This is a genomic window from Flagellimonas amphidinii (genome assembly GCF_013090115.1).
Lineage (GTDB): Bacteria > Bacteroidota > Bacteroidia > Flavobacteriales > Flavobacteriaceae > Flagellimonas > Flagellimonas amphidinii.
This window is the reverse complement of the sequence record NZ_JABFNN010000039.1, coordinates 287,676-403,018: the sequence shown is the minus strand read 5'-3', so window position 1 is coordinate 403,018 and position 115,343 is coordinate 287,676. Positions and strand designations below refer to the sequence as shown.

105 protein-coding genes (2 of these 105 cut by a window edge) are annotated in these 115,343 nt (G+C 38.8%); 45 read left to right on the top strand and 60 right to left on the bottom strand.

The window, feature by feature from the left end:
- Positions 1 to 1,406, top strand: the 3' portion of a protein-coding gene (locus tag HJC33_RS13725; protein WP_246245556.1) for an NADP-dependent glyceraldehyde-3-phosphate dehydrogenase. The gene continues 187 nt to the left of window position 1, outside the view; only the last 1,406 of its 1,593 coding nucleotides appear in the window; its start codon lies off the left edge, out of view; it ends in the stop codon at positions 1,404 to 1,406.
- A 20-nt stretch (positions 1,407 to 1,426) separates the two neighbouring features.
- Here the strand turns inward: HJC33_RS13725 and HJC33_RS13720 are convergent, their stop codons facing one another.
- The 6 genes from HJC33_RS13720 to leuC all read right to left on the bottom strand — a co-directional run bounded on the left by HJC33_RS13720 (position 1,427) and on the right by leuC (position 9,301).
- Positions 1,427 to 3,196: a PAS domain-containing hybrid sensor histidine kinase/response regulator gene (locus tag HJC33_RS13720; protein WP_171659391.1), complete on the bottom strand. Its 1,770-nt coding sequence runs from the start codon at positions 3,194 to 3,196 to the stop codon at positions 1,427 to 1,429.
- The gene (locus HJC33_RS13715; protein WP_171659390.1) at positions 3,193 to 4,320 is read right to left on the bottom strand and encodes an FIST signal transduction protein; all 1,128 of its coding nucleotides are present in this window, start codon (positions 4,318 to 4,320) and stop codon (positions 3,193 to 3,195) included. Before HJC33_RS13715 ends, HJC33_RS13720 begins: the two co-directional genes overlap by 4 nt.
- Before the next feature lie 202 nt (positions 4,321 to 4,522).
- On the bottom strand, positions 4,523 to 5,578 hold the full coding sequence (leuB, locus tag HJC33_RS13710) for a 3-isopropylmalate dehydrogenase (protein ID WP_171659389.1): 1,056 nt from the start codon (positions 5,576 to 5,578) through the stop codon (positions 4,523 to 4,525).
- 70 nt (positions 5,579 to 5,648) lie between these two features.
- Complete coding sequence (locus tag HJC33_RS13705) at positions 5,649 to 7,166, bottom strand: alpha-isopropylmalate synthase regulatory domain-containing protein (RefSeq protein WP_171659388.1); 1,518 nt, start codon at positions 7,164 to 7,166, stop codon at positions 5,649 to 5,651.
- A gap of 41 nt (positions 7,167 to 7,207) precedes the next feature.
- A complete protein-coding gene (gene leuD / locus HJC33_RS13700; RefSeq protein ID WP_171659387.1) occupies positions 7,208 to 7,804 on the bottom strand; it encodes a 3-isopropylmalate dehydratase small subunit in 597 nt (198 codons plus the stop codon).
- Positions 7,805 to 7,888: 84 nt separating this feature from the next.
- A complete protein-coding gene (gene leuC / locus HJC33_RS13695) occupies positions 7,889 to 9,301 on the bottom strand; it encodes a 3-isopropylmalate dehydratase large subunit (protein ID WP_171659386.1) in 1,413 nt (470 codons plus the stop codon).
- 411 nt (positions 9,302 to 9,712) lie between these two features.
- Here leuC and HJC33_RS13690 point away from each other — a divergent pair, with 411 nt between their 5' ends.
- Positions 9,713 to 10,825: a DUF2911 domain-containing protein gene (locus HJC33_RS13690; protein WP_171659385.1), complete on the top strand. Its 1,113-nt coding sequence runs from the start codon at positions 9,713 to 9,715 to the stop codon at positions 10,823 to 10,825.
- Between the two features lie 56 nt (positions 10,826 to 10,881).
- On the opposite strand, the gene recG is transcribed toward HJC33_RS13690, so the two are convergent.
- Positions 10,882 to 12,987, bottom strand: a complete 2,106-nt coding sequence (gene recG / locus HJC33_RS13685) for an ATP-dependent DNA helicase RecG (RefSeq protein ID WP_171659384.1) — start codon at positions 12,985 to 12,987, stop codon at positions 10,882 to 10,884.
- Between the two features lie 46 nt (positions 12,988 to 13,033).
- Here recG and HJC33_RS13680 point away from each other — a divergent pair, with 46 nt between their 5' ends.
- Complete coding sequence (locus HJC33_RS13680) at positions 13,034 to 15,124, top strand: M1 family metallopeptidase (protein ID WP_171659383.1); 2,091 nt, start codon at positions 13,034 to 13,036, stop codon at positions 15,122 to 15,124.
- Positions 15,121 to 16,035, top strand: coding sequence for a patatin-like phospholipase family protein (locus tag HJC33_RS13675; RefSeq protein ID WP_171659382.1), 915 nt, complete (start codon positions 15,121 to 15,123; stop codon positions 16,033 to 16,035). Before HJC33_RS13680 ends, HJC33_RS13675 begins: the two co-directional genes overlap by 4 nt.
- 4 nt (positions 16,036 to 16,039) lie before the next feature.
- On the opposite strand, the gene HJC33_RS13670 is transcribed toward HJC33_RS13675, so the two are convergent.
- Positions 16,040 to 16,561: a DUF7935 family protein gene (locus tag HJC33_RS13670; RefSeq protein WP_171659381.1), complete on the bottom strand. Its 522-nt coding sequence runs from the start codon at positions 16,559 to 16,561 to the stop codon at positions 16,040 to 16,042.
- A gap of 187 nt (positions 16,562 to 16,748) precedes the next feature.
- Between HJC33_RS13670 and HJC33_RS13665 the strand changes: the two genes are divergently transcribed.
- Positions 16,749 to 18,452, top strand: a complete 1,704-nt coding sequence (locus tag HJC33_RS13665) for a hypothetical protein (protein ID WP_171659380.1) — start codon at positions 16,749 to 16,751, stop codon at positions 18,450 to 18,452.
- A gap of 19 nt (positions 18,453 to 18,471) precedes the next feature.
- On the opposite strand, the gene HJC33_RS13660 is transcribed toward HJC33_RS13665, so the two are convergent.
- The 4 genes from HJC33_RS13660 to HJC33_RS13645 are packed head-to-tail and all read right to left on the bottom strand — an operon-like array spanning position 18,472 to position 22,658.
- The gene (locus tag HJC33_RS13660; protein WP_171659379.1) at positions 18,472 to 19,245 is read right to left on the bottom strand and encodes a hypothetical protein; all 774 of its coding nucleotides are present in this window, start codon (positions 19,243 to 19,245) and stop codon (positions 18,472 to 18,474) included.
- A 38-nt stretch (positions 19,246 to 19,283) separates the two neighbouring features.
- The gene (locus tag HJC33_RS13655) at positions 19,284 to 20,858 is read right to left on the bottom strand and encodes an FMN-binding glutamate synthase family protein (protein ID WP_171659378.1); all 1,575 of its coding nucleotides are present in this window, start codon (positions 20,856 to 20,858) and stop codon (positions 19,284 to 19,286) included.
- Positions 20,858 to 22,138, bottom strand: coding sequence for an amidohydrolase (locus HJC33_RS13650; RefSeq protein WP_171659377.1), 1,281 nt, complete (start codon positions 22,136 to 22,138; stop codon positions 20,858 to 20,860). Before HJC33_RS13650 ends, HJC33_RS13655 begins: the two co-directional genes overlap by 1 nt.
- A gap of 10 nt (positions 22,139 to 22,148) precedes the next feature.
- Complete coding sequence (locus tag HJC33_RS13645; protein WP_246245555.1) at positions 22,149 to 22,658, bottom strand: DsrE family protein; 510 nt, start codon at positions 22,656 to 22,658, stop codon at positions 22,149 to 22,151.
- A gap of 172 nt (positions 22,659 to 22,830) precedes the next feature.
- On the opposite strand from HJC33_RS13645, the gene HJC33_RS13640 reads away from it, so the two are divergent.
- Positions 22,831 to 25,161, top strand: a complete 2,331-nt coding sequence (locus tag HJC33_RS13640) for an ATP-dependent helicase (protein WP_171659375.1) — start codon at positions 22,831 to 22,833, stop codon at positions 25,159 to 25,161.
- 5 nt (positions 25,162 to 25,166) lie between these two features.
- Here the strand turns inward: HJC33_RS13640 and HJC33_RS13635 are convergent, their stop codons facing one another.
- Positions 25,167 to 27,014, bottom strand: a complete 1,848-nt coding sequence (locus HJC33_RS13635; protein WP_171659374.1) for a HAMP domain-containing sensor histidine kinase — start codon at positions 27,012 to 27,014, stop codon at positions 25,167 to 25,169.
- A gap of 207 nt (positions 27,015 to 27,221) precedes the next feature.
- Positions 27,222 to 27,914 carry a hypothetical protein gene (locus HJC33_RS13630; protein WP_171659373.1) on the bottom strand — a complete coding sequence of 231 codons (693 nt, stop codon included), beginning with the start codon at positions 27,912 to 27,914 and terminating at the stop codon, positions 27,222 to 27,224.
- A gap of 240 nt (positions 27,915 to 28,154) precedes the next feature.
- On the opposite strand from HJC33_RS13630, the gene HJC33_RS13625 reads away from it, so the two are divergent.
- Positions 28,155 to 28,775, top strand: a complete 621-nt coding sequence (locus HJC33_RS13625; RefSeq protein ID WP_171659372.1) for an L-threonylcarbamoyladenylate synthase — start codon at positions 28,155 to 28,157, stop codon at positions 28,773 to 28,775.
- A 60-nt stretch (positions 28,776 to 28,835) separates the two neighbouring features.
- Here HJC33_RS13625 and HJC33_RS13620 read toward each other — a convergent pair whose 3' ends face one another.
- From HJC33_RS13620 to HJC33_RS13610, 3 genes are all read right to left on the bottom strand, one after another.
- Positions 28,836 to 29,708 (bottom strand): OmpA family protein, encoded by an 873-nt coding sequence (locus HJC33_RS13620; RefSeq protein WP_171659371.1) that lies wholly within the window; start codon positions 29,706 to 29,708, stop codon positions 28,836 to 28,838.
- A 95-nt stretch (positions 29,709 to 29,803) separates the two neighbouring features.
- Positions 29,804 to 30,805: a glycosyltransferase family 2 protein gene (locus HJC33_RS13615; RefSeq protein WP_171659370.1), complete on the bottom strand. Its 1,002-nt coding sequence runs from the start codon at positions 30,803 to 30,805 to the stop codon at positions 29,804 to 29,806.
- Positions 30,806 to 30,817: 12 nt separating this feature from the next.
- Positions 30,818 to 31,264 (bottom strand): type I restriction enzyme HsdR N-terminal domain-containing protein, encoded by a 447-nt coding sequence (locus tag HJC33_RS13610; protein WP_171659369.1) that lies wholly within the window; start codon positions 31,262 to 31,264, stop codon positions 30,818 to 30,820.
- Positions 31,265 to 31,290: 26 nt separating this feature from the next.
- On the opposite strand from HJC33_RS13610, the gene holA reads away from it, so the two are divergent.
- Entirely contained in the window at positions 31,291 to 32,292 is a 1,002-nt protein-coding gene (gene holA / locus HJC33_RS13605) for a DNA polymerase III subunit delta (RefSeq protein WP_171659368.1), read from the top strand.
- 2 nt (positions 32,293 to 32,294) lie between these two features.
- Here the strand turns inward: holA and HJC33_RS13600 are convergent, their stop codons facing one another.
- The 5 genes from HJC33_RS13600 to uvrA form a co-directional block, all read right to left on the bottom strand.
- Positions 32,295 to 32,672 carry a DoxX family protein gene (locus HJC33_RS13600; RefSeq protein ID WP_171659367.1) on the bottom strand — a complete coding sequence of 126 codons (378 nt, stop codon included), beginning with the start codon at positions 32,670 to 32,672 and terminating at the stop codon, positions 32,295 to 32,297.
- A 106-nt stretch (positions 32,673 to 32,778) separates the two neighbouring features.
- Positions 32,779 to 35,190 (bottom strand): alpha-ketoacid dehydrogenase subunit alpha/beta, encoded by a 2,412-nt coding sequence (locus HJC33_RS13595; protein WP_171659366.1) that lies wholly within the window; start codon positions 35,188 to 35,190, stop codon positions 32,779 to 32,781.
- A gap of 160 nt (positions 35,191 to 35,350) precedes the next feature.
- Entirely contained in the window at positions 35,351 to 38,122 is a 2,772-nt protein-coding gene (locus HJC33_RS13590) for a gluzincin family metallopeptidase (RefSeq protein WP_246245554.1), read from the bottom strand.
- 74 nt (positions 38,123 to 38,196) lie between these two features.
- The gene (locus tag HJC33_RS13585) at positions 38,197 to 38,883 is read right to left on the bottom strand and encodes an LOG family protein (protein ID WP_171659364.1); all 687 of its coding nucleotides are present in this window, start codon (positions 38,881 to 38,883) and stop codon (positions 38,197 to 38,199) included.
- Between the two features lie 15 nt (positions 38,884 to 38,898).
- Positions 38,899 to 41,760 carry an excinuclease ABC subunit UvrA gene (gene uvrA / locus HJC33_RS13580; RefSeq protein WP_171659363.1) on the bottom strand — a complete coding sequence of 954 codons (2,862 nt, stop codon included), beginning with the start codon at positions 41,758 to 41,760 and terminating at the stop codon, positions 38,899 to 38,901.
- Between the two features lie 104 nt (positions 41,761 to 41,864).
- On the opposite strand from uvrA, the gene HJC33_RS13575 reads away from it, so the two are divergent.
- Positions 41,865 to 42,392, top strand: coding sequence for a hypothetical protein (locus HJC33_RS13575; RefSeq protein ID WP_171659362.1), 528 nt, complete (start codon positions 41,865 to 41,867; stop codon positions 42,390 to 42,392).
- A 3-nt stretch (positions 42,393 to 42,395) separates the two neighbouring features.
- Here the strand turns inward: HJC33_RS13575 and HJC33_RS13570 are convergent, their stop codons facing one another.
- Positions 42,396 to 43,172: a TIGR03915 family putative DNA repair protein gene (locus HJC33_RS13570; protein ID WP_171659361.1), complete on the bottom strand. Its 777-nt coding sequence runs from the start codon at positions 43,170 to 43,172 to the stop codon at positions 42,396 to 42,398.
- Between the two features lie 12 nt (positions 43,173 to 43,184).
- Positions 43,185 to 44,447 carry a putative DNA modification/repair radical SAM protein gene (locus HJC33_RS13565; RefSeq protein WP_171659360.1) on the bottom strand — a complete coding sequence of 421 codons (1,263 nt, stop codon included), beginning with the start codon at positions 44,445 to 44,447 and terminating at the stop codon, positions 43,185 to 43,187.
- Between the two features lie 100 nt (positions 44,448 to 44,547).
- Here HJC33_RS13565 and HJC33_RS13560 point away from each other — a divergent pair, with 100 nt between their 5' ends.
- Positions 44,548 to 45,306: an XRE family transcriptional regulator gene (locus HJC33_RS13560; RefSeq protein ID WP_171659648.1), complete on the top strand. Its 759-nt coding sequence runs from the start codon at positions 44,548 to 44,550 to the stop codon at positions 45,304 to 45,306.
- Position 45,307: 1 nt separating this feature from the next.
- Here HJC33_RS13560 and HJC33_RS13555 read toward each other — a convergent pair whose 3' ends face one another.
- The 5 genes from HJC33_RS13555 to HJC33_RS13535 all read right to left on the bottom strand — a co-directional run bounded on the left by HJC33_RS13555 (position 45,308) and on the right by HJC33_RS13535 (position 51,294).
- Positions 45,308 to 46,321 (bottom strand): SMP-30/gluconolactonase/LRE family protein, encoded by a 1,014-nt coding sequence (locus HJC33_RS13555; RefSeq protein WP_171659359.1) that lies wholly within the window; start codon positions 46,319 to 46,321, stop codon positions 45,308 to 45,310.
- The gene (locus tag HJC33_RS13550; protein ID WP_171659358.1) at positions 46,308 to 48,023 is read right to left on the bottom strand and encodes a glycoside hydrolase family 43 protein; all 1,716 of its coding nucleotides are present in this window, start codon (positions 48,021 to 48,023) and stop codon (positions 46,308 to 46,310) included. Before HJC33_RS13550 ends, HJC33_RS13555 begins: the two co-directional genes overlap by 14 nt.
- 63 nt (positions 48,024 to 48,086) lie before the next feature.
- Positions 48,087 to 49,016, bottom strand: coding sequence for an ATP-grasp domain-containing protein (locus HJC33_RS13545; protein WP_171659357.1), 930 nt, complete (start codon positions 49,014 to 49,016; stop codon positions 48,087 to 48,089).
- Positions 49,017 to 49,027: 11 nt separating this feature from the next.
- Complete coding sequence (gene ggt, locus HJC33_RS13540) at positions 49,028 to 50,713, bottom strand: gamma-glutamyltransferase (protein WP_171659356.1); 1,686 nt, start codon at positions 50,711 to 50,713, stop codon at positions 49,028 to 49,030.
- Positions 50,701 to 51,294 carry an acyl carrier protein phosphodiesterase gene (locus HJC33_RS13535; protein ID WP_171659355.1) on the bottom strand — a complete coding sequence of 198 codons (594 nt, stop codon included), beginning with the start codon at positions 51,292 to 51,294 and terminating at the stop codon, positions 50,701 to 50,703. Before HJC33_RS13535 ends, ggt begins: the two co-directional genes overlap by 13 nt.
- 88 nt (positions 51,295 to 51,382) lie before the next feature.
- Here HJC33_RS13535 and glmM point away from each other — a divergent pair, with 88 nt between their 5' ends.
- Complete coding sequence (glmM, locus tag HJC33_RS13530) at positions 51,383 to 52,774, top strand: phosphoglucosamine mutase (protein ID WP_171659353.1); 1,392 nt, start codon at positions 51,383 to 51,385, stop codon at positions 52,772 to 52,774.
- Here glmM and HJC33_RS13525 read toward each other — a convergent pair.
- Together HJC33_RS13525 and HJC33_RS13520 are read right to left on the bottom strand one after the other, a co-directional pair.
- Positions 52,771 to 53,310, bottom strand: a complete 540-nt coding sequence (locus tag HJC33_RS13525; RefSeq protein WP_171659352.1) for a Cif family virulence factor — start codon at positions 53,308 to 53,310, stop codon at positions 52,771 to 52,773. The two genes, glmM and HJC33_RS13525, sit on opposite strands and share 4 nt — an antisense overlap.
- Positions 53,311 to 53,463: 153 nt before the next feature.
- Positions 53,464 to 54,363, bottom strand: coding sequence for a lysophospholipid acyltransferase family protein (locus HJC33_RS13520; RefSeq protein ID WP_171659351.1), 900 nt, complete (start codon positions 54,361 to 54,363; stop codon positions 53,464 to 53,466).
- A 52-nt stretch (positions 54,364 to 54,415) separates the two neighbouring features.
- Here HJC33_RS13520 and HJC33_RS13515 point away from each other — a divergent pair, with 52 nt between their 5' ends.
- The gene (locus HJC33_RS13515; RefSeq protein ID WP_171659350.1) at positions 54,416 to 55,066 is read left to right on the top strand and encodes a rhomboid family intramembrane serine protease; all 651 of its coding nucleotides are present in this window, start codon (positions 54,416 to 54,418) and stop codon (positions 55,064 to 55,066) included.
- Between the two features lie 117 nt (positions 55,067 to 55,183).
- On the opposite strand, the gene HJC33_RS13510 is transcribed toward HJC33_RS13515, so the two are convergent.
- Both HJC33_RS13510 and HJC33_RS13505 read right to left on the bottom strand, forming a co-directional pair.
- A complete protein-coding gene (locus HJC33_RS13510) occupies positions 55,184 to 56,299 on the bottom strand; it encodes a TlpA disulfide reductase family protein (protein ID WP_171659349.1) in 1,116 nt (371 codons plus the stop codon).
- 102 nt (positions 56,300 to 56,401) lie between these two features.
- On the bottom strand, positions 56,402 to 56,893 hold the full coding sequence (locus HJC33_RS13505; protein ID WP_171659348.1) for a hypothetical protein: 492 nt from the start codon (positions 56,891 to 56,893) through the stop codon (positions 56,402 to 56,404).
- Positions 56,894 to 56,982: 89 nt separating this feature from the next.
- Between HJC33_RS13505 and HJC33_RS13500 the strand changes: the two genes are divergently transcribed.
- The gene (locus tag HJC33_RS13500; protein ID WP_171659347.1) at positions 56,983 to 59,898 is read left to right on the top strand and encodes an FAD-binding and (Fe-S)-binding domain-containing protein; all 2,916 of its coding nucleotides are present in this window, start codon (positions 56,983 to 56,985) and stop codon (positions 59,896 to 59,898) included.
- On the opposite strand, the gene HJC33_RS13495 is transcribed toward HJC33_RS13500, so the two are convergent.
- Positions 59,869 to 60,813: a UDP-2,3-diacylglucosamine diphosphatase gene (locus HJC33_RS13495; protein WP_171659346.1), complete on the bottom strand. Its 945-nt coding sequence runs from the start codon at positions 60,811 to 60,813 to the stop codon at positions 59,869 to 59,871. The two genes, HJC33_RS13500 and HJC33_RS13495, sit on opposite strands and share 30 nt — an antisense overlap.
- A gap of 188 nt (positions 60,814 to 61,001) precedes the next feature.
- On the opposite strand from HJC33_RS13495, the gene aroC reads away from it, so the two are divergent.
- The 5 genes from aroC to HJC33_RS13470 are packed head-to-tail and all read left to right on the top strand — an operon-like array spanning position 61,002 to position 66,481.
- Positions 61,002 to 62,066: a chorismate synthase gene (gene aroC, locus HJC33_RS13490; RefSeq protein WP_171659647.1), complete on the top strand. Its 1,065-nt coding sequence runs from the start codon at positions 61,002 to 61,004 to the stop codon at positions 62,064 to 62,066.
- 56 nt (positions 62,067 to 62,122) lie between these two features.
- Entirely contained in the window at positions 62,123 to 63,448 is a 1,326-nt protein-coding gene (locus HJC33_RS13485) for a dicarboxylate/amino acid:cation symporter (protein WP_171659345.1), read from the top strand.
- 12 nt (positions 63,449 to 63,460) lie between these two features.
- Complete coding sequence (gene gshB, locus HJC33_RS13480; RefSeq protein WP_171659344.1) at positions 63,461 to 64,492, top strand: glutathione synthase; 1,032 nt, start codon at positions 63,461 to 63,463, stop codon at positions 64,490 to 64,492.
- Complete coding sequence (locus HJC33_RS13475) at positions 64,485 to 65,312, top strand: N-formylglutamate amidohydrolase (RefSeq protein ID WP_171659646.1); 828 nt, start codon at positions 64,485 to 64,487, stop codon at positions 65,310 to 65,312. Before gshB ends, HJC33_RS13475 begins: the two co-directional genes overlap by 8 nt.
- A complete protein-coding gene (locus tag HJC33_RS13470) occupies positions 65,309 to 66,481 on the top strand; it encodes a flavohemoglobin expression-modulating QEGLA motif protein (protein WP_171659343.1) in 1,173 nt (390 codons plus the stop codon). The genes HJC33_RS13475 and HJC33_RS13470 overlap by 4 nt, the downstream gene beginning before the upstream one ends.
- A 64-nt stretch (positions 66,482 to 66,545) precedes the next feature.
- Here the strand turns inward: HJC33_RS13470 and HJC33_RS13465 are convergent, their stop codons facing one another.
- From HJC33_RS13465 to HJC33_RS13440, 6 genes are all read right to left on the bottom strand, one after another.
- Positions 66,546 to 68,639, bottom strand: coding sequence for a DUF4139 domain-containing protein (locus HJC33_RS13465; protein WP_171659342.1), 2,094 nt, complete (start codon positions 68,637 to 68,639; stop codon positions 66,546 to 66,548).
- A 108-nt stretch (positions 68,640 to 68,747) separates the two neighbouring features.
- Positions 68,748 to 69,155 carry a thiol-disulfide oxidoreductase DCC family protein gene (locus tag HJC33_RS13460; RefSeq protein ID WP_171659341.1) on the bottom strand — a complete coding sequence of 136 codons (408 nt, stop codon included), beginning with the start codon at positions 69,153 to 69,155 and terminating at the stop codon, positions 68,748 to 68,750.
- A 132-nt stretch (positions 69,156 to 69,287) separates the two neighbouring features.
- A complete protein-coding gene (locus HJC33_RS13455; RefSeq protein ID WP_171659340.1) occupies positions 69,288 to 69,584 on the bottom strand; it encodes an antibiotic biosynthesis monooxygenase family protein in 297 nt (98 codons plus the stop codon).
- A 186-nt stretch (positions 69,585 to 69,770) separates the two neighbouring features.
- A complete protein-coding gene (locus HJC33_RS13450) occupies positions 69,771 to 70,517 on the bottom strand; it encodes a CPBP family intramembrane glutamic endopeptidase (protein ID WP_171659339.1) in 747 nt (248 codons plus the stop codon).
- A 529-nt stretch (positions 70,518 to 71,046) separates the two neighbouring features.
- Entirely contained in the window at positions 71,047 to 71,643 is a 597-nt protein-coding gene (locus tag HJC33_RS13445; RefSeq protein WP_171659338.1) for a hypothetical protein, read from the bottom strand.
- Positions 71,644 to 71,817: 174 nt separating this feature from the next.
- The gene (locus HJC33_RS13440; RefSeq protein WP_171659337.1) at positions 71,818 to 72,510 is read right to left on the bottom strand and encodes an Abi-alpha family protein; all 693 of its coding nucleotides are present in this window, start codon (positions 72,508 to 72,510) and stop codon (positions 71,818 to 71,820) included.
- Between the two features lie 352 nt (positions 72,511 to 72,862).
- Here HJC33_RS13440 and HJC33_RS13435 point away from each other — a divergent pair, with 352 nt between their 5' ends.
- Positions 72,863 to 73,144, top strand: coding sequence for a hypothetical protein (locus tag HJC33_RS13435; protein WP_171659336.1), 282 nt, complete (start codon positions 72,863 to 72,865; stop codon positions 73,142 to 73,144).
- Positions 73,145 to 73,182: 38 nt separating this feature from the next.
- On the opposite strand, the gene HJC33_RS13430 is transcribed toward HJC33_RS13435, so the two are convergent.
- Complete coding sequence (locus tag HJC33_RS13430) at positions 73,183 to 75,084, bottom strand: tetratricopeptide repeat protein (protein ID WP_171659335.1); 1,902 nt, start codon at positions 75,082 to 75,084, stop codon at positions 73,183 to 73,185.
- A 311-nt stretch (positions 75,085 to 75,395) separates the two neighbouring features.
- Here HJC33_RS13430 and HJC33_RS13425 point away from each other — a divergent pair, with 311 nt between their 5' ends.
- The gene (locus HJC33_RS13425; protein WP_171659334.1) at positions 75,396 to 77,024 is read left to right on the top strand and encodes a thiol-activated cytolysin family protein; all 1,629 of its coding nucleotides are present in this window, start codon (positions 75,396 to 75,398) and stop codon (positions 77,022 to 77,024) included.
- Positions 77,025 to 77,155: 131 nt separating this feature from the next.
- Here the strand turns inward: HJC33_RS13425 and HJC33_RS13420 are convergent, their stop codons facing one another.
- The 5 genes from HJC33_RS13420 to HJC33_RS13400 all read right to left on the bottom strand — a co-directional run bounded on the left by HJC33_RS13420 (position 77,156) and on the right by HJC33_RS13400 (position 83,011).
- Positions 77,156 to 79,330 (bottom strand): endonuclease MutS2, encoded by a 2,175-nt coding sequence (locus HJC33_RS13420; protein ID WP_171659333.1) that lies wholly within the window; start codon positions 79,328 to 79,330, stop codon positions 77,156 to 77,158.
- A gap of 23 nt (positions 79,331 to 79,353) precedes the next feature.
- Positions 79,354 to 80,091 carry a DUF3307 domain-containing protein gene (locus HJC33_RS13415; RefSeq protein WP_171659332.1) on the bottom strand — a complete coding sequence of 246 codons (738 nt, stop codon included), beginning with the start codon at positions 80,089 to 80,091 and terminating at the stop codon, positions 79,354 to 79,356.
- A 2-nt stretch (positions 80,092 to 80,093) separates the two neighbouring features.
- Positions 80,094 to 80,768: a fumarate hydratase gene (locus HJC33_RS13410; protein WP_171659331.1), complete on the bottom strand. Its 675-nt coding sequence runs from the start codon at positions 80,766 to 80,768 to the stop codon at positions 80,094 to 80,096.
- 171 nt (positions 80,769 to 80,939) lie between these two features.
- Entirely contained in the window at positions 80,940 to 81,965 is a 1,026-nt protein-coding gene (locus tag HJC33_RS13405; protein ID WP_246245553.1) for an N-acetyltransferase DgcN family protein, read from the bottom strand.
- A gap of 5 nt (positions 81,966 to 81,970) precedes the next feature.
- On the bottom strand, positions 81,971 to 83,011 hold the full coding sequence (locus tag HJC33_RS13400; protein WP_171659330.1) for a dipeptide epimerase: 1,041 nt from the start codon (positions 83,009 to 83,011) through the stop codon (positions 81,971 to 81,973).
- Between the two features lie 192 nt (positions 83,012 to 83,203).
- Here HJC33_RS13400 and HJC33_RS13395 point away from each other — a divergent pair, with 192 nt between their 5' ends.
- A complete protein-coding gene (locus HJC33_RS13395; RefSeq protein WP_171659329.1) occupies positions 83,204 to 83,869 on the top strand; it encodes a uracil-DNA glycosylase in 666 nt (221 codons plus the stop codon).
- 17 nt (positions 83,870 to 83,886) lie between these two features.
- On the opposite strand, the gene HJC33_RS13390 is transcribed toward HJC33_RS13395, so the two are convergent.
- The 6 genes from HJC33_RS13390 to HJC33_RS13365 all read right to left on the bottom strand — a co-directional run bounded on the left by HJC33_RS13390 (position 83,887) and on the right by HJC33_RS13365 (position 90,059).
- Complete coding sequence (locus HJC33_RS13390) at positions 83,887 to 84,738, bottom strand: substrate-binding domain-containing protein (protein WP_171659328.1); 852 nt, start codon at positions 84,736 to 84,738, stop codon at positions 83,887 to 83,889.
- On the bottom strand, positions 84,725 to 86,767 hold the full coding sequence (gene ppk1, locus HJC33_RS13385; protein ID WP_171659327.1) for a polyphosphate kinase 1: 2,043 nt from the start codon (positions 86,765 to 86,767) through the stop codon (positions 84,725 to 84,727). The genes HJC33_RS13390 and ppk1 overlap by 14 nt, the downstream gene beginning before the upstream one ends.
- Positions 86,768 to 86,837: 70 nt before the next feature.
- Complete coding sequence (locus HJC33_RS13380; protein WP_171659326.1) at positions 86,838 to 87,707, bottom strand: nucleoside phosphorylase; 870 nt, start codon at positions 87,705 to 87,707, stop codon at positions 86,838 to 86,840.
- Positions 87,708 to 87,710: 3 nt separating this feature from the next.
- Positions 87,711 to 88,643, bottom strand: coding sequence for a DUF1835 domain-containing protein (locus HJC33_RS13375; protein ID WP_171659325.1), 933 nt, complete (start codon positions 88,641 to 88,643; stop codon positions 87,711 to 87,713).
- Between the two features lie 137 nt (positions 88,644 to 88,780).
- Positions 88,781 to 89,107, bottom strand: a complete 327-nt coding sequence (locus HJC33_RS13370; protein WP_171659324.1) for a translation initiation factor — start codon at positions 89,105 to 89,107, stop codon at positions 88,781 to 88,783.
- 1 nt (position 89,108) lies between these two features.
- Positions 89,109 to 90,059: an isopenicillin N synthase family dioxygenase gene (locus tag HJC33_RS13365; protein WP_171659323.1), complete on the bottom strand. Its 951-nt coding sequence runs from the start codon at positions 90,057 to 90,059 to the stop codon at positions 89,109 to 89,111.
- Between the two features lie 113 nt (positions 90,060 to 90,172).
- Here HJC33_RS13365 and HJC33_RS13360 point away from each other — a divergent pair, with 113 nt between their 5' ends.
- The 5 genes from HJC33_RS13360 to HJC33_RS13340 all read left to right on the top strand — a co-directional run bounded on the left by HJC33_RS13360 (position 90,173) and on the right by HJC33_RS13340 (position 94,923).
- Positions 90,173 to 92,149 carry an alpha-ketoacid dehydrogenase subunit alpha/beta gene (locus tag HJC33_RS13360; protein ID WP_171659644.1) on the top strand — a complete coding sequence of 659 codons (1,977 nt, stop codon included), beginning with the start codon at positions 90,173 to 90,175 and terminating at the stop codon, positions 92,147 to 92,149.
- A gap of 85 nt (positions 92,150 to 92,234) precedes the next feature.
- Positions 92,235 to 92,723, top strand: coding sequence for a lipocalin family protein (locus HJC33_RS13355; RefSeq protein WP_171659322.1), 489 nt, complete (start codon positions 92,235 to 92,237; stop codon positions 92,721 to 92,723).
- Between the two features lie 4 nt (positions 92,724 to 92,727).
- Positions 92,728 to 93,420: a YiaD family glycine zipper/OmpA-like lipoprotein gene (locus HJC33_RS13350; protein WP_171659321.1), complete on the top strand. Its 693-nt coding sequence runs from the start codon at positions 92,728 to 92,730 to the stop codon at positions 93,418 to 93,420.
- Between the two features lie 176 nt (positions 93,421 to 93,596).
- Positions 93,597 to 93,926, top strand: a complete 330-nt coding sequence (locus tag HJC33_RS13345) for a hypothetical protein (RefSeq protein ID WP_171659320.1) — start codon at positions 93,597 to 93,599, stop codon at positions 93,924 to 93,926.
- Positions 93,927 to 94,005: 79 nt separating this feature from the next.
- Complete coding sequence (locus tag HJC33_RS13340; protein WP_171659319.1) at positions 94,006 to 94,923, top strand: EamA family transporter; 918 nt, start codon at positions 94,006 to 94,008, stop codon at positions 94,921 to 94,923.
- 5 nt (positions 94,924 to 94,928) lie between these two features.
- On the opposite strand, the gene HJC33_RS13335 is transcribed toward HJC33_RS13340, so the two are convergent.
- Positions 94,929 to 95,501 (bottom strand): Crp/Fnr family transcriptional regulator, encoded by a 573-nt coding sequence (locus HJC33_RS13335; protein WP_171659318.1) that lies wholly within the window; start codon positions 95,499 to 95,501, stop codon positions 94,929 to 94,931.
- Positions 95,502 to 95,579: 78 nt separating this feature from the next.
- Between HJC33_RS13335 and HJC33_RS13330 the strand changes: the two genes are divergently transcribed.
- From HJC33_RS13330 to HJC33_RS13320, 3 genes are all read left to right on the top strand, one after another.
- Entirely contained in the window at positions 95,580 to 96,773 is a 1,194-nt protein-coding gene (locus HJC33_RS13330; protein ID WP_171659317.1) for an MFS transporter, read from the top strand.
- Between the two features lie 113 nt (positions 96,774 to 96,886).
- Positions 96,887 to 97,444 carry a DUF4251 domain-containing protein gene (locus tag HJC33_RS13325; RefSeq protein ID WP_171659316.1) on the top strand — a complete coding sequence of 186 codons (558 nt, stop codon included), beginning with the start codon at positions 96,887 to 96,889 and terminating at the stop codon, positions 97,442 to 97,444.
- 104 nt (positions 97,445 to 97,548) lie between these two features.
- Entirely contained in the window at positions 97,549 to 98,748 is a 1,200-nt protein-coding gene (locus tag HJC33_RS13320; protein ID WP_171659315.1) for a PQQ-dependent sugar dehydrogenase, read from the top strand.
- A gap of 21 nt (positions 98,749 to 98,769) precedes the next feature.
- Here HJC33_RS13320 and HJC33_RS13315 read toward each other — a convergent pair whose 3' ends face one another.
- The gene (locus tag HJC33_RS13315; protein ID WP_171659314.1) at positions 98,770 to 99,135 is read right to left on the bottom strand and encodes a hypothetical protein; all 366 of its coding nucleotides are present in this window, start codon (positions 99,133 to 99,135) and stop codon (positions 98,770 to 98,772) included.
- A gap of 517 nt (positions 99,136 to 99,652) precedes the next feature.
- Here HJC33_RS13315 and HJC33_RS13310 point away from each other — a divergent pair.
- The 4 genes from HJC33_RS13310 to HJC33_RS13295 are packed head-to-tail and all read left to right on the top strand — an operon-like array spanning position 99,653 to position 102,709.
- Positions 99,653 to 100,075, top strand: coding sequence for an ABA4-like family protein (locus HJC33_RS13310; protein ID WP_171659313.1), 423 nt, complete (start codon positions 99,653 to 99,655; stop codon positions 100,073 to 100,075).
- Positions 100,072 to 100,872, top strand: coding sequence for a hypothetical protein (locus HJC33_RS13305; RefSeq protein ID WP_171659312.1), 801 nt, complete (start codon positions 100,072 to 100,074; stop codon positions 100,870 to 100,872). Before HJC33_RS13310 ends, HJC33_RS13305 begins: the two co-directional genes overlap by 4 nt.
- A 12-nt stretch (positions 100,873 to 100,884) precedes the next feature.
- Positions 100,885 to 101,976: a sensor histidine kinase gene (locus HJC33_RS13300; RefSeq protein ID WP_171659311.1), complete on the top strand. Its 1,092-nt coding sequence runs from the start codon at positions 100,885 to 100,887 to the stop codon at positions 101,974 to 101,976.
- Entirely contained in the window at positions 101,957 to 102,709 is a 753-nt protein-coding gene (locus HJC33_RS13295) for a LytR/AlgR family response regulator transcription factor (RefSeq protein WP_171659310.1), read from the top strand. The genes HJC33_RS13300 and HJC33_RS13295 overlap by 20 nt, the downstream gene beginning before the upstream one ends.
- Positions 102,710 to 102,721: 12 nt before the next feature.
- On the opposite strand, the gene HJC33_RS13290 is transcribed toward HJC33_RS13295, so the two are convergent.
- On the bottom strand, positions 102,722 to 103,168 hold the full coding sequence (locus tag HJC33_RS13290) for a Dabb family protein (protein WP_216366703.1): 447 nt from the start codon (positions 103,166 to 103,168) through the stop codon (positions 102,722 to 102,724).
- Between the two features lie 89 nt (positions 103,169 to 103,257).
- Positions 103,258 to 104,214 (bottom strand): DUF6807 domain-containing protein, encoded by a 957-nt coding sequence (locus HJC33_RS13285; protein WP_171659309.1) that lies wholly within the window; start codon positions 104,212 to 104,214, stop codon positions 103,258 to 103,260.
- A 335-nt stretch (positions 104,215 to 104,549) separates the two neighbouring features.
- Between HJC33_RS13285 and HJC33_RS13280 the strand changes: the two genes are divergently transcribed.
- The 7 genes from HJC33_RS13280 (at position 104,550) to HJC33_RS13250 (ending at position 108,515) form a co-directional block, all read left to right on the top strand.
- Complete coding sequence (locus tag HJC33_RS13280; protein WP_171659308.1) at positions 104,550 to 104,909, top strand: hypothetical protein; 360 nt, start codon at positions 104,550 to 104,552, stop codon at positions 104,907 to 104,909.
- 9 nt (positions 104,910 to 104,918) lie between these two features.
- On the top strand, positions 104,919 to 106,541 hold the full coding sequence (locus HJC33_RS13275) for an FAD-binding protein (RefSeq protein ID WP_171659307.1): 1,623 nt from the start codon (positions 104,919 to 104,921) through the stop codon (positions 106,539 to 106,541).
- 11 nt (positions 106,542 to 106,552) lie between these two features.
- Entirely contained in the window at positions 106,553 to 106,750 is a 198-nt protein-coding gene (locus tag HJC33_RS13270; RefSeq protein WP_171659306.1) for a hypothetical protein, read from the top strand.
- Between the two features lie 2 nt (positions 106,751 to 106,752).
- Complete coding sequence (locus tag HJC33_RS13265) at positions 106,753 to 107,055, top strand: hypothetical protein (RefSeq protein ID WP_171659305.1); 303 nt, start codon at positions 106,753 to 106,755, stop codon at positions 107,053 to 107,055.
- 24 nt (positions 107,056 to 107,079) lie between these two features.
- Positions 107,080 to 107,505, top strand: a complete 426-nt coding sequence (locus HJC33_RS13260) for a hypothetical protein (protein WP_171659304.1) — start codon at positions 107,080 to 107,082, stop codon at positions 107,503 to 107,505.
- A gap of 27 nt (positions 107,506 to 107,532) precedes the next feature.
- Positions 107,533 to 107,937, top strand: a complete 405-nt coding sequence (locus tag HJC33_RS13255) for a YcbK family protein (RefSeq protein ID WP_171659303.1) — start codon at positions 107,533 to 107,535, stop codon at positions 107,935 to 107,937.
- A 119-nt stretch (positions 107,938 to 108,056) separates the two neighbouring features.
- Positions 108,057 to 108,515 (top strand): cold-shock protein, encoded by a 459-nt coding sequence (locus HJC33_RS13250; RefSeq protein WP_171659302.1) that lies wholly within the window; start codon positions 108,057 to 108,059, stop codon positions 108,513 to 108,515.
- A gap of 176 nt (positions 108,516 to 108,691) precedes the next feature.
- Here the strand turns inward: HJC33_RS13250 and HJC33_RS13245 are convergent, their stop codons facing one another.
- Both HJC33_RS13245 and HJC33_RS13240 read right to left on the bottom strand, forming a co-directional pair.
- Positions 108,692 to 110,221 (bottom strand): acyl-CoA dehydrogenase family protein, encoded by a 1,530-nt coding sequence (locus HJC33_RS13245; protein WP_171659301.1) that lies wholly within the window; start codon positions 110,219 to 110,221, stop codon positions 108,692 to 108,694.
- A gap of 123 nt (positions 110,222 to 110,344) precedes the next feature.
- Positions 110,345 to 110,923 (bottom strand): YceI family protein, encoded by a 579-nt coding sequence (locus HJC33_RS13240; RefSeq protein WP_171659300.1) that lies wholly within the window; start codon positions 110,921 to 110,923, stop codon positions 110,345 to 110,347.
- Between the two features lie 128 nt (positions 110,924 to 111,051).
- Here HJC33_RS13240 and HJC33_RS13235 point away from each other — a divergent pair, with 128 nt between their 5' ends.
- From HJC33_RS13235 to HJC33_RS13220, 4 genes are all read left to right on the top strand, one after another.
- A complete protein-coding gene (locus tag HJC33_RS13235; RefSeq protein WP_171659299.1) occupies positions 111,052 to 111,921 on the top strand; it encodes a winged helix-turn-helix domain-containing protein in 870 nt (289 codons plus the stop codon).
- Positions 111,922 to 112,215: 294 nt separating this feature from the next.
- Positions 112,216 to 112,620, top strand: a complete 405-nt coding sequence (locus HJC33_RS13230; RefSeq protein WP_171659298.1) for a hypothetical protein — start codon at positions 112,216 to 112,218, stop codon at positions 112,618 to 112,620.
- 416 nt (positions 112,621 to 113,036) lie between these two features.
- Positions 113,037 to 113,546 carry a hypothetical protein gene (locus tag HJC33_RS13225; protein ID WP_171659297.1) on the top strand — a complete coding sequence of 170 codons (510 nt, stop codon included), beginning with the start codon at positions 113,037 to 113,039 and terminating at the stop codon, positions 113,544 to 113,546.
- Positions 113,547 to 113,623: 77 nt separating this feature from the next.
- Entirely contained in the window at positions 113,624 to 114,256 is a 633-nt protein-coding gene (locus HJC33_RS13220; protein ID WP_171659296.1) for a hypothetical protein, read from the top strand.
- Positions 114,257 to 114,283: 27 nt separating this feature from the next.
- On the opposite strand, the gene HJC33_RS13215 is transcribed toward HJC33_RS13220, so the two are convergent.
- Entirely contained in the window at positions 114,284 to 114,502 is a 219-nt protein-coding gene (locus HJC33_RS13215; protein ID WP_171659295.1) for a hypothetical protein, read from the bottom strand.
- Positions 114,503 to 114,702: 200 nt separating this feature from the next.
- Here HJC33_RS13215 and HJC33_RS13210 point away from each other — a divergent pair, with 200 nt between their 5' ends.
- A complete protein-coding gene (locus HJC33_RS13210; RefSeq protein WP_171659294.1) occupies positions 114,703 to 114,909 on the top strand; it encodes a helix-turn-helix transcriptional regulator in 207 nt (68 codons plus the stop codon).
- 18 nt (positions 114,910 to 114,927) lie between these two features.
- Here HJC33_RS13210 and HJC33_RS13205 read toward each other — a convergent pair whose 3' ends face one another.
- On the bottom strand, positions 114,928 to 115,343 hold the 3' end of the coding sequence (locus tag HJC33_RS13205; protein ID WP_171659293.1) for an AAA family ATPase. The gene runs 871 nt beyond the window's last position; 416 of the gene's 1,287 nt are visible here — the last part of the coding sequence; the start codon falls outside the window, past its right edge; its stop codon occupies positions 114,928 to 114,930.

Sequence of the window (115,343 nt, the reverse complement as noted above, 5' to 3'; positions counted from 1 at the left end):
CAGAAGCGTTGGATGCGTTGGATGCCGCAATGGCTGCGTATGATAAAGGACAAGGTGTTTGGCCAACAATGAAGGTTAAGGACCGCATTGAATGCATGGAAACCTTTGTGAAGAAGATGGAGGAGAAACGTGAAGAAGTGGTCAAACTTTTGATGTGGGAAATAGGGAAATCCTTACCGGATTCTTATAAAGAATTTGATAGGACAGTTGAGTATATATACGATACGATTGAGGATTACAAACAGTTGGATCGGGATTCTGCCAAGTTTCAAAAACACGATGGGGTATATGCCCATATCAGAAGAGGTCCTTTGGGAGTAGTTCTTTGCTTGGGGCCGTACAACTATCCTTTGAACGAGACTTTTGCATTGTTGATTCCGGCAATCATCATGGGGAACACCACCATTTTTAAACCTGCGAAGCATGGAGTGCTTTTGACCACTCCATTGTTGGAAGCTTTCCAGACCAGTTTCCCCAAAGGAGTGGTTAATATTTTGTTTGGAAGGGGTAGAGCAGTAGCCGCTCCTATCATGAAAACAGGTAAAGTAGATGTTTTGGCATTGATAGGTAACAGTAAGTCTGCCAATGCTTTGCAGGAACAGCACCCCAAAAGCAACAGATTGCGATTGGTATTGGGTCTTGAAGCAAAAAACCCTGCAATTATATTACCTGATGCAGACTTAGACCTTACGATAAACGAATGCATAGCTGGTACGCTTTCTTTTAATGGACAGCGTTGTACAGCTTTAAAAGTGGTCTATGTCCATGAGGATATTAAGGATGAGTTCTTAAAAAGATTCTCTGCAAAGGTAGATTCTTTAAAGTTTGGTAATCCATGGGACAAAGATGTAAAATTGACTCCTTTGCCAGAACCAGGTAAGCCTGCTTATATTCAAGAATTGTTGGATGATGCTATGGCCAAAGGGGCTAAAATAAAGAACAAAAAGGGAGGGAAGCAGTCAGATAATTATATATGGCCAGCCGTTCTTTATCCCGTTTCCAAGGATATGAGGGTATATGAGGAGGAGCAATTTGGTCCAATTATTCCTGTAGTTTCTTTTAAAGATATTGAGGAGCCTTTGGATGACATGGCCGAATCCAATTATGGGCAACAGGTAAGCTTATTTGGGAAGGATGTTTATACACTATCTCCCTTAATTGACACTTTAGCCAATTTAGTATGTCGGGTAAACTTAAATAGTTCCTGTCAGCGTGGACCAGATGTGTATCCTTTTACAGGAAGAAAGGACTCGGCACAATCTACATTGAGCGTGCATGATGCTTTGCGTTCTTTTTCCGTTAGGACTTTTGTGGCCTTCAAGGATAATGAACTCAACAATGAGACCATTGAGCAGTTGTTAGAGGCCAAGGTGAGCAACTTTTTGAGCACGGATTACATTTTGTAGTCTCTGCTCATTTTTTTGCTTTACCCTACAGGACTTCCTTGGTGCACTATCTTTGATAGGGTTCGGTACAACTCCTTGGGATTAAAAGGCTTACAAATTAATCCATCAAGACCACATTCTTTTATTCTATTCCTGATGTCTATTCCTGCTGAGGCAGAAAGCGCATAGATAGGTAGCGTCTTGTTTAGAGGATTATTGCCGTTTCTAATGGCTTTTGTAGCTTCGAAACCGCTCATTTCTGGCATTTGGAGGTCCATCAAAATGAGGTCGTAGCAATTTTCCTCTGCCTTTTCAACGGCCTTCTTACCGTTTTCTGCAATTTCAAAAATCACATCCCATTTGGCAAGAAACTTACTGATTACTAAGATATTGAGATGGTTATCTTCTGCTACAAGAATTTTAACGCCATTCAAGCTTTCCACATCATCCATGTTGAAGGTATCCGCAGAGAATTCCTCCTCCTGAACATCTTCTTCAATTTTACTTTTTAGGAATTCAAGTACAAAGCCAAAGGTGGATCCCTTGCCCTCTGTACTTTCAACCCAAAGCTCGCCTCTCATCCGCTCAACTAATTTTTTGCAAATGGCTAGACCAAGGCCGGTTCCTCCATATTTTCGGGTAGTGTTTGAATCTGCTTGGGCAAAAGATTGGAATATTTTTTCTTGTTTTTCATTAGGTATTCCTATTCCTGTATCGGTAACTTCAAATCTGATCATAGCAAAATCTTGGTTTTCATGTTCAAGTTCAATATCAACAACTACCTTACCTTCTTCAGTAAATTTTATAGCATTGTTGATCAGGTTAGATAAAATTTGGGTAATTCGGGTACTATCACCAATAAGCATTGAGGGGAGAGCACTGTCTTTTTTAATAGTGAATCTTACACCCTTGTTTTGGGCTTTATGATAGAAAATGCTTCTAAGGCCGTTCAATATTCGGTCAAGGCTAAAGTCTGTTTCTTCCAACTCTATGGAACCTGACGTTATTTTGTTGAAATCCAAAATATCATTTACAAGCTCCAACAAATGCTCTGAAGAATATTTGAGCGCGTGAAGATTCTCCAATTGTTCTTTTTGAGGATTTTCAAGCAGCAACAGATTGCTTACACCAATCACGGCATTCAAAGGTGTTCTTATCTCATGGGACATTGTGGATAGGAAATCGTCTTTTGCCTTACTGGCCATAGTGGCTTTTTCTTTGGCTTCTATGAGTTCAAACTCCACTTTTTTTTGTGCAGTGATATCGGATATGGTCCCAATAAAACCTTCAGGCTTTCCGTTTTTGGAGTTTAACCGTTTGACTGAAATATCAAGCCATTTTTTTTCATTTTTTGCAGTCAAGGTTTCCACTTTGATTTTGGTTGCTGAAAAATCAGACTTTTGCAAAATGGAAAGTTCATCAAATGGTTTGCCATTAAGATCATTGATAAAGTCATAATAGGGACGGCCTAGGCTTTCTTCAGTTGAATAGCCCAAAAGGTCTTCCCAAGCTGGATTCAAATAACTCCACTTTCCTTCTAAATCGGCTTCAAAAATGACCTCCTTGATATTCCCGGCCACTTTAGATAGCTGATCACTGATGGTCTCAACATTATTTTTAAGCTGCTGGTTGGCTTGGTAAAGTTCCTGGGAACTTTTTTCCAAAACGGTTTCAATATGACTTAAGTCATTATCAAATGATTTGTATGCCTCATCAATCGATGAAAAGAAATCTGCAAGTTTTTCTTGCATTGTTTCATCAATACCAGCTTTTTTAATCTGTCGGAGTAAAAGTCTATGTTGTTTGCTCATTCTGAAAAAGTGGTAATGGTCATGGTTTGATTGTGTAGGGTACAGGCAGAAAATTTGTCAAAAGGTGCTATCTCGCCATATGAGTAGAATCCTGTAGTGTAAATGTTGTTGCCAAACACTTCATTTACCGCTTCCACTTCTTCTTCTACCAATTGCTTCATTACCAATCTTCTTCCAACACAACTGATTAAAAATGCCAATTGATGTTCGTCTTCTGTTCCTTTTTTACTGATTTGAGCCGATTGTTCTGCACCATTGATTATTCTGTCAATATTCGCCTTCATCAGCCGAACATAAGAACCTTGGGGAATATTACCTGCAAAAGTTAAGCTCTGGTCATCTTCGTTTACGGATAAAATTGTTCGTACTACTGGAATTTTATGTTCGTCATCTCTCATGCTTAATGGGAAAAGAAGTCCCGAGCCTGGCAATTCTTTGGCTTTTTCTCCTAAAAATGATTTGTAAAGCTCTAGGGCAGGTTGACCGTCAAGTTCGTAGAGAATATTGTCCTTGGATTTGGTAACCACTCGTTCAATTCCAAAACTGTCCCATCCTCCTTTTGAACCATAACCGACTTTAAGTTGGTCTCCATATAAACCCAAAGCAACAATTTGTTCAGATTGAACTTTATCATTGTGAACGACGAATGTTTTTCCGAAATCATAGCCATCACCGGCAAGACCACCTGTTATGCTAACTTTTTGGGAGATATTGGCATGAAGACCTTTGACCAATTCAGCTCCATTGACTATAAGTCCATCACTGAGCACAAAAATATGTCTTAAATCATCCGCCAAAAGAGCCTCGCTGATTTTTTTACCTGCCTTAAAACTGTCGTTTAGGTATTCTTTCATGCTTACGGATGTAATTTCAGTACGTGTGTTATCAAATACAACGGCAGTTAATGCAATGGTATCATCAAGCACTTCATTTCCTATGATTTCACCAGCTGTAGAGCAACCAATACATTTGGTATTCGGAAAACTCTCATTTAGTTGTTTTAGAAATCCATCTATATTAGGGAAAGAAGGAGATATGAATAGAAAGAAGATATCTGGGTCAAAAGGTATGGCAAGTTCTTTTACATCAGTTGCACTCGTGATTTTAGATTGAAAAATATCCATTGTTTTAACTTACAAATTAGTGAGAAAAAGATTACATTCATGATATAACGTTATTTCTGAATGTTTTAGTATGTTACAAAGAATATTAGTCTACAGAAGAGATGGTGTTTTTAGAATAATGTCAGATTCAGCCATAAAAAAACCTGGGTGCTACCCCAGGTCTTTATCTATGAATGAGCATCTTTTTAAGACGCTTGCAGGATCAAATATTGTTTGCCAACCAATCTCCAACTTCACTGGTCTTATATGCTTTTCCGCCATCTGCTAAGTCTTCGGTCACAACACCTTCTGCCAGTGATTTGTTGACTACTGAACGAATAGCTTCTGCTTCCTCTTTTAAATCAAAATCCTCGAACATCATGGCTGCAGATAAGACAGTGGCCAATGGGTTGGCAATATCTTTCTCAGCTGCTTGAGGATATGAGCCGTGTATGGGTTCATACAGAGAGACTTCGCTTCCTACAGAAGAAGAAGGCATTAATCCCATGGAACCAGAAATTACAGAAGCTTCATCGGTGAGAATATCTCCAAACAAGTTGGCAGTGATGATTACATCGTATCCTTTGGGCCATTGAATCAATCGCATGGCAACAGCATCTACAAATTCATAAGAAACTTCTACTTCTGGATAATCTTTTTCCAGAGCTTGAACGGTTTCTCTCCATAATCTGGAAGCTTCCAAAACATTGGCTTTGTCCACACAACAAAGTTTTTTGCCTCTTTTCAAAGCCATTTCAAAGCCTTTACGTGCCAAACGTTCAACTTCAAACCTTTGATAGGTCATGGTGTCGAAAGCAGTGTTTCCATCATCTTTACGGCCTCTTTCCCCAAAGTAAACTCCACCTGTCAATTCTCTTAGAATAATTAAGTCAGTCCCCTCAATACGTTCCCTTTTTAATGGGGATTTATCAATTAGGGAAGGGAAAGTAAAAGTGGGCCGCACATTGGCAAAGAGCCCCAGTTTTTGGCGCATTTTCAATAATCCTTGCTCTGGTCTTACCTTGGCTGAAGGGTCATTGTCAAAACGAGGATGACCTATGGCGCCAAACAACACGGCATCAGCAGCTTGGCAAACATCATGGGTTTCATCTGGATAAGGCTCTCCTACAGCATCTATGGCTGCCGCACCGGTTAGGGCAGGGGTCCATTCAATAGTATGGTTGAATTTTTTAGCTACAGCATCGGAAACTTTTACAGCTTGGTCAATTACTTCAGGGCCAATTCCATCTCCGGCCAAAAGGGCAATTTTTAAATTCATTTATTCAGGTATCAATTATCAATATAAATTATCAGATGTCAATGCTTTGTTTTTGGATTTCTTCTAATCGTCAAACCAAGTTGAGCATTTTTTCTGTGGCCTTTATTGCGGATACAGTCTGATCTGAATCCAGACCACGAGTGGTGAAATCCTTTTCTTTGGTCTGCCATGTGATGATGGTTTCACACAAGGCATCTGAGTTACTTCCAGGGGGAATTCGCACTGCGTAATCCACCAATTTGGGAAGTTCTCTATTTTCTCTTGTATATATTTTTCTCAAGGCAGTTATGAAAGCGTCGAATTGACCATCTCCTTGTGCGTTTTCCTCATATGCTTTTCCTTCAATTTCAATGGAAAGGGTAGTAGAGGGCTTTAATCCTTTGGAGTGTGTGAGCACGTATGATTTTACAAATACTTTTTGATGGTGGGAACTTGAATCCAATACATCGGAAATGATATAGGGAAGATCATCTTTGGTGACTCGTTCCTTTTTATCGCCCAGTTCGATGATTCGCTCGGTAACTTTTTTAAGTTCATCATCATTCAAGGTTAATCCCAGTTCTTGAAGATTCTTTTGGATATTGGCCTTCCCTGATGTTTTTCCTAGTGCATACTCACGTTTCCTACCGAATCGTTCCGGCAGCAAATCATTAAAGTATAGATTTTTTTTACTATCTCCATCTGCATGAATACCAGCAGTTTGGGTAAATACATTGCCGCCCACAATGGGTTTATTGTCGGGAATACCGAACCCAGTAAATGCAGAAACTAATTTACTCACTTTATAGAGTGATGATTCTTTGACTCCAATACTTATTTCGGGTAAAAAATCATTAACAACAGCTACAACACTAGCCAATGGAGCATTACCGGCTCGTTCTCCCATGCCGTTTACAGTAAGGTGTAAACCGTGGCAGCCAGCTTTTAGGGCTTCCATCACATTTGCAACACTTAAATCGTAGTCGTTGTGACCATGAAAATCGACATGAGCCTGTGGATAGCGTTCTACAATCAATTTGATAAACTCCCCTGCCTCAAAATGAGTAAGGATGCCTAGCGTATCAGGTAGTAGAATCCGTTTGATGGGTTGGGAGGTCAAAAAATCCAAGAATTGAAAAACATAATCCCGGGAGTTGCGCATTCCGTTGCTCCAATCTTCTAGGTAGACATTGGTTGCTATACCTAATTCTTGGGCCTTGGAAATTACAGCTTCAATATCCTTAAAATGTTGCTCCGGTGTTTTCTTTAATTGATGGGTCAAGTGATTGAGTGAACCTTTGGTCAGCAGGTTCTGAACCTTGGCACCGGTCTTTTGCATCCAGTCCAAAGATACACCGTTATCCACAAAGGTGAGCACTTCCACTTTTGAAAGATACCCTTCAGAAGCAGCCCAATCCGTAATATTTTTGACTGCGGCAAATTCTCCTTCGGATACTCTTGCTGATGCAACCTCAATACGATCGACTTTAAGCTCTTCCAGCAAAAGCTTAGCTAAGGTAAGTTTTTCAGATGCCGAGAAAGATACCCCTGAGGTTTGTTCCCCATCCCGTAGGGTGGTATCCATGATTTCAACAGTCCTTTTTTCCATTTCAGTGCTGTGGTATGCCGTTGTGTGTTCAACAATAGCTTTTACAAAGGGGTGTTTTGGGCGAATTCTTGTATACCCTCTTTGATGTTCAACAAGTAGTCAATATCATCAAAACCATTGAGCATATTCTCCTTTTTGTATCCATTGATGTTGAAACTTTCGCTTTCACCAGTCGCTAAAATAGTGATGGTCTGCTCTGGCAAACTGACCTCTAGCTCAGTTTTCGGGTCTTTTTCAATGGCTTTGAAAATTTTGTCCAAAAATTCAGGACTTACCTGAACTGGAAGAACTCCAATATTCAAACAATTGTTTCTAAAGATATCGGCAAAGAAACTGGAAACTACACAACGGAAACCATAATCGTAAACAGCCCATGCTGCATGTTCTCTAGAAGAACCAGAACCAAAGTTCTTTCCGCCTACCAATATTTTTCCACTATAAATGGGATTGTTGAGTACAAAATGTTCTTTTGGAGTGTTATCAGCATTGTACCTCCAATCTCTGAATAGGTTATCGCCAAATCCCTTTCGCTCTGTAGCTTTAAGGAAACGGGCTGGAATAATTTGATCAGTGTCCACATTTTCTATGGGCAATGGAACAGCTGAACTTTTTAATATGTTGAATTTATCGTATGCCATTTTTTACAATTATCAGTTTTTCAATTAACAACCATCAATGAAAGATTACTCCATTGAACATTGCCAATAGGATATTGTTCATTATTATACAAATGTTTCTTCTTCCATTAATTCCCTTGGATCTGTGACCTTTCCGGTAACGGCCGCAGCGGCAGCCACTAATGGACTGGCCAGTAGGGTACGGGCACCAGGCCCTTGTCTTCCTTCAAAATTTCTATTGGAAGTACTTACTGCATATTTTCCAGCCGGAATTTTATCATCGTTCATAGCCAGACAAGCTGAGCATCCAGGTTCTCTCAATTCAAAACCTGCTTCATTCAAAATATCCAAAAGACCTTCACGCTTGATAGCCTCTTCAACGCGATGGGAACCGGGAACCAACCAAGCAGTTACATTATCTGCCTTTTTTCTTCCTTTGATGATTGAAGCGAAGGCCCTGAAATCTTCAATTCTACCGTTGGTACAACTACCAAGGAAGACAAAATCAATAGGTTTGCCAATCATAGCATCACCTTCGTTGAAGGCCATGTATTCCAGTGATTTTTTATAGGTGGCTGTTCCTCCTTCAACTTTTTCAGCATCTGGAATATCATTCTGTATTCCGATGCCCATACCTGGATTTGTGCCATAAGTAATCATCGGTTCAATTGAGTCTGCATCAAAAGTCAATTCTTTATCAAATACCGCATCTTCATCAGAATAGAGTGTTTTCCAGTATTCCATGGCTTTATCCCAAGCTTCACCTTTAGGAGCGAACTCTCTTCCTTTGACGTACTCAAAAGTTTTTTCATCAGGAGCGATCATACCTCCACGGGCACCCATTTCAATACTTAGATTGCAAACGGTCATTCGTCCCTCCATTGACATATTTCTGAAAACCTCTCCGGCATATTCCACAAAATATCCAGTGGCACCAGAGGTGGTTAGTTTTGAAATGATAAAAAGAGCAACATCTTTTGGGGTGACCGCTTTATTCAAATCGCCCTCAATATTGATACGCATTCTTTTGGGCTTTGGTTGCATGATACATTGGGTGGACAGTACCATTTCTACCTCACTGGTCCCAATACCGAAAGCGATAGCACCAAATGCGCCATGTGTGGATGTATGTGAATCTCCACATACTATAGTGGCTCCAGGAACCGTAATGCCATTTTCAGGCCCGATTACATGGACAATTCCATTTTTCTCATGTCCAAGACCCCAATAAGGGATGTTATGGGCTTTTGAATTTTCTTCCAAAGCCTTTAATTGATTTGCAGATAATTCATCCTTGACCGGTAAATGCTGATTCAAGGTTGGGGTATTGTGATCCGCAGTAGCGAAAGTTCTCTCAGGATAAAGCACTTTAATACCTCTATGTTTAAGTCCCAAAAAAGCCACGGGGCTTGTAACTTCGTGTACTAAATGCCTGTCGATGAAAAGAACATCTGGTCCGTTTTCAATGTGTTGGACCACATGCGAATCCCACACCTTATCAAATAGTGTCTTGCTCATTTTACCTTCAATAATTTTAAGCAGGTAAAGTTAAAATATGAAAATATAAACCTTCATATTTTAAACTGAAAATTACGATGTTCAAGCCAAGTTTTATACATTAAAAATAAAAGCAATGCTGTTTTTTCCTATTTCAAACAAAAAACTCGGTAATCGTTGGTGTAGAAAGGAAAATGCAGCCTTTTTCTGACTTTTCAGCAATGGTGAAAATTAATGCCGACGTAGGTTTACTATTTATCTTTATGGAAAACAATAATGACCGGTTGGTTTTGAGGAGATCATATGTAATCTATTGAAATTTAACATGTTTCGTTTTGTTTTAACATTGCTGTAACGCTATATAAACAATGAACTTTCTACATTGGGCACACAACCTAAAAGTTTATTCATTAATACATCAAAAACGAACAAATGAAAAAATGCTACTCGGTCTTTTCGACCATGATTCTCATTGCAATACTCTGTGTATCTACCAGTTCTTATTCCCAGTTGACATTTTTGCCCAGAGGCAGTCAAATGGCAAAAGTTTCACAACGTATTGGCAATACCGATGTTACCATAATTTATTCGCGCCCTAGCGTAAACGATCGTGAAGTTTGGGGTGCTTTGGTCCCTTATGGAATGAACAATCTTGGATTTGGAACTGCAACTGAGTCTCCTTGGAGGGCTGGTGCCAATGAAAATACCATATTCAAAACAACCGATGAGCTAAGCATTGGCGGTAAAACACTTCCGGCAGGAAAGTATGGATTGCATATGATTGTCAATGAAGACAATACGGCTACTATTATTTTCTCTAAAAATCATGGAGCATGGGGTAGCTATTTTTATGAACCAGAAGAGGATGTTCTTCGTGTGGATGTGGAAACTTCAGAGATTCCTCATGTAGAGCAACTTACTTATTTGTTTAATGAGGTAGGACCAAATTCTGCTGTGGCATCGTTGAATTGGGAGAAAAAACAAATTCCTTTTAAGATTGAGACGGATGTAACCAACAATGTATTGGCAGATATTCGACAAAAATTGCAAACCTCGCCAGGATTCAACCGTCAAACTTGGGAACAAGCCGCCAATTATTCTTTGAACAATGATGGTGATTTAGATGAAGCCCTTGCATGGATTGATGCTGCGATTGCCGGACAGTTTTTTAGCCAAAAAACCTTCAATAACCTAAGTATTAAGTCACGTATATTGGCCAAACAAGGTAAAACTGCAGAAGCAAATGCGCTAATGGAAGAAGCCATGCCGCTTGGGACTGTTTTTGAAGTACATGGCTATGGCCGACAATTGCTTGGACAAGGCAACACCGACAAAGCTTTAGAAGTCTTTAAGTGGAACGCCAAGAACAATAAGGGAACTTGGCCGGTTCATTATGGTTTGGCCAGAGGGTATTCTGCCTTGGGAGACCATAAATCCACGTTAAAACACCTAAAAATTGCTTTGGAAAATGCTCCGGCACAAGCAAATCGAGATAGGGTACAGGCCAATATTGAAAAAGCCGAAAAAGGAGAAGGGATTAACTAAACCGCTCATATCATTAACGATTATTGGAATGCCCAACTTTAGTTGGGCATTTTCATTTAACTAATATACCCCCAAATCTCTTTGCTCTGCATCATTTTGGAATAGGCAAAAAGGATACCTTTATGTGCTTCTTTTTCCAGTCTTGGGTCTTCCTTCAATACTTGTATGGCATGGTATCTTGCCGTTTGTAGAATCTGATTGTCCTTTACAATATCAGCAATTTTTAAATGGAGCAAACCACTTTGTTGGGTACCCATCAAATCCCCAGGGCCACGTAGTTTTAGGTCTACTTCTGCAATTTCAAAACCATCATTGGTCCTTACCATGGTTTGCAATCGGGTTTTGGCCTCTTCCGATAATTTGTTTCCGGTCATCAAAATACAGAAACTCTGTTCGGCACCACGTCCCACACGACCACGAAGTTGGTGCAGTTGGGAAAGTCCAAAACGTTCCGCACTTTCTATAATCATCACCGAGGCATTGGGCACGTTGACCCCAACTTCGATTACAGTGGTTGCGACCATTATTTGGGTCTCACCCTTCACAAAACGTTCCATTTCGTAATCCTTATCGGCTGCCTTCATTTTACCATGCACTATGGATATTTGGTATTCTGGCATGGGAAAATCACGGGCAATACTTTCATAACCATCCATTAGATCTTTAAAATCCAGCGCTTCAGATTCTTGAATTAACGGATAGACCATATAAATCTGTCTTCCTTTTTTGATTTCATCTTTGATGAACTGAAAAACCTTTAAACGATTATTATCAAAGCGATGCACTGTTTTGATGGGTTTTCTACCGGGAGGAAGTTCATCAATCACCGAAACGTCCAAATCCCCATACAGGCTCATGGCCAAAGTACGAGGGATGGGGGTGGCGGTCATGACTAGAATGTGTGGTGGCACTTCATTCTTTCGCCACAATTTGGAACGTTGCGCCACACCAAAGCGGTGTTGTTCATCAATAACAGCTAATCCAAGATTTTTGAATTGTACTTTATCTTCCAAAACAGCATGGGTGCCTACCAAAATGTTTAGGTTGCCATTTTCCAATTGATTGTGCAACAAAGTTCTTTCCGATTTTTTGGTGGAACCTGTCAATAAGGCAATTTTCACCTTCATATTCCCCAACAGTTCTTTGAGTCCGTTGTAGTGTTGGTTGGCCAAAATCTCCGTTGGGGCCATCAAACAAGCCTGAAAACCATTATCTATGGCCAATAACATACACATGAGTGCCACTATGGTTTTTCCAGAGCCTACATCGCCTTGAAGCAGACGGTTCATTTGTGCATTGCTGCCCAAATCTCCCCTAATTTCTTTGATCACCCGTTTTTGTGCATTGGTAAGATTGAATGGTAGATGATGCTCAAAGAAATTGTTGAAGTACTTCCCAACTTGGTCAAAGGGCATTCCCTTTATTTTTTGTTTGCGTAACAGTTTTTTTGAAATCAATTGGAGTTGTACAAAAAAGAGCTCTTCAAACTTTAATCTGAACTGTGCTCTGGCCAGTAATTCCTGATTTTTTGGAAAATGGATATTGAACAGCGCTTCACTTTTTGAAATCAATTTTAATTGTTCGATAAGGTTGAAAGACAATGATTCCAAAAATTGCCCTTTTGCATCTAAAAACAGCTGTTGTATCATTTTACCCAATACCCGATTGGTGATACCCTTGGCGCTTAATTTCTCGGTTGAGGGGTAAATGGGCTGCATGGCGATTTTCAATCCTTTTTGATGTTCAGAAAGTAGTTCCATTTCTGGATGGGCCATGGAAAAATTACTGCCATAACGCGAAACTTTCCCAAAAACCACATAAGGTTCGTTGATTTTAAGGTTTTCCCTGATCCATTTATGCCCTCTGAACCAAACCAACTCCATTTGTCCGGTTTCATCCATAAAAGTGGCCGCCAAACGTTTACCGCGACGTTGTTCTATAGTTTTTATGTGAATGATTTTGCCAATAACCTGTACATCAGCACCACTAGGCTGTAGTTGATTGATTTTATAGTATTGGGTCTTGTCCAAATACCGATTGGGGAAGAGGTGTAATAGATCTCTGTAGGTCTCAATCCCAAGCTCTGAACGGAGCACATCTGCCCGATTGGGGCCTACACCTTTTAAATAAGCAATTGGAGTTTGCAGAAAATTGGGATTCATCAAACTAAAATATGTAATTTGGAAAGACTTTTGATATGAAGACGGTATGAAGCGAAGCCCCATTCTTATTTTTTTCCTATTTGTGCAGTTACTTTCCGCACAGATTCAAGATAAGGTGGATTTTATTCATGCTGAAGTTTTTGTGGAACCAGTGCCAGAAGAAAAAAAGATTAAAGGAACGGTAATATATCAATTTCAAGTACTTAAGGATGTGGATTCTATCTTCATGAATGCTTATCATATGGATTTTTCTTCTGTCCTTTTGGATAAGAAAAATGTGAAATATACTAATAGAGGAAAAACCATTTGTATTAAGGAAAGATTTAAGAAAGGGGACAAACGTCTCATTGAACTCCGTTATGTAACATATCCCAAACAGACTGTTTATTTTTTGGGTTGGGATGATGATATTGAAGGCAATGAACAAATCTGGACCCAAGGACAAGGCAAATATACCAGTCATTGGTTGCCAAGTTTGGATGATATGAACGATAAGATTGAATTTGATTTGAACTTTCAAATACAAGATGATCTTCAAATTTTTTCCAATGGAGAATTGGTGCAAAAGGACACGCTGTCTGATTCTGGAACATATTTGTGGAAATTTGATATGCAAAAGCCTATGAGCAGCTATCTGGTTGCTTTTACCATAGGTAATTTTGAAAAACAAATCGTTCATTCAACTTCTGGGGTGCCGATTGAGCTCTATTATGAACCTAAGGATAGCCTTAAAGTAGAAACCACTTATCGCTATACAAAGCAAATATTTGATTTTCTGGAGGAGGAAATAGGAGTGCCTTATCCTTGGCAGAACTATAAGCAGGTTCCAGTACAAGATTTTTTGTATGCAGGTATGGAGAACACTACAGCCACAATATTCTCCAATACATTTATGGTGGATTCCATTGCATTTTTCGATAAAAACTATGTGAATGTCAACGCACATGAGTTGGCGCATCAGTGGTTTGGTAATCTGGTCACAGAGCAAAGTGGCTCACACCATTGGTTGCATGAAGGTTTTGCCACCTTTTATGCTTACTTAGCTGAGAAAAATATTTTTGGTGATGATCATTTCTACTGGCATTTGTTGGAAACAGCCCAGGCACTGGTAAATTTCTCTGGTGAAGGGAATGGTGAGGCTTTGACAAATTCCAATGCGGGCAGCTTAACTTTTTATGAAAAGGGAGCGTGGGCTTTGGTCATGTTGAAAGAAAAGGTAGGTGAGACTAATTTTAAGGAGGGAATCCAAAATTATTTGACCAAGTATGCTTATCAAAATGTGACCATTCCCGATTTCATGTGGGAAATGGAAAAAGCTTCGGGAATGGACCTTTCTGATTTTGAAATGCAATGGTTACAAGAATCAGAATTTCCTTTTGAGATCGCCAAGGCTTTTTTGATGAAAAAAAGTCCTTCAATAAAAACATACTTCGAGCTAAAAAATGAGATTGATCTAGATTTAGAAAATACCGAAAAGCTGTTAAGCAAAGAATGGCACAACCTCAATTCAGATTTACTCAAATATCAACTTATTTTGGATTATGGGGATAAGTTATCTACTAAGCTAACACAGAATTTCATGAATGCTGCTAGTACCAAAGTAAGGCAGGCCTTGGCATTAGCTCTTCAAAAAATTCCTGTAGAATTTAGATTCGATTTTGAAACTCTCTTAGGTGATTCAAGTTATGTGACCATAGAAGCTGCATTGTATAAATTGTGGACTGATTTCCCAGAAAACCGGGAAAAGTATCTTGATCAGACCAAGGACATTGTGGGATTTCCCAATAAGAATATCCGTTTACTATGGTTGACATTGGCTTTGGTGAGTCCGGAATATAACATAGGGTCAAAACCGCGGTATTTTGAAGAATTGAGTGGATATACAAGTTCTGAACATCATTTTGAAGTAAGATTATTGGCGTTTCAATATTTGAAAAACATAGGTGGATTTAATGATGCTACTCTCAAAAACCTCATTGAGGCGTGTAGTCATCACGTTTGGCATTTTAAAAAATCGTGCCGCAAAATTTTGAAGGAATTTTTAAAGGCCAAGGAAAATTTGGCAAGAGTTGAGGCTTTATATCCTTCATTGAGTATAGAGGAACAAGAATATCTGAATAAAACATTGGGAAAATGAGAGCACTGGTCATTTCTGGTGGAGGTAGCAAAGGAGCTTTTGCCGGGGGGGTGGCACAATTTTTAATAGAAGAGGCCAAACATCAATACGATTTGTTTGTGGGCACTTCCACAGGTAGTTTGTTGATTTCCCATTTGGCCTTGAACAAGTTGGATAAAATCAAAGAGATTTATTCTTCTGTTGACCAAGAAAGCATTTTTAATAACTGTCCCTTTATCATTAAAAAAAAACATGGGGTAGAGGCTATCGCCATCAACCATTGGAATGTGGTCAAGAATTTCATCAAAGGAAAAAAGACTTTTGGGGAGAGTGAAAATTTGCGGGACCTCATTCGAGAATCCATAACCGTTGAAGAATTCAATCAACTACAAAAAAGCAATGCTGATGTTGTTGTGACGGTATCTAACCTTTCGTTGAATCAGGTAGAATATAAATCGGTTAACGATTGTACGTATGATGAGTTTTGTGATTGGGTCTGGATTTCATCCAACTATACACCTTTTATGAGTTTGGTAAAAAAACAAGGTTGCGAATATGCAGATGGGGGTCTTGGAAGTTTGGTGCCTATTGAAGAGGCTTTAAAACGAGGGGCCACAGAAGTTGATGTTGTGGTCTTGCATACGGAGGTGAATTATTTGAACCGGATGCCCGTAAGGAACCCTTTTGAATTGATTACTACCATTTTCAGTTTTATGTTGGATAGGATTGAAAACCAAAATGTACGTATCGGAAAATTGGTAGCCAATCAAAGGGATGCAATCATAAATTTCTACTATACCCCAACCGTATTGACCACCAATTCACTGATTTTTAATAAGGAACATATGACGCGCTGGTGGAAACGTGGATACCTTTATGCAAAAAATAAGAATGAGGAGACCAGCCCTATAGATCCCGACCATCAAGAATGATTGGTTAATCCCAGAGGTCGCTTACTTCCTTTTTTATAAAGGCCAAAGCCGTAGCGGAAGGAGATTGTTTTTCCATGGTTTGGGTCAAGATATCCTCGCGCAGCTTGTCCGGCGAATCTGTTTCGCTCATCCCAGCAGAACGAATGGTTTGGATTGTGGCATTTTTGGCCGCTTTTATAATGTTCCAACATTCATCTGACATGTAAATTTGTTGGGAAAGATTGTGTTCAAACTCGGTCTCAATTTGTTTGATGAGCAAGTTTTCATAATCGCTTTTATTTTTACCTTTTGGAGCCACTCTTACCACAAGGTTGTTCAGGGTTATGCGTTCCAAGAACAATGTCATTCTCTCATAAGCTTGTAAGCGAACGGGAAGTGTGTCTTTTTGTGATTCTTTGTGCAATAGGAACCTTCTACGACCATCTTCATTCCTCGTATGTAATCTAAAAAAATAAAAGGCCACAGCTCCGGTTACAACAGCCGGTAACAAAAAGGCAAAAAGCTGAAAGATATCTTCTCCACTCATAAGGTAGTTTGGTTTTTTGTGATTTTACAGAAACAAGAACGTAATTAAATATTAAAAATTATTTGAGCTGGTATAGACTTAAGTACTTGTTGATAAATTAGTTTAATCAAACGACGATTTTTTATTTGTTGTTTGAAAATAATTAGTTATTTGTGTCTGATTTCTTACTTAACTAAAAACCAAATTAATGAAGATTAAACTGATTCCACTTTTTTTTGCCGTAATGTGTTTAATGGCCTGTGGTAGCGATAATGAAGAACCCGAAATTCCAAAAGAATCTGTAAACGAACAGCCAGATGATGTGGAGGAATCTGTAGAACCTACAGACGAAACACCGCCTACAATTACTTCTACGGATTTGGAATCTGTAATTGAGACTTTTACTGATATAGCAATCCAAGTTGAAGATGAATCCAATGTTGAAACCAAAATATATGTAAACGGGGAAGAAGTATATTCCACATCCGAAACTGAATTTGACTTCCAATTCAATCCATATATTTTTCCCATAGGCGCTACCGAATTGAAAATTTTATCTGAAGACGAATTTGGAAATAGTAAGGAGGTAGATTTTCAACTAGATATCGAACATTTTCTGATGGACTTTAATTTGGGAACGGAAGAAGATGATCAATACTCTTTCATTTGGATATTTTTCCATGATGGCTCTGGAAATTTACTTACAACCCAAAAAGTACAATTGGGTTCAACCAAAATTTATACGGAACAAATAGTTCCGGACAACTATATCTTTTATACCATTTCTAAATTCAGCTCTTTTGGTCTTGATAACCAGCATAAATCCTTAAGGAACACAACCTATAAAATAGATATGGGGGAAACTAGAAATGAATTGGACTTTTCTCCAAATTACAATATGGAAAACTATGTGGAAGTCGAGATAAATTTATCACAAGACACTGGAGGGTACGCTAAATATAGTGCTTCTGGCTCTCAATATGAAACAAATGCTTCAGGAGGTGGGAGTTTGACTGAATTAGTTGGAATAAATTATGAAATTCCTGATTTTATTTATTTACGTACAGATGTTTTGGGAGGACAACCTGAGTTGTTTGATGGGAAAAAGGAAAATTATGCCTACTACAGATTTGTGCCTAATCCATCCACACCCTCTATTACGATAGATGAAACTGATTTAATTACAGCTGACGAAACATTCGTATTAGAGATTCCAAACCATAATGCCGGTAGTTTTGTCTTTAATCGGATAGGCTTCCTAAATCAAAACGATATGGTTGCAAATGTGAATCACCATATTCTTGAAGTACAAGAGCCCAACGATCAATATAGAGATTATCTGGACCTTCCAGTATTAGATGGTCTTGCCTTATATAATAATACTGTAAATTATGCTGTTGAAGATAAAAGCTTTTTTGGAAACTTTTACGGTAATGACTTCAATATAGAAATGCCGAATTGGGAATTATATTATGGTATTGAAAATAGTGAAGTTTTTATTGAAGAAAATAATGAGTTGGATTATTATGTAGTAAGATTCACGGACAATGATACTTCAGACTTAAATAATAGACGTTATTGGATTTGGGATTATAGGGTTTTTGGAACAGAAGATGGGGAACTAAAAAGAGCGCCGATTTTACAAATGCCTTCCGAGGTTATAAACGATATTAACGATGCACACTTTACAAATTTGGATGGATTGACCATTACAAGTGCTTCGGCATTGGATTTTGAAGAATTCACTTCTTTTGATGAAACTATAGATTGGTTGGGACTCAACAAAGTTCCCTTAACGATTGACCAAAAGAATTATAAACAGGTTAGTTTTACAAGCCCTACAGCTTCTGGAAAATCTACAGGTCAAACTTCTAAGATTGAATGCCAAAATGTCAATGGAAAACAATTTTAGCCAAAAATAGAGGTGAAGGCTATTGCGTAGCCTTCACACTCTCCTTTGCTTTGTCATAAAACCCTTTATAGTCGGGTTGAAGCTTTATGTTGATACCTTCTTTGAAGTTCCCATCCTTGGCAGAAATACTTATTTTATCGCTAGGGATGGCTGAAGTGCCAACCAATTCTTTGGCAATGGCCGTTGTTTGGTCATAAGTTGGTCCAAATTCACCGGTAATGTTCAGTCCTTCAATTGTTACACTAAAATTTGGGTTGGCAGCAATGACTTTGGCGATATTTGCCAACCAAGTTTTTCCAGCCTCTGTCAGTTCAATGCTAGAATCGGAACCGAAAAGCCCATTGAGGCTATTTGAAATCATAATGATGCCATCAGCAACGTTTACCTTGGCAGTTTCGCCCAACATTTGCTGAATTCTGGATAACGATACCACGGCAACAGAATCATTGGCGGAAATCATATCGTTTATTCCGCTGAGCTGTTTTTCTTTTCTACCTAAAGCCGCCATGGCTTTGTTTACATTTTCCTGATTCTGTTTTGACAACTCAGAAAAACTGCTCAAGTTCTTTAAAAGGGTAGTGTTCGCATCGCGCAAACTAACATTTTCTGTTTCCAACGTTTCTGCTTTGGCTTCACTTGACGAAATGTTCCGTTTGGCTTCGGCCAATTGTTGCTCTACACTTCCTAATTGTGTTTTGAGTTCATCAATTTGAGCTATTAGCTCGCTTTTTTTTTGGGAAAAAGCGGCAATGCTCAGCAGTAAGGTCAGAATTAAGGGTAATTTTTTTGTCATAAGTAGCGGTCTAAGGTGAAATGAATTCTTGGGCTAAATTAGGATGTTTTTTCTAGAATTGGTTTACCTCCCAGGTGTTCACAATCAAAAAGTTCCTGCATGGAGTGGAAAGGAACCTTATTTTTTTCATAATTATAAACAGATTTAAGGTCACTGCTCAGGTAATCATCATCAACGTTGACCTGTATATCGCTCATTTTAAATTCGCAAGGATGTTCATAACCGGCAGCATGGGTGATTTCCAATAATTCCTTTCTGAAGGTTTTGAAATATTGCGCCAACCGCTCAGATTTTAAAGGAACATTGATGCCCTGTTGTAGCCATTTACTTTGGGTGGCCACTCCTGAAGGGCATCGATTGGTGTGACATACTTGAGCTTGGATGCACCCAATACTCATCATGGCCTCACGAGCTACATTGATGCAATCGGCTCCCATGGCAAAAGCCATAGCTGCCTTGGCAGGAAAACCTAATTTACCACTTCCAATAAAGACAATACGCTCTGTAAGGCCATTGTCTTGAAATATTTTATACACTGAAGAAAATCCATAAACCCAAGGAAGAGAAACATGGTCAGCAAAGCTTGGAGGTGCGGCACCGGTTCCACCCTCACCACCATCGATAGTGATAAAATCGGGGCCCTTCCCCGTTTTTTTCATTAAGTCCGCTAATTCTTCCCACTGATCTAACTTTCCGATAGCAGCTTTTATACCCACTGGGAGACCAGTTTCATTGGCAATGGACTCTATGAGTTCCAACAACTCCGATATGGAACTAAACGCTTTATGGGTTGCTGGGGATAGTACATCTTTCCCAATCTCAACACCACGAATCTTAGCGATTTCATGGGTGATTTTGGCCCCAGGAAGTACACCACCTTTTCCTGGTTTGGCTCCTTGGGACAGTTTTATTTCGATGGCCTTGATACATGGATTTTTATCAACCAAAATCTTCATTTTTTCCATGGAGAAATTCCCCTTCCTGGAACGAACACCAAAATATCCCGTTCCAAAATGAAAAATAACATCCCCGCCATGCTTATGGTAGGGCGATAACCCTCCTTCGCCAGTGTTGTGGTAGGCATGTGATTTTTCTACCCCTTTGTTCAAGGATTCCACGGCTTTGGCGGAAAGAGAGCCAAAACTCATAGCAGAAACATTGATGATAGAGGCAGGTCTGAACGGTTTTTTACGTTTATTATATGCTCCAATGACCTTAGCGCAGGGCAAAAAATAGGGGTCTTTTTTGTTTGGATGATTTTCTGGAAGTTGGTATGCAATCATTGCATTTTTCACAAAAATGTGCTGATGGGCATAAATATCTCTATCCGTACCAAAACCTTCATAGTTGTTTTCCTTTTTGGCGGACGCATAAATCCATCCACGTTCAATTCGGTTAAAAGGAAGTTCCTCACGGTTGTTGGCCACAAAGTATTGCCGCATTTCTGGACCAATACTTTCCAGCCAATACCGTAAATGCCCTACAATAGGGTAGTTGTGACTAATGGTATGTGCTTTTTGAATAAAAATATCCCAGATTGCAACCACTAGCAAAAAGAGGAGAATCCATGTCCACCAAGGAATGTTCCCCAAAAAATCAAAAATGGATTCCATTATCTATTTAAATAATCCAGGGCAACTTGAGTCATCGCTTTTACACCGAGTAGCAATCCACTATCATCGATTTTAAAATCTGGAGTGTGGTGCGGGAAATGCTCATCTGGGCCTGAGTTTGGGTCTTTTCCGCCAAGGATGAAGAAGAAACCAGGAATTTTTTCTTGATAAAAAGAAAAATCTTCAGCTCCGGTTATGGCTTTGATCAAATGAACGTTTTCTGCACCTGCAACTGCGTGTAGACTCGGAAGAGATGCTTCTGTAAGGTTCAAATCATTATAGGTGATTGGTAATCCTTTGGCAATGTCAACCGTCACTTCAGCTCTATAGGCTTTAGCAATGTTAGTGGCCATTTCCTTCATACGTTGATTTACTTGTTTTTGCATATCATAATCCAAGGTACGGATGGTTCCGATGAGTTCTGCACTTTCAGGGATAATGTTGTTACGAACACCACCGCTGATTTTTCCAACAGTGATGACAGCGGCCTCTTTAGTCAGTTCCAATTCCCTACTGATAATGGATTGAAAACCATCCACAATTTTTGAAGCTACATAAATAGGATCAATACCAGACCAAGGTTGAGAACCGTGCGTTTGTTTTCCTTTAATATTGACCACAAAGCGTTGTGCAGCTGCCAACGCACCACCTGGTTTATAGGCCATATGGCCTACAGGGAGGTAAGAACCAATATGAAGACCATAAATGGCATCTACTTTTGGATTTTCCAATACCCCTTCCTTTACCATAAGTTCGGCCCCACCTTCTTCTCCCGGAGGAGCTCCTTCCTCAGCAGGTTGGAAAATAAATTTGATGGTGCCATTGATTTTATCCTTGTTTTTTGACAGCACTTCTGCAACCCCCATTAATATGGCAGTGTGTGTGTCGTGTCCGCAAGCGTGCATCACACCAACTTGTTGTCCCAGATATTCTGAGGTGACTTCCGATTTGAAAGGTAAATCATTCCTTTCCGTTACAGGGAGGGCATCAATGTCCGCCCTTAATGCTACCACTTTACCGGGGCGTTCTCCTTTTAGGACTCCGACCACACCTGTATGAGCTATACCAGTTTGTACTTCAATCCCCAAGGATTTCAAGTGTTTGGCAATCTTCTCAGCTGTTTTGAATTCCCTATTGCTCAGTTCAGGATTTTGGTGGATATCCCTGCGCCATTCTATGACTTTGCCCTCAATGGCTTCGATGTCCTTTTGTAGTTTAGAATCTTGTGACCAAATGGCAATAGTTGCCATTAAAAATGTGAGTGTGAAAAATTTGTGCATACTTTTTGAGTTAGAATTTTATAAGTTGATAGCCTTGGTTTTGTAATTGAATGAGTGCGGTCATGGCAGAAAGGGAAATTTTACTTCCAGGAATAAGTTCTTCCTTGGGAAAGCCACGGGATTTTGAAGATTGTCCGCAGAAGATGACCTCTGTTCCAGCTTCCATTAAGCTTTTTACCATATCGTAATTGGGATTTTCCACCCCATATCTTTTTTGGTATGCTTCATTTAGGATGATATCCTTGGAAGCTTTATTGTGAACCACTAAAGCCACTTTAAGTTGAGACAAGGGCACCCCACTCTGGGTGTGCATGTTCAAGAATCTTGCGGCGGTCTCGATACTTCTGTTGATTTCTTCAGGAGAATTAGGACTGTTCATAATATCAAATACGACTTTAAATTCTGTATTGATATCGGTTGTATAATCAGGACTTTCAACGGCCCATACTTTTCCGTAATTTTCAATAACGGGACCGGCTTTTTTTTCTTCTTGTGAAATCCCCAAAAAACTGAATATCATACAGAGGAATAGGGGTGAACGATAAAGATTCATCAGCAAAAACAGTTGAAGTGTCAAATATATTCAAATTTCAAACGAAAATTGGATGCGTGTTTATAAATATTGAAAGGATGATTTTAGCATGAGGTCATTATTGGCTAATTTCACGCTTACTTTTTAAATCTTTGAGTGATTGGATACTTTTTTGGATGAATTGAATGATGCGCAACGGGCTCCCGTACTTCACAAGGATGGACCTTTAATGGTGATTGCAGGTGCAGGCTCGGGAAAGACACGGGTATTAACCTATCGTATTGCACATTTGATGAACCATGGAGTGGATTCCTTCAATATTCTGGCGTTGACCTTTACCAATAAGGCTGCCCGAGAGATGAAAAAAAGAATTGCCGACATTGTTGGCAATTCTGAAGCAAAAAACCTGTGGATGGGTACTTTCCACTCTGTTTTTGCAAAATTATTGCGCTTTGATGGAGATAAATTGGGGTACCCTAGCAATTTTACCATTTATGATACCCAGGATTCCCAACGCTTGATTGCTTCCATTATAAAAGAGATGGGACTGGACAAAGATATTTACAAATACAAGCAGATACAGAACAGGATTTCTTCCTATAAGAACAGCTTGATTACCGTAAAGGCTTATTTTCAGAATCCAGAGTTGGTTGAAGCAGATGCTATGGCCAAGCGTCCAAGATTGGGGGAGATTTATCAGAATTATGTGGACCGTTGCTTTAAGGCAGGGGCAATGGATTTTGATGATTTACTTCTACGTACCAATGAATTATTGACCCGTTTTCCTGAGGTTTTAGCGAAATATCAAGATAGGTTTCGATATATATTGGTGGACGAGTACCAAGATACCAACCACTCACAGTATTTAATTGTTAAAGCATTATCTGATCGCTATCAAAATATCTGCGTGGTAGGGGATGATGCACAGAGTATTTATTCCTTCCGTGGGGCCAATATCAGTAACATTCTTAATTTTCAGAGAGATTATGATGATGCGAAGGTCTACCGATTGGAGCAAAATTATCGTTCTACCAAAAATATAGTGAACGCGGCCAACTCCATCATCGAAAAGAACAGGGACCAATTGCAAAAGGTGGTATGGACTTCCAACGACGAAGGAAATAAAATTAAAATACACCGAAGCGTAACCGATGCCGAGGAAGGTAGATATGTAGCAGGCTCCATTTTTGAGAACAAAATGCAACAGCAGTTGCACAATGGGGACTTTGCTGTGTTGTACAGAACCAATTCGCAGTCCCGAGCCATTGAAGATGCACTAAGAAAACGGGATATTCCTTATCGAATTTACGGAGGCCTCTCTTTCTACCAACGTAAAGAGATTAAAGATGTATTGGCTTATTTAAGATTGGTCATAAACCCTAAAGATGAAGAAGCGCTCAAAAGAGTGATAAACTTTCCGACAAGGGGTATAGGTCAGACCACTATTGATAAGCTAGTAGTTGCCGCTAACCACTATGGCCGTTCCATTTTTGAAGTCATGGAACATTTGGCCAAACTTGATTTGAAAATCAATGCTGGGACCAAGCGCAAATTGGAGGATTTTGTGACTATGATCAAGAGTTTTCAGATTATGAATGAAGGCACCGATGCTTTTACACTTGCGGAACATGTGTCCAAAAAGACTGGATTGCTTCTGGAATTCAAAAAAGATGGTACCCCGGAAGGGATTGGCCGTATGGAGAACATTGAAGAGCTTTTGAATGGAATAAAGGACTTTGTTGAAGGTCAAAAAGAGTTGGCCGATGCCACAGGCAGTCTTACTGAATTTTTGGAGGATGTTGCTTTGGCAACAGACATGGATAAAGATGTTGGAGATGACGACCGTGTAGCTTTGATGACCATACATTTGGCAAAAGGACTGGAGTTTCCGTATGTGTATGTAGTGGGTATGGAGGAGGATCTTTTTCCATCTGCGATGAGTATGAATACAAGAAGTGAGTTGGAGGAGGAGCGAAGGTTATTCTATGTGGCCCTGACCCGTGCAGAAAAACAGGCTTTTCTAACCTACACTCAAAATAGATATAGATGGGGGAAACTAATTGATGCTGAGCCCAGTAGGTTTTTGGAAGAGATTGATGAGCAATATGTGGAAAACCTTACGCCAGTAAATGATGGGTATCGGTATAAATCAATGATAAATGCCGATATTTTTGGCGAGGTGGACAAAAGCAAACTACGTCAGGTGAAACCAAAAAACGGAACACCTCCCAAGGTTAATCAGCCTAATGAAAATCAATTACGGAAACTACGAAAACTGAAACCTGGGCTGTCTTCTCCAACCGAGAACACCAACAGCATTGCCCCGGGACTTACTGAAGGTTCACTTGTTAATCATACTCGGTTTGGAAGGGGTAAAGTGTTAAAGATTGAAGGAGTGGGCAATGACAAGAAAGCTGAGATTCAATTTGAAAAGGGTGATATAAAAAAACTGCTTTTGCGTTTTGCCAAGCTTGAAGTGCTGAACGATTAACTGATCTAAGAAACCTTCAAAATACTGTCCTTGTTAAGATTGGTAGGCACGGTAAAAGAAAATACACTTCCCTTATCCACTTCTGATTCAATCTGTATTGAGCCGTTATTTCTCAAAATAAAATCCTTGCAAATGGCAAACCCTAAACCAGTACCCTGTTCATTGTCTGTGCCCCTTGTGGTGGCATTATCTTTTGTGGATTTCAGTAATGCTTCTCTCTGATGTTGGGTCATGCCCACACCAGTATCTTTTACCCGTACTTCCAAATGCTGTTCGTTTTCAACAACATCAATGGTGATGGTGTCACCAGCACGTGTAAATTTTAAGGCGTTGGACAAAAGATTTCTGACCACAAAATCAATCATATTTTTATCTGCATAAACATGTGGCAATTCTTTTACCGTGTGTTGAATGGCAATGTTTTTACGCAAAGCATTTTCCCTAAACAGTCCAACATTTTTTTCAATGGTGTTATTAATGTTGAACATTCTTTTGGATATATTATGATCATTCATTTGTGTCTTTGCCCAGTTCAACAAGTTATCCAAAAGCAGTTGTAAATTTTGTGAAGCGTCAGAGATATATTTGATAAAAATTCCTTTTTCATCATCTGCGAGTTCACCATTATCTTCCTTAAGCAGTTTTGCCAATGAAAGGACATTGCCGGCATGTCCTCTTAAATCATGAGAGATAATGGAGAAAAATTTGTCCTTAATTCTGGAAGCTTCTTTCAATTCATTTTCAGACTCCACCAATAGTCCGTTCAAATTGCTCAGGGATTGGTTCTTTTCATTTAGACTTTTAATTTGTTTCCGAATTTTATCTACAAGGCCATTGTACGTGCTGGTTAGTTTATCAATTTCATCAAACCGTGCAGTTTTAGAATCTTTATTGAACTCTATTTGTCCTTCAAAATTATTCTGGGCAATGGAGTCCATGTCGTTAACCAATTTTTTTATGGGCCTAGCGATGTATCCTGAAAAAACAAAAGCAGATAATATGGCAAAGATTAGAGTGATTGCAAGGAATACGGCCAGATAAGACCTAAGGCTGCCAATCATCCTTTCAGAATCTTGATCTACAGTTTGGTAAAGCCTGTTGATTTTTGCGTTTAAGTTGGTATTGATGGTTTTTATTTCATGGATCATTCCAGAGTCGGCATCACCGATTTCTCTTTTCAGATGTACAACCAAATTAAAGTTTTCTTGATATCCTCTTAATTGTTCAAGGGTGTTCTTATCTGCATTTGGATTGGAGGTTAATCTGTTGAGAATTTCATTGGTATGAGTATTCAGTTCTTCTACATATTTATAATCATTGCGCAAGAAAAAATCCTTTTCTCTTCTTCTCATTTGAAGAATTTCAGCTAGGGAAACATCCTTGGCATCCGATTCTAATTTATGAACATATTGACGCATCTTGCCAATGGTCCCAAAATTTCGGAAACCTTGCTGTTGCACAAGTCCAAAGACATGGATTATTTTAGAATTTAGATCATCTAGATCCTTTGAAATTTTTTTAAGTTGATTGTCTATAGAAACCTCGGAACTGCTTTTGGCCAATTCTACTTCCCCCAGAGCGTTTTTGGAATTTTCGATGTATTGGTGATACCGTCTTACTGCACTGGTTGATTTTTCAACATAAAAGGAATCCACTTTAGTGTCAAAATCAAGAATATTGAAAAATTCATTGTCAGCTTTTAACCGATTTGCATCAAAAACAGCAACACTTTCACGCAAAGATTTGGCATTGTCTATTTTTTTCAGACTATTAAACGCAAAAAATATAAAGGGTCCAATAAGTAGGAATAGGACTAAGAAGGCAATGAGGATACGGCCTCTGATGGTGTTCATTTTTATAAGATTTGGACTACTTTTTTCAAGTATATAACGAGGTTGTTTTCTTGTTATTGCCGCTTATCGATGAAATGAAACAATTTATCGAAGTTTTCTAAAATGCAGTTATTGAGGATTATAATGCACTTCCAATTATAACCAAGCTGTAAACTTATCTTGATTTATGAGCAGCCCAATTGAAACATTACAACCTATTCATTTAATTCAATCTTGGTAGAGGTTGTTTGCCGTTTTTTTGGGTGGTATGGCAAGATAGGCTTCTAAATTGGAAGGTATTTCTGTTGTGTCCAGTGTTAATTCCCAAGTTCTATTTTTAAATATATATGCTTCTTCCAGTCCGTTTTTGGTAATATGATAAGAGTTGACACGTTGTAAAGTATCATTTTCCGAAACGAACCCACCACTTAGTATGTAAACTTGTTTGTTCCAAGCTGAACTTTGAGAGTGTATTTTTTTATAGACAATAGGTTTGCCGTATAATGAGGTGGGGATTAGCTTACCATCATTTTCATAAAGAGCTATGTTTTTGATACTGGACATGGCACCGTTGTTCAAACGGGTTTTCCATGAAAATACCCCAAGTGAGCCATCGTTTGAATAGGCAAGAGTATAATCATGGCGTTCAGTTTTGTAGGTTTGATGAATTTCCTCCAATAATTTAGGTGATGAAATCTGCTCAACTACTTTTCTGATTTGTTCATCAATATGTATAATTGAATCCACTTGATTTGTATCGATTGAGGAAAGGCGATCAAAAAGTTGATCTAGGGTTTCTACAATTTCATTGCCAGTTGATAATTTTTCCTTTTGTTGATTGCTCTTTGTGCATTGCACAAGAAGGCAGACAGAAAACAGCATGGTGGCTAGTATAGGGAATGTTTTGATTTTCGATTTCATTTTTTTGAAATAGCAATTTTACAATGTTGTTTTAAACGTCAAGTTATACAGATTGATTGTGTGATTCTTTGCTCGGTTTACGGATTCAGTATATTGATTGACAAATGGAAGGTTTGTTTACATGGATGGGTGAATGCCAATTGGGTTGGGTGCGTTATCATATTTTTAACATCATTGACAAAATGGAGAGTAATAGGTATGATCATAATCTTTCCTAACTTGTAGTACACAATTGAAACAATGGCAGAGTTTATTAAACTTTATGAAGAAAATCCAGACCCTAGGCAGGTTGAAAAAATTGTTGCGGTTTTGCGAAAAGGAGGATTGATTATCTATCCCACGGATACAGTTTATGGTCTGGGTTGCGATATTACAAATACCAAGGCGCTACAGCGTATTGCTTTAATTAAAGGAGTGAAGTTGGAAAAGGCCAATTGGTCTTTTGTATGTGCAGATTTAAGTAACTTGTCAGACTTTGTGAGGCAGATTGACTCTACCACATTTAAGATTCTTAAAAGAGCACTGCCGGGTCCTTATACGTTCATTCTACCGGGGAACAATAATCTTCCCAAAGATTTTAAGAAGAAGAAAACTGTTGGTATTCGTGTGCCTGACAATGATATTGCCAAAGCTTTGGTGACGGAATTGGGCAATCCTATAGTCTCCACCTCCATTCGCGATGAGGACGATATATTGGAATATACTACAGACCCTGAACTGATTTTTGAAAAGTGGAGAAACCTTGTGGATATAGTAATTGATGGGGGATATGGTGGTAATGTGGCCTCAACTGTAATTGATTTGTCGCAAGGAGAACCCGAAATTGTCCGAGAAGGTAAAGGAACTACGGATGTTATTTAACTACATAAAAAAAGCGGTCTCTAGGGACCGCTTTTCAAACTCAGAGGTTTAAAATATATTTTAGTTTCCAGTTCCGCCAATGGCAGGATCTTTCATTCCCTCTTCAATCATGTTATAGAACTGATCAATTTTTGGAAGTACAACAATACGTGTTCTTCTGTTTTTAGCTCTATTTGAAGCAGTATCATTGGATGCCAAAGGAACGTAGAAACTTCTTCCAGCAGCAGTCATACGCTTAGGATCTACACCGAAATCTTTCTGAAGCACACGAACAATGGAAGTAGCTCTCTTAGCACTTAAGTCCCAGTTGTCCAATAAAACTCCACTGGCGTAGGGTACATTGTCTGTATGTCCTTCCACCATGAATTCAAAATCAGGCTTGTTGTTTACCACTTTGGCCACTTTTCCCAATACTTGTTTTGCTGCACTGGTCACATTGTAACTTCCACTGCTGAACAACAATTTATCAGAAATAGAAACGAATACTACACCTTTCTCAACACTTACCTCAATGTCTTCATCGTCCAAGTTGCCAAGAACGCCTTTCAAACTTTGAACCAAAGAGAGGTTTACAGAATCTCTTCTGGTAACAGCATCTTGTAATTTTCTGATAGTAAGATCTTTTTCTTTAAGACTTTCTAAGGATTTCTCCAAGTTTTCAGCTCCCTTGGTCGTTAGGGTGGTCAAGTTACCCATGTTATTGATAAGCTCCTGGTTATTGGCTTTTAAAAAGGCATTTTGGTCTTCAAGAGTCTGTAACCTCGACGTTGCCGTTGCCTTTTCTTCCAAACAGTCGTTGAGTTTAACGGTTGCTGAATTCAAAAGGTCTTGCGTTTCTTTGTGCTTGGCTTCCAATTCGGCATATTTCTTTTGTGATACGCAAGAGGACAATAAAACTGCCATCGCCAATGTTCCTAAGAAAATTTTTTTCATGGTCAAAAGTATAATTTAAGGATTGTTAGATATTTCAAAGTCTAAACTATCAACCAAAATTATGTAAAAAGCAAAGCTTCCATATTTAGGCATAGTTAATCTTTTACTAAAATGTTAAAATTCTTTATTTGATGTACGAAATGAGACCAAACTATGGATGTCGTGGCGTAGTACTTTAATAAAAAATTAGTCTTTTCACGCTTTTTGTACATCTTTTTAAAGTTAGCATAAAAACTTAGATGCGCATGAAGAACTGCCCAACAATGATTGAATTTGAACTGAAATACAAAACGTAGCGCTGCTACTCCATCTAATAGGAGTCGCATAAGGATTATTGTAAATGCCTTTTTGCGTGGTAAATTTTTGGTTATGGAATAAAGGGAGTTCCTAAAATTGAGAAAAGTCTTTTTAGGGTTCATGTTGTTTAAAGTGGATCCGCCCAAGTGGTACACCTCGCTGGTCCCCACATATAATGCTTTGTGACCTCTATTTTTGGCTCTCCAACACAAATCTATCTCTTCTTGATGTGCGAAATAATCCTCGTCAAACCCTTTTAAGGCATGAAAGACATCTGATTTAATGAACATGCATGCTCCCGTGGCCCAAAAAACTTCTTTAATATCGTTGTATTGCCCCTGATCCTTTTCCAAAGCTTGGAATATTCTGCCTCTACAGAATGGATACCCCAACCGGTCAATAAAACCTCCCGCAGCACCAGCGTATTCAAAATAGGTTTTCTTTTTAAGGTCTAAAATCTTAGGTTGAATAATGGCGGCTTTTGGATATGCATCAAATACCTTTAAAATAGGATTGATCCAATTGGGAGTGACTTCGACATCAGAATTGAGAAGACAGTAAATATCTGCCTTGATATTTTTCAGACCGTCATTATACCCTTTGGCAAACCCGCCATTGGATTGGTTCACTACAACAGAAACATTGGGGTAATTTTCTTGAACAAATACCACAGAACCATCAGTGCTAGCATTGTCAACCACATAGATATCTGCTCCATCAGAATGGGCCAAAACGGAAGGAAGGTATTCCTGGAGCAATGCTTTTCCGTTCCAATTGAGTATGACTACGGCGACTTTCAAAACGGCAGCAAATTAACGGCTAAAATCAGGAATTTCCTTCAAAAACATATATTTTTCACTTTCAAAGTCCATTTTGCAATAATAATGTTCCAAACCATTGGTCACCATTAGGTAATTTGCCTTCAATTTAAGGTTGTACTGGGCTATTTGGTCAAATGTGGCTTGATCAATTTTAATTTCAGGAGCTTTGCATTCAACCAGAAGTTCAATACTTCCATCAGAATTGAAAACTACCACATCATAACGTTTTTTGAGCTCGTTTACCTTCAATTGTTTTTCTACATTGATTAAAGTTTTTGGGTATTTTTTAGTGAAGACCAGAAAATGCAGTACATGTTGTCTAACCCATTCTTCAGGTTGTAATGCCACGAACTTTTTACGGATGGCGTCAAAAATATAGAGGCTATTTTCGCTATTTTTGACTCTAAACTGATAATGGGGAAAGTTCAATGCTTGCATTGGGCAAATTTGATGATTTTTTCTGAATGGACAGGGTAAAGGAAATTGTTTCGGATATTAATGCAGGGCAACCAAAGCCTATTTATTTTTTGATGGGAGAGGAGCCTTATTACATTGATAGGATTTCCAAATACATTTCAGAACATGTTTTATCAGAAGAGGAGAGGGGCTTCAATCAAATGGTTCTTTATGGTAAGGACACCAATATTGATGAAGTGGTTGCCAATGCCAAACGATTCCCTATGATGGCAGAGCATCAAGTGGTGATTATTAAGGAGGCCCAGCATCTTTCAAGGACTATAGAAAATTTAACGGCTTATGCTGAAAACCCACAACCCACAACTGTTCTGGTAGTTTGTTACAAGTATAAAAAACTGGATAAACGAAAAAAACTGTATAAAGCCATTCAAAAAAATGGAGAGCTTTTTGAAAGTAAGAAACTTTATGAAAATCAGGTTGCTGACTGGATAAGGAGGACGTTGGCCTCAAAAAAATATACGATATCCCCAACGGCCTGTGTGCTATTGGTGGAGTTTTTGGGTACCGATCTGAGTAAAATCAACAATGAATTGGAAAAATTGACGATTGTGGTTCCGAATACTGTTGAAATTACTCCTAAGTTGATTGAACAACACATTGGCATCAGCAAGGACTTCAATAATTTTGAGCTGAAGAAAGCCATTGGGGAGCGTAATGTGGCCAAGGCTTCCCGAATTATAGATTATTTTGCCCAAAACCCTAAGGACAATCCCTTCGTTGTTACTGTTACTTTGTTGAATACTTTTTTTACACAATTACTCCAATACCATGGATTGAATGACCATTCTCCGGGTAATGTTGCAAAAGTACTTGGGGTGAATCCTTACTTTGTTAAAGAGTATGCTATCGCTGCCAAGAATTATCCCATGAAAAAGGTCAGTGGAATTATTTCCAGCTTACGCCAATTGGATTTAAAAGGCAAAGGTGTAGGGGCCAGCAACATGCAACAGGCAGACCTTCTTAAAGAACTACTAGTAAAGTTGGTGTAGAATTACCTTTTGTCCACACTATATTTTCCGGGTCCAAGTAAAAAGACAATCACGAAAAAGGCTAAATACAGCAATGCTTTTTCCTTTGTGCCAAATGGGTCATCACCATGAATTGTAAATGCAGCAATAAACATTGTAATAGCAGCAGGAATAGCGGCCCATCTTGTTTTAAAGCCAATAATCATTAAAATGGGACATATGAATTCGCCAACAACAGCCAAGAAAAGGGTAGGGGCTTCACCTATGCCAAATGGATTGGCAAACTCAGTATTGCCGTTTATAAGTTTGAGAAGTTTTGGGTATCCATGGGTCAACATAAAGACTGAAGGAACAATTCTTAAGAGTGCTAAACCCAGGTGGATTAATGTATTGTTTTTCATTGAGGGGGATTTTAATTTACGTGAAAGTAAAAAATAATGCTTCAATAGCAACAATAATAATTCACCAAACACCTATTTGAATTGATGTTTTGGATAAAATACCTTCTTATCTAAGCTTTGGAAAAGAACGAGGATCGGTTTCATGCATAATATCATAAACCTTTTCAAAGATGTCCTCGGCATTGGGTTTGGAAAAATAATCCCCATCTGAAGCGTAGGCGGGGCGGTGTGCCTTGGCGGTAAGTGTCTGTGGCGCACTGTCCAAGTAACGATATCCTCCTTGATTTTCCAATATTTCTTGTAATAGATAAGCAGAACATCCGCCTGGGACGTCTTCGTCTATAATCAATAAGCGATTGGTCTTTGCTAGACTTTTCACCACATCATGGCCCAAATCAAAAGGTAATAATGATTGTGCATCAATGACCTCTGCATCAATGCCCACTTCTAGAAGCTCCTTGGCCACTTTTTCAACAATTCTAAGTGTGGAGCCATAGGACAACAAAGTAATATCCTCACCTTCTTTAAGAGTTTCTACTTTACCAATAGGAGTGCAGAATTCAGCTAGATTGTCAGGCATTTTTTCCTTGAGGCGGTAACCGTTCAAACTTTCAATAATAAGCGCGGGTTCATCACTTTTCATCAAGGTGTTATAAAATCCTGCTGCTTGCGTCATGTTTCTTGGAGCCAAAATGTACATGCCTCTAAGTATATGAATCAAAGTGCCCATAGGAGAACCAGAATGCCATATTCCCTCTAAACGATGCCCTCTGGTTCGGACGATAAGAGGAGCTTTTTGTTTACCTACAGTTCTGTACAAAAGTGATGCTAAATCATCGCTTAAGGTTTGAATTCCATATAGAATGTAATCTAAATATTGAATTTCAGCTATAGGGCGTAAACCTCTCAAAGCCAACCCAATGCCTTGTCCGATAATTGTGGTTTCCCTAATACCTGTATCGGCAATGCGAATCTCACCATATTTTTTTTGAAGTCCTTCCAGTCCTTGATTAACGTCACCAATAGCTCCTGTGTCTTCACCAAATACCAAGGCTTCGGGATATTTGGCAAAAAGAGCGTCAAAATTATCTCTAAGGATAATTCTGCCATCTACCTCTTCGGCTTTATTACTGTATGAAGGAGGGATGGATTCAATATTGATCGCCTTATTTGCTTGCTCACTGTAGAGATGTGAACTGTATTTGGGTTGGCTGTCGCTCAAGAAATTATTGATCCATAGCTCCAATTGTTGTTTTTCAGGAAATTCATCGCCCAATAAATACCGGAGTGCTTTTCTTGAAAGAGATGCCAAATCTTTTTTTACAGGCTCTTCAATAGCAATCAGGTCGTTTTTAATTTTTAGGATAAAATTTTTATTGGAGCTTAACGCAGCGTTTTTGTCCAATAATTGGATAAGCTGTTTTTTAGCTTCAAGATGTGGTTTTAGAAATTCAGCCCAAGCTTCTTTTTTCGCATTCCTTACCTGAAGTTTTATTTGTTTTTCAAAGGCTTTTAGCTCTTCTTCTGTACTGATGTTATTTTCTAGAATCCATTCCCTAAATCTTCGATTGCAATCATTTTCACGTTCCCACTCCAAACGCTCGGCAGATTTGTAACGTTCATGGGATCCAGAAGTTGAATGTCCCTGGGGTTGTGTGAGCTCGGTAACATGAATTAATACAGGAACGTGATTTTCCCGGGCAATCTCTGAAGCATTTTCAAATGCATGGATCAATCCAGTATAATCCCAACCTTTTACCTTAAGAATTTCAAAACCATCATTGTTTTCATCCCGCTGCAATCCTTTTAAAGCTTCAGAAATATCACCTTTGGTGGTATGGTATTCTGCCGGAACCGAAATTCCGTATTCATCGTCCCAGATACTTATGACCATGGGAACCTGCATTACACCAGCGGCATTAATGGTCTCAAAAAAATGGCCTTCGCTTGTACTTGCATTGCCAATGGTGCCCCAAGCCACTTCATTTCCATTTACAGAAAATTTGGCAGCATCAATTTCCGTAAGGCTACGGTATATTTTGGAGGCTTGCGCTAGTCCGAGCAATCTTGGCATTTGTCCTGCTGTACAAGAGATATCTGCACTACTGTTTTTTTGTTTTGTCAAATCCTTCCATGACCCATCTTCATTCAAACTATGGGTAACAAAATGCCCACCCATTTGCCTACCTGCGCTCATGGGTTCTTTTTGAATGTCCGTTGTGGCATACAGTCCATGAAAGAACTGCTTCGGATTAAGCTCATCCAGAGCCATCATAAAAGTTTGGTCACGGTAATACCCACTTCTAAAATCCCCATCTTGAAAAGCCCTTGCCATAGCCAATTGTGGTAGTTCTTTACCATCACCAAAAATTCCGAATTTAGCTTTGCCCGAAAGCACTTCGCGTCTTCCTAGCAAACTACATTCCCTACTGGTGACGGCGATTTTATAATCCTGAAGTATTTGGGATTGAAAATCGTCAAAGGAAATGTCATTACTTGTACTAGGATTTGGTTTCATGGGCTAAGGTAGAATTTCTGCGAAAATACGAAAATTCATTCGAAAAGGCAATGGTTCATCTCGTTAATAAATTGAAAATACCTCATTTTTTATATTTAAAAAATGATAAAAATTTAATATCAAAGTCATTTATAACCTTAAAATTGACATATCTGCAATTTTAAAACCATTTTCGGGTAAATAGCCCAATAAGGGTTTTGGGGCTCATGGTTACAATAAAGCGGATACGTTGCCCGTAATTATCTTGGGCAATTTCCCAACCTCGGTTGGAATATACAGGAAAGTAGAGTTCAAAATAATCTGTTACTAAATTTAACCGAATACCTGAATCGTAAACAAAACGAGCGTCGCTTCCTTTGCTTTTTATATAACCCAAGTCACCGTAGGCTTCAACCCATCTCCAAATGTTGGTGCTGGCATTTGTAGTTGCAATCCAGTCGTTGGCAAATGGATTTTCCAGTTGGGATTTAAAACCTCCTTCTGCGATAATGATTTGCTGACTGTAGATACCTGAGCTTTCAGATCTACCCAAATAGGCTAGATCAAACATATAATCCGTAGGTCTGTCCAATGCAAAGCTGAAAAAGTCAGAACTGGTCTTGTTTCTTAAAAATTTACCGGCATATAGGCGAAAATTAAATTGACGATTGCTTTGGAAAAGCTTCCGGTATTCCAATTCAAAGGTAAGTTTGGTAAAGTCACTGGAGTGTTGGGCGTCCAAAAACCAGGAGGTATAATTCAGGATGTCATTGTCAACATCCCAGTAGCGTGCATTGAGTACACTATAATCAGGTTCTGTATCAATCTCATTGGCAATGCTAGGGTCAATGCTCCTGAAAACATTTCGGTAACGTAACAGCAATGTTTGTCTGCGATTGGAAATAAGGTCATTGGGTCTCCAACTGAAACTTACTGCTGGGGTCAGTGTTGAAAAGCGCGAATTGGTTTGAAAGTGTGATGAAGAACCTGAGAATGAATAATTAGTGACATATAGACCGGTTTGTTTGTGGTACTTTCTATATCTGATACCAGCTTTACCAACCAATGTGCGTTCTAAAAAGGAATAGGTGGGAGAAACGTCATATTGAAAAGGTCTTTCCAAAAACGTTTTATTGTAAATCCTCATCCCGGGTGTAATTCCATCATACACATTAAAATTGGCAATGGGCACATAAAAGATTTGATGATAATTGGGGTCTTCGGTGTCTTTGAAAAATTGAAACTTGATTCTTTTATTGCTCGAGAAAAAGCCGTTCAATGTTCTCCAATTGTCCCTTTGATTGAATTCAGGAATTTTTTGATCATAATTAAGCACCAAACGATCGGCACCCATTCTAGGAATTGTGACTGTTCGTGAAGTATCAATATCCATGAACCATTGATGAGAAACAACGGAGTCTTTCTGAAGTCCAAAAAGTGAAATAGGAACGTTGGTGCCTGTTTTATTTTTCAATAAAACAGTAATAGAGTCTTCCGTTTTTTTCACTTTTTTGATGGTATAATCGATTTTTTTTCGGGTTGATACATATTCATCAAAAAACCAATCTACATTCTTGTCCGTATATTGTTCAATGGTTTTTCTAAAATCTGAAGCTTCCACCTTAGATTTAAGGTGATGGTTTCTATAGAAAGATGTAATGCTGCTATCTATTTTACTGGCTCCTAAATATTCGGACAAGTAAGACATTCCTAATCCAGCTTTATACCCATTGGCTATTTTCTGATTGAACTTTATCAATGAATCGTTTGGAGTGGACAAGGATTGATCAATGTTTTTTCTAGCCGTCAACATACTGAAGAACGTATATTGTTCATTGAAATCCATTTGAGCCAAGTGAAAACCCTTGATGCCCCATATTTTAGAAAGCTTTCCTGCTAGTTTTTGGTCTGGGTAGTGTTCTTCAACATATTTGATCATCAAATAATAGCCTATGGCATCATTCACCCAGCGCTCACTTCTTGGATCTAAAAAAAGCGTTTCCTTTAAAAAACTACGAAGGGCAGTTTTTAAAAACTTCATTTCAAATTGAAACTGCTCTTCATATGGTCTAATAAATGTAGGCAATTGGTTAATGCCATATAATGGAGATTTATTGTAATCCAACTCACTGACCAAAAGGTTATCATGAGGGTATTCACCTAGATTTTTATATAGAAATTGGGCAATTTTGGTAATAGATATCCCTTGGGAAATAATGTCGTACTTATTGGATTCGAGGTCAGTATTGATGGTCAGGTGTTTTGTGACATGCTTAGTAAATCGTTTCTCTAGATTCAATATGATTTCGCAACTCTTTCTATCTTTTCCCAGTAACTGCACATATTGACCACCTGGAAAATTGGTGCTTCCTTGTTCATCAAAATTTGAGGATAGGAACAGTCTTCTGGGATATGTGAGATTTATAACTGTTTCCGTGACATCGGTGTAGAGGTCTTCAAGGTTGATATTGTCATACAGCTTCCATTCTCCCTTATGAACGGCTGGGGTTAAATACCAATCTTTTAGATAGTACTCACCATTATTTTGAAATCCGTAAGAGGTGAATTTAGCATTGGGGAGTTTTACAGTGTATGTAAAGAAAAGTTGAATGGATTGTCCGGGCTCAAGGACTTCACCCAAAGCGATGGCTATGATATCCCTATTGCCAATTCTTTGCCAATCCAGACCAGCATAGTTGTCATCGACAATACTTTTAATTTTTGTGCCCCCGCGCTCTTTATCCTTGGCCAAGTGAAGACTTCGATTGAATTCTTCGGCAAACCGTTTGGCAAGTTTTGTATTCCTGTTGGCATACGCATGATTCCAGTCATTGAAATACAACATGGTGAGCCCATTGTCAGAATGGTTCACATAAGTAAACCTTTGGGTAATTTGAATCTCCCTTGTCTTACCATCCAAGGTTGCAGTGACTTCGTTTTTATGTTGGGCCATAACAATTGGACCCAGAATAAAAAGTAATGTTGCAACAATTAAGTGGAGACTGCGGAGCGTCAAGTTATATGGAGTTAAAAGTTTGGACTTAAATCACGTTTTTTATAGAAAGCATCAATAATTTTTACGACTTCATCTTCTGTATCTACTATTTGAATTAAATCAAGGTCCTTTGGACTAATGTTACCTTCAGTAAGCATTGCATTTTTTACCCAATCAATTAAGCCTTTCCAAAATTCAGAACCAACCAGAATTATGGGGAAAGTATCAATTTTGTGGGTCTGGATGAGCGTAATGGCTTCAAAAAGTTCATCCAAGGTGCCAAAACCACCTGGCATTACGACAAAACCTTGTGAATATTTCACAAACATTACCTTTCGAACAAAGAAGTAATCAAAATCTAAACTCTTGTCATCATCAATAAAGGGATTGTCATGTTGTTCAAAAGGAAGTTCAATGTTAAGACCTACAGAAGTGCCTCCCGCCAAATTGGCTCCTTTATTACCAGCTTCCATAATTCCTGGACCACCTCCTGTTATTATCCCATAGCCTGCTTCGGCAACACTTTTGGCGACTTTTACCGCTAGATCATAATATGGTTGCCCTGGGCGTACCCTTGCGGAACCGAATATGGAGACACAAGGGCCAATAGCGCTCATTTTCTCAAATCCAGTGACAAACTCGCCCATAATTTTAAATATGGCCCAAGAGTCATTGGTCTTAATTTCGTTCCATCCTTTGTGATGTTGTTCTTTTCGCATTTGCATTTTTATCTATTATACTGCTCTCGCTATTTTTTGTTTTGTATTGACCAACTCTTTTTTCAAAAACTTGGCGGTGTGGCTTTTATTGTCTTTGGCTACCTCTTCTGGAGTGCCTGTGGCAACAATCATTCCACCAACACGTCCACCTTCATAGCCAATATCTATGATATGGTCCATCATTTTAATAACGTCCATATTGTGTTCGATCACTAGAATGGTATTTCCTTTGTCTACCAATTGGTTCAGTACTTCCATCAAAACCCTTATATCTTCAAAATGTAAACCGGTTGTTGGTTCATCGAGGATGTAAAATGTATTTCCAGTATCTCGTTTGGAAAGTTCTGTGGCCAACTTAACACGTTGGGCCTCCCCGCCAGATAGGGTAGTGGACTGCTGCCCCAATGAAATATAACCCAAACCAACATCTTTTATTGTTTTGAGCTTTCGATGGATTTTTGGTATGTTTTCAAAGAAATCTACAGCTTCATTGATGGTCATTTCCAGTACATCGGCTATAGATTTACCTTTATACCGGATTTCTAAAGTCTCTCTATTGAAACGTTTGCCATTACAGGTTTCACATTCCACATAAACATCTGGCAAGAAATTCATTTCGATGACCTTCAGTCCGCCACCTTGACAAGTTTCACATCTACCTCCGGCAACATTGAAACTAAATCGGCCAGGTTTATAGCCTCGGATAGTGGCTTCGGTGGTTTTGGCAAACAAAGCTCTAATTTCACTGAAAACGCCGGTATAGGTTGCTGGATTAGACCTTGGCGTTCTTCCAATGGGGGATTGGTTAATATCGATGACTTTGTCAATATGCTGTAGTCCCGTAATCTTTTTATAAGGCATCGGTTTCTTAACCCCATTAAAGTAATGTGCATTCATGATGGGATAAAGTGTCTCGTTGATTAAGGTCGATTTCCCACTACCGGATACTCCAGTGACCCCAATTAGTTTACCCAACGGTATTTCAACTGTAACATTTTTAAGATTGTTGCCAGTACAGCCTGAAAGCACAATTTTCTTTCCAGTTCCTTTTCTACGCTGATCAGGTACTGGAATCTCTAGTGCTCCGGTAATATATTGGGCAGTTAAAGTAGGCTGGTTTTTTAAATCTTCCGGATGGCCTTGGGAGATAATTTCTCCTCCATGCTTCCCAGCTTTGGGGCCAATGTCAATGACATGGTCTGCATGCTCAATCATATCCCTATCATGCTCTACCACTATAACTGAATTTCCAATATCTCGAAGAGATTCCAAGGAATGTATCAAACGCTCATTGTCCCTTTGATGCAAACCGATACTGGGTTCATCCAAAATATAAAGGACACCCACCAATTGTGATCCAATTTGGGTAGCTAATCGAATGCGTTGTGCTTCTCCTCCTGATAGGGATTTGGAACTTCGGTTCAAGGAAAGGTAATCAAGCCCTACATCCAGCAAAAAACGAATACGGGTTTTAATTTCTTTGATGATTTCCTCTGCTATCTTCTTTTGGTTGCCTTCCAAAGCGCTTTCCAATTTTTCAAAGAAATGGCTTAATTCGGCAATATCCATAAGTGCCAGCTCGGCTATGTTGCGTTCGCCAATTTTAAAATAAAGGGATTCTTTCCGCAAGCGGGCTCCATGGCAACTGGGACATTGGACTTTATCCATAAAATCCTTTGCCCAGCGTTTGATGGAAGTAGAATTTGCCTCTTCAAATTGGGTTTTAATGAAATTGGAAATTCCCTCGTAGTCAATTTTATAATTCCTTTTGACTCCCAAGGTTTTAGAATCCACATCAAAACTCTCCTTTCCGCCATTAAGGATAACCTGCATGGCTTCCTTGGGAATTTTTTCGATAGGGTCGGATAAATCAAAATTATAGCGTTGGGCTATGGTCTCCAGTTGTTTAAAAGCCCATGACTTTTTGTATTCTCCTAAAGGAGCAAGTCCACCAGCTTTAATGGATATCTTTTTGTTAGGGATTATTTTCTGTTCATTTATTTCATACACATGCCCTAAACCATTGCATTCTGGACACATTCCTTTAGGTGAATTGAATGAAAATGTATTGGGTTCTGGAGTAGGATAGGAGATGCCTGTTGAGGGGCACATAAGGTCTCTACTAAAGTAGCGGGGAACAGTGTCGCCTTCTTCCAAGACCATAAGTACATTGTCTCCGCTATACATAGCAGTATTGATGGTTTCGTTGAGTCTTTTATGGAAATCTTTGCTCTCTGAAACCTTTAAACGATCAATTACAATCTCTATGTCATGGGTCTTGTACCGGTCTACTTTCATTCCCTTTACAATGTCCAAAATCTCGCCATCAACCCTGACCTTTATAAAACCTTGCTTTGCAATTTGCTCAAATAGTTCCCTATAATGACCTTTTCTGGACTTGACCACTGGAGCCAAAATGTTGATTTTTTTATCGCGATAAGCATCAATGATCAAATCTTTGATCTGTTCATCACTATAACTCACCATTTTTTCTCCTGTATTGTAACTATAGGCATCTCCAGCGCGGGCAAAAAGAAGACGTAAAAAGTCATATACCTCTGTAATAGTGCCCACAGTGGATCTAGGAGATTTTGAAGTGGTTTTTTGCTCGATTGCGATTACGGGGGATAGACCATCGATCTTATCTACATCTGGGCGCTCTAATCCACCCAAAAATTGTCGTGCATAAGCTGAAAAGGTTTCAATATACCGACGTTGTCCCTCTGCATAAATGGTATCAAAGGCCAAAGAGGATTTTCCGCTTCCAGATAATCCGGTAATGACTACCAGCTTTTCTCTTGGAATGGTCACGTCAATATTTTTGAGATTGTGAACCCTGGCTCCTTGAACTTCAATATTTTCTTCGTAGTTGATCATAGCACAAGATGCTAAAATAAGGTTTTGACAATTAAAAAGGAAGTGCCTTCCGTTTTCATTTTGTTAAGGGAAGGTCTATTTTTGAAGTATTAAAAATGAATTTTATGAAATTATTGGGGATAGGCTCTCGAATTGATCATTCTGAGTATGGAAAAGGTGTGGTGACGAATGTATCTTCCAGACATTATTGGGTGACATTTTTGGAAAATGGATTGGAAACCATTGATTTGGATGCTGATTTTGAGGTAATTGAAGGTGTGGAAGATGAGGTTGATACCGTTAGTTTTTTTGAAGTGGAACGTTCTTTGGTCAAAATCTTGGAAAAATGGAGCGATACCCATGAAAAAGTTGCATTGGCAGACAAATGGAAAGAGGGCAAGCTAATTTTGGAACCTGGAGATGCGCTGGCTAGCAAAGAAATGCCCATTGAAACCTTTTTTCATAAAATTGTAATGGTTCGTGACCGCATTCGAGTAATGGAACAAAAAATTAACAGTAGTAAGAACCTTGATGATCAAGAAAAAGTAGACCTACAGCAATATATCACTCGCATCTATGGTAGCTTGACCAGTTTTAATGTGCTGTTCAAAAACAAGAGTGATCAATTTGTGGGGGAGCGAAGCAAAGGTTGATTGCTACACTGCTTCTTTTTTCTCACTCAAATACTTCCAATATCGCTTGGGCACATGTTGTTGATGCAGTTTAGGGTTGATTCTTGATTTGATATGGGTGCTCTTGAAATAATCATTCCAGAGCGTTTGGTAATCATATTCTTGGGAATTAAAAGCATCACTTTTCTGGATTTTGTTGAAATGGACTTCCTGTAAGTTCAAGGATACCATTTCCACATGGTCTAGATTGTAAAAAATACCGTACTTACGTTTTACATCGTAGATAAGCCATTGCTGGTCTGTATAGCGGTTTCGGAAATGTTTGGAAATCAATGGCAATACATCATAGTCCGGTTCAATATTAGCAAAGTAAATATCATCTTTGGTCAATTGAAAACGGACAAAGGCTTCCATACGATGTTTTTCGCGTCCCACCTTTCGGGCCAATTGACTGATATGGGACACAATATTATCCGAATAATCCAAATGCTTTGCATTGTTGGAACTCATCAATTTTTGAATGTACGTATACAGCATGAGTTCTACACCTTCAGTTTCACTTAAAAAGGCAAAATAAACATTGGAAATGGCATTATGGCTTTTATTGCGGATGCCATTCCAAACCCGTTTGGCTTTTTCCACATGGGTGAAGATGGTTTCGGTCTCGGAGAACAAACCACTTTGGCATTGACTATTTTTTTGGATGTCGGCCACATTGACTCTTTCATCAAAAGCGACAAAGACAGCAGTGAGAAAACCGTTAAAGCTGCCATCATAAATTAAGGTTGATGAGGGTTTCATAATATTCGTTTTTTAATCGAATAGCGATAATTGAGCACTATACTGTTTTCTAAATTTTCCGGAGGAAGTTTGGAGAATCATTCCTTTAATTTTATCCGCATCCAAATCTCTACGCTCCCAATAGCGGGATTCACAAATCATAAAATATTTGGCACGGTTGAGGGCCACTCCAATTTTTTTAAGGTGGACCCAGTTCAGTTTTCTAAATTTTCTTGCTTTTAGAATTTTCTCAACAGACTGCATTCCAATGCCTGGTATACGGGCAAGCAAAGTCTTATCTGCAGTATTGACATTTACGGGGAAATGATGAAGGTTCCGCAATGCCCACGATAATTTGGGGTCTACATCCATATCTAAATTAGGATGTTCATTGTTCAAGATTTCTTTTACGGCAAATCCATAAAATCGCAAGAGCCAATCAGTTTGATATAAACGGTTTTCCCTTAGCATAGGTACTTGAGAGCCAATGGCCGGCAGGCGTTCATCATCTGCTATGGGCACATAACCGGAATAATATACCCTTCGCATTTTATAAGCCCTATAATAGTAGGTGGCCGAATACATGATGTCCTTGTCCGTTTCTCCCGAAGCCCCAACAATCATTTGGGTGCTTTGACCTGCAGGAGCGTATTTTGGAGTGCTTTTGATGATTTTTCGCTCTGAACGATATTTGATAATTTCATTTTTTACCTTGAGCATGGGTTTGGTGAAATCTTCGTGCTTTTTGTCTGGAGCTAAAAGTTTGAGTCCAGAAATTGTAGGAACTTCAATATTTACGGAAAGCCGGTCTGCATACAAACCGGCTTCATACATTAATTCATCACTGGCCCCTGGAATGGACTTCAAATGAATGTAACCATTAAAGTTTTCCTCTTCACGAAGTTTTTTGGCCACAGCAACCAAGCGTTCCATGGTGTAATCTGGATTTTTAAAGATGCCTGAACTCAAAAACAATCCTTCTATATAATTTCTTCTATAGAAATTGATGGTCAAGTCCACCACCTCTTGAATCTTGAAAGCAGCCCTTTTCACATCATTGCTTTTTCGTGTGACACAATAGGCGCAATCAAAAATGCAATGGTTGGTCAAAAGTATTTTTAACAAGGAGATACACCTACCATCTTCGGTATAGCTATGGCAAATTCCCATACGGGAAGCGTTGCCCAGACCATTGTTTTTATTGGTTCGGTCACTGCCGCTACTGGCGCATGAAACATCGTATTTAGCGGCATCTGCAAGGATATTTAACTTTTCTCGAATTCGTTCAAAGTCCATAACTTGGAAATATTCCAATCAAAAATATGGAAATATTCCAAATATTGGAAATAATCCATAAAATATTTTGGAAATAATCCAAAAACCCTATATTTGGACTGTGGAAAACGAGCTTACCATAAAACGTTTTACAGATATCAGAAGGGAATTGGGGTATACGCAAACCGAATTTGCTCAGTTATTGGGTGTTAAAAATACTACTGCTGATATTGAACGGGGAAGGACCAAACTTTCGGGAAAGGTGGTTACTGAACTCTTGAGTCAATTCAAAATTAATCCACTGTGGTTGTTTGGGGAAAGTGATCAAAAACACTTGGATACTTCAAAAACCAGTGTGATACCAAAAGTTGTCACTGTGGACAGCGCCGACCAAGACAATATGGTTTTGGTGAATGCCAAAGCAGCTGCTGGGTACCCCCAAAATATTACGGACACTAGCTGGTACAGACAGCTTCCTGCTTTTGATATGCCCATTCCTGAATTCAGAAATGCTACGTATAGAGGCTTTCAAGTGGAAGGAGACAGTATGTTGCCCAATTTAAAACCCAATGATTGGGTTTTGGCACGGGCGATTGAACATATAGACCATGTAAGTCCCAATAAAATGTACGTTGTGGTTTTACAGGATTCCATTATGGTGAAAAAAATAGAACGGAAACCCAACTCCAACAATGTCACGTTGGTATCATTGAATGAAACCTATCCTCCTTATGACATTAAACCTTTTCAAATCCAAGAGATATGGGAAGTGGGCAGCAAACTTACCTTTAATGTCGATGCAACAACTGACACTGGATTGTTGAAACAATTACAACAGTCTATGGACGAGTTGAAGAAGCAGGTTGGGCAAATGAAATAGTTTAAAATCCAAAACCTATGGTTTTGGTCTGTATTCTCGCCAAATACATATCAGCTGTAATGTAAAGTACTGACCCATCTTCACCCCAGTTGCAATTGGCAGTAGGTACTCCAGTTTCAATACGGCCTAAAAGTTTACCAGTTTTGGATATTACCAATACACCTCCTGGTCCAGTTGAAAATATAGTGCCATTGCGGTCAACTTTAATTCCATCTGGCAGCCCTTTTAATCCTGACTTTGCCAAAGGAGTGGCATCAAAGAATAGTTTTCCTTCATCTAAAGAGCCGTTTGCTTGAACAGAATACTCCATAATGAACGCAGCGTTGGGGTCGGATTGGGCAACATATAGTTTTTTTCCATCAGGAGAAAGTGTTATGCCATTGGGGCGTGTAAGATTGCTCACAACCATTTCCACAGATCCATCAGAAGCAATCATGTAAACACCATGTGCATCAATTTCTCTTATTGCTGAATTTTCCCTGCCCGGCATGCCATAGGGCGGATCGGTAAAATAATAGGTTCCGTTGGATGCTTGAACCACATCATTAGGGCTATTAAAACGTTTGCCCTCCCAATTATCCGCCAACGTAAATTTTCCACCAGTGCCATCCATGGGCATTATGGTGACACGACGGTCTCCATGCTCGCAAGCCACTAACTCTCCATCTGTATTGATGAGTAAACCATTACTGCCCGGTTCACTACTGTAGGGCAAAATACCTGTATAGCCCGATGGCTTTAAAAAAATACTTAAGCTATCTTTTTCACTCCATTTGTAAATGGTATTTTCGGGAACATCTGAAAAGAGTATAAAATCTTCCTTTTTATTCCATACAGGGCCTTCCGTCCAAGTGAAACCATCCGCTAATACTTCAATTTCAGCGTTTGCATCAATCAATTCGTAAAATGCAGCATCTTCTGCAACCAGTTTACCAATGGTTTTTTGTTGAGCCAGTAATCCAATATGGCATATTAAGCAAAAAAGGATTGCAAGGAAAATGTTATTCAACCTCATTTTCCAGATTTTTGTAGACAGGATTGTCTGTTTTTATTTCAAACCAATCAAAAAGCGCACTATTGGCAGATTCGCTACCATTTGAAGTAGCATATAATGCCTGCATGACACCTACAAAACCTCCAGCGGTTTCTGTACTCAAAATGGTAGCGTCAACATTGGTTATTAGTGGTGTTAATGCATCTTCTGAATTTCCATAGTAAAAGTTCATGGTGTTGCCTTTGTAATCAACCTTCAAGATTAATTCATCTTCCGCAGTATGTATTGGTACAGATTTGAGCAAATTTTTGTCATCTTCATTTTTTTGATATAACCTAAGGGTCTGTTCACCATTTTCATTTTTTTCTAGGGCCATGAAGTAGTAATGTGTTTCATTTCGATATAATAATAACCCAGCCTGTTCTCCAGCCGCATCTGGTTCAAATTGCATTTTCGTCATTACATGCCCATAGTCTGATTTTTGTCTTTGGGCAATAAAACTTGTCATTCCATTGCCATCGACGGTTTCTGGACTAAGCGCTACTTTAAGTTTGCCAGATTCCAATTCGTATGAGTCTTTATTTGGATTTCTTAAGTAAACCCAGCTCATGTGAAGATCATCAAATTGATGTCTTAGCACAAAGTTCCCATTCAATGGCATTGTTGCGATGGTCTTATTTTCTGATAGGGGAGCTGTGTAGGTGTATTGAATCTCCTTATAATCCGGGTTGATGATAGGCCATCCATCTACCCATTTTACAGGAGCTAAAAATGTTTCTCTTCCTAGATTGAAATGTTTTCCTTCATATGGCCTTGTGGCCAGAAATACAGCCCACCAATCCCCATTGGGTCCTTCAATTAAATCTGCGTGACCAGTACATTCTATAGGATTTGGCCTTGATTTGTCCAAATTCCGTTGAGTTAATATGGGGTTATTTTCAAAAGACTCAAAAGGACCATTTACGGATTTACTTCTAAAAATCACTTCGGAATGATTCCATTCTGTGCCTCCTTCGGCACACATTAAATAATACCAACCATCCTTTTTGTAGAGATGAGGACCTTCAATCCAAATGGGTTCTTTGGAAAGATCTGTCCCACCATTAACTATTATTTTGGGTTCTGAAATAACCTTTAAGCTTTCGATGTCAAATTCAACCAGTTTAATGGTACGGTGTCCATAATACATGGCTTCGTTATTAGGAGCTTCACTATTAAAAACGATATAAGATTTGCCATCCTCATCAAAAAATATTGATGGGTCAATACCGCTTAACTCGGGTAACCAGTATGGGTCTGACCATGGGCCCTTTGGGTCTGTTGTGGTTACTACAAAATTGCCTTTGTATCCCACATTGGTGCAAACTACGTAATAAACCCCATTATGATAAGATATGGCTGGGGCAAAAAGTCCTCTGCTAGTGCCTTGTCCTGTTAAATCCAATTGCTCGTTTCGGTCCAGTACATGGCCAATTTGATTCCAGTTGACCAAATCTTTGCTTTCAAAAATGGGTAGGCCGGGAAAATAGCCAAAACTTGAATTGACCATATAATAATCATCGCCTACTTTACAAATACTGGGGTCAGGATAAAACCCGCTTAAAATAGGATTGTTGTATGTGATTTTCTCAACTACTTGTTTTTCGGGTTTGGAATTTTGCTTGCAACTTGCAAAAACCATAAGGATGGACAAAACCCATACCAGGGCTTTATATTTTTTCATTAGAAGACTGATTATTTTATAGATATGATATAAAAATAACCTTTTAAATGTAATGGTCACACTTTAGTGTGGGTTTGCAACAAAGTATTTGTTTTTGATGGCTTTAGCTAAAATATTGGCTGCTTCCGGATACAATCTAAACCATAGTTCTGGCTCAAAAATTTCCAGTTCTGCCAAGGCCCAATTACCGTTATTGTCCTTAAAAATATCCACTCGGGCATAGATAGGAAGCTCAGGTGAAGCGTACACAACACTTTTGGCGAATTCAATTTGTTGTTGGGAAGGAGTGTGCTCATGAACTGAGCCACCGAAATCATCTTGCACCCTGAAATCTCCTGGTTTTGCAATTTTTAAAACGGAATGGGTGTATTCGCCATTAAAGAGCATCATCGAAATTTCTCCTTCGGTTACAATGTGCTGTTGAAATTCTTGCAACATCATTGCTTCATTGGCCAAGAGTTCTTTAAAAATGGCGTTGTGTTTATTCCAATCGGATTTGTGGAATTTATATGTATGTCTTGCACCGCCCGAGATGCAAGGTTTCAATACAAAATATTCACTGTCCATATCAAAGGCTTGTGTTGTCTTCTCAAGGGCTTCCAGTAAGTTTATGCCTTCACTGGCTTCAAAAATGAGGGTATTGGGAATATTGATTCCTTTACCTTCCAATTCTTTTAAATAGTGTTTATCAATATTCCAATCGATCAATACTTTGGTATTGATGAAGTTGGTCAGTTTTGATGCATGTAGATACCATTTGGAAAATTCATCAAACCGGTCAAAATAATCCCATGTAGCTCGGAAGATTGCATGTTTGGTGGTTGTCCAATCAAAATCTGGGTTGTCCCAAGATATTCTTGTGGTTCGCAGGCCTAATCTTTGTAATGCCTCTATTACCAAATGGTCTTCGTGTAGGACATTATCAATATAAATATTGCGCTCTTTTGGGTCGATGTACCTTGGGTCGGCCAATACTACAACATCAAAATTCATCTTTCATCCGTTTAGAAACCAACTGCGGTATCGTCCCCTCTCTTGTCTGCACCGCCTTCCAATCGACCATCAGGTAAAACACGAATGGCATCTACTTTGCCAATAATCCGTGTTATTTCTTCATTGATGTTATAGCCTTTGGATTTCAGTTCTGTTTTGAGTTCTTCGGGAAAGCCCTCTGGTTCAAAAATGACTACATCGGGGAGCCATTGATGATGAAAACGTGGAGCGTTGACCGCTTCTTGCATACTTAAGTTGAATTCATATACGTTGAGAATGGTCTGGGCCACTGCTGTGATTATGGTAGACCCACCGGGAGTTCCTACCACCATGTATAGGGTGCCGTCTTTTTCGATAATGGTAGGAGTCATGCTGCTCAACATTCTTTTTTCCGGAGCGATGCTATTAGCTTCAGCTCCCACAAGACCAAACATATTGGGTACGCCTGGTTTTGCACTAAAATCGTCCATTTCATTGTTCAAAAAGAAACCCAACTCAGCACAATAAAGTTTGGAACCATATCCTCCATTGAGGGTTGTAGTTGCTGAAATGGCATTCCCTTCGGCATCAACAATAGAATAGTGGGTGGTTTCAGAACTTTCCACGATTTCCACTTCACCATGACTCACGTCAGAAGAAAGTGTTGCTTTGTCAAATGAAAAGTCCTGCATTCTTTCTTCTAAATAGTTGTTGCTTAACAGTACATCTAAAGGAATATCAACAAAATCAGGGTCTCCCAAGAAGTAGTTTCTATCGGCATAGGCACGGCGCGAAGCTTCGGTAAAGAGTTGTACCGTTTTAGCGGAATTGTGACCAAATTTTGAAACGTTATAAGGTTCCATCATCTTAAAAATTTGGTTGATGGTCACACCTCCACTACTTGGAGGGCTCATTGAAATGATTTTCAGGTCTTTGTAGTTGAAAACAATGGGGTATCTCCATTTAGCTTCGTATTTGGCCAAATCTTCTTCAGTAATAAATCCACCTTTTTCTTGAATGAAATCCGCCAATTTTTGGGCAACTTCTCCTTTGTAAAACCCATCTTTTCCTTCTTCCAGTATTTTTTGAAGGGTTTTGGCGAGTTCTGGATATTTTATGGTGTCCCCAGCTTTGAAGCTTGTTGCAAACTTGGTGCTGTCTCCATTGGCTTCAACGAAACGTTCTTTATAATTCTCCAACCGTTTTGCTTGTTTTGTTGTAACAACCACTCCTTTATTGGCCAGGGCAATAATTGGGTTTAAAATATCTGAAAGGGGAAGGGTTCCAAATTTTTTATGAACTTCCATGACTCCAGCTACAGTTCCGGGAACCCCAACGGCAGTAGCGCCTTTGGTGCTCATACTGGGAATTACATTGCCCAAAGAATCCAAATACATGTCTTTGTGTGCAGCTAAGGGTGCTTTTTCACGATAATCAATACCCCCTATAGTACCATCATTTTTTCGATATACCATGAACCCACCACCACCAAGGTTTCCGGCAAAAGGATAGGCGACTGCCAATGCTAGTTCGGTAGCCACCATGGCATCAAAGGCATTACCACCTTTTTTCATGATATCCGAACCAATTTTGGAGGCTTCTTCTCGGGCAGAGACCACCATGGCTTTATCGGTGACCAACCCAGTGGGTAGTGCTGGTTGTTTTTTACAATGTACAAATAGTAGGAGTAAGGGAACTAGAAGTATTAATTTTCGCATAGGGAAATAAATTTTTGTCGGGAAAAGGTAATCAATTCTTCAAAAAAAGCAGTGAATTCTTTTTCAAAGTCTGTATAGTGTTCTTCCAAATCCAAAATGGCAAAATTCATCTTGGATTTGTTCTTTGTTCTTCGATTCATGCCATTGAGAACCCTTGAAATCCCACTTAATTCGGCATAACTGAGCAACCAGTTATCGGCAATCATATACGGCATCATTCGTCTGGTACCTAAAGGCAATATCTCATAATTGTCCTCGAGCAAATCGTAGAAACTGTCTACATAACTATTTAAGGGAATAGAGGAGTAATCACCCCAGTTTTTTGCCAAAAAATGATCGTAATAGATATCTACAATCACTCTGCTATAGTGGCTGTAATTTTTATGAAGTCTTTTGCTGCTTTGCTTTGCAATGGGATGTGAGTCGGTAAAAGTATCGATCTCTCGGTGCAATAGAATTCCCTTTTGAATTTTTTCTGGAAGATGTTTGTATTTATTTCCACGGATGTGATCCGCAAAAAAATTCCCCAAAGTAATTTGAGGGTCATCAAACGATAAATAGATATGTGCCAAGAAATTCATCAGGAAATTTCAATTTATATCGAATTTACAAATTCAAAACATGGAATAGGAAACAGCCTTTTATATTTGCAAAAACTTTTTAACAACTATGACACTGATTAAATCAATTTCTGGAATACGAGGAACTATTGGTGGAAGAACCAATGATAATTTAACCCCAGTGGATGCAGTGAAATTTGCTGCAGCTTATGGAACGTGGTTAAAAACCTATTCCAAAAAGGATAAAATAACGGTTGTAATAGGAAGGGATGCACGTCTATCTGGAGAAATGATACAGAATTTGGTGGTGTCCACTTTGATTGGTTTGGGTATTGATGTGGTTGATTTAGGACTTTCTACAACGCCTACTGTAGAAATTGCCGTGCCTTTGGAAAAAGCAGATGGTGGAATAATTCTTACTGCGAGTCATAACCCCAAACAATGGAATGCGCTGAAACTTTTGAATGAAAAGGGCGAGTTTTTGGACGCAGTTGAAGGAGCAAAGATTTTGGAGCTGGTAAAAAAAGAGGATTTTGATTTTGCCGAGGTTGATGATTTGGGAAAGGTGATCAAAAATGATGCTTATATAGATATTCATATTGATGAAGTGTTGAATCTTTCATTGATTGATAAAGAAACCATTCAAAAAGCTGGATTTAAAGTAGTAGTGGATGGCGTAAATTCTACTGGAGGAATAGCTATTCCCAAATTATTGGAGGAACTTGGAGTAGAAGTAATCAAATTATATTGTGATCCAACTGGACAATTTCCGCATAACCCTGAGCCTTTAAAGGAACATTTGGGTGATATCTGTAAAAAAGTAGTGGAGGAAAAAGCTGATTTTGGTATAGTGGTGGATCCTGATGTAGATCGTTTGGCTTTCATCAGCAATGATGGTGAAATGTTTGGGGAGGAATATACTTTGGTAGCTTGTGCTGATTATGTTTTGAGTAAAACCAAGGGCAATACCGTTTCAAACTTATCTTCTTCAAGAGCACTGCGGGATATTACCAAAAAACATGGCGGCAGCTATGAGGCAGCCGCAGTGGGAGAAGTAAATGTAGTTGCCAAGATGAAGGCCAATGAAGCTATTATTGGCGGTGAAGGTAATGGAGGTATTATTTATCCAGAAAGCCATTATGGAAGAGATGCATTGGTGGGAACCGCATTGTTCTTAATGCTGATGGCAGAAAAAGGAGGCACTGTTGCAGAACTCAAAGCCAGCTACCCTAGTTATTTTATGAGCAAGAAGAAAATTCAATTGACCCCTGATTTGGATGTTGATGCATTGTTGGCTGCCATGCATGAAAAATACAAGGACGAAGAAATTTCAACAGTGGATGGAGTAAAGATAGATTTTCCAGATAATTGGGTGCACCTGCGTAAGTCCAATACAGAACCAATAATCCGAATCTATACAGAAGCTCCATCTCAGCAGGAGGCAGATGCTTTGGCAGACAGGATTATTGATGAAATAAAGGAAGTGGCCGGTTTAGATTAACCTTTTAACTCGTAAATAGTTTCTTGGGCATTAAAATCCTCACTGGTTATATTGGTCCTGCCGTCTGAATCCAACCATAGTTTCCATTGGCTATTTTCTTTGATGAGCCCTACATAGAAGTGTCCGTAACCCCGAACGGCGAAGTTCTCATCATCTGGTCCTTTGGAACTGAATCGGTAATAACCTGTTTGATAGGCCATCGTTTGATCTTCGTTGATGGCCGTAGTAAGGAGTGCAAAAGCAATATCCATTTGCCGCCCTTGTTTTTTTACGTTTTCAACAAAACTTCCAAAATGGTCCAAATAGGCTTCTCCCGTTTCTATTCTGTTGTTGTCCATGGTTACACGAACAATGTCCTTGCTGTGCACTGATTTTAGTTTTTTGGAATCAGACTGTTGATAGGATTCCATAAAAGGAACCCAGACATCTTTTGCTATGGATTTTAAAATCTCTTGGGGAATTTCTACAGCTTGTCTTTGTTGAGCAAAAGCTGCGCTTGCAAATAATACAAAGATTAGACTAGTTAACTGTTTCATTTTTTGCTTGTTATAGAACCATCAATTTATAAAACATTTGACAGTAAAGTCTATTTGTTAAGAAACATTATGATTCATTAACAAAAGTTCACAATGAATTGATTTGTAATGGTTTTGAAGTAAAATCAATTTCAGCCTATAAAGAAATAGACATCAAACTATATCTTGGAATTCTTTGGGCACTCGATTTCTGTGCTTCCATCTTTTATGTGTCCAAAAATAGTATTCGGGAGCTTCATTGATTGCATGCTCAACCATGGACAAGAAGGCCTTTGTCAATTCAAATTCTTGCAGCTCGTCAGGATCTTCTGCAAGCAAATGAAATGACCCTTGGTAGTGACCTCGCTTTAGCTTGGTTACCTTTAGGTAAACCGCTGGCAAGCCCCATTTTCTGCATAATAGTTCAGCACCAACATGGGCGGGAACAGTAATTCCCATAAAAGGTGTCCACAGTTGGGTTTTACCAACCATGGGGGATTGGTCACTTAAAATACCGTACATGCTTAGATGATCTTCTCTCTTGTTTGCAGCTACAATTTGTTTGGTATTCTTGGTGGTTATGAGGGTGGTTCCAAATTTTTCCCGAATGTCCCGAACCAATTTATCAAAATACTTATTCTGAACTTTTTGATAAATGGCGTATCCTTTGGAAGCAATGTGTTTGTCCAATGCAATGACCCATTCCCAGCTTGCATAATGTGGAAACATAAGCATTACACTTTTGTTTTTTTCTTCAAGTTGATGTAGTACCTCTAAATTGGTGAAGACAAAACGTTTTTGGAGCGATTTGTTCGAAATACCCATTGTTTTGACCATTTCCAAGAACATATCACACATGTGTTTGTAGAATTTTTTTTCTATTCGTAGGCGTTCGTTTTTGTCCTTTTCAGGAAAGACCAGGGCCAAGTTTTCCCGCACTACTTTTTTGCGATACCCAATAACGTGGTATAACAAAACATACACTCCGTCTGAGAGTAGGTAAATGATTTTGAAGGGGAGTCTGGAAATCAACCAGAGTAAGGGGTAAGCAAGGATAAATACTACCAACTGCATATGCTATTCTTGTGTGCAAATATAGCTATATTTGAATCCAAACCTTAGTGCCATGTATAATTTACATATTGCAACGATTGCCATAATGGCGGCGAATATTGTTGTTTCCATCAAAGGATTCAACGACCCTGTTTTTTTTGACCGATACAAATTTAGCATTGGAGGAATAAAAGCAGGGCAGCGAGAGCGTACTGTGACCTCAGGATTTTTACATGTGGACATTTCACATCTATTCTTGAACATGTTCACTCTTTATTTCTTTGCTAATGTGGTCATCAATTGGTTTGGACCAGGTAAATTCTTGATTATTTATTTCATAAGTCTGTTGGCAGGAAGTCTATTGGCATTGTTTTTCCATAAAGACGAGCCTTATTATACTGCCGTTGGAGCAAGTGGTGCGGTTGTGGGCATATTATATGCCGCTATTTTATTGAGACCGGATATGCAGTTGGGAATTATGTTCATTCCAATTCCTTTACCAGCTTATGTGTTGGGAATTGGGTATTTGCTCTATTCCATTTATGGAATGAAAAGTAGGTTGGGAAATGTGGGACATACAGCACACTTTGGAGGCGCCATTGGAGGATACGTGACAACTTTGCTTTTTAAACCAGAACTGTTTGTTACTGATACCTTAATTGTAGTCCTATTGGCCATTCCTATTGTGATACTCTTCGCTTTGGAGAAAATGGGAAAAATATAAACATGTAGTTAACCTGAACTTGTTTCAGGCTACCGCACTGTATAGTAGAGTTTTTTGAGATTCTGAAATTAATTCAGAATGACTCTATGTACAAGAATGGTTTTCTGACGCTGACTCTTAATTCAGGAATTCAGCTACTTTTTGTTCTAAAGCAGGCCCTCTAAGATCTTTGGCGACGATTACACCATTCTCATCTAAAAGGAATGCTGCGGGGATAGCATTGATGTTGTACAGGCGTGCTATAGGATCTTGGAATCTTTTGAGGTTAGAAATATGGTTCCACGCCAACCCATCATTTTCTATGGCACCTTTCCAATCTTCAGCACGGGTATCCAAAGAAACTCCAATAATATTGAATCCTTTATCACGGTATTTGTTGTATACAGCAACAATGTTGGGGTTTTCTGCTCTACATGGGCGACACCATGCTGCCCAAAAATCCACTAAGGTCAACTTACTGGTGTTTTTCACATCGCTAAGCGCTAAAAGATCACCATTTGGAGTTGGTGCTGAAAATTCTGGAGCAGTAGCGCCAATATCAGTGGATTTTACTTCATCCAATCTTTTTTTTAGGGTTTTGGCGGGTTCTGTAAGCTTCATCTCTGGAGTAAGAGCTTCGTACATTTCCTTTGCCTCATCAATAGATATTGCTTTTGAAGACATCAAATTACTCATAATCAATATTGAAATCAGAGAATTTGGATTTTGCTTGGCAAAATCGACATTGAAGTTTTTGGCTTCATCTTGGAACTCCACAAATTCTTCCCTCAAAGCAGCTGCAGTTGCGGTATCTCTATTAACAGATGCCATTCGCATATCTTTTTGCATGGAAGCAGCGCGTTCAGACAATTTTCTGGATTCTTCAAGGAAATTCATAAACAGGTCGTTTTGAACCGTACCTTTTAATTTGGCATAGTTCATACTATCTTTTTGAAATTTCATTTCAATACCCCCATTTTCCAAAACAAAGGGAACGTTGCCGCGACTGGCTTCAACAAAGACATAATGTAGTTTAGGCTCTCCTTGTGTTCCTTCAAAGATGAAAGTGCCATTTTCTAGAGCTGTAGTGTCAATATCAACCAATTGATTCAAAGAATCAGTGGTTTTTAGATAAATACTGGTACCATTGTCCAAGTCCCCAGTAATTGTTCCGTTAATGGTAAAGCCTTCAGGTTTAGAGTTACAGGATGCCAAAAACAAAACAACCAGTGCAATTATCAATACATTTTTCATTCTATCTTTTTTAAGAATTGCTAAGGTATTCATTCCACATGGCATAAAAAAACCCATGTCCGTATTACTAAGACATGGGTTTAATTCTTTTTGGAGTATGTTTTAAAATTGGTATCGTATGCCCAATGCTATGTCAAAATCAAAACCATTATCGAAACCATCATAGCCTAGCAAACCAATTTCAGGCCTAAAATCAAGGGAGAGCAATAGGGGGATATCAAAATCATATTCTACCCCAATATCTCCGGCCGCAAAAACAAAGAGACCGTCATTGTCATCGCTTCCATCTAATTCAAAATCCACATTGCCCAGACCGCCACCAACGCCATAGTACCAATTAAAATTACCATCCAATTGATGGACCCATTGGTATACGCCAGATAGTTTAAACGCATCAAAATCCCTGCTGTCTCTCCAGCCTAGGTTAAATTCGGCACGGTTGTACCGCCCAATGGATTTTTGATACGAGATTTCAGCGCCAAAACCGTCACTGTCCCCAAGTCTCAGACCCAGAGCATGTTCAGAGATGTCCTGTGCACTCAATGTAGCTGTTGCAAAAAAAAGTAGACCTGCAAATAATGTTGTAATCTTCATAAGTTTCTCGTTTAGTTAAAAAATAGAGATAGCTTTGTAATGTCTTGTGACACTTTTTAACAGAATTAGTCACCAAAAATTGTTCCAGATTGAATAAATCTTCGTTAAAGTCCCTCTCAGCCAAACTTGGAGGGCAATTGTTATTTGATGAATTGAGTAAGGCCCTGTATGCTACCGATGCCTCGGTATACCGGAAGCTGCCAACAGCAGTTGCCTACCCCAAAAATGCGACCGATATCAAGGCTTTAATAGAATTTGCAACTGAAAAGGGTATCGGGTTGATTCCAAGAACTGCTGGGACTTCTTTGGCAGGACAATGCGTTGGCGATGGTATTGTGGTAGATGTTTCCAGGTACTTTACCAAGATTATTTCTTTGGATGAAAAGAAAAAACAGGTTACGGTACAGCCTGGAGTAGTTCGGGATGAATTGAATCAATATTTAAAACCATATGGTCTTTTTTTTGGACCAAATACGTCTACCTCAAACCGATGTATGATCGGTGGAATGGTCGGGAACAATTCTTCAGGGACCACCTCTATTCAATATGGTGTAACTAGAGACAAGGTCTTAGCCATGCGCTGTATACTTTCTGATGGAAGTGAAGCCCTCTTTTCAGCAATACCAAAAACTACTTTTGACGAAAAAAGTGCTGCTACTTCTTTAGAAGGAATGATATATAAAGGATTAGCTGTTGAGCTATCAGATAAGCAAGTACAAAAAAGGATTATTGAAGAATTTCCGAAGGAAAGCATCCACAGGAGAAACACAGGTTATGCTGTTGATGAGCTACTAAAGAACAATGTATTTGGAGATGTCGATTCAGATTTCAATTTATGCAAATTACTTTCGGGTAGTGAAGGAACACTTGCTTTCACCACCGAAATCACATTACAGCTAGACGATTTACCATCTCATTTGGCCGCAATGGTGACCACCCACTACCATACCCTTGAAGATTGTTTGAGCGATGTGGCTCCCGTAATGCAACATAGTCTGCATACCTGCGAAATGATAGATAAGGTGATTTTAGACTGTACAAAAAATAATAGGGCACAACTGGCCAATAGGTTTTTTGTAGATGGAGACCCAGCAGGTATCTTGATGTTAGAAGTAAAAGCAGAAACTGAACAGGAGCTTCAACATCGGTTGGATGAATTGCTGAAAACTATTCAAAAGTCAGGATTGAGTTATGCAAGTCCGGTTTTAAAAGGTAATGACATCAACAAGGCCATAGAGTTGAGAAAAGCTGGATTGGGGCTTTTGGGGAATATGGTGGGCGATAAAAAAGCGGTCGCTTGTATTGAAGATACTGCGGTTGCTTTGGAAGATTTAAAGGATTTTATTGGGGAATTCACACAAATTATGCAGGGATATGGACAAGAAGCGGTCTATTACGCCCATGCTGGTGCAGGGGAATTGCATTTAAGACCCATTCTCAATTTAAAAAAGTCTGAAGATGTCGCCTTGTTCCGCGCCATAACAACAGATGTAGCTAAACTGACTAAAAAGTATAAAGGAAGTTTTAGTGGAGAACATGGTGATGGAATAGTTAGGGCGGAATTCATCCCGATGATGATTGGAGAGGCAAACTATGAATTACTGAAACGGGTAAAAGCCATTTTTGATCCCAACAATATTTTCAATCCAGGAAAAATTGTAGATGCCTTCCCAATGGATGAGTCGTTGCGTTATGAGGTGGACCGCAAAGAACCAGAAATAACAACACTGCTTGATTTTTCAGATAGTGAAGGCATTTTAAAAGCAGCAGAAAAGTGTAATGGGAGTGGTGACTGTCGTAAGAGCCATACCATGTCTGGAGGTATGTGTCCAAGTTACCATGCTACCAAAAATGAAAAAGATACCACAAGGGGCAGGGCCAATACCCTTCGGGAGTTTTTGACCAACTCTGAAAAGACCAATCGGTTTGACCAGCAAGAGCTCAAGGAAGTATTCGATTTATGTCTAAGCTGCAAGGCTTGTGCCAGTGAGTGTCCCAGTAATGTGGATGTGGCTGCCCTGAAAGCAGAATTCCTGTACCAATATCAAGAGACCAATGGATATTCTTTGCGAGGAAAGCTCTTTGCGCACAATACCAAATTGAATGCAATGGGCAGCAAACTTGCGGGATTGACAAACGCCATATACGATTCCAAGATTTTTGGAGGCTTGTTGAAAAAAGTGACTGGAGTTGCCGCCGAAAGAAGTTTGCCAAAAGTATACAACTTCAATTTTGAAAAGCATCTAGAACAATCCAAAACCATTAATAACAATCAATCTTCCCAAAAGGTGGTGTTGTATTTGGATGAATTCACCAGGTATCTAGATATTGAGGTAGGCCAGGATGCGATTGCTTTATTATCTGGTTTAGACTATGAAGTGGAGTTGTTTTATGCAGAAAGTGGAAGGACATATCTTTCCAAAGGTTTTTTAAAACAAGCCAAAAAATTGGTGGCTAAAAATATGGAAAGACTTCAGGAGGTTCTAGAACAAAATGTTCCTATTGTGGGGCTAGAACCTTCAGCAATCTTGTCTTTTCGAGACGAATACCAAAGACTCCATGATGACAAAACATTGCTACAAAAGCTAGCATCAAACTCATATTTAATAGAGGAATTTTTAGCTTCGGAAGTTGCGTCAGGCAAGATAACTTCAAATAGTTTTACAGAAGAGGAGCGTACCGTTAAAATCCATAATCACTGTCATCAGAAAGCATTGAGCAACCAAAAAGTAACTTTTGATATTTTAAATCTTCCCAAAAACTACAAGGTTTCCATTATTGCTTCGGGCTGTTGCGGAATGGCAGGATCTTTTGGCTATGAAAAAGAACATTACGAGACCAGCATGAAAGTCGGCGGGTTAAAATTGTTTCCGGCCGTAAGAAAAGCTTCAGCTGAAACAATTATAGCGGCAAATGGAACAAGTTGTAGGCATCAAATAAAGGATGGGACGAAAAGAGATGCTTTGCATCCAGTATCAATCTTGCGCAAGGCCTTGATTGTCTAAGGGACTTTCTTTAGGTATTTCTTGCTCTTCGTCCTCCATTTGTTGTAACTCTTGCAATGGTTCTTCACTTTGTGAAATCTCCTCTATTTCCACCTCTTTGTCCGTGATGGAAGCGATAAGCTCGTTCATATCCATTTCTTTGAGGTCCTCATCCACAAAAAATGGGGAAAGCCTGTCGTGGTTATAGTGATAGATTCGCCATCTCTTAAAAGAATATTCCAAAGCTGTCAGGTTTTCCACCCAATCTCCAGAGTTCAAATAGATACAACTACCATTTTTATTCTCATAGCGCTCCTTTTTGGGTTGATGGATGTGGCCACAGATTACATAATCGTAGTCGTTTTCAATGGCAAGGTCGGCAGCTGTCCTTTCAAAGTTGTTAATATACTTTACGGCACTTTTTACGCTGTTTTTGATGCGCTTGGAAAGCGAATACTTTTCCCTGCCCATTTTCACCAAGCACCAATTCACAAAACTGTTGATGAGAATCAGCAAGTCGTAACCATAGCCGCCCAGCTTGGCCAGCCATTTGGCATTTTGAATGGATACATCAAACACATCTCCATGAAAAATCCATGCTTTTTTGCCATCTAAGTTCAACACCAACTTATTGGCAATTTTAAAATTACCCATTGAAGTATCACTGAACTTACGAAGCATTTCATCATGATTTCCAGTAATGTAGTGAACTTCTGTGCCTTTGGAAGCCATACCAATGACCTTTTTCAATACCTTGAGATGGGAGGCGGGGAAATAGCGCTTGCTAAATTGCCAGATATCAATAATATCCCCATTTAAAATGAGTTTCTTTGGTTGAATACTGTTTAGGTAAGCAATGAGTTCATCTGCGTGGCAGCCATAAGTTCCGAGATGTACATCAGAAATGACGGCCAATTCTATCTTCCTTTTTTTCAATCGTATAGGGTTTAATTGCAAAATAAAGGTGTGGGAATAAACTGAAAATCAAATCCAAATCAATTATTTATGAGCATATTGTTAAAAAATCATCAATCAACTCCTTTTGATGTTACAAAAACATTAACTGGCAAGGTTGTTTTTGAAATAGAATGAGAACATCTACCTTTGGGGTTGAATATTTTGAGATGGCAGGAAATTCTTTCGGACAACTTTTTAGACTAACTACATTTGGGGAGTCGCATGGCAGGGCAATAGGCGGTGTAATAGATGGTTGTCCAGCAGGAATAGCGTTGGATTTGGAAAAAATCCAATTGGAGTTAAATAGAAGAAAACCAGGGCAGTCCGCCATCGTTACCCAACGAAAGGAACCAGATACTGTGGAATTTTACTCGGGACTTTTTGAAGGAAAGACCACAGGAACACCAATAGGCTTCGCCATCCATAATACCAATCAGAAATCCAAGGACTACTCCCACATAAAAGATTCGTACAGACCATCCCATGCGGATTATGTCTATGACAAAAAGTACGGTTTTAGGGATTATAGAGGAGGAGGGAGAAGTTCTGCGAGGGAAACTGCAAGTAGGGTAGTGGCTGGAGCCATTGCAAAGCAATTTTTGGGAGCTCTTAAAATTAATGCCTTTGTTTCACAAGTTGGGGAGCTAATATTGGATAAAAACTATAAGGAATTGGATTTTTCATTGATTGAATCCAATCCGGTACGTTGTCCAGACCCAACAATGGCCCAGCAGATGGAGGACTATATCAAAACCATCAAAAAAGAAGGAGATACCATTGGAGGTGTTATTACTTGCGTGGCACAAAATGTACCAATTGGTCTAGGAGAACCTGTTTTTGACAAACTCCATGCTTCACTCGGGCAAGCTATGCTTTCCATCAATGCTGTAAAAGGCTTTGAATACGGTAGTGGATTTGCTGGTGTAAAAATGAAAGGTAGCCAGCACAACGATTCTTACAACGAAGATGGGACTACAACCACCAATAGAAGTGGAGGGGTCCAAGGTGGTATCAGCAACGGCATGGATATCTATTTTAATGTTGCCTTTAAACCTGTAGCCACGGTATTACAGGCCTATGAGACCATCAATAAAGAAGGTGAAAAAGTAACCACCCAAGGCAAAGGTAGACATGATCCTTGTGTTGTCCCCAGAGCGGTGCCAATTGTGGAAGCCATGGCAGCATTGGTTTTGGCAGATTTTGCGCTGTTGGCTCGTACCAATAAAATATAAATTGGGGTTAGGGCTTTTCCCGCCAAAATAGTATCTTACTTTCCTAAAACTTACATATGCGTAGACTAGAACTGCATTGGCAGATCCTAATAGGAATGCTTTTAGGAATTTTGTTTGGATTTGCCATGACCCAAGTAGATTGGGGGAAAGACTTTGTTTCAGATTGGATTCAGCCCTTGGGAACCATCTTTGTGAAACTATTAAAACTGATTGCAATTCCACTGATCATTGCTTCTTTAGTAAAGGGAATTTCGGATCTAAAAGATATTTCAAAGTTTAGGAACATTGGTTTGCGAACCATAGGAATTTATATTCTGACCACCGTTGTGGCAATAACCATTGGTTTGCTTTTGGTCAATGTGATGCAGCCTGGTAATGGGATTTCGGAAGAAACCGTAACAAAACTTACAGAAACCTACGCAAGTGATGCTGGGGTAACCTCAAAATTAGAAGAGGCATCTCGGCAAAAAGATAGTGGACCACTACAATTTTTGGTAGATATGGTTCCTGACAACGCCCTTGCGGCGATGACCAATAATAGTTTAATGCTTCAGGTGATTTTCTTCACTATTTTCTTAGGTATTTCTATGTTGTTGATAGGAGAGGAAAAGGCAAAACCATTGAAGAGTTTCTTCGACTCCTTGAATGATGTTGTATTGAAAATGGTGGATTTGATCATGCTCACTGCGCCTTATGCTGTTTTTGCATTGTTGGCTGGAGTTGTAGTCTCTTCAAGTGACCCAGATTTACTGGTAGCTTTGTTGAAATATGCTGGCGTTGTAGTGGCAGGACTGCTTTTGATGGTTGTATTCTATGCTATTGTGGTCTCAACCTTCACCAAAAAGAACCCCTTTTGGTTTCTCAAAGAAATAAGTCCAGCTCAATTGTTGGCATTTTCTACCAGTTCAAGCGCGGCAACCTTGCCGGTTACTATGGAAAGAGTAGAGGAACATATTGGGGTGGACAAAGAAGTTTCCAGTTTTGTGCTTCCCGTTGGGGCAACCATTAATATGGATGGCACAAGTTTATACCAGGGTGTAGCTGCGGTTTTTATATCACAGGCTTTGGGCTTTGATCTAACATTTGGCGACCAATTAACAATTGTTTTAACTGCCTTATTAGCTTCCATTGGTTCTGCTGCAGTTCCTGGTGCGGGAATGGTAATGCTGGTTATTGTGTTGGAATCCATAGGATTTCCGGCAGATAAGTTGGCCATTGGATTGGCGTTGATTTTTGCAGTGGACCGTCCTTTGGATATGTGCCGAACTGTTGTAAATGTCACTGGAGATGCAACAGTATCCATGGTGGTGGCCAAGTCGGTGGATAAATTGGGCGAACCTCATGTGAAAGATTGGGATGACCATTATGATGAAGTTAAATAATCACATATAGCCATGAACATTTGTTTTTTAATGTATCCTTGGGAGGAAATCAATCCAGAAAACGATACCAGTTTAGCTTTAATACACGAATGTGTCAAAAGAAAACATGGTGTAGCGCTTTGCACTCCTGCCAATCTGACCATTAGAAATAGCGTTACCAGTGCTTTTTGTACGGTGATCAATAGGATGGAAAAAGTTTCCAGTAGCCAAAAAACATTTTATAAACAAGCAAGTATTCGGGAAGAGATGCTCCCTTTAGCTGGTTTTGACGTTATTTTCATGCGTGCCAATCCGCCGCTAGATCCTTTAATGTTGAATTTTTTGGATTCCGTAAAAGATGATGTTTTTATAGTAAACTCGTTACAAGGCCTTCGCGAAGCGAACAACAAGTTGTATACGGCAGCTTTTGGGGATAGCCATAGCAACATTATTCCTGTAACGCATGTATCAAAAAACAAAAGATATTTGGTACAGCAGATCAAGGAATCCAAAGCGGAAAAAATGATTCTAAAACCGCTCAATGGATTTGGGGGTTCTGGGGTTATATTGATTGAAAAGTCGGCAATGTCCAATATAAAATCCCTTTTGGATTTTTATGTCACCAATTCCGATGGCACATCCAATTATGTGATACTTCAGGAATATATTGAAGGCGCTGATCAAGGGGATATTCGAATATTGATCCTTAATGGAGAACCGATTGGAGCCATGAGGCGCATTCCCGGCTCGGATGACCATCGTTCCAATGTTTCCGCAGGCGGCTCAGTAGCTAAACATAGTTTGACCAAGGAAGAAAAAGCACTTTGTAAGCAAATTGGCCCAAAATTGGTCAAAGATGGGCTATATTTTGTAGGGATTGATGTGATTGGCGGAAAACTCGTAGAGGTCAATGTGATGTCTCCAGGGGGAATAACCTACATGAATAAAGTTTATAAAACCAAAATACAGGCCAAGGTCATAGATTTTATAGAAAGTAAGGTGTTGGACAAACTCAAGGCTTTTGACCGTAGATCCAGGTTACGCAGTGAAGTTGAAAATGCATAAGTGCACTATAGATGATATTATACGTTTAATCAAAGAAGGAGCATGTTTTGAAGCTGTTTCCAATGATTATTCCTTCACCATAAAAATTGAAAAATATGTCCCCTTTATCTGTGGTGCGGTTCATGACGGACACCAATTCCGCAAAGATTTATGGGATAATTGTCTACATTCAGAATACGAGCGTTGGTATGAAGAAGACCCTTGTACCAAACAAATGGTTAAGAGTTTCCCCATTGTAATTGCCGGTTGCGACAGTAGGTTCGAATACGATTTAAATCGTGATCCTGAAACCGCCATTTTTGATACAGCTTGGGGGAAACAACTGTGGAAAAATCCATTACCACAGCATCAAAAAGAGCAAAGTCTTTCCAAGCACAGCAATTTTTACAGAGTGGTAGAAGCTTTAATAGCTAAATTGGAAGGAGACTTCAAAGATGTCATCGTCTTTGATATGCACAGTTACAACTGGAAGCGATGGGATAGGGAAGTACCAGTTTGGAATTTGGGCACCAGCAATATCGATATGTATAGATATGGAAAACTTGTGGAAAGCTGGAGGTCTAAATTGAATGCGATGCAATTGCCGAATGGTATCCATACAGCGGCAAAAATCAATGACACCTTCTATGGAAAAGGCTATTTCCTAAAGTTTATTACCCAGAATTTCAAGAATACCTTAGTTTTGGCCACCGAAATTTCCAAGATTTACTGTGATGAGCTTACTGGAATTATTTATCCTGAAGTAGTGCAATCTGTGGAAGAGCAACTAAAGGTTTTGATTCCAGAAATGGTCGAAGAATTTGAAAAGGATGGGAAATGACAGTTATTGAAGAGCTAAAGGATTTGCAAAAAGAGTACAGTCATCTTTTTGAGATAGATGCCAATTTGGACCGTTTGGTTCATCGGATTGAATTGTTGAGCTATATCAATCCGTTGAACATTGAAAAGGAAAAGCACCGTTTTTTTGCTTCCAAATACACGGCTGAGCCTAATTTTAAATATCCCAAGCTCAAATTTAATCCCTACAAATTACACCGTTTGTTCTTTTCACAACGTTTAGAGCGCATTACGGATGAACGCATACGCCAACTGTACCAAGATGTGATTTATCACTATTCCAATATGGTGCAGTGCATAGAAACCATTGGAAAAGGTAAAAATTTCTATTACAATTCGCTTCGGGTGTATGGCACGCCCACCGAACGGGATGTGCAAAATGCCAAATACATTCTTCATTTTGGGGATGCGCCCGAATCTGTGGACATGGAGAAAACACTTTCGCCCGAAGAGGCTCGTGCGTATTTTGAAACATTTTCAAAACAATACGATTTTCCGCTGAAGATTAAGTTTTCACATAATATTGCTGCAGAGGCCATGGTCAGCAATAGTTCACAATCGCTTTTGATCAAAAAGAACATCAAGTTCAGTAAAAACCAATTGTTGACTTTGGCCAATCACGAAATTGGTGTGCATTTGGTCACAACTTTTAATGGATTACAACAACCTTTAAAAATTTTCTCCAACGGACTGCCCAAAAATGTGGAGACCCAAGAGGGCTTGGCCGTGTTTAGCGAATATATGGGTGGGGCGTTGACACTAAAACGATTAAAAGAGTTGGCATACAGGGTTTTGGCGGCAGATAGTTTAATTAAAGGTTATACGTTTGCCGATACTTTTGATTTGATTCATGGACAATATAAACTCAATAAAAAGGAAGCTTTTGGTATCACCCTTCGGGCGCATAGAGGGGGTGGGTTTACCAAGGACCATTTGTATTTAAGTGGTCTGAAGAAAATATATAAACGTTTTCAAAAAGAGGAAAGCCTAGATGTATTGCTTACCGGAAAAGTGGCTTTGGAAAACGAAGAGACCATTAAATATTTACGAACCTTAGGACTGGCCCAAGCTATTTCGCACCATTGTCATTCTTTTACCCAAAAGTTGAACGCCAACAAGACTTTGGATTTTATTTTGAATAACCTCAAATAATTTGGACCTTTAAAAAAGAAAAGGGAGTCCCAATTCTTGAACTCCCTCGATTCATTTCAAATTTTTATAATGAAATATGCCTTCCCCTGGGGTATTTTACCTGAAATGAAAATTGTTCTTTTTTGGTTTCCTTCGGGGACAGTTCAAGATTCCATGTCAAAAGCCCTTTTTTATCATCATATTCAGCATTATTGGTTAGAATGTCGTCAACCTTTATGTCTTTGTTCTGTGATTTTGGAATTCGGTCCATCACTTTTAGAGTAATGGCGGTGCTTTTATTGTTTTTGATCTCCAAATTATAGGTGCGGTCCAAAACCCTGTTGCTACCTGTGAAAGATTTACTTTTAAAATTACGGTCTTGTTGCCGCACTACAGAAATGTTATTGTCTATTCCTAAGGAAAGCACCATTTCCTTTTTAGTGGTATACGGGTCCAAAGTTGTTTTGCCAGCATAAGTGCCTTCAAAATAGATGTTGGCCTCACCCGGAAGCAATTGGTGTTTTTCCCAGTCTTTGAAACTAGCTGTCAGAAACACATTTTCGTTGATCACGGGTGCTGCAAAATACTCATATGTGGACGGCATTTTAAAACTATTGATTTCGATAGCAGTGATATCGCCATCGGAATTTATGGAATAGGGCTTTTTGATTATGAATTCCGTTTTGGTGGCACCTTCTTTGGTATGGCTTTTTTTGGTGGTGATCACAACAACCCCATTTATCCCGCGGTTGCCATAGATTGCTGATGCATTGGCACCTTTTAGGATTTCAATGTTTTGAATTTCATTTTCATCTAAATCTCCTTCAGAAAAACCGCTCCTAGGAATGCCATCAATTATATATAAAGGTTCTGGGGTGTATACTTTCTTTTGTTTCGATGAAAATGAACTCACGCCTCTAATATTTACGCTTGCTGCTCTTCCTTGTATAAGATTTTCAGGATTTACAGAGCTAACTGCTCCTGTTTGGAAACTATTTGATGAAGTTCCATATGCGGTGACAACAACTTCATCCAATTGGGAAGCATCTTCTTCCAAATCTATATTGATAATGGATGAGTACAACGGTAATTCTTGGGTGTGCATTCCTATGTACGAAAAAACCAGTTCCTGTCCGTACGGGACATCCAGGGAATAATTGCCGTCAAAGTCGGTGGTTGTTCCTTGACTGGTTCCCTTGATCATTACGTTGACCCCAGGTAGCGGCGACCCAGAACTATCAGTGACCGTTCCCACTACTTTTTTTACATTGGGATTATAGGCATAGCCTTTTTTCTTGGCAACAGGGGAATATCTTTTTTGATAAGAACTGACAAAGTTCAAGTATTTGGATTCTAAATGGGGTTTTGCAATATTGTAATCTGGATTGCCGGTGGAAAGTATCATCTTTACATTGTTCCAATCTTGCCCTGTTTTTTGATACACGTTGGCTTTATATGCTAAATCAAGGGGATTGTTAAGCCCAGAAGATTTAATGTCATAATTGGGAACCCATCCTGCATCTTGCACTAAATAAGTTAACGTTACCCCTAGGGTTGTGGCGATAGGAGCACTAAATTTAATGGTAATTTCTCCCTGTTCCTCTTCCGGGGCATTATTCACCTCAATTAATTGCTTTTGTAACGTTTTGATTTCAAGTTGCAGTTCATTGATCTCCAGATTTGTATTGAATATTTCATTTTTAATGGCCGTGATGCGTTCACGGTAATATTGGCTTATCTGCTTTACCTTTTCCAAATCCAAAGCTTGATTGTCCGTGCTTACCAGTCTGTTGGTGGTAATGATCTTTTGTTCTTCTTCCAGACCGGCAATGGTATTGCCCAAAAGGGCTACTTGATGTTCTAAACTTTTGATTTCATCCTCCCACATCTTAACTTTTGGATTAGTTTCTGATTGTTCTAAATAATTAATATCATAACTAATGGAGAGTATGCTCACTGCATTAAGTCCGGATATTTGAATGCTGCTCTCATCTATTTTATGGGATAGCCCGGTAAAAACAACCTCGCTGGTACCTTCGATTAACTGACAATTGGCAGTTCTTGTGATTTGTGCACCACTTAAATATAAAGTCACTTCTTCAATCTTTGAGTGGACTTTGATATCATTGCCCAGACAGGTAAAAGAAGATAGCACGAAAAGTAAAACTAGATTTTTCATAACAGTTTGATTTAAGTTATGATTCAAACCTAGAGGTAATCTTCATCTATAAAAACCCATAATTAGGAAAAGGGTATATTGGGTTAGGGAAGAAGGAGTTTAGTTGAGTCAACCCAAAAACTTGGCCTGTAGCTCTGGAGTAGGGATCATGCACGCATCTTTTCTGCCAAACCATTTGTAGCGGTTTTTGGCGATCCAATCGTAAATAGCATTCCGAAAGGATTTGGGAATCCAAGTAAAAAGGGCCAAGGCTTTCCAAAGTCCTCCAAAACCTTGCCCGATCTCCAAAGCTGCATCAGATTTGGTGTAATAGGCCATACCAGGCTCAATAAGAATAATGGAATCCACTTTGAGGGTATCAATGCCCCGTTCGGCAACTAATTGTTCCCCAATCTCACTTTGGAGAGCAGCATAGCGGAACAGGTCTTTTTTGTCACGTTTTATGATGAATTGCACCGCACCATTGCATAGGTTACAGACCCCATCAAACAAAATGATTTTTTTGTCATTTTCCACAGTACAAAGATACACTACAAAGAATTAAATTTCTGTAGGGCACACTGCTTTTGAATAGCATTGATTAAGCACAATGAATTTTATGGTCTCCGTTAGGCCCTCAAACTTTTCAATGGTGGTGATGGCTTTGTTTTACTTTGTAAAATCATCCACTTCCCTGAAGATTTCCACGGAGACCCGTTCTCCCAAATCGTGCATGGATTGCATTTGACTGGGTTTACTGTCTTCCCAGAATCTTTCCCAATCCTGGAGACTGTCCCACTTTGCAATGGTCTTTATTTGCCCTGGGTCACTGTCGTTTTGCAGCATAAAACTCCCTCGAGCTCCTTTTACCTCTTGGTGGATGGTATTGGTGGTTGTTTTCCAGGTCTCAATAAAGAGTTCCAGATTTTTCTGGGGTACCTGCCAACTGTATATAATCCGAATCATGCTAGGGGTATTTGGGGTGATTGTTGGGTGTAAGATAGTGTTCATTGCCGGTACGGGCCAAGAAACAGTTCTACCAATTTATTTGCGGTGCGTAAAAGAAGAAATCTTGGGGTTGTTGGTTGTTTGTCATTTCGAGTGAGCGTAGCGACGAGAAATCTAATGAATCTGAAAAGATTTCCCCATCGGTTAACCAATTATATTGATGATCAGTCCAATTACAGGAATACCATTTAAAACTGCATGGGATATCAGGAAGATCGTATTATTTTGGGTTCGCTGTACCACATACGACATAAAGAGTGCGCCCGGAAGAACCATCAAGGCATTATAGGGTGCAAATAAGTGGAACATTGTCCACAACAAACCATGTACCACCCAAGTGTATTTGCCATGCCTCAACTCTTGTTTTGGAAATAAATACCCCCTCCACAAAAACTCCTCGCCCAAGACATTGAAGAAATAAAAAAACAAATGGAGAAAAAGCAACCACCAGTTTCCTTTAGTGGTATAACCAATAAATGTTTTGCCATCGCCCATAATTTCGTGTAGAATTTCAGGTGGAGGAAATGCATCGTGTACGGACTTTACAAATGGATGTGCCAATTTGTATACGGCCAGGTACAGTCCAATATCGACCAAGACGAAAACTACGGCCCACAGCCACATTTTTCCTTTAATGGACTTGAACCTGAACCGAGTTCTGAAATCCGTCCATTTCCATGCGTTCCCTTCAAGTCGATAGCCGATCAACGCCACTGAAAAAAAGATGATGTGGGGTACGGCCATGATCAAGAAAAGAAACAATTTATTGACTCCAATGCCTCCCAGGTAAGGAAGCAACGACCTTTCTATGAAAAGAAACAGCAAAGCTGCAGTTCCAAAAATCAAGAAAGAGTATGGTAATTTTATCGGCTTTATCATATTTTGTGCCATGACCTCTTTTTATATTCTTTTATGAAGACGAAAGACATGGGGTTTCGTTACATTGCAACCAACCTAAATAAAATAACGACCCATTTGTGCCCAATCAATTTTGTCGTTTGGAGTGAGCGGAGCAACTAGAAATCTAAAGATTTCTCCATCGATGCCCCGCATCTCCTATCAAAATGACAAATGGTTTGCCGCTACACGGCTTGGACATGGCTGATGTCCTACAAGAGGTTAGTGGAAACTCTAAGGCGTTGTGCCTTATAAGATGCAATCTTGCATTAATATAAGCTTGTTTGTCGTTTGGAGTGAGCGGAGCGACGAGAAATCTAATGAATCTGAAGAGATTTCTCAATCGTCGCTGTACTCCTCCTATTGAAATGACATTGGTTTGCGACTGGAAATCTAAAGATTTCTCCGTTGATGCGCTGCATCTCCTATTGAAATAACAAATGGTTTGCCGTTACCCCGTTTGGACACAGATGATGCCTCAGAAGATGTTAGCTGGAGGGAGCGGGGAGGGTTTTCTTATTATTTATTTACTTAACAGATAAATGTTTGAAAGAACAAGTGTCATGATTAAACAGGCCACAAAAGAGTAAAACATCCACTTTGATGACTTAAAAACCAGTCTAACAGTAAACCAAATATTTAGAAACACAACTGCTATTAGGAGGTAGAATAGGTAATAGTAATTATTGAACATATCCAATTCATTGTTGTATTCTTCTAACCCCAAAGGTAGTATTGGGACAATGGTAACAAATCTTGTAATGACAGCAATTATGGCCCAGAAGTATAGTAGGGCGTATGTTTGACCCAGTTTAGAATAAATCCTAGATCCTATTCTACCGGGTTTTATATTAATAAGCCAAATAGTGATAGAAATAGACAGGCCGAGTGTAGTACTAAGGGCGGCAAAGAAATAAGAATAGAATTGCCGTTCTTCTTCTTCAAGGTGGACTTTATTTCCTAAAGAGCCGGCCAGATATTCCATTAGTTCTTCAGAATGACTAAAGAAATATGCTAGGGCGAATGTACTAACTAACCCTGCTAAAACACCAATCCAAAATTTATTTTTTCCAATAACATCTATAGAAATATTTGGCCTTTGGATTTTATGTCTAATCATGCAATGGGTTCATTTTTAATGTACATAATGTATAATGTTTAAGCTATGTTTTGTTTTTTAGAAGGAATGTATTGTCCACAAGATACAATCTTGCGGGAGCGGGGTTTACGGTTATGCGGCTTGGACATGGAGGATACCTATAAGATTGTTAGTTGTAGGGAGCGTGAATATGTTTTATTCAAAAATCTGTCGCGTTAATTCCACTCCGAAAAGGGAAAACCTAAATTTGTCCGAAGGAATTATTGCTGAATAAATCTCATCCTCCTCTATATATTCGAAGGAGTCAGAACGTTTTTTTAGTTCTTCGCGAAGTTTTGGTGGCTCCTCTTCAATTAATCGAAGTCGTAAAAGATTATCTATTAATAATCCTTTTATCGCTATTTGAGTCCGACCATTTCTTTCTAATTCTTTCCTTTGAAAATATGGTCTATCTCCGCTTGACATAATAAAACTGTTACTATAGATAAAGTGTAATATGTAAACTTCATTTACTGAAAGTTGATTCAAAATTTGAATAAAGATGTTGCTTGAATCAAATTGATTTTCTGGATTCATTGTATTTGCAAGTAGTTTAGCCCAACTGTCTTGCATGATTTCGTCTTCTTCAAAGGATGCGTGTTCCAGTAAAGTAGTTACATCCTTTATTGATATTTTTTTTGGAGTGTTAATACCCTTGGATTTTAAGTGCTCACGGGCTCGAGTAATTATATCTACTTGATTTTTGAATCTCCAGTACTTTACTTTATCTGTAAATATTCCAGTTCCTTCCATGAAAGGTCCAGCAATTAGCTTCTCGATGAAATCCAATGCTTTTTGGGCTGCCATTCCGATTCCCTTAGCTATTTCAGAATTTTCACTTTCCCCCATAGTGTCCTTGTTTAAATTACGCTTCTTAATGCTTAAGGTATAGCCTTTTTAGCAAAAAAATCTACACAACCCCCTAATTTCACCGAAATTTCCCTCAAAACCAAGCAGTACATCCTTTAGGATGTAAGAACTTATCAACACTAAAAGTGGATAAACCATTGGAAATCTGTTTTTTATAGAAAGCGTATCTTTGCTGTGCTACACTTATCGAAATTAAGGTGTCCTCTCCAACCTCATTTGAACAATTATTGGACAGGCAGACGGGTGAAAGTCCCCAGACCTTCAAGGCACCGCTTTGATGAGTGTAGCAGTGACCTGTCCTCTTTTATTTAACCATTTTAATTCTTTTGTTATGCTACACTCAAAAGGTCAAAACCAATGTCCGCACTGTAAGGCGGTCCTACCTTTGGAGGAGGCGCAGAGCGCCCCTAAAATTTCCCAAATGCTCACTCCGGCACAAGTGGAACTCTTACAAATTGCCAATTATCTGGACGGCCCAGATTTGGTCAACGCCCTAAAACTGCTCCACGATGTGGTCATCTACCATTCCGAGATCCCTTTGGATGAGGAGGAAAAAAGTGCCCTCTTTAGCGTAAAGGGGCTTTGGGAGTGCATCCGGGACATTGAGCAATAAAAAGGAAAGGCCCTTAAGGGCCTTTTTTCAATTTGGGATTACAAAGTGTTCAAAAAACTGCCCAGATCTGTATCCTTATCAAGTCCCAATTTCTTTTTCAAGCGATATTTTGACTTGAGAATACTATCGGGCAGTACATTCATAGTCGCTGCAATTTCTTTGGTTGTCAAATTCATTCTAAGAAACGCCGCCAATCGTATTTCCTTTTCAGAAATATCGGCATAAAGTGTCTTTAGTTTTTGGTCAAAGTCGTTGTGGACTTCTGAAAAGTAGGTTTTAAAGGTTTCCCAATCTTTGTCAGAGGCCTTTTCTTTTTTCAAAAGCATTACAATGCGGCGAAACTCCATTTTGAACTTGTCAGGCGAATTTTTAAGGTTCTCCAGATTCTCTTTTAACTCTTCCAAAAATGTATTTTTTTGCACTAAATGAAGTGTTTGACTTGCCAGTTCTTTTTTCTTGTGTGCGATTTCTTGCTTGTAAATTTCCTCCTGCTTTTCGCGGGCAATCCGGTTCTTTTTGATGCGTTGGCGGTACCCGAAAACCGACAAGCCAAACAAGGCTAGGGCAGAGGCCATACCTCCCGCATACAGGCCTTTGGTGAGTTTGTCGACCTTAGCTTTTTCATTAAGTGTGTTTATTTCCTCATCTTTTAAGGCCAGGGCTGCTTCTTTTTTTTCAGTTTCATAAATAGTTTGGAGTTCAGACATGCGTTGATTGCTCTTCAAATTGTAAATGCTATCATTGATAACTTTGAATTGTATATGGTTGTTCAGGGCTTCTGAAAAATTGCCTACATGTTGATTATATTGGTATATGATTTTATGTGCCTCGGCTTGATCTTCCAAATGTCCTATGGAGTCAGCCATTGATTTTGCTTCTTGTGCCAATTCAAGCGCTACGGTGGGTTGATTGCTTTTGCCAGCTATTCGTGCCAAAGCTAAATTAGTACTGATTTTATTTGCTATTTGGCCTAGTGAATCGGACAACCTTAGTGATTCATTCAAATATTGTTTGGCCAACGCATATTCATTTGTTTTTTCGTGGTATAGACCAAGTCCATAATTGGCATTCAACAAACCACTAGGGTTTTTCAATTCATTGGCCAGCATTTTACTTTTATGGAGCATGTCTTTAGCTTCCACAAGTTTGTTCATATCATTGGAGTAAATAAGACCAATTTGAAATAAATTGAGCATGGCCCCTCGTTTATCATTACGTGTTTGATGCAAATTCAATTCTTTTGTCAGGTGTTCCAGGGCCAATGTTGTATCTCCCATTTTAAGGTAGTTCTGTGCAATTTTGTTCATTGCTATGACCTCGCCTTGTCGCGCCCTGTAATGATCATAGTTTTGATAAGTATGCATGGCTTCAATTGAATTCTCTAGAGATAACCTATACTGTCCTTTTTTAAAATATACCGAAGCTATTAATGACTTGCAACCAGCAGAGCCAATGGAATCGTTCATTTTTAAAAAAGCTGGTATTGCTTGCTCAGCGTGATAAATAGTGCTGTCTTCCTGATTCACCATATTAAAGTTAGCGGCAATATTATAATGCATGGCAGCAACGCAGCTATATTCATTCTTTTCCAGTCCTAATTTGATTCCTTTTCTATAATAAGCATTTGATTTTTCGTAGTCATCAATATAGGAATAAGCAATTCCCATACGTTGATATCCTGTATATTCTGCGGGGATATGGTCAAAATCCTTCCCTAGTTTGATCAATTCGTCGGCATAGATAAATGATTTATCAATGTCGTTATGAATATGTGCCCTCCAAAGATTGGTTAAAATAGATGTGTGCGTGGTGTCCCGAGGTGAAATTTGCAACAGGTTCTCTAAACTATCAATCTGTTTGGGCGATGCATCATACTGTGCAATGGAAATGATTGGAAAACAGATGAACAAAAGAGTGTAAAAACAAAATTGACTTTTCATTGGTTGCTGATTTTGACTTTAATAAAGATAGATTAAAAGACCTGAATCCTCAATAAGCTAACAACTATTGGGTTTTGCCCATGTCCATTGATTGTCCATATCAATGTAATTTACGCTAGGTGTTAAATAAAAATTAATTGATTGATTAATAGCTACTTATATTATATTTCTCTTTTTTTAGAATTATCATTGTCCATAGCTTATTTGAGCTAAATCCACACTCCTTGTCCATACTTTGTCCATGCCAAAAATTAGGTATGGCCTCTATCTGCTTCTAGTTTTGGGGTGTTGAATCCAAAAAACTAGAAATTATGAAAATCATCACCCAACAAAAGAATTTACTGACCACAATAGTATTGGTTGGTCTATTGATTACTGTACTCTCTTGCAGTAAAGATGAAAACATTGAGCCCATTGGCGGTTCAGATGATGACCCCATATCCCAAGAGGAAAAAGACAATATAAATGATAATCTATCAACCTTGCAGGCTTTTTCGCAACCAGATGAGATTGCCACTCCAGAACTTTTAGATGAAGAAGACCCAGAACGTGATGTTAATTATGAATGTGTAGTTAGGCATTATAAAGCCGCTCCTGGTTTTGATGAAATGTTGGCATTGGACCCCTCTACCGACGTTATTTATCCTGGGGCCATGCTTAAAGGAGAGTCCATTCCAACTGGGGAGTATATTGGAATTAATGGAGGACGTGCCCCAATTACCCTTTCCGTTTCATTGGAAAATATAGATGGTTCGGCATCTATTGATATAGAAGACCCGGACTTGGATAGTGTTCGTAATGGTGTAAACGAATTATTGAACCAAGGAGTTAATGGTGCAACACCTGCCGAACTTAATTTTACGGTAGAGGAAGTGTATTCTGAAGAACACTTAAATATAGCCCTTGGTGCAAACTACAGGTCAAAGAACAAAGAAGTTGCTTCTTCGTTTGATTTTTCTCAATCTGGTTACCGCTATAAATATGTGGTTAAGTTTTTTCAGGAATACTATACGATTGACATGACCTTACCACCAAATGATGATCCCGGGTCATTATTTACCGAACTTCCCAATTTAGACAATACCAGTCCCGTAATCGTAACTTCTGCGATGTATGGAAGAATGGTATTATATACGGTAGAATCAAATGCTTCCTACTTAGAGGTAAAATCAGCTTTTGCACTCTCTTTTAGTCAGGGTCAAACCAGTGGCGATGGTGGAATAGATGTAGATTACAATGAAATAATCAGTGAGTCTAAGGTAGAGGCTTTGGTTATAGGAGGTTCTGCTGAAGATGCTGTTGGTGTAATCACAGGACCTGAAGGCGTATATAGCTATATCATAAACGGAGGTAATTATTCCAAGGATTCCCCAGGGAAATTGTTAGCTTACAAATTGAGATACATTAAAAAAGATATGCCTGTGGCCAGAGTGGTTTTAGCATCTGAGTATCCAGTACGTTCTTGTCAAGAGGCATGGTTCAAATACAAGGTTACCATAGAAGAAATTTCAAGAACAGGATCCGTGCAAAAGGAAATTTATGGGGATATTTCCGCTGGTATTCGAAAAAGTGGTAGTTCTAGTTATACAGGGAGTTATGCCAGTTGGTCAGAGGATTGGGGAGATGCTAAAGATGTGTCGCCAACCGATCCGCATACGGTAAACAAATCTGCGACCATTGAACTTTACAAACCTGATTTAGATGCTGACGAAGTGTATTTATATGCACATCTAAAAGACAAAAATTTTGTTGGTTTTGATGATTTAGGCGATGATAACATTTCAATTGAGTTAAAGGATATAGGCTTTGTACCTACTTTAACCACTGTGGACGACCCGGACGGTACAGAAGGTCCAAATCGTAGTTATTCACATGCATTGGATTCTTTTGAAGATAAAATGAAAGTCACCTTCACCGTAAAACAGGTGCAGTACGAATAGTTTTTAAATACAGTCGGCCGCTCAGGTTGGGTTCAACAACTTGATGCCGGCTGTTCTCTTTTCAATGGACAGTGAACAATCAACGATATAGTGTAACAATTGCTAATTGATAACTGAACATTGATAAACTGTCACTTCTTTACCGCTTCCACTAATTCCAGTTGGTCTACACTTACATTGGTGGTGAACAGACCGTAATTGACCACTGCCTTGTTTTTTTCGAGCTTGTCGATACTGCCCACGGCCTTGCCATCGTGCAAGCGTACCCGGTCGCCGACTTTAAGTATTGGCCTTGGCTTGTTCTTTTCTTCTTGAACCGCTTTCTTTTTCTTGGCCTTCCTTTCTTTTCTTACCGGAGCTATCTTTTGTTCCAATTCTTGGGCTACCTGTTTTTTTTCTACCTTTTTTGCCTTGGCTTCTTTAGCGGTGGTTTTTCTTCGCTTGCTATTCTCCGTTTCTACGATGCGAAGCATTTCTGAAATTAAAGGACGCTTTTTATTATCATGAAAATATCGTTCGGCGGCATCATTCACCTTATTTCCCAAGTGGATCATGCGTTGGTTATGGTCATAGAGCTCTTGATAGCTCTCTAGCTTTGACTTGATTTTGGTATTAAGTTTTTCTAAACGTGCCGCTTCTTCCTTGGCCTTGGTTTCTTCCTCTTGCAATCTAGAACCGGTCTGGACCATTTTATTACGCTCCTTTTGTAATTTGGAGATGGTTGCATCAAAACGCACTTTTCCACGATCGATTTTCTTTTTGGCTTTGTTGATGAGCGAGTAGGGGATGCCATTCTTTTGGGCCACTTCAAAGGTAAACGAACTGCCCGCTTCTCCCAGAACCAATTGAAAAGTGGGTTCCAGAGTTTTGGAATTGAAAAGCATGTTGGCATTGGTGGCATGGGGCAGTTCATCGGCCAAGGCTTTTAAATTGGCATAATGTGTTGTAATGACTCCGTAGGCTTCACGTTCATAAAAGACTTCCAAAAAAGCTTCGGCCAGAGCCCCTCCCAATTCAGGATCACTTCCCGTACCAAATTCATCAATTAAGAACAAAGTTTTATCATTGCACTTCTTTAAGAAATGATTCATGTTCTTCAATCGATAACTGTATGTACTTAGATGATTTTCAATAGATTGATTATCTCCTATATCTGTCAATATTTTATCAAAAAGGCATACAGAACTGCGTTCGTGCACAGGGATCAGCAGGCCACTTTGCAACATTACTTGAAGTAGGCCGATGGTCTTTAAAGTGATACTTTTCCCTCCAGCATTAGGTCCTGAAATTACAATGATTCGGTTCTCACTGTGCAATTGAATGGTTTGAGGCCAGGTTTTTTCTTTTTTCAACTTGTTGGTCAAGAAAAGAAGCGGATGATAGGCATCCCGTAGGAACATTTCCTTGTTTTCACTGATTTTGGGCAACAAAGCATCCATTTCCAGGGCATACTTGGCCTTAGCTGCCGTAATGTCAACGTCAGTTAGATAATCTTGATATTCTTCTAACAACGGTTTGAAGGGCCTGATGGCGTCGGTAAGCTCATTCAGAATGCGTTGAACCTCTTCCTTTTCTTCATACTCAAGGTTGCTCAGTTCACGAGTATGTCCCAACGTAGTTTCGGGAATGATGTAGACAATGCTTCCTGTTTTGGAATTGCCCATGACCGTTCCTTTCACCTTGCGGCGGTGCATGGCCTTTACGGCCAAAACTCTTCGGTTTTCCACCACGGACTCCCGTATGTCATCCAGAAAATCGGAGGATTGATATTTGGCCAGGGCCGCACCAAAACTTTGGTTGATTTTTCCGCGTACCTCTCCAATTTGTCTTCGGATTTGCCCAAGCTCTTCTGAAGCATTGTCCCTGATTTCCCCAAATTTGTCGATGACATTGTCGATGGCGGAAGGAATCTCAGTGTTGGGTTCCAATGCATCAGCCTTTGTGAAGAGCAAAGGATAATATTCCTTGAACTTTTTAAAGAACTTTTGATGGATGGCCACCGTTTTGCAGATACCAGCTATTCTTCGGAAACCTTGAACCTCCAATGTGGTGTTTTCAATCTGTAGCAGCTTTAGTTCTTTATCGATACTATCAAAACCATGATTGGGGATTCGGTTGTCATTGGAAAATGAAGCTAAATACTCCGAAGTTTGTCCCAAAACGGTCATGAGCAACTCGTGATCCAGGATAGGAGCTACTTCAATGGCTTTGGCCTTGCCCAACTCGGTATTGCAACGCGCGGCCAATTGTTCCAACACCGTTGGAAATTCTAAATCTTGAAGGGTTTTAGGGTGTATGCGCTGCATGATCTATATCTGGGGGTATTTAATCAATCAATGGGTGGATAGATTAAATTAAAGGTGATTCCTATTCCAATTGCTATGGCAAAACTCAACAATGTACCAACCAGTACATATTCTGTCTTATTGAATTCGTTTCCTTCTTGTGTCTTAAACCTGAGAATCGACTTTGAAGCCAACAAAAATCCAACGGCAGCGTATTGCGACATTAGTATAAAGGCAAGAGTCAACCATCTTTCCACAATTCCGATCAACTTTCCCGCATTCTGTAAATCGTTGTCATTTTTGGGAATACTGACCTTGAAAATTTTAAATATTTCCTTGATCACAATATTCGAGGCCTTTCCGGCAAGCAAAAAACCAACTACCAGCGTGAAAATTTTATTGAGCTCCAATCCTTTGGTCATCGGGGCAATGGTAAATAGTTTTGAGAATAGAAAAACTACTCCTACAATGATGGCCAAGTGTAAGATTTGATCAATAAAAAAAGCGTAGTTGCCCATGCTTTTTGATTTGTTCAATTTTGGTTTAAGGCCATCTATTATGTAATGGGTAAATGCAATAATGATTGCACCAAAAACAAACTCCAATTGAAAGGACAGTATAAAAGAAGTCAAAAACATGATCAAGGCATGCCATTTTAAAAACTTGCTTTTGAACCCTTTCGTGTTTTTGTCATTTGCCTTTGAATCGTTTTGAAAGGTGTAATCGGTGAGAAGATGTGCAATCAACTGGGATAGTAACAGTTGGGTGAATTGTGCCGTCATAGCTATTTTATTTCTTTTTCAAAGAACAAGACTGATTTTTCAATGGCATCCCAACCAGAACGAAGGGACTGATCGTTCACTGTTTGTTGGGATATATTTAATTTTTTGGATATGTCATCTTCATTGCCTCCCAGTAGTCTTTCATAAATTATTCGGCACTGTTTTGGAGTGGCCTTGTAGATTATAAAATCCAATAAGGTTATGATTGGGGCGAAAATTTGGTTCAATCGCTCTTCGTTCGATTCAAAAAACAAAGTGTTTTTTATTGTAATCCTTTCCTTTGAGTGTGTGTGCTCCTCATTTATCTTCCTTCCCGACATGTATATGGCTTCTCCATCTATAATGCCCTTTTGTTGATCAAACCTGCTGAGCTTTCCATAGCCTATTGCCAGTCTAATACCATATGAGATAAAATATTTAACTCTTCTGCCTTCTTTTTTTTCCATTTTTGTGGAAGAGGATTTTACCAAACATTTGGTGGCCAAAGCGATTCGAAGGGCGTGTTCATACTTGGGGATTACCATCTCCAAATAGTCCCCCTTGATTATTCTGGCATAGATGTTATAGTTTTCCAAATCCTTTAAGAGAATTTCCAATTGACCCTCAAGAATTTCCTTGTCAATTTTTGAAAGACTTGTGAACGCTATTACATCTCCTGAAATTACTGCGGCTTTCATTTTTTGAATTTTGTACAATGTTTGAAAACTGTAGTTTTTAAATACAGTTGTTTAAGGTTGTACGATAGAGTTACAGTTTTTTAAGGCTGTAAATATACAATACAATTTTTTAAAACTGTAAAACTGGCCAAAACCATATCAAAAGTACTCTTTCCAAAATTCTTTAAAGGACTAGAACAGTGCTTTTATCAGCTTTTCCGTTCCAAAACGAATCATGTCAGTTGTGGGAAGTCCTGTTAGATTTTCCACCTCCTTGATTTTAGCCAGAGCCTCTTCATCTGTCAATCCAACAGTATTTAAAGCTATCCCAATGGTTTTTGCAGTTTGTAATGAACCACACACACTGGCCACAGCTTCATTCAGTTTAATGAACTCATCCAATGGAGGTATGGGAACATGTGAAACAGGTTGGCGCAAATGGCTATGCGCCGCTTTATGGCATAGAATAAAATGTGTGGGTTGGGAACCTCGAATCAAGGGTAAAGTGGCCGTACTTCCTGGGTGCGCCAAGGAACCTTGTCCCTCAACGATGATGATATCATTGTTGGACTGTTCCAAAACGGCCTGCTCAACAGCACCAGCTGCTTGGTCCACCTTTATGGCATCCAATGGAATTCCATTGCCCATTAAGGTAATGCCTATCTGTCCCGTAGGCACAAAACCTGTTGACACTCCTTTATTTTGAAGTGTGGCATATAGTTCTAGACCGGCAGTCATTTTTCCGGCGGCCATATCGGTTCCTATCATCAGAATCCGTTTGTTGTTGAGCTCAGCGGCTTTGCCCGAAGCAATAGGGTAGGTGGGCTTGGGTTTGCGTACATCCCAAATGATGTTTTCCTCTAAGAGATGCCCGAAACGAGCATTCAAATCGTCGTGTAGCCCGTTGATCAATGAAAGTCCATTGGTGAGGGCGTAAGATACTGGTTCGTCCCATTCATCTGGAAAACGTCCGCCACTTGGGGCAATGCCCAATACCATAATTTCGGCTTCAAAGGCAATGGCTTCTTTTACTGAAGCTACAACTGGAATGTCATAGGGTAATCCTACAGCTTCATTTACAGTTTTGCCCGCATAGTTGGAATCTATGGCGCATACAATGGGATGTTTGGAGAAACGCATTAGACCATAGCCCATTTTTCCGGAATCATTGTCCAAGGCCCCTTCCATGTAGAGGCATATTTTCTTGCTTGAATCCATCTTTTTTAAAATTGTTTGAATTGTCCTCCATGCCCTGGAACATCTGTAGGCATGGTTATTTCATTGATTAGGGGAGCTCCTTCACAGGGGTCTGGATTTAAATTGAGATGTGAATCTAAATCGATGTGGTCCAATACTCCAGATACGGCCGCACCGGCAGCAATGGATATGGAAGTCTCTCCCATACATCCAATCATGGTCTTTAAACCAAATGCATTAGCTGTATTGATGATTCTCAAAGCTCCTGTGATGCCTCCGCATTTCATCAATTTCATGTTAACACCATCAACAGCATGTGCCCATTTTGGAATATCTGTTGCAAAACGACAACTTTCATCCACAAAAATGGGTAGGGGTCTATTCTTATATAATTCAGGTAGATAACCTTCCTCGCCTTCTTTTAAGGGTTGTTCTACATACTCGCAGTTTCTTTCCGATAACCACTGCATCATATGTTTGGCATCTTCCACGTTCCAGCCGCCATTGGCATCCACACGAATGGAAATAGGATAGGATTTGTGATATTCCAATACCGAATGGTACATGGCTTTGTCCGCTTCAATACCTTCAGGATTTCCCAGTTTGACTTTTAAAGTCCGGATGCCATCCTGTTCCAAGATTAAGGGTAGTCGTTCCGCTGCTTCTTCGGGGAGCATTATACCCAAAGTAATGGAGGTAGGCTTTGTTGGTTTGGAAAAACCCAACATTTGATACAATGGAAGGTTGGCTTTTTTGGCCAGAAGATCCCATAGCGCAATATCCAAAGCTGCCATGGCGCAAGGAGCGACCCCATGTGTTATTGCAGCATCATAAGTGCTGTAAGGTGAATTTAAATTTGGACTTTCCTTTAGGAAAGTTTCTAGATGTTGTTGTGCTTCTTCTGCGGTTGCAGCTCCTTCTGATGCTCCAGGAGAAGTTTCTCCCCAGCCAGTATGGCCTTCATCGGTTACAGCTACAAATAGATTGTGTTGTCCGTCCCGTACGCCTCTACTTATTCTCAACGGGAATCGCTTTTTTAGGTAATGAATCTCAAAAGCTACTTTCATGGTTAAATTATGGTTTGGAACCAGTAAATATAGAACGTACTTGCTAAATTTGAAGTTATTCTTACAAAATCTTTTTTCATTGAGAGGAGACAATACAATATTATATATTATTGCAGCGATTATTGTGCTTCATTTTGTGGTGGGTATAGGCTATTTGTTGTATAAATTGACCAAAAAAAAGTAAAAGAGCATATGAATGTGAATATTGATCCTAGTTGGAAGAAATACTTGGAGTCAGAATTTGAACAACCTTATTTTGAGCAGTTGGCGCAATTTGTAAAACAAGAATACAGGCAATATACCTGTTATCCAAAAGGTCAAGAAATCTTCGCAGCTTTTGATCATTGTCCTTTTCATGAAACCAAAGTGGTTGTTATTGGTCAAGACCCCTATCATGGGCCCAATCAAGCTAATGGATTGTGTTTTTCTGTAAAAGATGGTATTCCGCACCCACCTTCGTTGGTCAATATTTTTAAAGAAATCAAAGTGGATGTAGAAAAGCCTTATCCGCAAAGTGGAAATTTAGAGCGATGGGCCGACCAAGGGGTGCTGTTGTTGAACGCAACGCTATCAGTTAGGGCCCACCAGGCCGGAAGTCATCAAAATAGGGGGTGGGAAAAATTTACAGATGCCGTAATCAGGACAATTTCCAGCGAGCTGGAAGGTGTTGTGTTTTTGCTTTGGGGCGGATTTGCCAAGAAAAAAGCATCGCTTATCGACAAAACCAAGCATCATATACTTACGTCTGGTCACCCTTCGCCTTTAAGTGCTAATCGTGGACTGTGGTTCGGTAATCAGCATTTTAGCAAGACCAATGCTATTTTGGCGAAGCTGGGAAGGCCACCCATTGATTGGTGATCAGGATGTAAATAACTCTAGTCTAGATGGAGAAGCTGTGAGGGTGTCTGGATTTTTTCAATTAATTGAAGGCTCAACAATCTATTTTGCACTTCGTTTAGCGTTTCTATGCTAATTTGCTGCTGCCCCCATTCTGTTTTGGAAAGCCAATCTTGAATATCTTCCAGTTGTTGTTCATACCTGTTTGCCAATGTTCTGTCTATGCTTGGGATTAGTTTGAATTCAGCAGTATAGGTATTGATGATTGCTAAAAGATGTTTTAATGTTCCGGTATTTGCTGTTAAAAAAGAATTGGTAGCTGCAATGACAAAACAAGGCCATGGGGTAGGGCAATCGCCTAAACGTTTGAAAACACCTTGGTCTACCAAAGGTTTTGTGGTGAAATGTTCCCACATAAAATAAGCATTGGAGCCAGCGCTTAAATTTTCGACAGCTCCATTGAGGTTATTGATAATTTCAAATTTCAATTTTTCAGTATTCCAGCCTTGATTTTGTGCATTGATATAGGCCATAAGGTGACTTCCACTTCCCATACGGCTAATGGCAATTGTATCGCCTTCCAGTTCTTCTATTGAGGCTCTGTCGCTTTTGTTGGAAACATGGATTCCCCAAAGTAGCGGGGAAGAAACATATTCTTGGATAATTTTTGAAGGGTTTCCTTGTGCAATGCTTTTGACGATGCCTTCGGTAAGAATGATGGCCAAATCAGTTTCACCTTCCTGAAGCATTTGACTCATTTTTCCAGTTCCTTCCGGAACATCTGTCCACTCCAATTGAATACCTCGATTTTCAAAAGCCGCATCTTCCATGGCAAGATGCCAAGGAAGGTTAAAATGTTCTGGCACACCTACAATTCTAACCTTTTTCATTTAATTTTTTGTTTAGGTAGTCATAAATCGCATATTGCGAGCGAACTTTTTGGCCTTCTTGTTCAGCAATGAATCTTTGATTACTATCTTCCGCATCTATGATTCTGGCTTTATGATTATCAGATAATTGAATTTCAAGTATTTCTTTAAGCTCTTGAAAAATGTCTGCATCTAAAATTGGGGTCAATACCTCGATTCTTTTATCCAAATTTCGAGTCATCCAATCCGCTGAGCCCATGTACATTTTTTCTTTGCCGCCATTTTCGAATAGGTAGATTCTACCGTGCTCCAAATATCTATCAATTATACTGGTTACCAAAATTGGCTTTTCATTGGATTCCAATTCTTCTTTAGGTTTAGGGGAAAGACAGCAAAAGCCACGAACCAACAATCGAATTTCCACACCTGCTTCACTAGCTTTATAGAGTGTTTTTATCATTTTGGTGTCTTCCAAGCTATTCATTTTGAGCGTTATTTTGGCCTTTTTGCCAGCTTTGGCCAAGTCAATTTCGTTGTTTATCAATTCAAGTAAAGTGGCGCGGGTTGTAAATGGGGAAACTAAGAGATGTTTTAGTTTAGGGATGATGAGCCTGCGTTCCAGAACCCAAAAAACCTGTGCTAAATCGGCTGTAATCCGCTTATGGGCCGTCAGTAAGCCATGGTCGCAATAAAGCTTTGCTGTTTTGGCATTGAAGTTTCCGGTGCCTATGTATGCGTATCTCTTTTTTTCTAAGGCCTCTTCACGCTCTACTAGGGCTATCTTAGAGTGTACTTTTATATTTGGAACACTGAATACAACTTTAGCTCCTTTTTCTTGAAAAATACGGCCCCATTTAATGTTGTTCTCTTCGTCAAAACGAGCTTGCGCTTCAACAAATAAGGTAACATCTTTACCGTTTTCCAATGCTAATAGGATGGAGTCGGTAAGTTTAGAGGTTTTAGCTATGCGATACAGTGACATTTTGATGCTGATGACACTTGGGTCGGTAGCTGCTGAATGCACGAAGTCTTGAACGACATCAAAGGTTTGATAGGGGAAATGAACCAATTGGTCTTTTTTGGAAATGCTTTTGAAAATGTCCTTGGTGTTAGAAAGTTTTGGATGTTTTAAAGGAGGTTTAGGTTCGTAGGAGAGCCGGTTGTCTTCAAATGGGTTGGGAAAACCAAAAAAATCTGAAAGATTATGGTATTTTCCTCCGGGAAACATATCAACATCACTCAAATCGAACTCTTTTTTTATGGCTTCACGTAAAGCTTCGGGCATATGTTGGTCATAAAGAAGTCTTGTAGGTTGCCCAGATTTGCGCTTGCCCAAAGATTGATAGATTACTTCGACCAATTCAATATCTGTGAAATCATCTTCTAGGTATAATTCAGCATCTCTGGACATTTTAATGGAATAGCTTCCTAAAATTTCTGTATTGGGAAATAGGAAGCTCAAATTCAACCTAAGAACATCATCCAAATAACAGAATTGATGACCTTCTCCAGGGACTTTGATAAATCTTGAGTGGTTTTCTGTTGGTATTTCAACGATTTCAAACTTTGCATCTGTGATTTGAGCAATTAGGTAGACTTGTCCATCTTTTAACTCTTCGGGAGAATGATTCTTGACTATTTTGCAATCTTGTAAAACTCCTTCTTTGAACCAGCTTTTTAAATAATCAATTTGGTGGTGGGTGAGCTCACTTTCTTTTTTCAAGAAAACTTGATGGTGCTCCAGCTCGGTAAAAACATCTTGAATGGTGCTTCCAAATATTTCTTGTTGCTCGTTGATGGTATTTAGGATAAACTTCAGTTTTTTGTTGGCTTTGAGAATCAGCTTTTTTCTCAATTGTTTGTCAATCTCCTTTAGTTGACGTAATTGCGAAATACGAACCTTAAAGAATTCATCAAGATTGGAAGAAAATATAGCCAAAAACTTTAGGCGCTCAAGTAGTGGAGTGGTTGGTTCGGCAGCTTCCAAAAGTACTCGTTCGTTAAAATATAACCAGTTGACATCTCTGTTTTTGATGGGTCTTTCCTGCATGAGTGAGAAGTTTTATTAAAAATAAGGAAAGGATGTCGGCTATATTTAAAGAAATTGTTAAGCCAATGAGCTACGGAGCAAGCTTTTCTAAGGTGAATTTTATGAGGTTGTCCACTGTTTTGTAGCCTTGCTTTGAAAACTCACCAGTGGCTCTATTTGCTAGTATTGCATTTAAGGAAACTGCCCTGTGTCCATGTAATTTAGCAAGTCCATAGATACTGGAAGTTTCCATTTCCAGATTCGTAATACTATGATTTTGATAAGTGAACATAGCAAGTTTGTCGTTAAAGTCAGAAATACGAGGTGATAGTCTTAATTTTCTTCCTTGTGGGCCATAAAATCCTGAATTTGTGACAGTTATTCCAAATCGTATACGATTTGAAGTAAAAATTGCACCTAAATCTTTATCGTAATCAACTGCATAGGGAGTGATATTGTATTGTTCCCAGCTCAAATGCTCTTGTAGGGCCAGTTCCATTTTTGAGTTTCTGACTTGTCCAGACTCATAGAAATGCAGTAACCCATCAAGTCCTACACCAGTTGTGCTCATTAAAAAAGAATCTACAGGGATATTTTTTTGAATGGAACCAGATGTACCGATACGTATAAAATCGAGTGGTATTTTTTCATTCTTGACCTGCCTGGTTTCAAAATCAATATTGACCAAAGCATCCAATTCGTTAAAAACTATGTCGATATTGTCTGTTCCTATACCAGTGGAAATGACAGTGATTCTTTTTCCATGGTAGCTGCCAGTATGGGTGACGAATTCTCGCTTTTCCTTCTGTAATTCAATAGAATCAAAGTACTTGGAAACTTGAGCCACACGATTAGGGTCGCCAACAGTTATTATGGTTGGCGCAATATCTTGCGGCAATAGATTGAGATGGTAGATACTGCCATCGGGATTCAGAATTAGTTCTGAGTCACTTATGGCCATTTATTACAGTTTTAGAATGCGATCCGTGGTGGTATTGTACAGGAAGTTATACTTTAAAGAACCGCCTAAATATAATTGATTGTCACGTATTTGAGAATAATAATTTGCTTGATTAGATAACACTTGCTTTCCTCTTTTAGTGAGTTTAACTGGGTTAAAAGAGTTGAACAACGGCTTCAATGAGGTGATGACTCTATCATATTGAGTATCTCCAAAACCATAAAACCCTTGATTGGAGAGCAATTTGCCTAATAAATCATTTCTTGATTGAGGTTTCTCGTCCATAACGGTCTCCAGCACTCGGTTTTCGAGTTCATTAAGTCCATTTTTAATGGTAGGGAAACGTCTAAGGTGGGTTTTAAGTGCATCAGAAAGATATTCGAACTGAAAACCATTATTTGCAACTAGGTTCTCTAAGCGAATAGGGTTGTCGCTACAATACAATTGCCACACGTAATCAGCAAACTCAATATCGTCTTGTGTAAGAACGGTTCTGTTTTTATACAGATCCAGTAGTTTTTCGTCACTTAATTCATTTAAGCCGTAAAATCTATCGGATTCATCTTCATTGCCACTACAGACCAATGATATTTCTGCATGTCTCCTGTGTGTCTTAAGCCAGCTGAGTACTGCCAACATGTTGATTTGACAAAACAGGTCGTACTCAAACCACAAGACAATATGATCTTGTTGTTTGTGGTTGCACAATGACCTGTACTCTTTCAAGGTTTTTTCAACAAACCAAGATTTGGAAACTTTGTAGTTTTTGTTCAGAAACTCAAAGCGAGTTTTCCAAAAGGATTCACTTCCAACTGCGCATAGGGTTTTTCCTTCACATAACATTTCACGCCATGTAATGATATCTCCCTTAAGATTTAGTGATTGCAGTTTTGAAGTGAAAGCGTCGCCGTTGGTAATGTGCAACAGTGATTTCATTTTCAGTTCAGTTTTCGTTGGTTAAAGAAGTATTAAAAGTAAGATTTATACTAAGAACACAAAAATTTTTTCATAAAACATTGGTTTTCAATGTAAAATTTTAACACGAGACATCAAAAACCTATGAAAACTGGTAATTACCCACCAACTCTTTTGACTGAAAAACCTTTGTCCTTTAAGAAGGTCATGATTTTATCCCTATAGTCTCCTTGGATGATAATGGTATCCTTTTTAAAGCTTCCGCCAACACCCAAAAAGGTTTTTAGATCTTTAGCCAATTTTTTAAAATCGCTATCGGCACCAGTATACCCATCCAATATGGTCACGGGCTTCCCTTTCCTTTTTTCGTACTTACATAGGATTGGGGCATCTTGCATCCAATAAGAAGGTTTCTCCACCTCGGGTTCGGAGTTTTCTGGAACATGCTCCGGGAAAAGATTCTTAAGTTGATCCTGTAAGTCCATCTTATTTTTTTACAAGCCCTAGTTCAATCAATCGCTCATTCAAATATTCTCCGGCAGTGGTATCTGCAAACGCTTTTGGATGCTCTTCGTCAATACAGTTTTCTAAACAGTTCAAGGGCATTTCACTTATAGGGTGCATAAAAAATGGAATGGAATACCTGGAAGTTCCCCATAATTCTTTTGGTGGATTTACCACTTGGTGTATGGTCGATTTCAACGTATTGTTGGAAAGTCGTGAAAGCATATCCCCTACATTGATCATGAGTTGGTCGGGCTTCGCTATGGCATCAACCCATTCCCCTTCGTGATTTTGCACTTGCAATCCCTTTCCATGGGCTCCCATCAATAAGGTAATTAAATTAATATCTCCATGTGCAGCTGCTCTCACGGCATTTTTGGGTTCAGTTGTAATGGGAGGGTAGTGTATGGGTCTTAATATGGAATTACCATTTTTAATCCATTGGTCAAAATAAAGCTCATCCAATCCAAGGTGAAGTGCCAAAGCTCTAAGAACATATTGAGCTGTTTTCTCTAACATCTGGTATGTTTCCTTCCCCACATCATTGAACTCCGGAAGTTCTGTTACCGTAACATTGTTCGGATATTCAGCTTCAAGCTTTGGGTTATCTTCTACATATTGGCCAAAATGCCAGAATTCTTTGAGATCTCCTTCTTTTTTTCCTTTTGCATGCTCCTTTCCAAACGAAGTATACCCTCTTTGTCCTCCAATCCCTTCAATCTCATAACTGTTTTTGGTGTCTTGTGGAAGTTGGAAGAATTTTTTGATTTCTGCATAAAGCTTTTCAACAAGCTCATCGGATAAAAAATGACCACTCAATGCTACAAAGCCTATATCTTCAAAAGCCTCCCCAATTTCTTTGACAAACTTTTCTTTTCTGGCCGGTTCACCAGAAACAAAATCCTCTAGGTTTACACTTGGAATTGCACTCATGCTTTCAAATTTTGTTTAGACTCAAAAGTAGTGAATTATGGTAAACCTTTATGGGATTGTAAATGCAATGGATGTCATTTTTACTACTTTTAACCTATTATATTTTTGATTGTATGCGATACCATATTGGGAATTTAGATCAGCGAAAGTTGCTGGATTTGTACGCAGGCATGTTGAAGCCTAGGATGATAGAGGAGAAGATGTTGATTTTGTTACGACAGGGGAAAATTTCTAAATGGTTTAGTGGAATTGGGCAAGAAGCCATATCGGTGGGTGTAACTCAAGCGCTAAAACATACTGAGTATATTCTTCCCATGCACAGGAATTTAGGGGTCTTTACCTCTAGAAACATACCCTTATACCGACTTTTTGCGCAATGGCAAGGGAAAATGAGTGGTTTTACACAAGGCAGGGACCGTAGTTTCCATTTTGGGACACAAGAATATAAAATTGTGGGGATGATATCGCATTTGGGTCCTCAATTGGGTGTGGCGGATGGCATTGCACTTGCGGACATGTTGCGAAGAAATAAACGGGTCACGGCAGTTTTTACGGGTGAAGGTGCAACGAGCGAGGGTGATTTTCATGAAGCTTTAAATGTAGCTTCGGTTTGGAATTTGCCTGTACTGTTCTGTGTTGAAAATAATGGGTATGGACTTTCCACGCCAGTCAAAGAACAATATAATTGTGAACATTTGGCAGATAGGGCCAAAGGGTATGGTATTGAGTCCAGGATTATTGACGGGAACAATATCTTGGAAGTTTTTTCCAAAGTAGATGAGTTGGCCAAAGCGATACGGAAGAGACCGAGACCGGTACTGTTGGAGTTCAAAACTTTCAGGATGCGGGGGCATGAAGAAGCAAGTGGCACTAAATATGTGCCGGAAAAATTAATGAAGAAATGGGCCAAAAAAGACCCTATTTCTAATTACGAAACCTTTTTACTGGAGCAAAAAATTATCAATCAAAAGCAAATAGATGAATTGAAGGCTGATATTTCAGAGGAAATCAACCAAAATTTAAAGCTAGCTTTTGATGAAGACACTGTTTTATTTGACGAAAGTAAAGAGTTAAATGAAGTGTTTCAAAATGATAATTACAAGCATTTTGAATCTAATAATGAATCTAAGAATATTCGTTTTGTAGATGCTATTTCCCAAGGTTTGGAACAGTCCATGGATAGGTACAACGAATTGATTATTATGGGGCAGGATATAGCAGATTATGGTGGAGTTTTTAAAATTACGGAGGGTTTTACGTCAAAATTTGGTAAAAGCCGAGTTAGAAATACACCTATTTGTGAATCTGCAATTGTTTCAGCTGCAATGGGTTTGTCCATTAATGGGATGAAGTCCGTGGTAGAAATGCAATTTGCTGATTTTGTGAGCTCAGGTTTTAATCCCATTGTCAATTATCTGGCAAAAGTGCATTACCGTTGGGGACAAAATGCCGATGTTGTGGTTCGGATGCCATGTGGTGGTGGAGTAGGGGCAGGTCCTTTTCATTCGCAAACCAATGAAGCTTGGTTTACTAAAACACCGGGACTCAAGGTGGTTTATCCTGCATTTCCGTACGATGCGAAGGGATTATTGAATACTGCCATAAACGACCCGAATCCTGTGCTGTTCTTTGAGCACAAAGGACTATATCGTAGTGTTTACGGCGATGTTCCTCAAGACTATTACACTTTGCCATTTGGTAAGGCCAACATAATTAAGGAAGGTGATTCGGTTTCTATTGTAAGCTACGGTGCAGGCGTACATTGGGCATTGGAAACTTTAGAAAAACACCCAGAAATTGAAGCAGATCTTATAGATTTGCGTACACTTCAACCTCTTGACATAGATACTGTTTATACTTCGGTGAAGAAAACAGGAAAGCTGATTATTTTACAAGAAGATACATTGTTTGGCGGAGTGGCCAGCGATATATCCGCTATGGTCATGGAAAATTGCTTTGAATTTATGGATGCACCCGTTAAAAGAGTTGGGAGTTTGGAAACTCCTGTTCCCTTTGCAAAAGAATTGGAAGCAAATTATCTGCCCAAGCAACGTTTTGAAAAGGCTTTACTAGAGCTATATGCTTATTGACCCGATTTTTTAACATTTTTTAACATGACCTAAAGGTCAAACAGGTGTCTCAAACGTATATATACAAATCTAAATACCAATTCTTATGATGAAACACACATTTTTGTTTGTTGCATTGGCGGGACTTTTACTAACGTCATGCTCAGTTTCCAAAAGTGCTAGGACACAACGGAACCTTTTTAGTGGTTCTTGGACCTTGGACAACATTTCTTATGAAAATAACACCGGAAACTTTAAATCGGTAATTTTTAATGATGCTGAAGACATTTGCTTTGAGGGCAGTGACTGGTTCTTCCGAGACAACAATAGCACTGGAAGATATACCATTTCACAAAGCACTTTGTGTCAAGGTGGCGACAGATTCTTTAGATGGTCGGTTGTGGAGCCTCAAGAAAACTACAATAGTCAATTGCAGTTCAAGTTTATAGATGAAAACCGTAAGGATATTTCAGGAGGTTATGGTTATCGTTTAAACATAGTCAATCTCACAGAACAAGCCATGACACTTAAATCCAATGTATCCGTAGATGGGGAATTGGTAACTATAGTTTATGAATTCTCAAAAAAATTGTAATCAGATGAAAAGAATAATATTGAAAAGTACAGCCGTTTTATTGACTTTAGGTCTTCTTGTTAGCTGTAATGCAGTGAAGAATGCAAATAACACCCAAAAAGGCGCGGTTATTGGAGCCTCTGGAGGTGCCGTTATAGGCGGAATCATAGGAAACAATGTAGGAAAAGGAAATACAGCTTTGGGAGCCATTATCGGCGCTGTTGTAGGCGGTGCTGCTGGAGGTTACATTGGGAATAGAATGGATAGACAGGCCGAGCGTATTGAAGAAGAGATTCCAGGTGCTGAAGTAAAAAGGGTTGGTGAGGGAATCAATGTTACCTTTAATGAAGATGCAGGTGTTTACTTTGACACTAACAGATCTGATGTAAAAGGAACTTCTGCAGCTACTTTGGATAAATTGGCAGGAATTTTTAAGGAATATCCTAAGTCAAATATTTTGGTTGAAGGACATACGGATAGTGCTGGTAGTGAGGAATACAACTGGAAGCTTTCTCAGCAAAGGGCGGAATCTGTAACCAACTATTTGATGTCTAAAGGGATTTCTGGTGGAAGATTTACCACAAAGTGGTATGGAGAAACCCAACCGCGTGAAAGTAATGAGACTGCTGAAGGAAAAGCCAAAAACAGGCGTGTAGAACTTGCTATTGTTGCAAGTGAAGAGCTTAAAGAAGAGGCTTACGAAGAAACTAAAGGATAAAAGAGTTTTCCTTAACTATAAATTAAAGGTCCGATGCAATGCATCGGGCTTTTTTTGTTTAAGAACATCAATTGTTAATTAACAAAAAAATGAAGTTAAATTACCTCCATTAATGTAGGATTATTAGTAATTTAAAAGAGTCTTAAGATGCGCTGAAAAGTTAAACAAAAACAAACTTGAATCAAACAATAGAACATAGTACTTATCATCTTCAAGATTTATTGGTGCGTATGGAACGCAACCATAATGTTGTTCAACGTCTTTCCAAAAAATTGAATTCCTACACATACGAACCCAAGAATCACTCCTGTTTTGAAAAGTTATACGACCTCAAACTAAATTTTAAGATGTTTATGGGGCATCAGAACCGTATAATGGAGCAGCTTAGACTCAAAAAAGGGGAGTCTAAGACTTTAGTGGAAGAGATTAAACTTCATATAGAACGGTTCAAAGAATTGGAAAAAGAAATAGCGGCCTATTTATTGAACATTGGCAATTGCTCATAACTTTCCCATTAAAACATTTAATCTATTTTGTACTCTTACAAACATGCGTAATATTGCAAGGCAATAAATATGTATTGGTATGGGAAAGTCCTCAAACTCTGCATTGGTAGTCCTTGCTTTTTTTGCCATTTACGTAATCTGGGGTTCTACTTACCTTTTAAATAAGATTGCAGTTGCCGAACTTCCACCGTTCATGTTGGCTTCATTCCGGTTTGTAACTGCGGGTGTATTGATTTTCATCTGGGCCAAACTGATGAAAATTCCGATTACCATAACTAAACGTCAATTAGGAAATGCCGTATTGGTAGGCTTTCTCTTTTTGAGTCTAGGCAATGGTTTGGCAGTTTGGGCTTTAAAATATGTGGATAGCGGTTTTGCCGCCTTGGAAATATCAGCGCAGCCTTTGATCATACTTTTAATGATGCGGATATTGCAGGGCAAAAAAATACAACCTATGTCAGTTGTGGGTGTAGTTCTAGGATTCATGGGCATTTATCTTTTAGTAAGTCAAAAACAGATTGTAACCAAGGAAGACACTATTGTTGGAATAGTCATGATATTCTTTTGTATGTTGAGCTGGGGCTATGCCAGTATATTTGTTTCCAAGGCTGATTTACCTACCAATTATTTTGTCAATACCGGGTACCAGATGTTTACAGGAGGCATTGTTTTGGCACTGATGAGTTTAGGTTTTGGTGAAGATTGGTCCTCACCTATAGTGTGGAGCGGTAAAGTACAATTGGTGATGGTACTTTTGGTTGTTTTTGGAAGCATTGTTGCTTTTACTTCGTTTAATTATCTATTGAAGGCGGTATCTCCTGAAAAGGTAGCCACTTCAACCTATGTAAATCCCATAGTAGCACTTATTCTAGGATGGTATTTTTTGGATGAACAGATTACGTTTCAATCTATCATGGCCGCGGTAATTCTTTTAACTGGGGTCTACTTCATCAATACCAAAAAGACCCTGGCCATTTTTGAACGTTTCAAAAGATAGGCAAATTACCTTCCTATTTTCTCTTTTAGTTCCTTTAGAGCTCTGTTTAAACTTCGGGTAGTTACTCCAATGTAATTGGCAATATCTTTTTTAGAGATAACCTCGGTGATTTCTGGAAACTGTTCCTTTAATCGAATGATATTATCCTCAATAGGGTAGGAATGTTGGTACGAATGTCTAGGTGCCTTATATCGTATTTTTGCAGCAAGAGCCTTCATGATCAGTCTATTGAAGTGGGCATCTTTTTTCAATAAACTGTTGAAACATTCATGAGGCAATGAGAATGTCTTTAAGTCAGTTATGGTTTCTACAGAACAAATGGTCAGCTTATTGTTGAACACTTCCAACTCGCCAAACTCCATTCCAACCCCCAGAAATTCTTGGATGAAGTCTTTCCCATTCTCATCAGTGATGTAACATTTAGCAATGCCTTCCCGAATTACGTAGACCCTGTTGTACCTATGGCCCTGCTCCATAATTTTTTGCTTGGCTCCAAAGTCTTCCATGAAAATATCATGTTGGCCAGTTTCAAAAAGCTTGGAGGTATAGGCGGTTAATTCAGGATTGACTCGTATCATTTTTAACAGTGGGACAAATGTCCTTTTCAGTGCAGCAAACAAATAATTTCTTTGAGCTAAAATTAAGGAATACAAGTAATGGGAACAATAGTTGAAAAAGAAAACAGAGAGGCAAAACAACAAATGTACACCCCAAAATTCATTTTAATTTGTCTAAGCTCACTTTTCTTTTCTGCAAGTTTTAATATGCTCATCCCAGAATTGCCAAGCTACCTGTCAAGCTTGGGCGGTGCCAAATATATAGGGTTGATCATAGCTTTGTTCACTTTGACGGCAGGTGTCTCTAGACCTTTCAGTGGCAGGTTAACAGATACCGTTGGAAGAAAGCCAGTGATGCTTTTTGGAGCTTTGGTTTGTTTGGTATGTGGATTCTTCTATCCCATTTTAACTACGGTATATGGTTTTTTACTGTTACGTCTGTTTCATGGTTTTTCTACTGGTTTTACACCTACGGCAGCTTCAACTTTTGTTTCTGATGTGGTGCCACATCAAAGATTGGGGGAAGCCATGGGCATACATGGAATAGCTTTTAGTACCGGTTTGGCCTTAGGTCCTGCCTTGGGAAGTTTGATCAAGTTGCATTTCTCCTATTCGGTACTTTTCTACAGCTCATCTTTGATGGCATTCTTGGCATTGTTGCTCATCGTCAATCTCAAGGAAACATTGCAAGATGTACAACCATTTCAATGGAGGGCGCTGAAAATTTCAAAAAAAGAAATTATTGCCAAAGAGGCGCTCCCGGCAGCTGTGGTCAATTTTTTGGCCTATGCAAGCTTTGGGGTGATACTCACATTGATTCCGGATTGGACGGAATCAGTTGGAATTCTAAACAAAGGGACGTTCTTTATCATTTTTACCATCTTTTCCCTACTGGTTCGTGTAGTTGCAGGAAGGCTTTCTGACCGATACGGAAGAACCCGGGTGATTGTAGTGGGACTTTCTCTATTGGTCATTGCTTTACTTTATATCGGTTACTTTAACAGTAAACCAGGACTTATGGTTGGCGCAGGATTGTATGGATTGGCTATGGGAGTGGTGACTCCAGCCATACATGCTTGGACCATTGATCTAAGTCTAACAGGCAAAAAAGGAAATGCCATGGCCACAATGTATATTGCTTTAGAAGCTGGTATTGGATTAGGTGCATTATTATCGGGATGGTACTATCATGAAAATGTTTTCCGAATACCGGTTACTTTGTATTGTTGCGCTGGGTTGGCATTGGTTGGGATCGCTTACGTTGTTCGATTACAGAAAAATACGCACATTTAATTTACAATCACTATACCCCATAAGGGTTAATGTGGTTTCACGTTAAATTGACTTCTATGAGCGAAATTGTAAAATAAGTTCTGTATTTTGTAAAGAACATCAAAATGTTGAAAATGAAGTTGTTTACTGAAACTCTGGCCATTTTTGTTTTAATTCTGATTGTAGGTTGTGCGTCCAGTTCTAAATCGGTTGCCACTCCTGAAGAGAAGGAATTTTTGAACAACTTGGTAGCAGAAAAATCATTTGAAATCAATGCACAATGGGCCAGGCCTATGTCCAGTATAGGTCTTAATAGCATTGCCAATGCCGGATTGTTTCCTCCAGGGAGCACAGTAAACCGTATTGATATTGCAGGTTCTTCAAGCTATCTTAGAATTAGCGGTGATTCAGTAACTGCCCGTCTACCATATTATGGAGAGCAACAATTGGGGGGCATTTACAATCCAAATGATGCAGGAATCCAATTTGAAGGAATTCCCAAAGACTTTGCAGTAGAGGCCAACACAAAGAATGAAGGGTATACCATGAAATTCAGTATTAATAATAAAACGGAAACTTATCAGGTAGTTGCGCAGTTATTCCCGTCCCGTTCAAGTACGTTCACTATCAGCAGCACTCATAGAACTTCAATATGGTACGATGGACGAATAGCAGAAATAGAAAAGGAATAATCTATTTTTTTTATATCGAAACTATATCTTTAGCTGCATTCAAATATTTTGTCATAGTTTTATTAGGTCAGAAAAAGAGCAATCAACAAACAACTACGAAACCTATGCTTAAATTGGTACCGACGATACTATCTATATCTTTATTTTCAATTATCCTTGTTTCCTGCAATGGTAAGAAAGAATCTCCTTCAGAACAGCAGGATACGGAAAAGCAAACCCAACAAGAAGAAGGGGAAGAGGCTCCAACTTCAGGCTCTAATTTGCCTTTGAATCTGTTGAATCTTCCTGAGGGCTTTAAAATAGACACTTTTGCGGAAGGGATTGATGGAGCAAGGTCCATGGCCATGGGCACCAATGGAACCTTGTTTGTGGGGACTCGAAATGAAAATAAGGTCTATGCGCTACAAGACCTTGACGGAGACTTCAAGGCAGAAAAAGTATTTGTGATTGATGAAGATTTGGAACAACCAAATGGAGTAGCATTTAAAGATGGAGACCTTTATGTAGCCGCTGTCAGTCGCTTGTTGAAATACTCCAATATTGAAGAACAATTGGCCAATCCTCCAGAACCGGAAGTGATTTACGATGATTATCCTACCGAGTTCCACCACGGATGGAAATACATTGCCTTTGGACCTGATGAAAAATTATACGTGCCAGTTGGTGCGCCTTGTAATATTTGTGAACGGTCAGATGAGGACGAACGTTTCGCTACCATAACCCGTATGGATGCTGATGGAAGTCATAGAGAAGTCTATGCCAAAGGCGTTAGGAATACTGTTGGGTTTACGTGGCACCCAGAAACAGGTGAAATGTGGTTTACAGATAATGGTCGCGATATGATGGGAGATGATATTCCACCTTGCGAATTAAATCGTATTACAGAAGCGGGCCAACACTTTGGTTACCCGTATTGTCATGCAGGTACTATCAAAGACCCTGAATTTGGAGATCAGTTTCCTTGCGGGGATTTTGTGGCACCAGTACAACCCTTGGGTCCTCATGTTGCTCCCTTGGGAGTTAAGTTTTATACCGGGTCCATGTTTCCAGAACAATATAAGGGCCATGCATTTATTGCTGAACACGGTTCTTGGAATCGCTCCAAAAAGATAGGGTATAGGGTAACTTTGGTGAGATTGGAGAATGATCAAGCAGTAAGCTATGAACCCTTTATAGATGGTTGGCTAGATGATGAAAAACAGGAAGCTTTTGGGAGACCGGTAGATCTTATGTTTTTGGAAGATGGCTCTCTATTGATTTCCGATGATTTTGGTGATGCTATTTATAGGGTAGTTTACGAATAGTTATTTGGTACTGTTTATTTGTTATCCTAAAATCCAAATATTTCCTAGCTGTGTGTCTACAGTTTGCATATTGCGCATTTTCAAAGTTTTGCTATAGCTATTTCCTTTGGTAATTTCAACGAAAATATGGGTGGTGGATGTGGTTTTTATTTTTTCAACCGTATAGCTAAATTCCATATACTTGAAAATTACCTCGAATACTTCATGCCCATCCCGAGGCTGCATAATTCCATTTAATAGAATCAAATCTGGCATATCTAAAATGGTTTTAGGTCTTTTCCAGCACAGATAACGCAATTTTTGGTTGTGTAATAGGTCGACCTTGATGATAAACTCATGGTTTCCGCACAATACCAAGTTCTTTTCTGATCTGTATAATTGAATCATACAATTTAAAGTTTATTTCTTTTTTTCCAATGGGTTCCATGAAGAAACCCCAATAGATATAGGATTAAAGCAATCATGACCAAACTAATCCCCTGTAAGATGTTTATAGTTTCAAGAGTAGTCATTTTCTTGTTTTTATAGCAATCTATTATGATAATTCAATAGACAATGATTAAAATTGACGAATCCCTATTTTGAGTTGAGAGATTACTAAATATGTAAGAATTATAATATTCTTTGTATATCCCCACTTCTTAATTTTATAAAAGCCTTATAATAATCAAAGAATCCGAGCATTAGATTATGTTGTTGTATCTGATGGTAGTCCTTTTGTCACCTATGATGAAAAATATTTGATTTTCACCAGTAGCCGAAGGGGTTGCAATATCTCCTCTCTGTAAATATTTCTAAAGAATACAATTCAACTTACGATTACGATGTTTCAGCAGAAACCCTTTCTATAAAGAAGAGGGAACATTGATTTTTGGCTTGTGTTAAACCATTAAACCAATCATCAATGACAACAGCAGACGTATTTTCAACCGCCAACACCATGGCAATGCCCATGTGGCTTCTTATGATCATTCTTCCCAAATGGAAGGTGACCCGATTTTTGATCGATTACAAGATCATTCCCTTAGTATTGGCTCTTTTTTATGTGTTTTATATGGTTACCCATCTTCAAACAGGTGAGGGGCTGGATTTTGGCAGTTTATCCTCAGTGATGTCGCTTTTTACTGTGGAAAATGCAGTAATGGCCGGTTGGGTACATTACTTGGCCTTTGACCTTTTAGTGGGTATGTGGATGTTGAACCAAAACCAAAAGTTGGGCATTCACCAATTGTTGATGGCACCTTGTTTATTCTTTACGTTTATGCTAGGTCCAGTGGGCTTTTTACTCTTTATGATTCTTAGAACTTTTAAACTGCAAAAATCATGAAGGAGCTCAAAAATGTATTTCAAACCGTAAAAAGAGAGAGTCCTATCTTATATGGAGTTGTAATGTTCCATTTTCTATTGGCTGCAATATGTGTAATAGGCTTTATGACGGACAGTAGGATGTTGACGGGCCTTAATATTTGGGTGAAACCCTTTAAGTTTTCAATCTCTGGAGGTATTTATGTGCTGACCTGTGGTTTTTTGATAACGTTGTATCCTTTTTCTAGAAGAAAGCGAAACATTGTGAACAACATTATCTCTTGGACCATGGCTTTGGAAATTTGTATTGTTGTTTTACAAGCGGCCAAGGGAGTGCAGTCTCATTATAACCAAAGTAGTTTGTTTGATGGTATCCTTTTTGGAAGCATGGGGATTCTTATCGGTATCATTGTCTTTACCATGGTATTTTTTATCGTGGAGACCATCAGATTAAAGCTAAAGACATCAATACCAGTACAGTGGGGTATTCTTTTGGGCTGGCTAGTGGTTTTGTTCGGTAGTTGGGTAGGAGGGCAGATGATAGGCCAAATGTCCCACAATGTGGGGGTGGCAGATGGAGGAGAGGGACTTCCATTGATCAATTGGAGTACCATTGCCGGGGATTTACGTGTGGCCCACTTTTTTGGATTGCATGGCATTCAATTAATACCTTTATTCGCTGTTGGGCTCACCAAACGATGGAATACTTCAAAATTGATCCAGACTCTTGTGGTGATACTATTTGGGCTATTGTATGCTGCTTGGATTGGGTATACTTTTTATCAAGCAAAACAGGGTATACCTTTGATAAAGCTTTAAACCAATACTGTTATGGGGCTTTTTAATAAAGCAAGACGAATAAAATACTTGACATTCAACGACATCTGGTTTATGGTAATCGGTATCGTTTTGTTGAGTTTTGTAACGGATTTTTTGTTCTCAGGAGGTTCTTTTGGCAGGTTTACCTTTTTAGAGGCACTAATTACATGGGGTTTATCCTTGATGTTTGCAACCACAGATTGGTTGATCATAAGAGCTATTTTGATCGTTTTACGAAAACGGTACCCATCTTTGAAGGACAATAACAAACGTATCCCGTTGTTTTTTCTCTCAATTGTTCTTACCGTAGCGGCGGTGGATTATCTGGGAAGTGTTTTGCTGGGTTTTGTTTTTGGCGATAGTTACAATGCTCCCTTGCGAACCAGGTATGTGGTGCTACCTGTTATTTTGATCAGTACTATGACCATGGCTATTTATGAAGCAATTTACTATTATAATAAATTGAAAAAATCCATTAGGGAGGAAGAACAGACCAAACGTGCTATCGTACAGGCGCAACTGGACACCCTTCGCAATCAGGCGCAGCCCCATTTCTTTTTCAATACATTGAATACGCTTCGGGATATCATTGACCAAAATACCAAGGAAGAAGCGAAGGAATTTGTGAACCGATTATCAGAAGTATACCGCTTTATTTTAGAATCAGGAAATGCCAATCTTATTGCTTTACGTGATGAATTGAAGTTTTCGCAAGCATATATCCACATTCAAAAAGAAAGATTTGGAGAAAATCTTCAGGTGAACTGGAAGGTTCCAGAAGATGTAAAAGACCAATTGATCATTCCTATGAGTTTGCAGTTATTATTGGAAAATGCCGTAAAGCACAATGTGATTTCAAAAGCGAAACCTCTGAGTGTTTTTGTGAAAGTTGAAAATGGACAACTTGTAGTGAACAATAAGATACAGCCCAAGTCAACCCAGTTGCCTACCACTAAACTGGGGCTCAAGAACATTGAACGGCGTTATGCATTGATTTCAGAACAAGAAGTCATCATTAACAATAAAAATGGTCATTTTGAAGTAAGACTTCCATTGTTACACGTTTCAGACCAAAAACATACACATGCAGATACTCATTATTGAAGACGAGGCCAGAGCGGCCAATCAATTACAGAACCTGTTGCAAAGTATAGGGTTTACTTATGAGTTGTTGGAAACCATTGACTCTGTGGAAGAAAGTGTGCAATGGTTTCAAAAAAATAAGGCACCAGACCTAGTGTTTATGGACATTCAATTGGCTGACGGATTAAGTTTTGAGATCTTTCAAAAAGTACAATTGCAATGCCCTATCATATTTACAACCGCATTTGACCAATATGCTATAAGGGCGTTCAAGGTAAATAGTGTGGATTACCTTTTAAAACCTATCCAGCAAGACGATTTGCAACAGGCCCTGAACAAGTTTAAGCGTTCCAAACTGGAGCTGACCATAAATCCAAATGTTCTAAGAAATTTTTTAGCTGACATGCAAGTTATGAACCAAAGGGAAGGTATTTTGGTAAAAGAAGGTGATGGTTTTGCTCAAATACGGATTTCGGAGTTGTTATATGTGTATTCAGAAGATAGCCTCACATTTGGTGTTACGGCCCATAAAAGGGTGATTATAGATGAAACTTTGGATCAATTGTACCCTTCCCTGGACACTAATCAGTTCTTTCGTATTAACCGAGGACAAATAGTGGCAAAGTCTGCCATTGAAAAAATCGCCAAATACTTTAATCACCGATTGAAATTATCCATTACCCAAGCAAGGGACCAAGAATTTATTGTTAGTCGACCTAAAATCAATGATTTTAAAGACTGGTTGAACCGATAGATTCCTTTGGATTTATGGATTTGTCCAATAATCCACTACAAAAACCTTTTTCAGATGAGGCCCCAAGCTTTCCACAAAAGCCTGATGAGCAGGATGTGGAGCATAAATGGAATCTCTGTCTTTTTCAGACTCAAAAGTAATGAGGTAACAATGCGTAAACCCTTGATGGAAATCTTCAGGGCTATCGTTTAGGCCCCACTCAAAATCTTTGATTACAGATATTTCATTCGGAAGATTATTGAACGCTTCATTAAGTTGTTGTATATCTGCTTCACTGGAATCATCATTGAATTTGAAAATAACAACATGTCGTAACAGACTGTCTTTGGATTCAACTTGGGGTGTTTCTTCCACTTCTGCCATCACTGTGTTGTTCTCTGGTTTTTGCTTACATGCGGTTAAACCGAAGAATAGCCCAACCAACAATAGGGATGCATATAATTTTGGTGTAAAATTCATGAATTTAATTTTTGAAAAGATAACCATAAATCAAACACAAATGAATTATTGTGCTTATTCGTCCGCTTTGATTGGTGATGTTCCCATTGTTATTTGTTTGCAAATTCCTGCCAAAAGGTTTCGGCCTTATCAGCATCCAGTAAACCATCAAAAACCACAAGTTGATATTTGAGGGAATAGATGTTCCCTGGTTCCAATAGCCAATCAGAATACTTGGTGGGAAAAAAGCAAGCAAACATATCACCCCGATCGTAAACGTCTTCGGGCCAAATGCGTAATGGTTCAGGGTGGTTAAAATTATCTGGGTGCGAAAGCATCAGTACTCCACCGGTACCATTGCCCAGAATACCTTGCACAATAAGCCATCGTGCAAGACTGCCATCTGCATCGGAACGTGTTTTTCCTTCGGAGGTCAGTACCTCACTATTTTGATTGTTCCATTCTTCAGTGGCACGCCAACCCAATCCACCATAACGGTATTCCAGTATTTTAAACGGTTTTTCCGTGGCGCATTTATAATCAAATTTCAGATTGACTCTATAATTGGTGGAATCCGTACCCGTTTGAAGTTCAATGGTTTGCCATTCATTCAAGGCAATCTCGTTTTTATCCGCTTTTAGGACCACGTGCTCATGTAAGACTTTATAACCATTGTCCATAATGGTATCAAATTTGGCAAAACGAACTGTAGCTTCTTTTTTCACAAGGTTCCAAAAATCCAAAGTGTCCTTATCATAAAGGGTATGGGTCCACGGATTCCAGATTCCATAATGGTGGTAGTGATCTTCGGGTTGGATACGGGTCAATGTTTTGCCGTTGGGTGTTTGTAATGGGTGGATAAAAGCAGAACGTTGATAAGCTGAATCCACACCTACTGGAGGGTAAGCTGTTTTAAAATGGTAGGTGAGTACTTCCTGATTACCCATAAAAAGTTCCAACTGACCATCTCTTATGTGATGGGTAAAAAGAGGCGCTTCCTTGAGCTTTGTTGTACAGGAAAATACCAACAAGACACAAAGTGCTGGCATTGCTGATTTCAGTGGCATGGAATAGTTTGTTTATGAAATCGATTGTGTTACGAGTTTAGCATAAAAGATTTAGAAATGCAAGTTTTAGTATTTGACTCGATTTATTTAAATATTGAACTATGTTTAATAAATGGATAGGACGTAAAAAGAGGAATTGAAGAACTAGTAAAAAAATAGACAAAAACCCTAGAATTTTTAAGGTTTTCGTGCAATCTGTTCTAGAAGTCTTTTCCTATATTTAAAAGGCTCAAATATCTGACCTACTTTCACTTACTCCCCCGATAACAATACCCAGTTATGGGTATTCTTTGTAGTTCCCCCATAGGATATTTTTAAATCATAAAATCGTTTACATGAAAACAAAAGTTTATGTGTGCTTCGTCATTGTATTTATGCTTTTAGGAGTGCTTTTGCTCAACTCTTGCTATTCCGTTCGTTTGCGAAGCGTTGAGGGAACACCAGAGCCTGCTTTTCCAATGGTTAGGGATGATTATTACAGAACCATGCAGGTTATTGAATTGGATACAGTAATTACTATTGGGGCATTAGATAAGGATTTTACCTATCTAATTAAAAAATCGGACTTATGTCCCAGCGGTAAACTGCATACCATTGAATATCGCAACACTCTTGGTGCGGTTTTACTTAGTGGTATTACGTTTGGTCGCAAACGTAAGGTTAAAATCAAGTATGTGTGTATGAAATCCAATTAAAACAACAGTATGGCAAGAACAACAAAATTATCATTGGAAGAGTGGGACACCTTACATAATAATGGACCATGGGACTTAAAATGTTTGTATAAAACCAGATTAGAGGCTTCAAGCTTGATGCCATCAAGTTTGGACCGGTACAATGATGCGGCTCTGGAAATCCAAAGACTTTTGAAAGAAACGAACAATCAAAACGAGGGTTTTAGGGCATATGGTTCTGCATGGTCATTATCCCACATTGCACATCAAAAAGATCGGATGCACTTTAATGCGCATATGAATTGCTATTTCTCCTTTAATGATCAAGACCTTCATCACCTTTCCAATTATGATGCGGATGATATTTTTATGTTTGAGTGTGGTAATGTGATCAAAGAAATATCGGAAAAGCTCGCGGGTCACGGTAAATCTTTAAAATCATCAGGAGCCAGTAATGGACAGACTATTGCCGGATGTATCTCCACAGGGGTCCATGGTTCTGGGATAAAAGCAGGTTCGGTTCAGGATTATGTTGTCGGATTAAACCTTATCATTGGCCCCAATCCGGGTGATATAGTATATCTAGAAAGGCACAGCAAACCGGTCTTGAACGATGTTTTTGGGCAAAAAATAAGGGCTAAAGTCATTAGAAATGATGGGTTGTTCAATGCGGCCTTGGTAGGTTTGGGGTCTTTTGGATTTATCCATGGGGTGGTCATAGAAACCCAAAACCTATTTTTATTGAAACGGTACGTAAAATCCATCAAAAAAGAGCTGGCGATTGAACTGGCAGAATCCTTGGAATTTTCAAACTTTAAAGGAATTCCAGAAGAGATGGAAAATGGGAAGGGCAGGGTGCCCTATCACTATAAAATTTTCATAAATCAGTACCAAAAAAATGATGAGGATTATATTGTGGAGCTGATGTACAAGAAGGATTTCAAGCTCAATTATCCAGATCCTTTTCCCGTTATAAAAAAATCCATTTATCGAGATTTAATCCAACTAGCGGTTTCCTTGGGCTCTCAATTTACAGGTTTGATCCCAAAATTTGTCAATGCGTTGGAATCGAATATACTTCCCAAGGTTGATGAAGTTTCTATAGGTACGTTGGCCGAGACCTTTTGGGATGCTCCCTACCAAGGTCCCGCTTTTGCGATTTCCTTTGGAGTACCACAAGACAAATCTGGAAAAGCTTTGGGAATTTTAAGTGAGATAGCCCGTAAGAAGAAGACTCCTGGCATTTTCGCAATGCGATTTATCAAAAAGTCTGATGCGACACTTTCTTTCGCAAGATTCAATAAAACCTGCATGATAGAAATCGATGGTGTGCTTTGGAATGAGGAAAAGAACCTTGGCTCTCTGAATGGGTTGAGTAGAGAAATGATGATCGCACTTCACAATAATGACATTCCATTTACCCTGCATTGGGGAAAAAATGCGGATTGGGCATTTGTTGGGGATGATTGGAATGAGACCACATTGGCTGATTATATGTATAAAGAAGATGCTAAAACCTGGCGGGCCTATCGTTCTTCGCTCTTGTCTGCAGATATGCAAAAACTTTTTTCTAACCGATTCCTTAAGGAATGTGGCTTGGATACAACAGAAGAAGTGGAGGCCCCAGATGATTTGATTGCTTCATTAATTTAAGAAAACGAGATATGAAAAAACGAAAATCAATAATGGAATTAGAATATGAGTTGGAATTTACCAAGCGCATATTGCAAAAGATTATGGAGCTAAACGAGGGCAAGGAACTTACCATGCCAGATACCAGCGAAATGGACAAGATTCAAGCTGAGCTAAAGCAGGAAATGGAAACAGAATATCCTAAGTATAGAATTCAAAAAAAGAAATAAAAATGAGTGCAAATATTATAACAGATATAGGTGAACGGGTACAAAACATTGTGATAAAACAAAATGAGGACATGAAACGTGAAAAGAATAGGGGAGTGCTGGCCGTTCTTTTTGTGGTGTTGTTCTTCATCGTAATTTTTGTAACATTTTGGGTAGGGTACAATACCGAAGAGTTCAGTATTCAACATTACAAGGATTTGCTTACCACAGTGTCTTCCATTCTTTCTGGCCCATTGGGTTTTATCATTGGATTTTACTTTAAGGAAAGACAGGTAGAAGAACAGAAAAGAGAAGAAGACTCATAATCTATCAATACTAAACAGAGTAGTATGAAAATTAAAGATATCATGGTTACCATACGGGAGTTTTGCTTGATTGTAGCCTTTGTGCTATTGCTCATTTTTCCCAATTGGATCAATAACCGATTGATGGACGCCGGTTTCACAAAGATTGATTTTGGGGTGGCAGAGTGGGAGAAAACCATTCAGGAATCTCAAAAAGAAGTAGAGGATGCTGTACAGGCCAATGCTGAGGCCCAAGTATCTTTGGACAAAATTTCCAACACCTTAGCGCAAATCTCAAGAAGTCCACAGAGTACGAACAATTCTGCAATGCAACGGCAGGTACTGGATTTAAGGAGAGAGATACAGGCTTCTTCAACTCGTCTGGACAGTTCCCAAATTGAATTGCAGAAAAGTTTGGTGAACCATAAAGTTTTACTGAACAAAGTTCAACTGAAGCAAAAAATTCAATAAGGACATTTAAAATTAGCAATCATTACTATGCAACTCACAAAAAACTTTTATAAAATTGAGTTTGAAAGCCGTGATGGGGCGACCATGCCAGAATCCGTATTTCAAAACGTAAAACAGCTTGCCGAAAATCTTCAAATAGTAAGGGATATTTTGGAAGAACCTATCAACATTAACAGTGGTTACAGAAGTGAAGCGCACAATACAATAGTGGGTGGGGTCAAAAACTCACAACACTTATTGGGTAAGGCGGCTGATATTTCCATGAAAAATTACACTTCAAAAGAACTCGCGGTCATTTTTGAAAATTTGATTCGAGAGGGCAAGATTCAGCAAGGGGGCGTAGGTTTATACAATGGTTTTGTGCATTACGACATACGAGGTACACGCGCCAGATGGAATTTTTCCACGAAATACAAAGATTTTTTTGAGTAAAGGAAGGCTACCATATAAAGTCTGTTTTATTAGGCCCATCTACCTAAGATGTGCCTTTTTCTTTTCAAGAATACCCAGTTAACAAATAAATCAATTATCTTGAGGGCATAAACTTATACATGGCAAAATCTCAGCAAACTTTTAATAAAAAAGAGAAAGAAAAGAAGAAACAAAAAAAACGCGAAGAAAAGCAAAAGAAAAAAGATGCCCGAAGGGCAGAAGCCAAAGAAAGTAATGTTGGTATACCTTTTGCCTACGTTGATAAATTTGGAAATCTTACCGATACACCTCCTGAACAAACGGAAGAGGAGGAAATTGATGCCTCAGATATTGTTTTAGGTATTCCCCAAAAAGAAGAAAGTGAAGAAGAAGAAAACGACCCTGTTCGCAAGGGAAAAGTAGCTTTTTTCAACCATGCTAAAGGTTTTGGATTTATTATGGATTCGGAAACCCAAGAAAAACATTTTGTACATGTTTCTGGCCTAATTGATGAAATCAATGAAAATGACAAGGTAACTTTTGAACTGGAAAAAGGACAGAAAGGGATGAATGCAGTTCGGGTGAATTTGCAGAAATAGCCTCGCAAAGGTATTCAATGTCTATATGATGTTGATATGGAACACAATCTTCGTCACCCTGAATTTATTTCAGGGTCGAATTTCATGGGTTTCGCACAATGAATGGATAATGGGATACCGAAACAAGTTCGGCATCACGTAATTTCCAAGATTTATTTCAAAATGAACCGATTTCTTTAGAAAAACTGTTGCCAGTTGCTCTTATCATGATAGGCCTCAACGGGAACCACTGAATTATTGGCATTGAATATTCCCATAAAATGTGCAACATCCAGTTTAAGGGTTTCCAAGCAATTGTCAACCAAATCACTCCTAAATCCTTTGTCCTGCATATCTAAAACATAATTGAACGAGATAACTCTGGACAAAACACGCCCCAAATCCACCATCTTACGCTGGCATAAATCGGTACTAAAGTCAAAGTTCAGCTCTTTTTTAAAATACTCTACAGACAAGTCGGTAAGGCTAAATCCTTTAAGGAAATCGTAGAAATTGAATTCCTTTTTCTTTTTCATTAGTTTGGCAATGTATTCAGTAATTTGTGTGTATAACATTTCATTGGAACCTTCAAAGATCTGAAAAGCACGGCTATCCATGATTCCTCGTCCAACGATACTTTCCATCATATAGCCTTTTGAGCCCAATAATTGTGTCATTGCTTGGGCAGAATCTTGCATTAAATCTGTTGCAAAGGCCTTCATGGTATTGGCCTCTATGCCTTCACTCGCCAAGTCATTATCAATACCACTTATGTGACTACTTCTATGGCACATGGCAGAAACTACCGTAAATGCACTTTGCACTCGGGCCAATTGATATTTTATTTGATCCAAGGCCATTAACGGATTACCGCCAACATAGCGTTCATTGCAATGTTTGATTCCCTCATCAAGCATACGCTTTACAAAACCAAGGGCCATACCCGGAAATTGCAACCTACTTCGATGCAAAATGTCCAATAGTGTTTTTATACCATTGCTTTTGGATTCCAGTTTATAGGCATCAGGAATTTTTACATCCAACTTATTCCTTCCGTAGGGAATTGCATAAAGTCCCGAATTGTTATAATATTCTTCAACAACGATTTGTTGGTCGGGTTGGGTGACATCGCAGATAAAAAAGTCAATATCACGATTTAGTCTGCCATCATCGCGTTTGCCTCTTGAGGCGATCAACCAATAATCTGCCATGCCTGTAAGGCCCTGCCAGTGTTTGGTTCCAGAGATATGGTAAGAATCCTCTAACTTACGGTTATACGTTTGCATGTTGAGGGCGTCACTGCCAAAATCCGGTTCGGTGATCATTAATCCCCCCATATTTTTTTGTTGCAGAAAGCGGTCAAAAATACCCTGTTTTATGGATGGATTTGCATATTTGGCGGTAGGCTCCAAAAAGAGCGCTATGTTAATGCCAAATATGAGTGAAAGCGAAAGTGATTCATAAGAGGCTGCGGACAACATGGCCAAACATTCCCTAACATTGGCCCCTCTGCCACCATGTTCTTTGGGAATCGCAACAGATAAGGGACAATCTGCCATAATATCCCTTAATACCAGCGCAGGCAATCCGCGTTCCTTGCTAAATTCATTGATGTTGTAGCGCTCATAAAAAACGTACTTTAAGGTGTTTTCAAAGTTGTTCAGCTTGGTGGCGAATGAAGATTTTTCTTTGTCTAGGGCTGCTGCGGAAATATTTTGGGTCGTCATTGTTTTTAAATAAGCCCCAAAAGTCCGTAAAAAAAGCGTAGAAAGCGGTGAAGTTTGTAAAAAGTTTACCAAAGAATCCTTATTGCTTACAAATGTGGCTGAATGCAGATGATATAGGATACGCTACAGACTCAATGTCACTTCAAATTTTATTGTATCAGAGATAGTTTCGTCTTTTATGCTGACAACATATTTTTGACTTTCATAAATAATCCCCCAACGTGTTCTGTCAATGTTAAATTTTGTGGTCATTTGTTGATTTTCAAAATCAACTTTGGCTTGAAATGTTATAGGTAATGTAATCTCTTTTATGGTTAAATTGGCCATTACTATTAGATGGGTGGCATCCAGATATTTGGTATTTGTGATGACCAATTTTGCAGTAGAAAACTTTTGCACATCAAAAAAATCTTCATCTTTTAGATGTTTTACAAGTCCGTTATCATAATCAATCCCATTTTTTTCTATGGAAGCAATGGTATTCATAGCTATAACAAAAGACCCACCGGTAATTTTAGTATCGGTTTTAATAAAGTGACCTTCTTTAAAATGTACTATGCCGTGATGGCCTCCAAAATTCAACACATTTGTCCCAAACCATTTAAGTTCACTTTCTGAAGGATTGATATGAAGTTGCTCCTGAGCGTATGAATACAAGATGGAACAAATGGTCATTACGATACATAGGATACGATTTTTCATCTATTTAGTTTTTAGAAATTAATTTTCATAAAACTATTGACCGACTTGGTGAAAAATGTCAAAAGAATTTAAAAGAAGTGTCAACTGTTGTGAAAAGTCTTGGGATTGTATGTTATTTACATCTTTATATGAATATTTATATCCAATACTTATTTAAAGGCGGTGTCATCATTGCCTTATGCCTAGGTATTTTGTCTTGTACAAAGGAGCAAGACATCTCGTTTCCCAAAAAAGTTAAAGTAGCACTACGTGAGGTAGGGCACCGCTTATTATTGACCAATCAGGATTCTACATCCGTAGTGAAACCTGTGGTGAGTTTAGAGGCATTAAAATATCAATTGTCATTTGAAGAACAATTGGAAATTTGCCCAGATAGTTTAGTGGGCTATATAGAAAATAGCTTTAAAAAAATGGCCTTGCCACAGGATTATTTGCTAGAAGTACTGCAATGTTCAAACAAGGAAGTAAGCTATAGTTACTATCAAAAAAAGCATAAAGTAGGGCAGAAGGATATCCATTGTAGAAAAAGGCAATTACAAAAAGGATGTTATCTAATAACGGTTACGTTTATAAAAACGTCTGAGGGCAATACAAGTTCCTTGGGTACTATATATGTACTGGTATTGGGTGTTGTGCTATTATTGGCGATGGCATTTCTATATTTTAAAATAAATACCAAAGCTTTTTCCAAGAATAGTGCTAAAGATTACGCATCCATTGGGAAGTATAAATTTTATCCAGAGCAAAATAAACTGATAAAGGAAGCTTCCGAAATCAGGTTATCCAAAAAAGAATGTGAACTGTTATCCATATTTATTGCCAATCCCTGCCAAATTATAAAGCGGGAAGAGTTAACAAAAAAGGTATGGGAAGACAATGGCGTTATTGTGGGCAGAAGTTTGGATACCTATATCTCCAAGCTACGAAAAAAATTACAAGAAGACCCCGCTATTAAACTCACCAATATTCATGGGGTTGGCTATAGATTGGAATTTTAAGGGATTTTATGCTCTACAATAATAGAAATTGGTTTGTACAGAATGGCATAACCCCCAATTGCTCATAAAACTGCCTAAAACACCACAGTTATAAGCATTTGTACTATAATCTACATTTCGGAGAGTACAAAGAAAGGTAAGAGGCTACTAATATAGTATTTTACAACCAAAACTTTGTTGCTGAAAACAGAATTTTCGATGTAAAACATCATTTTCCTAATTAACAAAATTGCAAGAAATTTCTTTTAAGAATTCGGTATATTAGACTATTGGATGATTATTAAACACATTGTTATGAAAACTCTCATTTCCATTCTTTTTGTTGCAACCATCGCTTTCAGTTCCAAAAACGAGACAACCACGATAAATTATAATTCTCCACTTAACGGTTTTTGGGTCAGTGAAGACAAAGAAACAAGAAGTATTACAAAATGTAATATCAGATATAATGGGGAACACTTTGAGGTTCACGTTTGGGGAGCATGTCTCCCCCAAGATTGTGATTGGGGAGAAATGGAGTCGGATTCCTTAGATAAGGATGTCCAAAAATTCAACCTGTTGTGGGATCATGAATTTGCTGAAAGAGATATGCTTTTTGAAATGTCCGAAGGGAAATTAAAAATAACATCTACTACAAGCTACAAAGACAATTCCGGAAGAGCCACCCGAACGAATATTGAATACTTTATCAAAGAGTAGGAAAACTAAATCCCGAAGTGTATTATAATGTACCGCGTTATGTTTCTTTGCTTTGGAAAAGCAAAGCTTATTTCACCGTAATTCTTTGAAAAGTTCTTCCAAAAGCTTCCCTAAAAAGGTAATGGAATACTGTTTTGCCGAACCCACAGAGTGGGGGAGGCGAAAGTGTATGGAATGGCATAAAACCTCAATTGTTAATAAAAACTGCCAAAAACACCCCGAAATAGTAGAAAAACCCCGAAATTTCTAAGGTTTTCCTATAATGGTTTTTAATAATCATTTTTTATATTGTGAGACCTCAAAGAATCGACTTCCTACAATTTACTTCCCCCGTAAAAATTTGTAATCAATAACAGTTACTATCAAGTTTTAGTACATACGACTAAGATAGATTTCATTTTGAAAACACATTATTTATGAAAAGAATCACATCAATAATTTCAATAGTAGTAGGGTCTATATTTTTATTAGCAAATAGCGAGTGTAAAAGAACTGGGTGTAAAGGAGTATATCATATTAAGTATCAAAACTATGACAAAAAAGATAGTATAGTTTCCGACTTAAGTAAGGGCTTAGGACTTATAGATGTTTTACTAGCTAAAGCCTCAAATCTCAACCTTGGGGACAACAATAGCCCAAATGATACTATAAATTATTTCAAAAGGTACAAAAACTCCGTTGCCACTTATAGCAATAAAACTCCAGAACAAATTGTTTCATCATATAATGCTCGAATAAATGATTTTTGTTTTAGAACACAAGAATTATTGGCAATAACCAAAAATAAAAAGCATACTGAATCTTTTAGGAAGCGTGCCGAAGATGAATATTTTGTTTTATTGGCCGATTATAGAGAATTTTTGGATATTCTTGACAACAGAATTGACGTAAAAGGTCAAGTCGAGAGCATTGTAAAAAAAAAATAATTAGGCCAATAGTCAAAATAGACGAATTAAAACTTCTTAAAAATTTTGATGAAAATTTACTAGACTCTAAGGAAGACATGGAAAAATATATTCCAATTAGAGCTTCGTTTCATATTTCCAACCCGAATTATGTTACCCCTATAGTACTATCCAATCTTATTGTTCAACATGAACTACTTACAACTGTAATTAATAATAGTTCTAATAAAGTAGAAACTACAGCTTGGGGTTTAAGCTCTAGCAGCTTCGTTTATGCAGAAGATGAAAAAACTACCAGTGTGAGACAACAGGCTGTTAATGAAGTAAAAGGTGACAACGCGGACTTCGAGAAAGAGTCTAAAGTTAAAGTTGAGTTTGAGACAGTACCAGTAGTCGACTTAGGATTATATTCAAACACTCAGGATAACAATAATTTTAATTTAGTAAACGAAAAACAAATAGTTCAGCCAAATACAATTGGATATTTCCAATTCAGATTTTTGATTAGCAAAGAAGTTTTAAAGAATTTTACAACTATGCTTCCCTCCGAAGAAAAGTTTTATGAAGGTTATGGTAATGATGTTAGTAACAGCTTAAATCTAAATCTAAGAGTAACCGATGGGTATAATATAGACGACATCAAGGAACTAAAGCTGAAGTTATCTTTATCATTGTCTGCTACTTCACCAAATACGGAATTTATATTTACTAAGTATTACAACTATCAATAACTGAGAACGAAAGTATTACTATTTACTCTATGCGTTGTTGCGGTAAACCTCCATAAATGCCTCCTTAAGTTCCATTAAAACATGACAGCAATTTTGTCTTTCAAAATCTGTAAAGGTATCCCAAGGAAGAAAGTGGAACATAAAAATGGTTTTATCCAAAATTTGGGTAAGGGAAAGAAGGTCTCCTTCGTGGCATTCTTCAATGTAGGAGAGTAGGGGATGTAGGTCGGTTATTTTTAAGCTCATTTAAGGACGATTTTACTAGTTTTTTACATACTAATACAGGTAAAAACTATATAAATATAGGTTTTTATAGTAAAAATGAAAATAAAATTTATGCTTTATAATTATATTAATATAGTTTAAAACAATGTTTTTATCGTTTTTATAGATATCACAGAAAATGTCCTATTGTCAAAAGTCTTGATTATACCTAGCTTTAGGCTATGCCTGAGCGAATAAATAGAATAAAAGAAGTGCTTGTAATAAAAGGGATGAGCCAAAAAGAATTGGCGGTTAAAATGGAACGAAACCCAAATACAATTACTTCAATCTGTAATAATAAATCCCAACCACATCTAAAGGACCTAAAACGAATTGCTCAAATTCTTGATGTGGACATTAGAGAGCTGTTGGTATCGACTAAAGGGTGATTCCAGACAGACATGCAATTATTCAAAAAGAGGAAGTTGATTACTTATCTCGATATTAACTGGCACACCATTGTATTTCCCTGATAAATAATCTCTTTCGAACGAAGCATCTTTCCGGATGCCTTTGGCATATATACTTTCCATTTTTGAAGCCCCAAATTCGTTTTTTTCCGAAATTATTATTTGATCCCTTCTAAAAAGTTCATTGGTAGGATTAATAAATGTAGAATTATGAGAAGCAAAAATCAATTGAGCATTATTAGGGTTATTCTCCATGGAATTAAAAAGTCTTATAATTGATTGACTTAGATGAGAGTGGAGCCTAGCGTCAAATTCATCAATTATTAAGGTTTTCCCTTTTAGAAGAGTATCAATAATTGGCCCTGCTAGTGAAAAATACTTTCTGGTACCTAGGGATTCATTGGCAATTAGAT

Coding starts and splice junctions, on each gene's coding strand:
- leuD (WP_171659387.1), bottom strand. CDS start 7,804: ATGGCATACGATAAATTCAACATATTAAAAAGTTCAGCTGTTCCATTG.
- HJC33_RS13365 (WP_171659323.1), bottom strand. CDS start 90,059: ATGAGTGCAATTCCAAGTGTAAACCTAGAGGATTTTGTTTCTGGTGAA.
- HJC33_RS13290 (WP_216366703.1), bottom strand. CDS start 103,168: ATGAATTTTACACCAAAATTATATGCATCCCTATTGTTGGTTGGGCTA.
- HJC33_RS13600 (WP_171659367.1), bottom strand. CDS start 32,672: ATGAAAAACAATACATTAATCCACCTGGGTTTAGCACTCTTAAGAATT.
- HJC33_RS13690 (WP_171659385.1), top strand. CDS start 9,713: ATGAAAAAATGCTACTCGGTCTTTTCGACCATGATTCTCATTGCAATA.
- HJC33_RS13660 (WP_171659379.1), bottom strand. CDS start 19,245: ATGACAAAAAAATTACCCTTAATTCTGACCTTACTGCTGAGCATTGCC.
- HJC33_RS13415 (WP_171659332.1), bottom strand. CDS start 80,091: ATGACGGCACAATTCACCCAACTGTTACTATCCCAGTTGATTGCACAT.
- HJC33_RS13225 (WP_171659297.1), top strand. CDS start 113,037: ATGAAAAGAATCACATCAATAATTTCAATAGTAGTAGGGTCTATATTT.
- leuB (WP_171659389.1), bottom strand. CDS start 5,578: ATGAATTTAAAAATTGCCCTTTTGGCCGGAGATGGAATTGGCCCTGAA.
- HJC33_RS13370 (WP_171659324.1), bottom strand. CDS start 89,107: ATGGACTTACAGGATCAACTTAAGAATCTTTTCCCGGAGCATGTTCCA.
- HJC33_RS13635 (WP_171659374.1), bottom strand. CDS start 27,014: ATGAACACCATCAGAGGCCGTATCCTCATTGCCTTCTTAGTCCTATTC.
- HJC33_RS13535 (WP_171659355.1), bottom strand. CDS start 51,294: ATGAATTTCTTGGCACATATCTATTTATCGTTTGATGACCCTCAAATT.
- HJC33_RS13485 (WP_171659345.1), top strand. CDS start 62,123: ATGCGTAGACTAGAACTGCATTGGCAGATCCTAATAGGAATGCTTTTA.
- HJC33_RS13325 (WP_171659316.1), top strand. CDS start 96,887: ATGAAGTTGTTTACTGAAACTCTGGCCATTTTTGTTTTAATTCTGATT.
- HJC33_RS13680 (WP_171659383.1), top strand. CDS start 13,034: ATGAAGCGAAGCCCCATTCTTATTTTTTTCCTATTTGTGCAGTTACTT.
- HJC33_RS13570 (WP_171659361.1), bottom strand. CDS start 43,172: ATGAAACCCTCATCAACCTTAATTTATGATGGCAGCTTTAACGGTTTT.
- HJC33_RS13450 (WP_171659339.1), bottom strand. CDS start 70,517: ATGGCACAAAATATGATAAAGCCGATAAAATTACCATACTCTTTCTTG.
- HJC33_RS13425 (WP_171659334.1), top strand. CDS start 75,396: ATGAAAATCATCACCCAACAAAAGAATTTACTGACCACAATAGTATTG.
- HJC33_RS13400 (WP_171659330.1), bottom strand. CDS start 83,011: ATGAAAGTAGCTTTTGAGATTCATTACCTAAAAAAGCGATTCCCGTTG.
- HJC33_RS13265 (WP_171659305.1), top strand. CDS start 106,753: ATGAGTGCAAATATTATAACAGATATAGGTGAACGGGTACAAAACATT.
- HJC33_RS13610 (WP_171659369.1), bottom strand. CDS start 31,264: ATGCAAGCATTGAACTTTCCCCATTATCAGTTTAGAGTCAAAAATAGC.
- HJC33_RS13235 (WP_171659299.1), top strand. CDS start 111,052: ATGAATATTTATATCCAATACTTATTTAAAGGCGGTGTCATCATTGCC.
- HJC33_RS13260 (WP_171659304.1), top strand. CDS start 107,080: ATGAAAATTAAAGATATCATGGTTACCATACGGGAGTTTTGCTTGATT.
- aroC (WP_171659647.1), top strand. CDS start 61,002: ATGGCAGGAAATTCTTTCGGACAACTTTTTAGACTAACTACATTTGGG.
- HJC33_RS13220 (WP_171659296.1), top strand. CDS start 113,624: ATGGAAAAATATATTCCAATTAGAGCTTCGTTTCATATTTCCAACCCG.
- HJC33_RS13215 (WP_171659295.1), bottom strand. CDS start 114,502: ATGAGCTTAAAAATAACCGACCTACATCCCCTACTCTCCTACATTGAA.
- HJC33_RS13670 (WP_171659381.1), bottom strand. CDS start 16,561: ATGAGTGGAGAAGATATCTTTCAGCTTTTTGCCTTTTTGTTACCGGCT.
- HJC33_RS13470 (WP_171659343.1), top strand. CDS start 65,309: ATGACAGTTATTGAAGAGCTAAAGGATTTGCAAAAAGAGTACAGTCAT.
- HJC33_RS13595 (WP_171659366.1), bottom strand. CDS start 35,190: ATGAAACCAAATCCTAGTACAAGTAATGACATTTCCTTTGACGATTTT.
- HJC33_RS13565 (WP_171659360.1), bottom strand. CDS start 44,447: ATGGACTTTGAACGAATTCGAGAAAAGTTAAATATCCTTGCAGATGCC.
- HJC33_RS13310 (WP_171659313.1), top strand. CDS start 99,653: ATGACAACAGCAGACGTATTTTCAACCGCCAACACCATGGCAATGCCC.
- ppk1 (WP_171659327.1), bottom strand. CDS start 86,767: ATGCAGGAAAGACCCATCAAAAACAGAGATGTCAACTGGTTATATTTT.
- HJC33_RS13420 (WP_171659333.1), bottom strand. CDS start 79,330: ATGCAGCGCATACACCCTAAAACCCTTCAAGATTTAGAATTTCCAACG.
- gshB (WP_171659344.1), top strand. CDS start 63,461: ATGAACATTTGTTTTTTAATGTATCCTTGGGAGGAAATCAATCCAGAA.
- glmM (WP_171659353.1), top strand. CDS start 51,383: ATGACACTGATTAAATCAATTTCTGGAATACGAGGAACTATTGGTGGA.
- HJC33_RS13230 (WP_171659298.1), top strand. CDS start 112,216: ATGAAAACTCTCATTTCCATTCTTTTTGTTGCAACCATCGCTTTCAGT.
- HJC33_RS13330 (WP_171659317.1), top strand. CDS start 95,580: ATGGGAACAATAGTTGAAAAAGAAAACAGAGAGGCAAAACAACAAATG.
- HJC33_RS13520 (WP_171659351.1), bottom strand. CDS start 54,363: ATGCAGTTGGTAGTATTTATCCTTGCTTACCCCTTACTCTGGTTGATT.
- HJC33_RS13555 (WP_171659359.1), bottom strand. CDS start 46,321: ATGAGGTTGAATAACATTTTCCTTGCAATCCTTTTTTGCTTAATATGC.
- HJC33_RS13315 (WP_171659314.1), bottom strand. CDS start 99,135: ATGATTCAATTATACAGATCAGAAAAGAACTTGGTATTGTGCGGAAAC.
- leuC (WP_171659386.1), bottom strand. CDS start 9,301: ATGAGCAAGACACTATTTGATAAGGTGTGGGATTCGCATGTGGTCCAA.
- HJC33_RS13625 (WP_171659372.1), top strand. CDS start 28,155: ATGGCAGAGTTTATTAAACTTTATGAAGAAAATCCAGACCCTAGGCAG.
- HJC33_RS13525 (WP_171659352.1), bottom strand. CDS start 53,310: ATGAAACAGTTAACTAGTCTAATCTTTGTATTATTTGCAAGCGCAGCT.
- HJC33_RS13410 (WP_171659331.1), bottom strand. CDS start 80,768: ATGAAAGCCGCAGTAATTTCAGGAGATGTAATAGCGTTCACAAGTCTT.
- HJC33_RS13295 (WP_171659310.1), top strand. CDS start 101,957: ATGCAGATACTCATTATTGAAGACGAGGCCAGAGCGGCCAATCAATTA.
- HJC33_RS13705 (WP_171659388.1), bottom strand. CDS start 7,166: ATGGAAAAAAGGACTGTTGAAATCATGGATACCACCCTACGGGATGGG.
- holA (WP_171659368.1), top strand. CDS start 31,291: ATGGACAGGGTAAAGGAAATTGTTTCGGATATTAATGCAGGGCAACCA.
- HJC33_RS13245 (WP_171659301.1), bottom strand. CDS start 110,221: ATGACGACCCAAAATATTTCCGCAGCAGCCCTAGACAAAGAAAAATCT.
- HJC33_RS13300 (WP_171659311.1), top strand. CDS start 100,885: ATGGGGCTTTTTAATAAAGCAAGACGAATAAAATACTTGACATTCAAC.
- HJC33_RS13435 (WP_171659336.1), top strand. CDS start 72,863: ATGCTACACTCAAAAGGTCAAAACCAATGTCCGCACTGTAAGGCGGTC.
- HJC33_RS13350 (WP_171659321.1), top strand. CDS start 92,728: ATGAAAAGAATAATATTGAAAAGTACAGCCGTTTTATTGACTTTAGGT.
- HJC33_RS13630 (WP_171659373.1), bottom strand. CDS start 27,914: ATGAAATCGAAAATCAAAACATTCCCTATACTAGCCACCATGCTGTTT.
- HJC33_RS13720 (WP_171659391.1), bottom strand. CDS start 3,196: ATGAGCAAACAACATAGACTTTTACTCCGACAGATTAAAAAAGCTGGT.
- HJC33_RS13240 (WP_171659300.1), bottom strand. CDS start 110,923: ATGAAAAATCGTATCCTATGTATCGTAATGACCATTTGTTCCATCTTG.
- HJC33_RS13505 (WP_171659348.1), bottom strand. CDS start 56,893: ATGAAGATTACAACATTATTTGCAGGTCTACTTTTTTTTGCAACAGCT.
- HJC33_RS13285 (WP_171659309.1), bottom strand. CDS start 104,214: ATGCCACTGAAATCAGCAATGCCAGCACTTTGTGTCTTGTTGGTATTT.
- HJC33_RS13475 (WP_171659646.1), top strand. CDS start 64,485: ATGCATAAGTGCACTATAGATGATATTATACGTTTAATCAAAGAAGGA.
- HJC33_RS13440 (WP_171659337.1), bottom strand. CDS start 72,510: ATGGGGGAAAGTGAAAATTCTGAAATAGCTAAGGGAATCGGAATGGCA.
- HJC33_RS13675 (WP_171659382.1), top strand. CDS start 15,121: ATGAGAGCACTGGTCATTTCTGGTGGAGGTAGCAAAGGAGCTTTTGCC.
- HJC33_RS13275 (WP_171659307.1), top strand. CDS start 104,919: ATGGCAAGAACAACAAAATTATCATTGGAAGAGTGGGACACCTTACAT.
- HJC33_RS13305 (WP_171659312.1), top strand. CDS start 100,072: ATGAAGGAGCTCAAAAATGTATTTCAAACCGTAAAAAGAGAGAGTCCT.
- HJC33_RS13655 (WP_171659378.1), bottom strand. CDS start 20,858: ATGGAATCCATTTTTGATTTTTTGGGGAACATTCCTTGGTGGACATGG.
- HJC33_RS13405 (WP_246245553.1), bottom strand. CDS start 81,965: ATGGATTCAAGCAAGAAAATATGCCTCTACATGGAAGGGGCCTTGGAC.
- uvrA (WP_171659363.1), bottom strand. CDS start 41,760: ATGATCAACTACGAAGAAAATATTGAAGTTCAAGGAGCCAGGGTTCAC.
- HJC33_RS13355 (WP_171659322.1), top strand. CDS start 92,235: ATGATGAAACACACATTTTTGTTTGTTGCATTGGCGGGACTTTTACTA.
- HJC33_RS13280 (WP_171659308.1), top strand. CDS start 104,550: ATGAAAACAAAAGTTTATGTGTGCTTCGTCATTGTATTTATGCTTTTA.
- HJC33_RS13510 (WP_171659349.1), bottom strand. CDS start 56,299: ATGAAAAATGTATTGATAATTGCACTGGTTGTTTTGTTTTTGGCATCC.
- HJC33_RS13390 (WP_171659328.1), bottom strand. CDS start 84,738: ATGAAAAAGGTTAGAATTGTAGGTGTGCCAGAACATTTTAACCTTCCT.
- HJC33_RS13210 (WP_171659294.1), top strand. CDS start 114,703: ATGCCTGAGCGAATAAATAGAATAAAAGAAGTGCTTGTAATAAAAGGG.
- HJC33_RS13645 (WP_246245555.1), bottom strand. CDS start 22,658: ATGATATTCAGTTTTTTGGGGATTTCACAAGAAGAAAAAAAAGCCGGT.
- HJC33_RS13340 (WP_171659319.1), top strand. CDS start 94,006: ATGGGAAAGTCCTCAAACTCTGCATTGGTAGTCCTTGCTTTTTTTGCC.
- recG (WP_171659384.1), bottom strand. CDS start 12,987: ATGAATCCCAATTTTCTGCAAACTCCAATTGCTTATTTAAAAGGTGTA.
- HJC33_RS13545 (WP_171659357.1), bottom strand. CDS start 49,016: ATGAATTTTGATGTTGTAGTATTGGCCGACCCAAGGTACATCGACCCA.
- HJC33_RS13590 (WP_246245554.1), bottom strand. CDS start 38,122: ATGGCCCAACATAAAAACGAAGTCACTGCAACCTTGGATGGTAAGACA.
- HJC33_RS13445 (WP_171659338.1), bottom strand. CDS start 71,643: ATGATTAGACATAAAATCCAAAGGCCAAATATTTCTATAGATGTTATT.
- HJC33_RS13550 (WP_171659358.1), bottom strand. CDS start 48,023: ATGAAAAAATATAAAGCCCTGGTATGGGTTTTGTCCATCCTTATGGTT.
- HJC33_RS13255 (WP_171659303.1), top strand. CDS start 107,533: ATGCAACTCACAAAAAACTTTTATAAAATTGAGTTTGAAAGCCGTGAT.
- HJC33_RS13515 (WP_171659350.1), top strand. CDS start 54,416: ATGTATAATTTACATATTGCAACGATTGCCATAATGGCGGCGAATATT.
- HJC33_RS13335 (WP_171659318.1), bottom strand. CDS start 95,501: ATGATACGAGTCAATCCTGAATTAACCGCCTATACCTCCAAGCTTTTT.
- HJC33_RS13430 (WP_171659335.1), bottom strand. CDS start 75,084: ATGAAAAGTCAATTTTGTTTTTACACTCTTTTGTTCATCTGTTTTCCA.
- HJC33_RS13715 (WP_171659390.1), bottom strand. CDS start 4,320: ATGGATATTTTTCAATCTAAAATCACGAGTGCAACTGATGTAAAAGAA.
- HJC33_RS13395 (WP_171659329.1), top strand. CDS start 83,204: ATGAATGTGAATATTGATCCTAGTTGGAAGAAATACTTGGAGTCAGAA.
- HJC33_RS13465 (WP_171659342.1), bottom strand. CDS start 68,639: ATGAAAAATCTAGTTTTACTTTTCGTGCTATCTTCTTTTACCTGTCTG.
- HJC33_RS13665 (WP_171659380.1), top strand. CDS start 16,749: ATGAAGATTAAACTGATTCCACTTTTTTTTGCCGTAATGTGTTTAATG.
- HJC33_RS13250 (WP_171659302.1), top strand. CDS start 108,057: ATGGCAAAATCTCAGCAAACTTTTAATAAAAAAGAGAAAGAAAAGAAG.
- HJC33_RS13650 (WP_171659377.1), bottom strand. CDS start 22,138: ATGCACAAATTTTTCACACTCACATTTTTAATGGCAACTATTGCCATT.
- HJC33_RS13575 (WP_171659362.1), top strand. CDS start 41,865: ATGAAATTATTGGGGATAGGCTCTCGAATTGATCATTCTGAGTATGGA.
- HJC33_RS13375 (WP_171659325.1), bottom strand. CDS start 88,643: ATGAAATCACTGTTGCACATTACCAACGGCGACGCTTTCACTTCAAAA.
- HJC33_RS13620 (WP_171659371.1), bottom strand. CDS start 29,708: ATGAAAAAAATTTTCTTAGGAACATTGGCGATGGCAGTTTTATTGTCC.
- HJC33_RS13270 (WP_171659306.1), top strand. CDS start 106,553: ATGAAAAAACGAAAATCAATAATGGAATTAGAATATGAGTTGGAATTT.
- HJC33_RS13585 (WP_171659364.1), bottom strand. CDS start 38,883: ATGCGAAAAGAACAACATCACAAAGGATGGAACGAAATTAAGACCAAT.
- HJC33_RS13455 (WP_171659340.1), bottom strand. CDS start 69,584: ATGATTCGGATTATATACAGTTGGCAGGTACCCCAGAAAAATCTGGAA.
- HJC33_RS13380 (WP_171659326.1), bottom strand. CDS start 87,707: ATGGCCATAAGTGACTCAGAACTAATTCTGAATCCCGATGGCAGTATC.
- ggt (WP_171659356.1), bottom strand. CDS start 50,713: ATGCGAAAATTAATACTTCTAGTTCCCTTACTCCTACTATTTGTACAT.
- HJC33_RS13360 (WP_171659644.1), top strand. CDS start 90,173: ATGCGATACCATATTGGGAATTTAGATCAGCGAAAGTTGCTGGATTTG.
- HJC33_RS13320 (WP_171659315.1), top strand. CDS start 97,549: ATGCTTAAATTGGTACCGACGATACTATCTATATCTTTATTTTCAATT.